The sequence below is a fragment of the Sanguibacter sp. Z6_81 genome, from assembly GCF_057180625.1.
In genome coordinates this window covers 1-113,893 of sequence record NZ_JBXUFV010000006.1, presented here as the reverse complement: position 1 = coordinate 113,893, position 113,893 = coordinate 1, and the positions used below count along the sequence as shown (strand labels likewise).

At 71.2% G+C, this 113,893-nt stretch carries 105 protein-coding genes, 1 tRNA gene and 1 pseudogene (1 of these 107 cut by a window edge); 45 read left to right on the top strand and 62 right to left on the bottom strand.

The genetic code is table 11. The features are described 5' to 3' along the window. Positions 1 to 368: the final stretch of a maltokinase N-terminal cap-like domain-containing protein gene (locus AC2AXK_RS14160; protein ID WP_484346038.1), read on the top strand. Its footprint begins 1,081 nt before the window's first position; the window shows 368 of its 1,449 coding nt (coding positions 1,082-1,449); its start codon lies off the left edge, out of view; the stop codon is at positions 366 to 368. A 60-nt stretch (positions 369 to 428) separates the two neighbouring features. Beyond that, entirely contained in the window at positions 429 to 2,750 is a 2,322-nt protein-coding gene (gene glgB, locus AC2AXK_RS14155) for a 1,4-alpha-glucan branching protein GlgB (protein WP_484346037.1), read from the top strand. Between the two features lie 108 nt (positions 2,751 to 2,858). Here the strand turns inward: glgB and AC2AXK_RS14150 are convergent, their stop codons facing one another. From AC2AXK_RS14150 to AC2AXK_RS14140, 3 genes are read right to left on the bottom strand one after another with little or no spacing between them, the layout of a single operon-like run. Then, positions 2,859 to 3,791 carry a co-chaperone YbbN gene (locus AC2AXK_RS14150; RefSeq protein ID WP_484346036.1) on the bottom strand — a complete coding sequence of 311 codons (933 nt, stop codon included), beginning with the start codon at positions 3,789 to 3,791 and terminating at the stop codon, positions 2,859 to 2,861. A gap of 34 nt (positions 3,792 to 3,825) precedes the next feature. Beyond that, positions 3,826 to 4,827, bottom strand: a complete 1,002-nt coding sequence (locus AC2AXK_RS14145) for a DUF8094 domain-containing protein (protein WP_484346035.1) — start codon at positions 4,825 to 4,827, stop codon at positions 3,826 to 3,828. Further along, the gene (locus AC2AXK_RS14140) at positions 4,827 to 6,161 is read right to left on the bottom strand and encodes a hypothetical protein (protein ID WP_484346034.1); all 1,335 of its coding nucleotides are present in this window, start codon (positions 6,159 to 6,161) and stop codon (positions 4,827 to 4,829) included. Before AC2AXK_RS14140 ends, AC2AXK_RS14145 begins: the two co-directional genes overlap by 1 nt. A 229-nt stretch (positions 6,162 to 6,390) precedes the next feature. Here AC2AXK_RS14140 and AC2AXK_RS14135 point away from each other — a divergent pair, with 229 nt between their 5' ends. Both AC2AXK_RS14135 and AC2AXK_RS14130 read left to right on the top strand, forming a co-directional pair. Then, positions 6,391 to 8,649, top strand: a complete 2,259-nt coding sequence (locus AC2AXK_RS14135) for a coiled-coil domain-containing protein (RefSeq protein WP_484346033.1) — start codon at positions 6,391 to 6,393, stop codon at positions 8,647 to 8,649. 16 nt (positions 8,650 to 8,665) lie between these two features. Then, the gene (locus AC2AXK_RS14130; RefSeq protein ID WP_484346032.1) at positions 8,666 to 9,103 is read left to right on the top strand and encodes a hypothetical protein; all 438 of its coding nucleotides are present in this window, start codon (positions 8,666 to 8,668) and stop codon (positions 9,101 to 9,103) included. A gap of 1 nt (position 9,104) precedes the next feature. On the opposite strand, the gene AC2AXK_RS14125 is transcribed toward AC2AXK_RS14130, so the two are convergent. Both AC2AXK_RS14125 and AC2AXK_RS14120 read right to left on the bottom strand, forming a co-directional pair. Next, positions 9,105 to 9,935, bottom strand: coding sequence for an alpha/beta fold hydrolase (locus AC2AXK_RS14125; RefSeq protein ID WP_484346031.1), 831 nt, complete (start codon positions 9,933 to 9,935; stop codon positions 9,105 to 9,107). 26 nt (positions 9,936 to 9,961) lie between these two features. Beyond that, positions 9,962 to 10,252 (bottom strand): hypothetical protein, encoded by a 291-nt coding sequence (locus AC2AXK_RS14120; protein ID WP_484346030.1) that lies wholly within the window; start codon positions 10,250 to 10,252, stop codon positions 9,962 to 9,964. Between the two features lie 140 nt (positions 10,253 to 10,392). On the opposite strand from AC2AXK_RS14120, the gene AC2AXK_RS14115 reads away from it, so the two are divergent. After that, positions 10,393 to 11,304, top strand: coding sequence for an FKBP-type peptidyl-prolyl cis-trans isomerase (locus tag AC2AXK_RS14115; RefSeq protein ID WP_484346029.1), 912 nt, complete (start codon positions 10,393 to 10,395; stop codon positions 11,302 to 11,304). A 182-nt stretch (positions 11,305 to 11,486) separates the two neighbouring features. Beyond that, positions 11,487 to 12,053 carry a dihydrofolate reductase family protein gene (locus tag AC2AXK_RS14110; protein WP_484346028.1) on the top strand — a complete coding sequence of 189 codons (567 nt, stop codon included), beginning with the start codon at positions 11,487 to 11,489 and terminating at the stop codon, positions 12,051 to 12,053. An 87-nt stretch (positions 12,054 to 12,140) separates the two neighbouring features. Here AC2AXK_RS14110 and nrdF read toward each other — a convergent pair whose 3' ends face one another. The 5 genes from nrdF to AC2AXK_RS14085 form a co-directional block, all read right to left on the bottom strand. Further along, entirely contained in the window at positions 12,141 to 13,118 is a 978-nt protein-coding gene (nrdF, locus tag AC2AXK_RS14105) for a class 1b ribonucleoside-diphosphate reductase subunit beta (protein WP_484346027.1), read from the bottom strand. 178 nt (positions 13,119 to 13,296) lie between these two features. Next, complete coding sequence (gene nrdE / locus AC2AXK_RS14100) at positions 13,297 to 15,441, bottom strand: class 1b ribonucleoside-diphosphate reductase subunit alpha (protein ID WP_484346026.1); 2,145 nt, start codon at positions 15,439 to 15,441, stop codon at positions 13,297 to 13,299. After that, a complete protein-coding gene (nrdI, locus tag AC2AXK_RS14095) occupies positions 15,411 to 15,827 on the bottom strand; it encodes a class Ib ribonucleoside-diphosphate reductase assembly flavoprotein NrdI (protein ID WP_484346025.1) in 417 nt (138 codons plus the stop codon). The genes nrdE and nrdI overlap by 31 nt, the downstream gene beginning before the upstream one ends. Before the next feature lie 31 nt (positions 15,828 to 15,858). Further along, positions 15,859 to 16,104 carry a glutaredoxin-like protein NrdH gene (gene nrdH, locus AC2AXK_RS14090; RefSeq protein ID WP_484346024.1) on the bottom strand — a complete coding sequence of 82 codons (246 nt, stop codon included), beginning with the start codon at positions 16,102 to 16,104 and terminating at the stop codon, positions 15,859 to 15,861. Positions 16,105 to 16,680: 576 nt separating this feature from the next. Further along, a complete protein-coding gene (locus AC2AXK_RS14085) occupies positions 16,681 to 18,141 on the bottom strand; it encodes a GH1 family beta-glucosidase (protein WP_484346023.1) in 1,461 nt (486 codons plus the stop codon). Positions 18,142 to 18,543: 402 nt separating this feature from the next. Here AC2AXK_RS14085 and AC2AXK_RS14080 point away from each other — a divergent pair, with 402 nt between their 5' ends. Together AC2AXK_RS14080 and AC2AXK_RS14075 are read left to right on the top strand one after the other, a co-directional pair. After that, the gene (locus AC2AXK_RS14080) at positions 18,544 to 19,578 is read left to right on the top strand and encodes an acetylxylan esterase (protein WP_484346022.1); all 1,035 of its coding nucleotides are present in this window, start codon (positions 18,544 to 18,546) and stop codon (positions 19,576 to 19,578) included. 133 nt (positions 19,579 to 19,711) lie between these two features. Beyond that, positions 19,712 to 20,185: an AGE family epimerase/isomerase gene (locus AC2AXK_RS14075; RefSeq protein WP_484346021.1), complete on the top strand. Its 474-nt coding sequence runs from the start codon at positions 19,712 to 19,714 to the stop codon at positions 20,183 to 20,185. A 20-nt stretch (positions 20,186 to 20,205) separates the two neighbouring features. Here the strand turns inward: AC2AXK_RS14075 and nucS are convergent, their stop codons facing one another. The 22 genes from nucS to argS all read right to left on the bottom strand — a co-directional run bounded on the left by nucS (position 20,206) and on the right by argS (position 42,425). Continuing rightward, the gene (gene nucS / locus AC2AXK_RS14070; protein ID WP_484346020.1) at positions 20,206 to 20,901 is read right to left on the bottom strand and encodes an endonuclease NucS; all 696 of its coding nucleotides are present in this window, start codon (positions 20,899 to 20,901) and stop codon (positions 20,206 to 20,208) included. A gap of 93 nt (positions 20,902 to 20,994) precedes the next feature. Further along, complete coding sequence (locus AC2AXK_RS14065; protein WP_484346019.1) at positions 20,995 to 21,420, bottom strand: DUF2550 domain-containing protein; 426 nt, start codon at positions 21,418 to 21,420, stop codon at positions 20,995 to 20,997. Positions 21,421 to 21,445: 25 nt separating this feature from the next. Then, positions 21,446 to 21,730: a F0F1 ATP synthase subunit epsilon gene (locus AC2AXK_RS14060; RefSeq protein WP_484346018.1), complete on the bottom strand. Its 285-nt coding sequence runs from the start codon at positions 21,728 to 21,730 to the stop codon at positions 21,446 to 21,448. A 49-nt stretch (positions 21,731 to 21,779) separates the two neighbouring features. Continuing rightward, positions 21,780 to 23,261, bottom strand: coding sequence for a F0F1 ATP synthase subunit beta (gene atpD / locus AC2AXK_RS14055; RefSeq protein WP_484346017.1), 1,482 nt, complete (start codon positions 23,259 to 23,261; stop codon positions 21,780 to 21,782). A gap of 121 nt (positions 23,262 to 23,382) precedes the next feature. Next, positions 23,383 to 24,285, bottom strand: coding sequence for a F0F1 ATP synthase subunit gamma (locus AC2AXK_RS14050; protein WP_484346016.1), 903 nt, complete (start codon positions 24,283 to 24,285; stop codon positions 23,383 to 23,385). A 4-nt stretch (positions 24,286 to 24,289) separates the two neighbouring features. After that, positions 24,290 to 25,921 (bottom strand): F0F1 ATP synthase subunit alpha, encoded by a 1,632-nt coding sequence (gene atpA / locus AC2AXK_RS14045; RefSeq protein ID WP_484346015.1) that lies wholly within the window; start codon positions 25,919 to 25,921, stop codon positions 24,290 to 24,292. An 85-nt stretch (positions 25,922 to 26,006) separates the two neighbouring features. Beyond that, on the bottom strand, positions 26,007 to 26,822 hold the full coding sequence (locus AC2AXK_RS14040) for a F0F1 ATP synthase subunit delta (RefSeq protein ID WP_484346014.1): 816 nt from the start codon (positions 26,820 to 26,822) through the stop codon (positions 26,007 to 26,009). Continuing rightward, positions 26,822 to 27,406: a F0F1 ATP synthase subunit B gene (locus AC2AXK_RS14035; RefSeq protein ID WP_484346013.1), complete on the bottom strand. Its 585-nt coding sequence runs from the start codon at positions 27,404 to 27,406 to the stop codon at positions 26,822 to 26,824. The genes AC2AXK_RS14040 and AC2AXK_RS14035 overlap by 1 nt, the downstream gene beginning before the upstream one ends. Then, entirely contained in the window at positions 27,406 to 27,648 is a 243-nt protein-coding gene (atpE, locus tag AC2AXK_RS14030) for a F0F1 ATP synthase subunit C (protein WP_484346012.1), read from the bottom strand. The genes AC2AXK_RS14035 and atpE overlap by 1 nt, the downstream gene beginning before the upstream one ends. Before the next feature lie 109 nt (positions 27,649 to 27,757). Next, a complete protein-coding gene (gene atpB / locus AC2AXK_RS14025) occupies positions 27,758 to 28,552 on the bottom strand; it encodes a F0F1 ATP synthase subunit A (RefSeq protein ID WP_484346011.1) in 795 nt (264 codons plus the stop codon). 182 nt (positions 28,553 to 28,734) lie between these two features. After that, on the bottom strand, positions 28,735 to 29,208 hold the full coding sequence (locus AC2AXK_RS14020; protein WP_484346010.1) for a Cg1360 family ATP-synthase-associated protein: 474 nt from the start codon (positions 29,206 to 29,208) through the stop codon (positions 28,735 to 28,737). Then, entirely contained in the window at positions 29,205 to 30,332 is a 1,128-nt protein-coding gene (locus AC2AXK_RS14015) for an MraY family glycosyltransferase (RefSeq protein ID WP_484346009.1), read from the bottom strand. The genes AC2AXK_RS14020 and AC2AXK_RS14015 overlap by 4 nt, the downstream gene beginning before the upstream one ends. Then, positions 30,329 to 31,009 (bottom strand): L-threonylcarbamoyladenylate synthase, encoded by a 681-nt coding sequence (locus tag AC2AXK_RS14010; RefSeq protein ID WP_484346008.1) that lies wholly within the window; start codon positions 31,007 to 31,009, stop codon positions 30,329 to 30,331. The genes AC2AXK_RS14015 and AC2AXK_RS14010 overlap by 4 nt, the downstream gene beginning before the upstream one ends. Continuing rightward, entirely contained in the window at positions 31,006 to 31,896 is an 891-nt protein-coding gene (gene prmC, locus AC2AXK_RS14005) for a peptide chain release factor N(5)-glutamine methyltransferase (RefSeq protein WP_484346007.1), read from the bottom strand. The genes AC2AXK_RS14010 and prmC overlap by 4 nt, the downstream gene beginning before the upstream one ends. A 6-nt stretch (positions 31,897 to 31,902) precedes the next feature. Next, entirely contained in the window at positions 31,903 to 32,988 is a 1,086-nt protein-coding gene (prfA, locus tag AC2AXK_RS14000; RefSeq protein WP_484346006.1) for a peptide chain release factor 1, read from the bottom strand. Between the two features lie 135 nt (positions 32,989 to 33,123). Next, positions 33,124 to 33,342, bottom strand: coding sequence for a 50S ribosomal protein L31 (gene rpmE, locus AC2AXK_RS13995; RefSeq protein ID WP_484346005.1), 219 nt, complete (start codon positions 33,340 to 33,342; stop codon positions 33,124 to 33,126). A gap of 133 nt (positions 33,343 to 33,475) precedes the next feature. Further along, on the bottom strand, positions 33,476 to 35,632 hold the full coding sequence (rho, locus tag AC2AXK_RS13990; protein WP_484346004.1) for a transcription termination factor Rho: 2,157 nt from the start codon (positions 35,630 to 35,632) through the stop codon (positions 33,476 to 33,478). Between the two features lie 328 nt (positions 35,633 to 35,960). Continuing rightward, a complete protein-coding gene (gene thrB / locus AC2AXK_RS13985; RefSeq protein WP_484346003.1) occupies positions 35,961 to 36,878 on the bottom strand; it encodes a homoserine kinase in 918 nt (305 codons plus the stop codon). Positions 36,879 to 36,889: 11 nt separating this feature from the next. Next, positions 36,890 to 37,960 (bottom strand): threonine synthase, encoded by a 1,071-nt coding sequence (gene thrC / locus AC2AXK_RS13980; RefSeq protein WP_484346002.1) that lies wholly within the window; start codon positions 37,958 to 37,960, stop codon positions 36,890 to 36,892. Then, positions 37,960 to 39,261 (bottom strand): homoserine dehydrogenase, encoded by a 1,302-nt coding sequence (locus AC2AXK_RS13975; RefSeq protein WP_484346001.1) that lies wholly within the window; start codon positions 39,259 to 39,261, stop codon positions 37,960 to 37,962. Before AC2AXK_RS13975 ends, thrC begins: the two co-directional genes overlap by 1 nt. A gap of 79 nt (positions 39,262 to 39,340) precedes the next feature. After that, the gene (gene lysA / locus AC2AXK_RS13970) at positions 39,341 to 40,708 is read right to left on the bottom strand and encodes a diaminopimelate decarboxylase (protein ID WP_484346052.1); all 1,368 of its coding nucleotides are present in this window, start codon (positions 40,706 to 40,708) and stop codon (positions 39,341 to 39,343) included. Between the two features lie 22 nt (positions 40,709 to 40,730). Then, positions 40,731 to 42,425, bottom strand: coding sequence for an arginine--tRNA ligase (gene argS / locus AC2AXK_RS13965; RefSeq protein ID WP_484346000.1), 1,695 nt, complete (start codon positions 42,423 to 42,425; stop codon positions 40,731 to 40,733). Between the two features lie 161 nt (positions 42,426 to 42,586). Here argS and AC2AXK_RS13960 point away from each other — a divergent pair. Further along, positions 42,587 to 42,662: transfer RNA gene (locus AC2AXK_RS13960), tRNA-Arg, on the top strand. A 90-nt stretch (positions 42,663 to 42,752) separates the two neighbouring features. Here AC2AXK_RS13960 and AC2AXK_RS13955 read toward each other — a convergent pair. After that, positions 42,753 to 43,874, bottom strand: coding sequence for a hypothetical protein (locus AC2AXK_RS13955; protein WP_484345999.1), 1,122 nt, complete (start codon positions 43,872 to 43,874; stop codon positions 42,753 to 42,755). A 145-nt stretch (positions 43,875 to 44,019) separates the two neighbouring features. Between AC2AXK_RS13955 and AC2AXK_RS13950 the strand changes: the two genes are divergently transcribed. Both AC2AXK_RS13950 and adhE read left to right on the top strand, forming a co-directional pair. After that, positions 44,020 to 44,622, top strand: coding sequence for a TetR/AcrR family transcriptional regulator (locus AC2AXK_RS13950; RefSeq protein ID WP_484345998.1), 603 nt, complete (start codon positions 44,020 to 44,022; stop codon positions 44,620 to 44,622). Positions 44,623 to 44,754: 132 nt separating this feature from the next. Beyond that, complete coding sequence (gene adhE, locus AC2AXK_RS13945; RefSeq protein ID WP_484345997.1) at positions 44,755 to 47,484, top strand: bifunctional acetaldehyde-CoA/alcohol dehydrogenase; 2,730 nt, start codon at positions 44,755 to 44,757, stop codon at positions 47,482 to 47,484. Between the two features lie 138 nt (positions 47,485 to 47,622). On the opposite strand, the gene AC2AXK_RS13940 is transcribed toward adhE, so the two are convergent. Beyond that, positions 47,623 to 48,447 (bottom strand): M15 family metallopeptidase, encoded by an 825-nt coding sequence (locus AC2AXK_RS13940; protein ID WP_484345996.1) that lies wholly within the window; start codon positions 48,445 to 48,447, stop codon positions 47,623 to 47,625. 417 nt (positions 48,448 to 48,864) lie between these two features. On the opposite strand from AC2AXK_RS13940, the gene AC2AXK_RS13935 reads away from it, so the two are divergent. The 7 genes from AC2AXK_RS13935 to AC2AXK_RS13905 all read left to right on the top strand — a co-directional run bounded on the left by AC2AXK_RS13935 (position 48,865) and on the right by AC2AXK_RS13905 (position 57,954). Next, positions 48,865 to 49,593, top strand: a complete 729-nt coding sequence (locus AC2AXK_RS13935; protein ID WP_484345995.1) for a response regulator transcription factor — start codon at positions 48,865 to 48,867, stop codon at positions 49,591 to 49,593. 12 nt (positions 49,594 to 49,605) lie between these two features. Continuing rightward, positions 49,606 to 50,721 (top strand): HAMP domain-containing sensor histidine kinase, encoded by a 1,116-nt coding sequence (locus tag AC2AXK_RS13930; RefSeq protein ID WP_484345994.1) that lies wholly within the window; start codon positions 49,606 to 49,608, stop codon positions 50,719 to 50,721. A 4-nt stretch (positions 50,722 to 50,725) separates the two neighbouring features. After that, positions 50,726 to 51,688, top strand: a complete 963-nt coding sequence (locus AC2AXK_RS13925) for an ABC transporter ATP-binding protein (protein ID WP_484345993.1) — start codon at positions 50,726 to 50,728, stop codon at positions 51,686 to 51,688. Continuing rightward, entirely contained in the window at positions 51,685 to 52,485 is an 801-nt protein-coding gene (locus AC2AXK_RS13920; RefSeq protein ID WP_484345992.1) for an ABC transporter permease, read from the top strand. Before AC2AXK_RS13925 ends, AC2AXK_RS13920 begins: the two co-directional genes overlap by 4 nt. Positions 52,486 to 52,772: 287 nt before the next feature. Then, on the top strand, positions 52,773 to 56,654 hold the full coding sequence (locus AC2AXK_RS13915) for a multifunctional oxoglutarate decarboxylase/oxoglutarate dehydrogenase thiamine pyrophosphate-binding subunit/dihydrolipoyllysine-residue succinyltransferase subunit (RefSeq protein WP_484345991.1): 3,882 nt from the start codon (positions 52,773 to 52,775) through the stop codon (positions 56,652 to 56,654). Positions 56,655 to 56,801: 147 nt separating this feature from the next. Continuing rightward, positions 56,802 to 57,416, top strand: coding sequence for a GDSL-type esterase/lipase family protein (locus tag AC2AXK_RS13910; protein WP_484345990.1), 615 nt, complete (start codon positions 56,802 to 56,804; stop codon positions 57,414 to 57,416). Positions 57,417 to 57,555: 139 nt separating this feature from the next. Further along, entirely contained in the window at positions 57,556 to 57,954 is a 399-nt protein-coding gene (locus AC2AXK_RS13905) for a VOC family protein (protein ID WP_484345989.1), read from the top strand. A 109-nt stretch (positions 57,955 to 58,063) separates the two neighbouring features. Here the strand turns inward: AC2AXK_RS13905 and AC2AXK_RS13900 are convergent, their stop codons facing one another. Beyond that, positions 58,064 to 58,933: a DUF4097 family beta strand repeat-containing protein gene (locus AC2AXK_RS13900; RefSeq protein WP_484345988.1), complete on the bottom strand. Its 870-nt coding sequence runs from the start codon at positions 58,931 to 58,933 to the stop codon at positions 58,064 to 58,066. Positions 58,934 to 58,983: 50 nt separating this feature from the next. Then, positions 58,984 to 60,072, bottom strand: a complete 1,089-nt coding sequence (locus tag AC2AXK_RS13895) for a type IV pilus twitching motility protein PilT (RefSeq protein ID WP_484345987.1) — start codon at positions 60,070 to 60,072, stop codon at positions 58,984 to 58,986. A gap of 199 nt (positions 60,073 to 60,271) precedes the next feature. Here AC2AXK_RS13895 and AC2AXK_RS13890 point away from each other — a divergent pair, with 199 nt between their 5' ends. Next, a complete protein-coding gene (locus tag AC2AXK_RS13890; RefSeq protein WP_484346051.1) occupies positions 60,272 to 60,346 on the top strand; it encodes a 50S ribosomal protein bL37 in 75 nt (24 codons plus the stop codon). 120 nt (positions 60,347 to 60,466) lie between these two features. Here the strand turns inward: AC2AXK_RS13890 and rsrA are convergent, their stop codons facing one another. Beyond that, a complete protein-coding gene (rsrA, locus tag AC2AXK_RS13885) occupies positions 60,467 to 60,757 on the bottom strand; it encodes a mycothiol system anti-sigma-R factor (RefSeq protein ID WP_484345986.1) in 291 nt (96 codons plus the stop codon). After that, positions 60,754 to 61,455, bottom strand: coding sequence for a sigma-70 family RNA polymerase sigma factor (locus AC2AXK_RS13880; RefSeq protein ID WP_484346050.1), 702 nt, complete (start codon positions 61,453 to 61,455; stop codon positions 60,754 to 60,756). The genes rsrA and AC2AXK_RS13880 overlap by 4 nt, the downstream gene beginning before the upstream one ends. 162 nt (positions 61,456 to 61,617) lie before the next feature. Between AC2AXK_RS13880 and AC2AXK_RS13875 the strand changes: the two genes are divergently transcribed. The 5 genes from AC2AXK_RS13875 to hisN are packed head-to-tail and all read left to right on the top strand — an operon-like array spanning position 61,618 to position 65,972. Then, the gene (locus AC2AXK_RS13875) at positions 61,618 to 62,163 is read left to right on the top strand and encodes a ferritin (RefSeq protein ID WP_484345985.1); all 546 of its coding nucleotides are present in this window, start codon (positions 61,618 to 61,620) and stop codon (positions 62,161 to 62,163) included. A gap of 50 nt (positions 62,164 to 62,213) precedes the next feature. Beyond that, positions 62,214 to 62,663 carry a DoxX family membrane protein gene (locus tag AC2AXK_RS13870; protein WP_484345984.1) on the top strand — a complete coding sequence of 150 codons (450 nt, stop codon included), beginning with the start codon at positions 62,214 to 62,216 and terminating at the stop codon, positions 62,661 to 62,663. A 44-nt stretch (positions 62,664 to 62,707) separates the two neighbouring features. Further along, positions 62,708 to 64,084 (top strand): 3-phosphoshikimate 1-carboxyvinyltransferase, encoded by a 1,377-nt coding sequence (aroA, locus tag AC2AXK_RS13865; RefSeq protein WP_484345983.1) that lies wholly within the window; start codon positions 62,708 to 62,710, stop codon positions 64,082 to 64,084. A 5-nt stretch (positions 64,085 to 64,089) separates the two neighbouring features. Next, the gene (gene rsgA / locus AC2AXK_RS13860) at positions 64,090 to 65,127 is read left to right on the top strand and encodes a ribosome small subunit-dependent GTPase A (RefSeq protein ID WP_484345982.1); all 1,038 of its coding nucleotides are present in this window, start codon (positions 64,090 to 64,092) and stop codon (positions 65,125 to 65,127) included. Positions 65,128 to 65,171: 44 nt separating this feature from the next. Beyond that, entirely contained in the window at positions 65,172 to 65,972 is an 801-nt protein-coding gene (gene hisN / locus AC2AXK_RS13855) for a histidinol-phosphatase (protein ID WP_484345981.1), read from the top strand. Between the two features lie 19 nt (positions 65,973 to 65,991). Here hisN and AC2AXK_RS13850 read toward each other — a convergent pair whose 3' ends face one another. From AC2AXK_RS13850 to AC2AXK_RS13840, 3 genes are read right to left on the bottom strand one after another with little or no spacing between them, the layout of a single operon-like run. After that, positions 65,992 to 66,486, bottom strand: coding sequence for a DUF6912 family protein (locus tag AC2AXK_RS13850; RefSeq protein ID WP_484345980.1), 495 nt, complete (start codon positions 66,484 to 66,486; stop codon positions 65,992 to 65,994). A gap of 57 nt (positions 66,487 to 66,543) precedes the next feature. After that, positions 66,544 to 68,001, bottom strand: coding sequence for a CpaE/TadZ family protein (locus tag AC2AXK_RS13845; protein ID WP_484345979.1), 1,458 nt, complete (start codon positions 67,999 to 68,001; stop codon positions 66,544 to 66,546). Then, the gene (locus AC2AXK_RS13840) at positions 67,998 to 68,669 is read right to left on the bottom strand and encodes a hypothetical protein (RefSeq protein WP_484345978.1); all 672 of its coding nucleotides are present in this window, start codon (positions 68,667 to 68,669) and stop codon (positions 67,998 to 68,000) included. Before AC2AXK_RS13840 ends, AC2AXK_RS13845 begins: the two co-directional genes overlap by 4 nt. 140 nt (positions 68,670 to 68,809) lie before the next feature. Between AC2AXK_RS13840 and AC2AXK_RS13835 the strand changes: the two genes are divergently transcribed. Next, positions 68,810 to 69,028: a helix-turn-helix domain-containing protein gene (locus tag AC2AXK_RS13835; protein WP_484345977.1), complete on the top strand. Its 219-nt coding sequence runs from the start codon at positions 68,810 to 68,812 to the stop codon at positions 69,026 to 69,028. Positions 69,029 to 69,058: 30 nt separating this feature from the next. On the opposite strand, the gene AC2AXK_RS13830 is transcribed toward AC2AXK_RS13835, so the two are convergent. Further along, positions 69,059 to 69,607, bottom strand: coding sequence for a hypothetical protein (locus AC2AXK_RS13830; RefSeq protein WP_484345976.1), 549 nt, complete (start codon positions 69,605 to 69,607; stop codon positions 69,059 to 69,061). A 97-nt stretch (positions 69,608 to 69,704) separates the two neighbouring features. Between AC2AXK_RS13830 and AC2AXK_RS13825 the strand changes: the two genes are divergently transcribed. Together AC2AXK_RS13825 and AC2AXK_RS13820 are read left to right on the top strand one after the other, a co-directional pair. Next, complete coding sequence (locus AC2AXK_RS13825) at positions 69,705 to 70,460, top strand: LysM peptidoglycan-binding domain-containing protein (protein ID WP_484345975.1); 756 nt, start codon at positions 69,705 to 69,707, stop codon at positions 70,458 to 70,460. A gap of 42 nt (positions 70,461 to 70,502) precedes the next feature. Continuing rightward, on the top strand, positions 70,503 to 71,075 hold the full coding sequence (locus tag AC2AXK_RS13820; RefSeq protein ID WP_484345974.1) for an Rv3235 family protein: 573 nt from the start codon (positions 70,503 to 70,505) through the stop codon (positions 71,073 to 71,075). A gap of 118 nt (positions 71,076 to 71,193) precedes the next feature. On the opposite strand, the gene secA is transcribed toward AC2AXK_RS13820, so the two are convergent. The 7 genes from secA to mtrA all read right to left on the bottom strand — a co-directional run bounded on the left by secA (position 71,194) and on the right by mtrA (position 81,464). Continuing rightward, positions 71,194 to 74,001 (bottom strand): preprotein translocase subunit SecA, encoded by a 2,808-nt coding sequence (secA, locus tag AC2AXK_RS13815; protein ID WP_484345973.1) that lies wholly within the window; start codon positions 73,999 to 74,001, stop codon positions 71,194 to 71,196. A gap of 27 nt (positions 74,002 to 74,028) precedes the next feature. After that, positions 74,029 to 75,324, bottom strand: coding sequence for a winged helix-turn-helix domain-containing protein (locus tag AC2AXK_RS13810; RefSeq protein ID WP_484345972.1), 1,296 nt, complete (start codon positions 75,322 to 75,324; stop codon positions 74,029 to 74,031). Positions 75,325 to 75,452: 128 nt separating this feature from the next. Then, complete coding sequence (hpf, locus tag AC2AXK_RS13805; RefSeq protein WP_484345971.1) at positions 75,453 to 76,106, bottom strand: ribosome hibernation-promoting factor, HPF/YfiA family; 654 nt, start codon at positions 76,104 to 76,106, stop codon at positions 75,453 to 75,455. A gap of 113 nt (positions 76,107 to 76,219) precedes the next feature. Continuing rightward, positions 76,220 to 77,035, bottom strand: a complete 816-nt coding sequence (locus AC2AXK_RS13800) for a ComF family protein (protein ID WP_484345970.1) — start codon at positions 77,033 to 77,035, stop codon at positions 76,220 to 76,222. Positions 77,036 to 77,152: 117 nt separating this feature from the next. Further along, positions 77,153 to 78,997, bottom strand: coding sequence for an LpqB family beta-propeller domain-containing protein (locus AC2AXK_RS13795; protein WP_484345969.1), 1,845 nt, complete (start codon positions 78,995 to 78,997; stop codon positions 77,153 to 77,155). Beyond that, positions 78,994 to 80,784 carry an MtrAB system histidine kinase MtrB gene (gene mtrB, locus AC2AXK_RS13790; protein WP_484345968.1) on the bottom strand — a complete coding sequence of 597 codons (1,791 nt, stop codon included), beginning with the start codon at positions 80,782 to 80,784 and terminating at the stop codon, positions 78,994 to 78,996. Before mtrB ends, AC2AXK_RS13795 begins: the two co-directional genes overlap by 4 nt. Further along, on the bottom strand, positions 80,781 to 81,464 hold the full coding sequence (gene mtrA, locus AC2AXK_RS13785; RefSeq protein ID WP_484345967.1) for an MtrAB system response regulator MtrA: 684 nt from the start codon (positions 81,462 to 81,464) through the stop codon (positions 80,781 to 80,783). The genes mtrB and mtrA overlap by 4 nt, the downstream gene beginning before the upstream one ends. Positions 81,465 to 81,649: 185 nt before the next feature. Here mtrA and AC2AXK_RS13780 point away from each other — a divergent pair, with 185 nt between their 5' ends. Genes AC2AXK_RS13780 through AC2AXK_RS13755 form a run of 6 tightly spaced genes read left to right on the top strand, consistent with a single transcriptional unit; the run spans position 81,650 to position 87,200 of the window. Then, entirely contained in the window at positions 81,650 to 82,861 is a 1,212-nt protein-coding gene (locus AC2AXK_RS13780) for a DUF7847 domain-containing protein (protein ID WP_484345966.1), read from the top strand. Further along, the gene (locus tag AC2AXK_RS13775; protein ID WP_484345965.1) at positions 82,861 to 83,511 is read left to right on the top strand and encodes a DUF4129 domain-containing protein; all 651 of its coding nucleotides are present in this window, start codon (positions 82,861 to 82,863) and stop codon (positions 83,509 to 83,511) included. The genes AC2AXK_RS13780 and AC2AXK_RS13775 overlap by 1 nt, the downstream gene beginning before the upstream one ends. Before the next feature lie 5 nt (positions 83,512 to 83,516). After that, positions 83,517 to 84,758 (top strand): DUF4350 domain-containing protein, encoded by a 1,242-nt coding sequence (locus AC2AXK_RS13770; protein ID WP_484345964.1) that lies wholly within the window; start codon positions 83,517 to 83,519, stop codon positions 84,756 to 84,758. Continuing rightward, positions 84,755 to 85,765 (top strand): AAA family ATPase, encoded by a 1,011-nt coding sequence (locus AC2AXK_RS13765; RefSeq protein WP_484345963.1) that lies wholly within the window; start codon positions 84,755 to 84,757, stop codon positions 85,763 to 85,765. The genes AC2AXK_RS13770 and AC2AXK_RS13765 overlap by 4 nt, the downstream gene beginning before the upstream one ends. 19 nt (positions 85,766 to 85,784) lie before the next feature. Then, positions 85,785 to 87,077 carry a DUF58 domain-containing protein gene (locus AC2AXK_RS13760; RefSeq protein WP_484345962.1) on the top strand — a complete coding sequence of 431 codons (1,293 nt, stop codon included), beginning with the start codon at positions 85,785 to 85,787 and terminating at the stop codon, positions 87,075 to 87,077. Further along, on the top strand, positions 87,078 to 87,200 hold the full coding sequence (locus AC2AXK_RS13755; protein ID WP_484345961.1) for a hypothetical protein: 123 nt from the start codon (positions 87,078 to 87,080) through the stop codon (positions 87,198 to 87,200). Between the two features lie 6 nt (positions 87,201 to 87,206). Here the strand turns inward: AC2AXK_RS13755 and AC2AXK_RS13750 are convergent, their stop codons facing one another. Further along, positions 87,207 to 88,196 (bottom strand): stage II sporulation protein M, encoded by a 990-nt coding sequence (locus AC2AXK_RS13750; RefSeq protein ID WP_484345960.1) that lies wholly within the window; start codon positions 88,194 to 88,196, stop codon positions 87,207 to 87,209. Between the two features lie 75 nt (positions 88,197 to 88,271). Between AC2AXK_RS13750 and AC2AXK_RS13745 the strand changes: the two genes are divergently transcribed. Next, entirely contained in the window at positions 88,272 to 89,090 is an 819-nt protein-coding gene (locus AC2AXK_RS13745; protein WP_484345959.1) for an RDD family protein, read from the top strand. Between the two features lie 124 nt (positions 89,091 to 89,214). Here AC2AXK_RS13745 and ahcY read toward each other — a convergent pair whose 3' ends face one another. Continuing rightward, positions 89,215 to 90,708, bottom strand: coding sequence for an adenosylhomocysteinase (ahcY, locus tag AC2AXK_RS13740; protein WP_484345958.1), 1,494 nt, complete (start codon positions 90,706 to 90,708; stop codon positions 89,215 to 89,217). 485 nt (positions 90,709 to 91,193) lie between these two features. Here ahcY and AC2AXK_RS13735 point away from each other — a divergent pair, with 485 nt between their 5' ends. The 3 genes from AC2AXK_RS13735 to AC2AXK_RS13725 all read left to right on the top strand — a co-directional run bounded on the left by AC2AXK_RS13735 (position 91,194) and on the right by AC2AXK_RS13725 (position 94,317). After that, a complete protein-coding gene (locus AC2AXK_RS13735; RefSeq protein ID WP_484345957.1) occupies positions 91,194 to 92,408 on the top strand; it encodes a quaternary amine ABC transporter ATP-binding protein in 1,215 nt (404 codons plus the stop codon). Then, positions 92,405 to 93,286 (top strand): ABC transporter permease, encoded by an 882-nt coding sequence (locus AC2AXK_RS13730; protein ID WP_484345956.1) that lies wholly within the window; start codon positions 92,405 to 92,407, stop codon positions 93,284 to 93,286. The genes AC2AXK_RS13735 and AC2AXK_RS13730 overlap by 4 nt, the downstream gene beginning before the upstream one ends. An 89-nt stretch (positions 93,287 to 93,375) precedes the next feature. After that, positions 93,376 to 94,317 (top strand): glycine betaine ABC transporter substrate-binding protein, encoded by a 942-nt coding sequence (locus tag AC2AXK_RS13725; protein ID WP_484345955.1) that lies wholly within the window; start codon positions 93,376 to 93,378, stop codon positions 94,315 to 94,317. A gap of 75 nt (positions 94,318 to 94,392) precedes the next feature. Here AC2AXK_RS13725 and AC2AXK_RS13720 read toward each other — a convergent pair whose 3' ends face one another. From AC2AXK_RS13720 to AC2AXK_RS13700, 5 genes are all read right to left on the bottom strand, one after another. Then, the gene (locus AC2AXK_RS13720) at positions 94,393 to 95,301 is read right to left on the bottom strand and encodes a cation diffusion facilitator family transporter (RefSeq protein ID WP_484345954.1); all 909 of its coding nucleotides are present in this window, start codon (positions 95,299 to 95,301) and stop codon (positions 94,393 to 94,395) included. A 175-nt stretch (positions 95,302 to 95,476) separates the two neighbouring features. Beyond that, entirely contained in the window at positions 95,477 to 95,698 is a 222-nt protein-coding gene (locus tag AC2AXK_RS13715; RefSeq protein WP_484345953.1) for a Trm112 family protein, read from the bottom strand. Beyond that, positions 95,695 to 97,224 (bottom strand): phosphomannomutase/phosphoglucomutase, encoded by a 1,530-nt coding sequence (locus AC2AXK_RS13710; protein WP_484345952.1) that lies wholly within the window; start codon positions 97,222 to 97,224, stop codon positions 95,695 to 95,697. The genes AC2AXK_RS13715 and AC2AXK_RS13710 overlap by 4 nt, the downstream gene beginning before the upstream one ends. A 9-nt stretch (positions 97,225 to 97,233) precedes the next feature. Then, positions 97,234 to 97,542, bottom strand: a complete 309-nt coding sequence (locus tag AC2AXK_RS13705) for a hypothetical protein (protein WP_484345951.1) — start codon at positions 97,540 to 97,542, stop codon at positions 97,234 to 97,236. Beyond that, on the bottom strand, positions 97,539 to 97,943 hold the full coding sequence (locus AC2AXK_RS13700) for a DUF3499 domain-containing protein (RefSeq protein ID WP_484345950.1): 405 nt from the start codon (positions 97,941 to 97,943) through the stop codon (positions 97,539 to 97,541). The genes AC2AXK_RS13705 and AC2AXK_RS13700 overlap by 4 nt, the downstream gene beginning before the upstream one ends. Positions 97,944 to 98,064: 121 nt before the next feature. On the opposite strand from AC2AXK_RS13700, the gene AC2AXK_RS13695 reads away from it, so the two are divergent. Further along, complete coding sequence (locus tag AC2AXK_RS13695) at positions 98,065 to 98,514, top strand: metallopeptidase family protein (protein WP_484345949.1); 450 nt, start codon at positions 98,065 to 98,067, stop codon at positions 98,512 to 98,514. A 106-nt stretch (positions 98,515 to 98,620) separates the two neighbouring features. On the opposite strand, the gene AC2AXK_RS13690 is transcribed toward AC2AXK_RS13695, so the two are convergent. The 3 genes from AC2AXK_RS13690 to AC2AXK_RS13680 form a co-directional block, all read right to left on the bottom strand. Then, a complete protein-coding gene (locus AC2AXK_RS13690; protein ID WP_484345948.1) occupies positions 98,621 to 100,420 on the bottom strand; it encodes a DUF5719 family protein in 1,800 nt (599 codons plus the stop codon). Continuing rightward, positions 100,417 to 103,791 (bottom strand): glycosyltransferase family 2 protein, encoded by a 3,375-nt coding sequence (locus AC2AXK_RS13685; RefSeq protein ID WP_484345947.1) that lies wholly within the window; start codon positions 103,789 to 103,791, stop codon positions 100,417 to 100,419. Before AC2AXK_RS13685 ends, AC2AXK_RS13690 begins: the two co-directional genes overlap by 4 nt. Before the next feature lie 87 nt (positions 103,792 to 103,878). Then, the gene (locus AC2AXK_RS13680; RefSeq protein WP_484346049.1) at positions 103,879 to 104,094 is read right to left on the bottom strand and encodes a WhiB family transcriptional regulator; all 216 of its coding nucleotides are present in this window, start codon (positions 104,092 to 104,094) and stop codon (positions 103,879 to 103,881) included. Between the two features lie 375 nt (positions 104,095 to 104,469). Here AC2AXK_RS13680 and AC2AXK_RS13675 point away from each other — a divergent pair, with 375 nt between their 5' ends. Then, complete coding sequence (locus AC2AXK_RS13675) at positions 104,470 to 105,264, top strand: TIGR03089 family protein (RefSeq protein WP_484345946.1); 795 nt, start codon at positions 104,470 to 104,472, stop codon at positions 105,262 to 105,264. Between the two features lie 9 nt (positions 105,265 to 105,273). Here AC2AXK_RS13675 and AC2AXK_RS13670 read toward each other — a convergent pair whose 3' ends face one another. Next, the gene (locus tag AC2AXK_RS13670) at positions 105,274 to 106,362 is read right to left on the bottom strand and encodes a glycosyltransferase family 4 protein (protein ID WP_484345945.1); all 1,089 of its coding nucleotides are present in this window, start codon (positions 106,360 to 106,362) and stop codon (positions 105,274 to 105,276) included. A 132-nt stretch (positions 106,363 to 106,494) separates the two neighbouring features. Between AC2AXK_RS13670 and AC2AXK_RS13665 the strand changes: the two genes are divergently transcribed. Beyond that, positions 106,495 to 107,727 carry an acyltransferase family protein gene (locus AC2AXK_RS13665; RefSeq protein ID WP_484345944.1) on the top strand — a complete coding sequence of 411 codons (1,233 nt, stop codon included), beginning with the start codon at positions 106,495 to 106,497 and terminating at the stop codon, positions 107,725 to 107,727. A gap of 27 nt (positions 107,728 to 107,754) precedes the next feature. Here AC2AXK_RS13665 and AC2AXK_RS13660 read toward each other — a convergent pair whose 3' ends face one another. Both AC2AXK_RS13660 and AC2AXK_RS13655 read right to left on the bottom strand, forming a co-directional pair. After that, positions 107,755 to 108,852, bottom strand: coding sequence for an NAD-dependent epimerase/dehydratase family protein (locus tag AC2AXK_RS13660; protein ID WP_484345943.1), 1,098 nt, complete (start codon positions 108,850 to 108,852; stop codon positions 107,755 to 107,757). Positions 108,853 to 108,923: 71 nt separating this feature from the next. After that, positions 108,924 to 109,865 carry a glycosyltransferase family 2 protein gene (locus AC2AXK_RS13655; RefSeq protein ID WP_484345942.1) on the bottom strand — a complete coding sequence of 314 codons (942 nt, stop codon included), beginning with the start codon at positions 109,863 to 109,865 and terminating at the stop codon, positions 108,924 to 108,926. Positions 109,866 to 109,956: 91 nt separating this feature from the next. Between AC2AXK_RS13655 and AC2AXK_RS13650 the strand changes: the two genes are divergently transcribed. From AC2AXK_RS13650 to AC2AXK_RS13630, 5 genes and pseudogenes are all read left to right on the top strand, one after another. Continuing rightward, positions 109,957 to 111,204, top strand: a complete 1,248-nt coding sequence (locus AC2AXK_RS13650) for a hypothetical protein (protein ID WP_484345941.1) — start codon at positions 109,957 to 109,959, stop codon at positions 111,202 to 111,204. A gap of 10 nt (positions 111,205 to 111,214) precedes the next feature. Continuing rightward, positions 111,215 to 111,958 carry a glycosyltransferase family 2 protein gene (locus AC2AXK_RS13645; RefSeq protein WP_484345940.1) on the top strand — a complete coding sequence of 248 codons (744 nt, stop codon included), beginning with the start codon at positions 111,215 to 111,217 and terminating at the stop codon, positions 111,956 to 111,958. Continuing rightward, positions 111,955 to 112,350: a DUF2304 domain-containing protein gene (locus AC2AXK_RS13640; protein ID WP_484345939.1), complete on the top strand. Its 396-nt coding sequence runs from the start codon at positions 111,955 to 111,957 to the stop codon at positions 112,348 to 112,350. The genes AC2AXK_RS13645 and AC2AXK_RS13640 overlap by 4 nt, the downstream gene beginning before the upstream one ends. 90 nt (positions 112,351 to 112,440) lie before the next feature. Further along, complete coding sequence (locus AC2AXK_RS13635; protein WP_484345938.1) at positions 112,441 to 112,995, top strand: hypothetical protein; 555 nt, start codon at positions 112,441 to 112,443, stop codon at positions 112,993 to 112,995. Continuing rightward, a pseudogene (locus tag AC2AXK_RS13630) lies at positions 112,992 to 113,893 on the top strand (hypothetical protein); the annotation flags it as partial. The gene AC2AXK_RS13635 and the pseudogene AC2AXK_RS13630, both read left to right, overlap by 4 nt.

The window sequence follows — 113,893 nt, the reverse complement described above, 5'->3', positions numbered from 1 at the left end:
TCGACTTCGAGGGCGAGCCCCTGCGACCGATGGGCGAGCGCACGCGGCCGGACCTCGGCGAGCGCGACGTCGCCGGGATGCTCCGGTCGTTCGACTACGCCGCCGCCGTCGGTGGCGCCGGGTCGTCGGAATGGGCACGGTCGGCCCGCCGCGCCTTCCTCGAGGGGTACACCGGGTACCTCTCCGTCCCCGGTGCCCTCGGGTTCGGCCGGCCCCCGTCGCTGGCGGACCGCGTGCTCATCCGGGACGCCTTCGAGCTCGACAAGGCGCTCTACGAGGTCGTGTACGAGGAGCGCAACCGACCCGACTGGATCTCGATCCCGCTTGCAGCGATCGATCGGATCCTCGACCGGGTCGTGGCCGCGTGACCAGGAAGGACACCGCGGTTCGCGCGTGCACGCCCCCGCGGCGCGTGGAAGGGTAGGGCCATGATCGAACCGACAACTCACCGGACGGGACCGCTGTCCCCGCTCCCCGTCCCCAGCGACGACCTCGCCGCCATCGCGCGTGGAACCTTCTACGACCCGCACGCCATCCTCGGAGCCCACCTCGGGGAGGACGGCGTCTCGGTCACGGTCCGGGCCCTGCGCCCCCTCGCGGACGAGGTGTCGATCGTCACGCTCACCGGCGAGTACCCCGCGACGCACGAGCAGGACGGTGTCTGGGTCGCTGTCCTTCCCGCCCCGGACGGCAGCGTCCCCGACTACCGCATCGGTGTCCGGTACGGGGACGAGAGCAGCGTCGTGGACGACCCCTACCGCTTCCTGCCGACCGTCGGGGAGATGGACCAGCACCTCATCCGCGAGGGTCGGCACGAGGAGCTCTGGACGGTTCTGGGCGCCAACGTCAAGACGTATCCGAGCGCCATGGGCGAGGTCCATGGCACGGCGTTCGCCGTGTGGGCACCCAATGCGCGGGCGGTGCGGCTGCTCGGCGACTTCAACTTCTGGAACGGTGCGTCGCACGCGATGCGCGTCCTGGGCTCGACGGGCGTCTGGGAGCTCTTCGTGCCCGGCCTCGTCGAGGGGACACGGTACAAGTTCGAGATCCTCGGTCCCGACGGTTCGTGGCACCAGAAGGCCGACCCGCTCGCCAAGGGCACCGAGGTGCCACCCGCGACCGCCTCCGTCGTCGTCCGCTCGGACTACACGTGGCAGGACGACGAGTGGATCGCCCGGCGCGCAGCGACCGACCCCCACAACCAGGCGATGAGCATCTACGAGGTGCACCTGGGCTCGTGGCGGCAGGGGCTGTCCTACCGCGATCTCGCCGAGCAGCTCACCGCATACGTGCTCGAGATGGGCTTCACCCACGTCGAGCTCATGCCGGTCGCGGAGCACCCCTTCGGCGGGTCGTGGGGGTACCAGGTCACGTCCTACTACGCACCCACCTCGCGGTTCGGCCACCCCGACGACCTGCGTCATCTCATCGACACCCTCCACCGCGCCGGCATCGGTGTCATCGTCGACTGGGTCCCCGCCCACTTCCCCAAGGACCAGTGGGCGCTCGCACGCTTCGACGGGACGCCCCTCTACGAGCACCCCGACCCCCTGCTGGGCGAGCAGCAGGACTGGGGCACCTACGTGTTCAACTTCGGCCGCGCGGAGGTCCGGAACTTCCTCGTCGCCAACGCCACGTACTGGCTCGAGGAGTTCCACGTCGACGCCCTGCGGGTGGACGCCGTCGCGTCGATGCTCTACCTCGACTACTCCCGCAACCCCGGCCAGTGGCGGCCCAACGTCCACGGCGGGCGCGAGAACCTCGAGGCGATCGCACTGCTCCAGGAGACCAACGCCACGGCGTACCGCCGCAGTCCTGGCGCCATGATCATCGCCGAGGAGTCGACGGCGTGGCCGGGTGTCACCCGCCCGACGAACGCGGGCGGTCTCGGGTTCGGCCTCAAGTGGAACATGGGGTGGATGAACGACACCCTGCGCTACCTCGCGGTTGAGCCGATCAATCGTCGCTACCACCACCACGAGGTGACGTTCTCGATGGTGTACGCGTACTCCGAACAGTTCGTCCTCCCGATCAGTCACGACGAGGTCGTCCACGGCAAGGGTTCGCTCATCGGCAAGATGCCGGGAGACGACTGGCAGCAGCGAGCAGGCGTCCGCGTCCTCTTCGCCTACCAGTGGGCGCACCCGGGCAAGAAGCTGTCGTTCATGGGCAACGAGTTCGCGCAGCGTTCCGAGTGGGCCGAGGCGCGCAGCCTCGACTGGGGACTGCTGGACACCCCGGAGCACTCCGGCGTCCAGCGCATGGTGCGCGACCTCAACACGGTCTACCGCGAGCACCCGGAGCTCTGGGCGCTCGATCACGACCCGGCCGGGTTCGAGTGGCTCGACGCCAACGATGCCGACCACAACGTCCTGTCGTTCCTGCGCAAGGATGCGGAGGGCCGGGTCATGGCGGTCGTCGTGAACTTCGCCGGCTCACCGCACGAGGGCTACCGCGTCGCCCTCCCGGCGGGCGGGGTGTGGCGCGAGGTGCTCAACACGGACGCGCACGAGTACGGCGGCTCGGGGGTCGGCAACCTCGGTGCCGTCGTGTCCGAGCCGGTCCCGGCCTGTGGCCGGCCGTACTCCGCCGCGCTGCGGGTCCCGCCGCTGGGCGCCGTGTTCCTCACACCCGAGGTGACGGAGACGACCCCGGAGACGACGCCGGAGAACGATCGTGGCGTGGTCGGTGTCGCCGACCGTGCCGCAGCAGGAGCCAGCGCCGTTCCCGACCTCACCGGCACGGACTGACAGCCGCGCCCGTTCTCGACGGGCCCCTGAGCACGACGACGGCGTCCCTCCTCGGAGGGACGCCGTCGTCGTGTCCAGGCAGGCGACCGTCGCTGTCGACGGCCTCCCTCAGTAGAGCGCGTTCGTCAGCGCCCGGCGTGCGGGACCGACCCGCGGGTCCTGTGGGCCGAGCAGGTCGAAGTACTCGACGAGCCTGCGGCGCAGGACCTCCCGGTCGGGGGCATCAGGCACGAGCTCGATCAGTCTGCTCAGTGCGTCCTCGACCTTGCCGCCGAGCAGGTCGAGGTCAGCGACCGCGAGCTGCGCCTCCACGTCGGTCGGGGCCTCGGCGGCGGCCTTGCGCACGGCCGCGAGGTCCGCGTCCCGGGTGCGCTGGAGCAACCGCACCTGTGCGAGACCGGCGGTCGCGAGGTGGTCCCGCGGGTCCTCCTTCAGTGCCTGCTCGTACGCTGCGGCTGCCGTGTCGAGGTCGTCGGCCTCGATCGCGTCGTACGCAGCCTGGTGGAGCGGCGGGAGCTCGGGCTCCGCTTCGGGCTGGGCGTCGGCCTCGCCGGGACCCGCCGCGAGGACACCGGTGATGCCGTTCGCCTGGGCGGCCTCGAGCACCTGGTCGAGGACTGCCCGGATCTGGTCGCGTTCAGCCGTGCCCTGGAACAACGGCATCGGCTGCTGGGCGAGGATCGCGACGACCGTCGGGAACGCCTGGAGCTGGAAGGCCTGGGCGATCTGCGGGTACGCGGTCACGTCGATGCGTGCGAGGAGGAACCGTCCGGCGAAGTCCTCCGCCAGAGCGGCGAGGTCCGTCGCGAGGCGGGCGTTGTCGGCGTCCGTCGGCAACCACAGGAGCGCGACGACCGGAACCTTCGCCGACTGCTGGACGAGCGACGGGAACGTCTCGTCGGTGACGTCGACGACGAACCCGCCCGCTGCCGGCGCGCCACCGGGAGCCCCGGGCGGCGGAGCGGTGGGCCGGCCGAGCGATGACAGGTCCACCGCGCCGCGCACGTCGAACTGGCCGCCGGGGGCTCCTGGAAGACTCATTGTTCCTACTTTCCGTGGATGAGAGGGTCGACCGCTACGGCACAGAGGCCGAGGTCGTCAGAAGCTCGCTCCCGACGACCGCTACCGGATCCACCGATCCGGTAGGCGGTATGCGGATGCCGACGAGCCCCGTCCGGCCCGTCGTCAGGGAGTTGGCCGCCGCGGCGCCGCCGGTGAAGGCACCCTCCGTCGCCGACGGCGGCACGGTCGCGCCGACCTCGCCGGCGAGCGTCTCGATGGACGTGACCTTCGCGACGACGAGGGCGCCGCCGTCGGCGGTGCGCAGCGCACGCGCCTCGCCTGCAGGAGCAGAGAACGTCAGGGTGTACGTGCCGGCGATGACGGCGGCGGACTCCTGACGACCTGCCCGCAGCGTCGTGATCTGTTCGCGCAGCGGGTCGACGGCGAAGGACGCGGCGTACGCAGACGCGTCCCCGGAGTTGAGCACGTCCACGTACTGCTGGACGACCTCCGCCGGGGACACGACGAGCGTCGCTGCCTCGTCGAGGGGCACCTCCGGGGACCCCACGTCTGCTGCGGCGAACTCGGGCAGGGTGACGCCAGGGAAGAGGCGCAACCATCCCCACAGCTTGTAGTTCTCCCGGGGTCCCGCCTGCTCTGTCACGAGCAGCCGCTCGGTCTGCAGGTTCTGCGGCCGCTCGCTCGCCGCGAACGCGGTCCGCGGCCACTGGGGGGTCGTCGGCACCATGTACGACTGGACGTTGAGGGGGAGCTCGGTGATCGCGTCGACGGACCCGCGCGCGGCCGCGACGGTCAGCTCGGCGGCGCGCAGCTCGCGGGCGGGGCCGGTCAGCCGGGCGTCGAGGACAGCCGGGTCGAGCGTCTCCTGGGCGGCCGCCAGCACCTCACCGATCTCGGCGTAGACGTCCGCGCTCTGCTCGACGCTCAGTGCCGGCCGTGCCTCGGTGACCTCGCCCACGACGAACGTGGGCAGCTCCGGTGCGCATCCGGTGACGAGGAGCAGGCCGATCCCGGCGACCAGGGCAGAGCGTGCAGGGCGTGCAAGGCGTCGCATCACTGTCCTCCCTCCCGTCGGTCGGTGTCGTCCGTGGCGCCTTTCGACGTCGGTCCCGGGTCCTCGTCGGCGACGGGGCGGACCCCCCATGCCTGGCGCCATCCGCCCCCTGAAGTGGAGGCTGTGCCCTCGGGTAGCCAGATCCGGCGGTTCGGGTCGACCTCCGGCTCGGCCGGCACCGCCTCCGGAGCCAGCCGGGGGACCTGTGGGGCCGGGACGACGGGGATCGTCCCGGTGCGTGGCCACGGTCTCTTGGCGCGCTTGGCCGCCCGCTCGGCCTCCTCCCGCTCGATCCGGTCGCGCTCGGCCCTCTCGCGCAGCTCGCGCCGGGTGAGCGGGCCGTCGGGGGTGCGGGGCGCGTCCGAACCGGCCACCGGATCGCTCTTAGGTGAAGGTGCCGCGACCGCGCGCTGAGCCGGCGACGCCGGGCTCGGTCCGTGGCCGGGCCCGCCCGGCTCCGGCGACGTACCGGGCTTGGCCGCTCCGCGGTCGGTGGATCCGGGCTGGGTGGATCCGGGCTGGGTCGATCCAGACGTCGTCGCGCCTGGCTTCGTCGCGCCTGGCTTCGTCGCGCCTCGGTGAGCGGTGGTGCCCGCGCCTCCGCTCGCACCGCCCCTCGTCCCGGTCCCGTCGCCTGCACGCTCACGACGCCCGCGCAGGAACCACACCGCACCGAGCGCGAGCCCAGCGACGACGAGGAGCGCCCCGACGACGACACCGGGCCACATCCACGGTGTCGTCACGGTCCGGGACCACGTGAGCTCCAGCACGGGAGTCTCGGGTGAGTCCCCGACGCTCGCCACGAGCAGGATCTCGTCGTCGGACGACGCGTCCCACTCGAGCGTCGCGGATCCGGTCCCGGAGGTCTCGGCGACCCACATGTCCGACCCCTGGGGGTCGGGAGCAGGCACCGCCTCGTCCTGGACCTCGCCCTCGGTGGCAGCAGGATCTTCGGGGAGCGGCTGCTCGCTCGGGTCCGCCGTCGCATCGGTCGCGGGCTCCGGCTCGGCCAGCTCCGAGTCCAACGTCTCCCAGTCGCTCGCCCCCGTGACGACAAGAGCCTCGTCCGTCCCGATCCAGCCGGTGACGTCCAGCGGGTGGCCCATCGCCAGGACGACGGTGTCGTCGTCTCCGGCGACGGCGCGGATGCTCACGGCGTCGTCGACAAGACCCAGCAGGCCCGGCTCGGTCCGCAGAAGGGTCACGTCCTCCTGCGACCCGGTCCGCAGCGTGACGGAGTCGCTCGCGCGCCAGACGGTGCCGGACGCGACACCGAGACCGGCGACGAGCAGCCCGAGCACGACCAGGACGGCTGGCACGATCTTGTGCAGCACAGATGAATCCCTTCGAGGGTGGAAAATCCAGCCTAACGCGGGTGCGCGCACAGCACGCGGCCATCCCGACCTCCGTGCACGCGATCGGGCGCTCCGGTGGGCGCGGAGCGGATACGCTGGTCGTGCGGGCCGATCGTCCCGGACGGCACCCCGTCAGGACTCATTCCCGCACCTGACTCTCGTCCTGTGCTCGGCGGAGCATGCCCGATCCTCACCACGGAGGCCTGTTGTGTCCGACGATCGTCCGATCTTCCCTGTCGTCATGCGCGGCTATGACCGTTCCCAGGTCGATGGGCGCCTGCGGTCGCTCGAGGCTGCACTGACCGAGGCCCGGACCAGGGCGGACGCGCTGGACCGCCAGGCCACGCAGACCGCGGCGGCACTCGCCGAAGCACAGGAGAAGCTGCGGGAGACCGAGCGGCCCTCGTACGCCGGGCTCGGTTCACGGATCGAGCAGCTCATGCGGTCCGCCGAGGAGCAGTCGACCGACGTCATGGCCCAGGCAGAGGCCCAGGCGGAGGAGACGCTCGGCCGGGCCCGACTCACGGCTGGCCAGATGAAGGCGCGCGCCGAGAACGAGGTGGCTGAGCTGCTCGCCGCGGCGCGCCGCGAGGCCGAGGAGGTCCGGTCGGCCGCCGCCAACGAGGCCGACACGGCCATCACGTCCGCGGAGCGTCGTGCCGAGGAGCTCGTCGGGTCGGCCGAGCGTGAGGCGGCCCGTATCCGGACGTCCATCGCGACCGAGGAGACCGAACGCCGCACCGCGCTCGAGCGCGAGCTCGGCACCCTGCGGGCCACGACGGAGCGTGAGGTCACCGAGCTTCGCGTCACCACGGAGCGCGACGCGGAGGAGCTGCGGTCGACGACCCTCGCGACGACCACGACCCAGCGCGAGGAGGCCGAGCGGTACGCGACCGACCTCCGCCAGCGGGCCGAGGCCGAGACTGCCGAGCTCCGGCACACCACGCAGGCGCAGACGGCCGCACTGCGGAGCGAGACCGAGGAGTTCGCGGCCACGCTGCGCACCACGACCGTGCGCGAGACGGACGAGCTGCGGCAGCAGACCGAGTCCGACGCGGCCTCGCTGCGCGCGGTGGTCCAGCAGGAGGTGGACGCGCGCCGGGCCGAGCTCGACCGGGAGCTCGCGACCCACCGCCAGACCACGGAGAACGAGATCGCGGCGCTGCGCACCGGCGTCGAGCAGGAGCTCGAGGCGCGACGTCTCCAGCAGGAGCACGACCTCGCCGAGCTGCGCACGACCACCGAGCGCACGACGAGCGAGCAGCTCGTCTCCGCGAACCTCGAGGCGACGCACCTCGTGGAGACGGCCACCCGTGAGGCGAACGATCTTCGCGAGAGCGCCCAGCGGGAGACGGCCGAGCTGCGGTCGACCACGGAGCGGGAGACGACGGAGCTGCGGGAGCGCACGACGATCGAGACCGACGCCCTGCGTTCCCAGGCCCAGCGGGAGGCGACGGACCTCGTCGCCGCTGCCCGGGCGGAAGCGACGCGGCTCCTCGACGAGGCGCGCGAGACCCTTGCTGCAGCGCAGCTCGAGATCGCCGCGAAGCACGAGCAGGCCCAGCTGGCCGACACCGAGCTGCACGCGCGCACGCGCGCCGAGACCGACAAGCTGCTCGGCGACGCCGAGCGGCACGCGGCGGAGGCCGAGAAGCGCGCGGCCGACGCCCTCGCCCAGTTCGAGCAGATCCGCAAGGACTCCGACGCGCACGCGAAGGAGACGGCGGAGACGGCACGCCGGGCGGCGGCGGCCATGACGTCCGCCGCGCGTGAGCAGGCCGACGAGGTGCTGGCCGACGCTCTCATCGAGGCGGAGCGCGAGCGCAGCAACGCCCAGCGGCAGGTCGACGAGCTCAACCGGCAGCGTGAGTCCATCTCGACGTACCTCGACGAGCTCCGGGCACTGCTCGGTGCGGAAGCCATCCCGAGCGCGGAGACCTTGGAGAAGGCAGCGGCCGCGGAGGAGTCGTTCGTCGCGGCAACGACATCGACGGACGAGCCGGTCGCGGACACGTCCGACCAGGAACCCGTGGCCAAGGCGACCCCGCGGAAGGCGAAGTCCAAGCGCCCCGCGCCCCTCGCAGCGGCAGGGACGCCTGCCCAGCAGGCGCGCAAGGCGGCGTCCGGCAAGGCCGGACCGGTCACGAAGACCCCCGCGCCCGCCCCGCGTCCGGGCACCGCGGTGGCAGCACCCGAGCGCGACGACGCCAGCGCGTCGAGCGGGCCCGCCCCGGTGCCGGCGCCGCCCACGCCCGTGCCTGCGCCGCCCGCCGCCGATACGGACAGCACCCCTGGCGACAGCATCGCGAAGGACAGCACCGAGACAGGCAGCACCGGGACGGCGAGCACCGATGTGACGGGCACCGAGGCGACGGGCACCGAGGCCGAGGGTTCTCGCACCGACGGCGCGCTTGAGTCGTCTCAGTCCGGCGATGCCCCGGCCGGTCCCGCCGCGGCGGACCGCTGACCCGGACGGGGCACGCGTGAGCGAACCTGGAGCATCCGCTGCAGCGTGGCGGGAGGAGCGGTCCCGCAACGCCGCCCACCAGGCGGCCGAGCTCGAGCGTCGACGCGCAGCGAGCACGCAGGAGGCACGCAAGCTCATCGCGCGGTTCGTCACCGAGGCCCGCAGAGCCGGCGTCCCGACGGAACGCTTCGTCGCGCGCAGCTACGACGGCCGCTCGACGTACCGCACCCACCTCGAGGGCTGGTACCTCCGCCGTAACCGCAGCGTCGGGATCGGGACGGACGGGGAGTTCTACGTGCTCACCGTCCCGGCCTCGCTCGCGGCGCGGTTCCGCGGCGCGCAGCTCGTCCCGTCCGATCCCCCGCTCGTCCTCGGCCAGGGGGCGCGCGACGGAGAGTCGATCGACCTCCGGGAGGCTCTCGACCGCGCGCTGCGCGGGGGTGCAGACGCCTGACTCACCGTGCCGGGTCGCGCCCGTCGTCGCCGCTGACCATGTGGACCGCCCGTTCCAGGACGAGCGCGACCGCCGCCGGCGACTCGACCGGGCTCATGTGCCCCGCGCCCGGGACAGTCACCACGGGGGCGCCACCGAGTGCGGCGGCCATGTGCTCGGCGTCCACGAGCGGCGTGATCTCGTCCTCCTCCCCCACGACCACGGCCGCGTGACCCGAGAACTCCTCGAGCACCGAGGTGCGGTCAGGGCGCGCCGCCATCGCTCGCTGGGACCACGCGACACCAGCGACGGGCTGCGACCCGATCCATCCCTCGAGCAGCTGGACGAGCTCCGGGCGCTGCGCCCGGGTCGTCGCACCGAGGGTCGCGCTCGCCATCCCGAGCACGGGGACGACGTCGTCAAGCGTCTCGACGTCCGTCGCGATCCGCAGCCGGTTGGCGCGCGCCGGCGCAGCATCAGCAGTCGCCTTGGTGTCGACGAGCACCAGTCCCCGGACGAGCCCCGGGTGGCGCTCGAGGAGGGCGAGCGCCACGTACCCGCCCATCGAGAGTCCGGTCACGACGACGGGTCCAGGTGGGAGGTTCGCGATCACCGCAGCGACGGCGTCGGCGCTGCGGTCCAGGGACGGCCCGGCCGCCGCGTCGTCCGATCCGGCGAGCGGCACCGACGCGCCGAGGAACGGCAGGTCCGGCGCCACCACGGTCATGTCCGACGTGAGGTGGGCGGCGACCTCGTCCCACATCCGGTGGTCGAGCGGGAAGCCGTGCAGCAGGACGAGCGACGGCTCACCCGGCTCTGCGGTGCGGTAGGTGTGCACAGCAAGCGTGTCCATCGCAGTCCCCTCGGGTCGGTGGCCGGTCATCGGGCCGTGGTCCAGCAGTGCGTGTGCCAGTGGCGCCGGTCGGCGAGTGCTGCCTGCGCCCCGAACAACGAGTCGTTGGCCCAGGCGACGACGTGCGCGGTACCCGGGGCGATCTCCCCGTAGCAGCCCGGGCAGCGGTACGCCTTCTCTCCCGCCCGGACCGGCTGCACCGTCCATTCCTCACCCCGGCGGATCTCGGTCCGCCGGCCGCCGGTCAACCGCTCCACAGCCAGGGGCGTGTGCTCCTGGGAGTAGGGACGGCGCGAGGACCGGCGGGACGAGGGCATCCTTCATTGTCACCGCTCGATCCGGCCCGGCGCACATCCCGGCGCGAACCGTGCGCGGCCCAGCCCTCGTCCAGGCTCGGGCGCTACAGTGGCGGGGCCCCGCGGCCCGGCCGCTCGGAATCCATCGAAGGACAGACCTCTTGAAGCACCGCACTGCTCGCTCACTGACCGCGATCACCATCGGAGCCGCGCTCGCACTCGCGGGCTGCAGCTCCGACGAGGAGGCTTCCCCCTCACCGAGCGAGTCGAGCTCGGAGGTCGCCGAGCCCACGGAGGAGGACATCGCCGCTGTGGAGGCCATCACCCTGACAGGTGAGCCGGGCACCGAGCCGACCATCGAGCTGGAGCCTCCGGTGAGCGTGAGCGCTCAGGTCGTGCGGGTCGTCACCGAGGGCACCGGCGCCGAGCTCGACGGGACGGCCTGGGTCAGGTGGACCTCCGTCCTCGGCTCGACCGGTGAGTCGGCCGGGTCCTCGTGGGACGCACAGCCCCAGGAGCTGGCCTATTCCGGCGCGATGCCGGGCGACACGCTCGCGGAGGCGCTCGCCACGCAGAAGGTCGGCGCACAGCTGCTCCTCGCGGCCCCGGGCCCCGAGGAGGGCGAGACTCTCGTCACCGCCCTCGAGATCGTCGAGCCGCTGCCCCCGATGACGGTCGGGGAAGGAATGCCGACCGTGACGTTCGACGACGCGGGCGTCCCCTCCATCGCCCTGCAGCCCACCTTCCGCGGGCCGGACGAGCTCATCGTCCAGGTCCTCACCGAGGGCACGGGACCGGTCGTCGAGAGCGGCCAGAACGCGACGTTCAACTACTCCGGCTGGGCTGTGTCCACCGGTGAGAAGTTCGACTCGTCGTACGACAAGGGCGAGCCCTTCACCACCGCGATCGGCACCGGCGCCGTCATCCCCGGGTGGGACCAGGGCATCGTCGGGCAGCCCGTCGGGACGAAGCTGCTCCTCGTCATCCCGAAGGAGCTGGCGTACGGCGGCTCGGCCAACCCGCTGGCGAACGAGGACCTCGCATTCGTCGTCGAGATCCTCGCCGCCGAGTAGCCCTCCGCGCGGCTCTCGACCCCGCAGAGCTCCGGCACCGCACAGGCCCCGGTCCCACCTCCCCCGGTGGACCGGGGCCTGTGCGCGTGTCCGACGACCCCGAGCGGGTGGGTGAGCGGGCGATGCTCTTGACGGCGCCTGCGCCCAGGTTGGACCCTGAAGGTCCACGGCCGGAGGCACTCATGGGCAAGCTCATCTACGCAGCCAACACCTCGCTCGACGGGTACCTCGAGGACGAGACGGGCTCGTTCGACTACTCGGTGCCGGACGACGAGGTCCACGCCTTCTGGAACGAGCACGAGCGGAACGTCGGCACGTCGCTCTACGGCCGCCGGATGTACGAGACGATGCGCGTCTGGCAGGACGACGACTGGCTGGCCGACGCTCCCGCGGTCGTCCGCGAGTACGCGGAGGTCTGGCGCGATGCCGACAAGGTCGTCTACTCCACGACCCTCGACGAGGTGTCGACCCCGCGGACGAGGCTGGAGCGGCGCTTCGAGCCGGCGCAGGTGCACGAGCTCAAGGATGCGTCTCCCGCGGACGTGAGCATCGGCGGAGCGACCATCGGCGCGGAGGCGTTCCGGCACGGGTTGGTCGACGAGTGCGTGCTCGTCCTGTGTCCCGTGGTCCTGGGTGGCGGCAAGCCGGCGCTGCCGCGCGGCATGCGGCTCGACCTCGAGCTGCTCGACCACCGACGCTTCGGCTCGGGTGCGATCGCTGTGCGTTACGCGGTACGCACCACGCCGTGACCCACCACGAAGTCACCCATCACGAACGACGCCGACGTTCCGAGGGGTCGGAACGTCGGCGTCAGGACAGCGGGGCCACGGCTGCGGTCAGAACTCCCAGTCCTCGTCCTCGGTGTTCACGGCCTTGCCGATGACGTAGGAGGACCCGGAGCCGGAGAAGAAGTCGTGGTTCTCGTCGGCGTTGGGGCTCAGGGCGGAGAGGATCGCCGGGTTGACGTCCGTCTCGTCCTTGGGGAACAGCGCCTCGTAGCCGAGGTTCATGAGCGCCTTGTTCGCGTTGTAGCGCAGGAACTTCTTCACGTCCTCCGTAAGACCGACGCCGTCGTAGAGGTCCGCGGTGTACTGCACCTCGTTCTCGTAGAGCTCGAAGAGCAGCTCGAAGGTGTACCCCTTCATCTCCTCGCGCTCGGCTGGGCTGAGCTTCTCGAGGCCCTTCTGGTACTTGTAGCCGATGTAGTACCCGTGCACGGCCTCGTCGCGGATGATGAGGCGGATGAGGTCGGCCGTGTTCGTGAGCTTCGCGCGGCTGGACCAGTACATCGGCAGGTAGAAGCCGGAGTAGAAGAGGAAGGACTCGAGCAGCGTCGAGGCGACCTTCCGCTTGAGCGGCGAGTCGCCGTGGTAGTAGCTGAGGACGATCTCCGCCTTGCGCTGGAGGTTGACGTTCTCTTCCGACCACCGGAAGGCGTCGTCGATCTCCTGGGTCGAGATGAGCGTGGAGAAGATCGACGAGTAGCTCTTCGCGTGGACCGACTCCATGAACGCGATGTTCGTGTAGACGGCCTCCTCGTGCGGGGTGATCGCGTCGGGGATGAGGCTCACGGCGCCCACCGTGCCCTGGATCGTGTCGAGGAGCGTCAGCCCCGTGAACACCCGGGTCGTCAGCTCCTTCTCCGCCGGCGTGAGCGTCGCCCACGACTGGATGTCGTTCGACACCGGGACCTTCTCGGGCAGCCAGAAGTTGCCGACGAGCCGGTCCCACACCTCGGCGTCCTTGTCGTCCTCGACGCGGTTCCAGTTGATCGCCGACACGCGGCTGATCAGCTTGAGCTTTCCGGTGGACATTCCTGCACTCCCTCTCCTGCCACGAGGCAGGATCCTGTGGAACTTCGAGCGACACGCACGCACCTGGAGCGGGTCGGGTCTGTGATCGTGGTGGGCCTGGCAGGCCCCGCAGCGGCCCGGCGATCACAAGACCCGGTCCGCGGAAGGTGCCGCCCGGCGCGAACCGGGCGGCATCACCTCACAGCATGCAGGACACGCAGCCCTCGACCTCGGTGCCCTCGAGCGCCAGCTGGCGCAGGCGGATGTAGTAGAGCGTCTTGATGCCCTTGCGCCACGCGTAGATCTGGGCGCGGTTGACGTCGCGGGTGGTCGCGGTGTCCTTGAAGAAGAGCGTGAGGGACAGGCCCTGGTCCACGTGCTGCGTCGCCGCGGCGTACGTGTCGATGATCTTCTCGTAGCCGATCTCGTACGCGTCCTGGTAGTACTCGAGGTTGTCGTTCGTCAGGTAGGGCGCCGGGTAGTAGACGCGCCCGATCTTGCCCTCCTTGCGGATCTCGATCTTCGAGGCCACCGGGTGGATCGACGACGTGGAGTTGTTGATGTAGGAGATCGATCCGGTCGGCGGGACCGCCTGGAGGTTCTGGTTGTAGATCCCGTGCGCCATGACGGACGCCTTGAGCGCCCGCCAGTCGTCCTGCGTCGGGATGGCGACACCGGACTGTGCGAACAGCTCGCGGACCCGCTCCGTGGCCGGAGCCCACACCTGCTCCGTGTACTTGTCGAAGTACTCCCCCGTCGCGTACTTCGAGTCCTCGAAGCCGCCGAACGCCCGGCCCCGCTCGATCGCGAGCCGGTTCGAGGCAGCGATCGCGTGGAACGCCACGGTGTAGAAGTACATATTCGTGAAGTCGATGCCCTCGTCGGAGCCGTAGAAGACGCGCTCGCGGGCGAGGTACCCGTGCAGGTTCATCTGGCCCAGGCCGATCGCGTGCCCGAGGTCGTTGGCGTGCCGGACGGAGGGCACCGAGTCGATGCTCGTCTGGTCCGAGACGGACGTCAGGGCACGGATCGCGGTGTCGATCGTCTTCGCGAAGTCCGGGGAGTCCATCGCCTTGGCGATGTTCATGGAACCGAGGTTGCAGGAGATGTCCCGTCCCACGTGCTCGTAGGAGAGGTCTGCGTTGTACGTCGACGGCGTCGACACCTGGAGGATCTCGGAGCACAGGTTCGAGTGCGTGATCTTGCCCTTGATCGGGTTCGCCGCATTGACGGTGTCCTCGAACATGACGTACGGGTAGCCGGACTCGAACTGCAGCTCCGCGAGGGTCTGGAAGAACTCGCGGGCCTTGATCTTCGTCTTGCGGATGCGCCCGTCGTCGACCATCTCGTGGTACTTCTCGCTCACGGAGACGTCGGCGAACGGCACGCCGTAGATCCGCTCGACGTCGTACGGCGAGAAGAGGTACATGTCCTCGTTCTTGCGCGCGAGCTCGAACGTGATGTCGGGGATGACGACGCCGAGGGACAACGTCTTGATGCGGATCTTCTCGTCGGCGTTCTCGCGCTTGGTGTCGAGGAACCGCATGATGTCCGGGTGGTGGGCGTGCAGGTACACCGCTCCGGCGCCCTGGCGGGCACCGAGCTGGTTGGCGTAGGAGAACGAGTCCTCGAGCAGCTTCATCACGGGGATGACCCCGGACGACTGGTTCTCGATGTGCTTGATGGGCGCACCGTGCTCACGGATGTTGCTCAGCAGGAGCGCCACGCCGCCACCGCGCTTGGACAGCTGCAGCGCGGAGTTGATCCCGCGGGCGATCGACTCCATGTTGTCCTCGATGCGCAGGAGGAAGCAGGAGACTGCCTCGCCGCGCTGGGCCTTGCCGGCGTTGAGGAACGTGGGGGTCGCCGGCTGGAAACGTCCGGAGATGATCTCCTCGACGAGGTCCACGGCCTGCTTCTCGTCGCCGTCGGCGAGCGAGAGGGCGACCATGCAGACGCGGTCCTCGAACCGCTCGAGGTACCGCTTCCCGTCGAACGTCTTGAGCGTGTACGAGGTGTAGTACTTGAACGCACCGAGGAACGTCTCGAACCGGAACTTCTTCGAGAACGCGAAGTCGAAGAGCGACGTGATGAACGTGCGGTCGTACTTCGCCAGGACCGCCGGGTCGTAGTACTTGTTCTCGACGAGGTAGTCGAGCTTCTCGTCGAGGCTGTGGAAGAAGACGGTGTTCTGGTTGACGTGCTGGAGGAAGTACTGACGGGCGGCCTGTCGGTCCTTGTCGAACTGGATCTCACCGTCCGGGCCGTAGAGGTTGAGCATCGCGTTCAACGCGTGGTAATCGAGCTCGGTCTCTACGCCGGGACCTGTGACTGTCGTTGCCAAAATTGAGCCAATCCGTCGCGGACGCGCTGGACGTCCTCGGTCGTTCCAAGGATCTCGAAGCCGTACAGGTACGGAACGTTGCACTTCGAGGAGACGATGTCACCGGCGATGCAGTAGGCCGCTCCGAAGTTGGAGTTACCTGCGGCGATGACACCGCGGATCAACGAGCGGTTGCGCCCGTCGTTGAGAAACTTCACGACCTGCCGGGGCACAGCACCACCCTCGTTGCCCCCGCCGTAGGTGGGGACGATGAGGACGTAGGGCTGCTCGACGCACAAGAAGCCGTCGGCCGGTCGAAGGGGGATGCGGTGGGCGGGGAGACCGAGCTTCTCGACGAACCGGTGGGTGTTGCCCGAGGCGCTCGAGAAGTACACGAGAGCGGACATGCGCTCCTCGACCTCCTCCGTGGGTGGGGCGTCAGGCGACGGCGGACGAGACCTTCGCTGCGAGGGCGTTGATCTGGTCGGGGCGGAACCCGGACCAGTGCTCGTTGCCGGCGACGACGACCGGGGCCTGGAGGTATCCGAGCCCGCGCACCATCTCGAGGGCCTCGGCGTCCTGGCTGATGTCCACGATCGAGTACTCGATGCCGCGCTTGTCGAGTGCGCGGTAGGTCGCGTCGCACTGCACGCATGCGGGCTTGCTGTAGACCGTGATGCTCATCGTCCGTCTCCTTGGTTCTTGGCCTGACCGGCCTCGTCCGCCACGAGGGCTGCCGCGCCGGATCTTCGTCGACCTCGCGGCCGTGACCTGGGACGACGCCGGTGTAACTACGTCTGTGTCATTCGCTTCGTACGCTTCCGCCGCCGTTCCGGGCTGCGGTGTCCCACCACTATACCTAGGGGTGAGGCGGAAGGTCGACCCCTAGGACTTGTGTGTCGGGGATGCTCGTCACATGTGCACCGACGTGCCTGTGGACGACCGTCCGAGAACTGTGGACGCATCTCAGGACCTCCTTCCACACCCCCCGCGGGACCTCGCGGCCGAGCTCTCTCCCATGCTCCACCGGGCCACCGACATTGCCGCTGCGCGCCTGCTCAGACGCCGTCGACGCGCCAGCGCACGGCGTCCCGCGGACTCCTCGCGGCGCCCGGGGACGACACGAGGGGCTGTCCACCGGCTGTGTGCACCTCTCGTCCACAGCCGGTGGACAACCCCTCGTCGACCCGGTCCGTCGGGTCCCGCGGGACCGGGTGAAAAGTGCGGGACCTCACCCTCCCGCGTGTCGCGCGACGCCCGTCAGACGTCGTACCGCACGTCGTCGACGGCCGGCAGGCGGTTCGACGTCGCGAGCGACCGGTACCAGAACGCCGAGTCCTTCCAGATCCGCTCGAGCGTGTCGAAGTCGACCCGGATGATGCCGAAACGTCGGTCGTAGCCGTAGCCCCACTCGAAGTTGTCGAGCAGCGACCACGCGAAGTACCCCTGGACGTCGGCACCCGCGTCGATCGCGTCGCCGACCGCAGCGATGTGGTCGTGGAGGTAGGCGACACGACGGTCGTCGTGCACGCGACCGTCCTCGCTCACCTCGTCCGAGAACGCGGCGCCGTTCTCCGTGACCATCATCGGCTGGTCGGGGTAGGCGGCGTGCACGGACAGCAGCAGGTCGCTCATGCCGGCGGGCTCGATGTTCCAGCCCATCGCCGTGTACGGGCCGGGCTGCTGGATGAACTCCACGTCCGTGACGCCGATCCACGGGCTGGCCTTCGAGGCACCGTGGCCGTCGTTCTCGGCCCGCTCGCCCTCGCCCGAGAAGTGCCGCACCTTCACGGTGGAGTAGTAGTTGATCCCGAGCACGTCGAGGGGGATCTTCGTGATCTCGAGGTCACCGTCCTCGACGAACGACCAGTCGCTCACGTGCGCCGTGTCGCCGAGCAGGCCCACCGGGTAGGCGCCGTCGAGCATCGGGCCGAGGAAGGCACCGTTGGCGAGCGCCTCGATCTTGCGCACGGAGTCGAGGTCGGCGGCCGACGTCGGGTCCTCCGGTCGCACGACGTGCAGGTTGAGCGTCACGGAGAGCTTCGCCGCGTCTCCGAGCACCTCACGGATCGCGCGTCCTGCGAGGCCGTGCGCAAGGTTGAGGTGGTGCACCGCCGCGAGGGCGCCCTCCGCGTCCGTCACACCGGGTGCATGCACACCCGAGCCGTACCCGAGGTACGCACTGCACCACGGCTCGTTGAGCGTCGTCCAGACGTCGATCCGCTCGCCGAGCTCCTCGGCCATGCGACGCGCATATTCGGCGAACCTGTACGCCGTCGCGCGGTTCGTCCAGCCGCCCTCGTCCTCGAGCTCCTGGGGCAGGTCCCAGTGGTAGAGCGTGACGACCGGCTTGATGCCCGCTTCGAGGAGACCGTCGACGAGACGGGAGTAGAAGGCGATCCCTTCGGGGTTGAAGTCTCCCGACCCGCCCGGCTGGACGCGGGGCCACGAGATCGAGAACCGGTAGGCGCTCAGGCCGAGGTTCTTGATGTGCTCGATGTCCTCGGCCCAGCGGTGGTAGTGGTCGTCGGCGACGTCGCCGGTGTCCCCGTTCATCGTCTTGCCGGGCGTGTGGGAGTAGGTGTCCCAGATGGACGGGCCGCGGCCGCCCTCGGTGGCTCCACCTTCGATCTGGTAGGCGGCCGTGGCGGATCCCCAGACGAAGCCGGGCGGGAACTCCCGCCCGGTCGCTGCTCCGGGGGCATAAGGCGCAGTGCTCATGGGCTGATGACTCCCTCTGTGTTGGTCCTGCTCGATCGTGACGTGGTCCGTGGTTCCTGCAGCCCGGCGACGATGGCCGTGGGAGCGCTCCCGCACTCGACCGCCCGCGCGGCGGGCGTCCCCGAGGAGACTACCTGTCCCGTGCCGTCGACCTCGCGATGCACCTCCTCGTGGACCGGCCGGCACGCGAGCTGCCGGCCACCGGGCCGCGTCGTGCCGCTCGCCTGGCGAGGCCGTAAGGTTGGTGCCCACCAGCCGGTCACAGCCGACCGGCATGCACCCGACGCGGTGCACGGCAACAGTCAACGACGACGGGGGCAACGGTGCACTCACGCGGGCGCCCGACAGTCGGTGGCCGTGGGCCTGCACCCACCCCGACCCCACCCCTCCAGGAGACTCGAGATGGCACGCTTCGACCTCGACGAGACGGCTCTCGCCGCGTACCGGCCCGACCTGCACGAACCCGCTGACCTCGACGCCTTCTGGGCGGCGACCCTCGACGAGACCCGCGCCTTCGACCTCGACCTCGAGCTGCGGCCGGTGGACGCAGGGCTGGATCTCGTCGACGTCCACGACGTCACGTTCAGCGGCTTCGGCGGCCACCGCATCAAGGCCTGGCTCGTCGCGCCCCGGGGCGCGGACCGGGTTCCCGGCGTGGTGTCGTTCAACGGGTACGGCGGGGGCCGCGGGCTCCCGCACGAGCACCTCGCGTGGGCAGCAGCAGGGTTCGCCCACCTGTTCATGGACACGCGCGGTCAGGGCAGCGGGTGGGGCAGCGGGGGCGACACCCCGGACCCCGTGGGCAGCGGGCCTGCGTCCAGCGGCTACATGACCCGCGGCATCCTCGATCCCGCGCAGTACTTCTACCGCCGGGTCTTCGCCGACGCCGTGCGCGCGGTCGAGGCGCTGCGCGCGGTGCCGACCGTCGACGCTGACCGCGTCGCTGTCGCGGGCGGGAGCCAGGGTGGTGGCATCGCGCTGGCCACCACGGCGCTCGTCCCCGATCTGCTCGGTGCCCTCGTGGACGTCCCGTTCCTGTGCCACGTCCGCCGAGCCGTCGAGATCACCGACGCCTTCCCCTACGGGGAGATCACCTCCTACCTGTCCGTCCACCGGGACCACACCGCCCAGGTCTTCGAGACCCTCTCGTACGTCGACGGCGTGAACCTCGCGAAGCGGGCGACGGCGCCCGCGCTCTTCTCCGTCGCCCTCATGGACCCGATCTGTCCGCCGTCCACCGTGTACGCGGCCTTCAACCACTACGGTGGCGATCGTCCGACCGACAAGTCGATCGAGGTCTACCCGTTCAACCAGCACGAGGGCGGGCAGGGGTACCAGCTGACGAAGCAGATCCACTGGTTGCGAGCGAGGGCCGGGCTCGGCACCGCTCAGCCCGACGTACCAGCAGCGGGTGAGCTGTCACCGGCCACCGCATGACGACGTCCAGCAGCTCGTCGGCGGGCCCTACGCCCTGGCCGAGCAGTGCGCTCCACCGCGCGTGGCTCGTGCGGCACGCCCACGAGCTGCTGGCGTTCGGGGAGGCGTTCGAGGTTCCCGGACGGGGAGCCGGATGGCTCGACGACTCCGGAGCTGTCGACCCGGCGCAGCCCGTCATCACCTACGCCACGGCTCGCATGGCTCACGTCTACGGGCTCGGGCACCTCATGGGTGTGCCGGGATCGGCACCCCGTGCACAGGCGGCGCTCGACGCTCTGCGCGGGCCACTGGCCCGGTCGTCGCCACACGCATGCACTGGGTCGCGGCGGAAGCGATCGGGGCCGCGGCGGCGCTGCACCGCGTGACCGGTGAGCCCTGGTTCGCGGCGGACTACGCGCGCTGGTGGGACCACGTCGCGACGAGCTTCCTCGACCGGGAGCACGGCTCGTGGCACCACGAGCTCGACGCGGCGAACGTGCCGGCACGCACGGTGTGGCCCGGGAAACCGGACCTCTACCACGCGATCCAGGCGACCCTCATCCCGCTGGCGCCCCTCGCTCCGTCGCTGGCGACGGCTCTGGGACGCGGGCTCGTCCCGCAGGCCTGAGGGCACGAGGACGGTCCGGGTCAGAAGAGCCGTGACCCCACATCGTCGGTGCCGCGCATGGCGTCATAGTCGAGCACGACGCACGCGATCCCTCGGTCGGTCGCGAGGACGCGCGCCTGGGGCCTGATCTCCTGCGCCGCGAAGACACCGCGCACGGGCGCCAGGTGCGGGTCCCGGTTGAGCAGCTCGAGGTAGCGCGTGAGCTGCTCGACGCCGTCGATGTCGCCGCGCCGTTTGATCTCGATCGCGACGGTCGACCCGGTCGCGTCCCGCGCGAGCAGGTCGACCGGACCGATCGCGGTCGGGTACTCCCGCCGGACGAGGGTGTGCCCCGGCCCGAGCAGGTCGATCTGGGCGGCGAGCATCGCCTGGAGGTGCGCCTCGACGCCGTCCTTGATGAGCCCGGGGTCGACCCCGAGGTCGTGGGACGCGTCCTCGTGGACGGTGTGCAGCTCGATGACGAGCCGGTCGTCCGTCTTGGCGTGCTGGACGGTCCACACCTGCGTGACGCCACGTGCCGCCGCGTCCTCGTCGGGCACGCCGACCCGCAGCGTGCACGGTGGGCTCATCCAGTTGAGCGGCTTGTACGACCCGCCGTCCGAGTGCAGCAGGACGCTTCCGTCAGCCTTGACGATGAGGAGCCGGGTCGCGAGGGGCAGGTGCGCCGACAGCCGTCCCGTGTAGTGGGCCGAACACTGGGCGACGACGATCCGCACGCGAGCTCCTCATGGGTGACGTGGGTGATGGCGGGTACAGGACGCGGTCGCAGCCGGACCCGCACGGTCCGGTGCGCCGGGAGCAGCAGCTGGTCAGACGACGACGTTGCACTGGCTGGGGGGTGCGGCCTCGAGCCAGGATGCGAGCCCGGAGTACGCGCCCGAGGACATCGTCAGGTCGAACGACGTGTCGTCGTACCTGCACTGCACGAGGTAGAGGTCTGGCATCCCCGCCTGGTCGAGCGGCACGCGCCCCGTGACCTCGAACCGGTCCCGGAGCCATGCGTGCCGCGGCGCCCAGCTCAGCGACCACGTCCGCCACCACACGAGCCGGTCCTCCCCGTACACGGCGAACCCGCTCACCCACGGGTCGGAGAGGTCGGTCGTCGTCCGGCACCGCAAGGACGCCTCGAAGGAGCCCACCTGGTGCGTGAGAGCGCGAAGCCGTGAGTACCCCGCGACTGCCACTGCGACGACGACGACGATCGTCGCGACGAGTGACCACCCCAGGATTCCCACGGCTCTCAGCGCTCCACCACGTGCGTCAGCGCGACGCGGAGCCCGCGGGTCCGTCGAGCTCGGCGCTGTCGACGACGATCGTCACCGTGTCAGCGTCGACCGAGATGAACCCGCCGGACACCGTCGCGCTCACGACGCCGCCCGAGGCGTCCGTGATCCGGACCTTCCCGGCGCGCAGCACCGACAGCAGCGGGGAGTGGCCGACGAGGATGCCGATCTCCCCGTCCGCCGCCGGCGCGCTGACCTGCCTCGCGTCGCCGGACCAGAGCCTACGGTCCGCCGCGACGAGGTCGACTTCGAGCTGTGCCACGTGTACTCCTCGGAACTAGTTGCTGAGCCTGGATGGGTACGGACGTCCGTCAGACGCCGTACTCCTTCTGGATCCGGGCCCAGTTGCGCTCGAGGTCCTCGAGGCCACCGATGTTGAAGAACGCCTGCTCGGCCATGTGGTCGAACTCGCCGTCCGCGATCTTCGAGAAGGCCTCGATCGTCTCGGACATCGGGACGGTCGATCCCGGGACACCGGTGAACTGCTCGGCCATGTACGTGTTCTGCGAGAGGAACTGCTGGATGCGGCGGGCGCGCGAGACGACCGTCTTGTCCTCCTCCGACAGCTCGTCGACACCGAGGATCGCGATGATGTCCTGCAGCTCCTTGTTGCGCTGGAGGATCTGCTTGACGCGGGTCGCGGTGTCATAGTGCGCCTGACCCACGTAGCGCGGGTCGAGGATCCGCGACGTCGAGGCGAGCGGGTCGACGGCGGGGTAGAGACCACGCGAAGCGATCTCGCGCGAGAGCTCCGTCGTCGCGTCGAGGTGCGCGAACGTCGTCGCCGGGGCGGGGTCGGTGTAGTCGTCCGCAGGGACGTAGATCGCCTGGAGCGAGGTGATGGAGTGACCACGCGTGGACGTGATGCGCTCCTGGAGCTGGCCCATCTCGTCGGCGAGGTTGGGCTGGTAGCCCACCGCGGACGGCATGCGCCCGAGCAGGGTCGACACCTCGGAGCCGGCCTGCGTGAAGCGGAAGATGTTGTCGATGAAGAGCAGCACGTCCTGCTTCTGCACGTCGCGGAAGTACTCCGCCATCGTCAGCGCCGACAGCGCCACGCGCAGACGCGTGCCCGGCGGCTCGTCCATCTGGCCGAACACCAGGGCGGTCTGCTTGATGACGCCCGACTCGGTCATCTCCTCGATGAGGTCGTTGCCCTCACGGGTGCGCTCCCCCACTCCGGCGAAGACGGAGACACCGTTGTGGTTGTTGGCGACGCGGTAGATCATCTCCTGGATGAGCACGGTCTTGCCGACGCCGGCACCACCGAACAGGCCGATCTTTCCACCCTGCACGTACGGCGTGAGGAGGTCGATGACCTTGATGCCCGTCTCGAACATCGTCGTCTTCGACTCGAGCTGGTCGAACGCCGGGGGCTTGCGGTGGATGGGCCACCGCTCGGTGATCTCGATCTGCTCACCGGGCTTGGCGTTGAGCACCTCACCGGTGACGTCGAAGACGTGGCCCTTGGTCACGTCGCCCACGGGGACGCTGATCGGCGCACCCGTGTCCGTGACGACCGCACCACGGACGAGGCCGTCCGTGGGCTTGAGCGCGATGGCACGCACGAGGGAGTCCCCGAGGTGCTGAGCGACCTCGAGCGTCAGCGTGAAGGCCGTCTCGGCCTCACCCTGCGCGGTGAGGTCGATCGGGACCGTCAGCGCGTTGTAGATGTCGGGGATGGCATCGGCGGGAAACTCGATGTCGACGACGGGACCGATGACGCGGGCAACACGGCCCACGGCGGCCCCACCGGTGGGACCCACCGGTGCTTCGACGGAGGTGGCGGTCATTTCTGGCCTCGCTTCGCAGGGCCGGAGATCACTCCGGCGGAGTTGGTGCTGGGTGTGACAGCAGCTGTAGTCGTGTGGTGCCTGCGTCCCGCGATGGTGTCCGCGGTCGGCATGCTCCTGTTCAGGAGGCGGCGAGTGCGTCGGCGCCCGACACGATCTCGCTGATCTCCTGGGTGATCTCCGCCTGGCGAGCAGAGTTCGCGAGACGGGTGTACATCCGGATGAGGTCTTCCGCGTTCTCCGTGGCGGTGTGCATCGCTCGCTGCCGTGCAGCAAGCTCCGACGCGGCCGCTTCGAGGAGGCAGCTGAAGATCCTGTTCCGCACGTACATCGGGAGCAGTGCGTCGAGCACCGCCTCCGGTGACGGTTCGAAGTCGTAGAGCGGCAGCGGCGCGCTGCTGCCCGGTTCGGCGGCCTCGACCCCGTCGACGACCTCCAGCGGAAGCAGTCGGATCACTCTCGGGCGTTGCGTGACCATGTTGACGAAGTGCGTGTAGACGACGTGGAGCTCGGCCACCCCGCCGTCCTCGGCCTCCGCGAGGAACGCGCCGAGCAGGTCGCTCGCGATCTCCTCCGCCACGTCGGGCGTCGGCGCGTCGGACGCTCCGGTCCATGCCCGCGTGATCTCGCGTCCGCGGAACTGGTAGAAGCTCACCGCGCGGCGGCCGGCCAGGTAGAGGTCGACCTCCTTGCCCTCGCGGCCGAGGCGCTCGATGAGCTTCTCGGCCTCGCGGATGGCGCTCGCCGAGTAGGCGCCCGCCATCCCGCGGTCGGACGTGACGACGAGGACTGCGACACGGTTCGTGTCGCTCCGCTCCGACGTCAGCGGGTGCTGGACGTTGGAGTGGGTCGCCACGGCCGACACGGCGTGCGTGATGGCCCGCGAGTACGGACCCGCGGCCGACACCTTGGCGCGCGCCTTGCCGATGCGCGACGCCGCGATGAGCTCCATCGCGCGGAAGATCTTCTTCAGCGACTGTGTCGACTTGATGCGCGCCTTGTAGACGCGCTGGGTTCCGGCCATGGACTCAGGCCTTCTTCTGTCGGACGATCTGCTCCTGCTCGACCGGCGCGGCCTCGTCGTCAGCGACGTCGCCGCCGACGAGCGGCGTGCCGTCCCCCTTGAGGAAGCCGTTACGGAAGTCGTCGACAGCAGCGGTCAGCGCCGCCTCCGTCGCGTCCTCGAGCTTGCCCGTCGACGAGATCGTCGAGAGCACCTCGGTGTTGCGACGCAGGTGATCGAGCATCTCGGACTCGAACCGGCGGACGTCCTCGACAGGCACGTCGTCGAGCTTGCCCTTGGTCCCCGCCCAGATGGACGCGACCTGGTCCTCGACCGGGTACGGCGAGTACTGCGGCTGCTTGAGCAGCTCGAGGAGGCGCGCACCGCGGTTGAGCTGGGCGCGCGAGGCGGCGTCGAGGTCGGACGCGAACATCGCGAACGCCTCGAGCGAGCGGAACTGGGCCAGGTCGAGCTTGAGCGTCCCGGAGACCTTCTTCATCGCCTTGATCTGCGCAGATCCACCGACTCGCGAGACGGAGATCCCGACGTCGACCGCGGGCCGCTGGTCGGCGTTGAAGAGGTCCGACTGGAGGAAGATCTGGCCGTCGGTGATGGAGATGACGTTCGTGGGGATGTACGCCGAGACGTCGTTCGCCTTCGTCTCGATGAGCGGGAGGCCCGTCATCGATCCGGCACCGAGCTCGTCGGAGAGCTTGGCACAACGCTCGAGCAGACGGGAGTGCAGGTAGAACACGTCACCGGGGTACGCCTCACGGCCCGGCGGACGACGCAGCAGCAGCGACACGGCACGGTAGGCCTCGGCCTGCTTCGACAGATCGTCGAACACGATGAGGACGTGCTTGCCCTCGTACATCCAGTGCTGGCCGATGGCCGAGCCGGTGTACGGCGCGAGGTACTTGAAGCCCGCGGGGTCGGACGCAGGAGCTGCGACGATCGTCGTGTACTCGAGCGCGCCGGCCTCTTCGAGGGCGCCGCGGACGGCGGCGATCGTCGAGCCCTTCTGACCGATCGCGACGTAGATGCAGCGCACCTGCTTCTTCGGGTCGCCCGTCTCCCAGTTCGCCTTCTGGTTGATGATCGTGTCGATCGCGATGGCCGTCTTGCCGGTCTGGCGGTCACCGATGATGAGCTGGCGCTGGCCACGGCCGATCGGGATCATCGCGTCGATGGCCTTGAGCCCGGTCTGCAGCGGCTCGTGCACCGACTTGCGGGCCATGACGCCCGGCGCCTGGAGCTCGAGGGCTCGGCGACCGGACGTGGCGACCTCGCCGAGCCCGTCGATCGGCGTACCCAGCGGGTCCACGACGCGGCCGAGGTACCCGTCACCCACGGCGACGGACAGGACCTCGCCCGTGCGGCGCACGACCTGGCCCTCCTCGATGCCGGTGAACTCACCAAGGACGACGACACCGATCTCCCGGACGTCGAGGTTGAGGGCGAGCCCGAGCGTGCCGTCCTCGAAACGCAACAGCTCGTTGGCCATTGCCCCCGGAAGTCCCTCGACCTGGGCGATGCCGTCGCCGGCCAGGGTGACCCGGCCCACCTCTTCGGTGACGACGCTCTCAGGCGTGTAGGACTTCACGAAGCTGTCCAGCGCGGCCCGAATCTCGTCGGGCCGGATCGTCAGCTCAGCCATTGCATATCTCCTGTCGTGGCCGCATGTCGCGGTCGAACGTTCTGTCATGGGTGCCGACGAGCGCGTCGGCGTACGTGCGGGTCGGTCAGCTCGCCAGCCGCCGGCGTGCCTCGGCGAGCCGTGACAGCACCGTCGAGTCGACGACGTCCGAGCCCACCTGGACGCGCAGACCGCCGAGGACCGCCGGGTCGACCGTGACGTGCAGCTGCACCTGCGAGCCGTAGGCGTCCGCGAGGAGCGCCTCGAGACGGCTGCGCTGGGCTGCTGAGAGATCCGCGCCCACGGTGACTGCGGCGACGAGCCGTTGGCGACGGGCCGCAGCGATGTCACCGATGCGACCGAGCGCGGGGACGAAGCGCTCACCACGCGGATGTGCTGTCGCGCGGCGGCACAGGGCGATCGTCACCTCGTCCGCCTTGCCGACGAGCAGCTGGTCGACGACCGCGACCCGACGGGCCGCGTCGGTCGAGCTGTCCGAGAGCGCCTGCCGCAGAGCCTGGTGACCCACGAGCGCACGGGTCAGCGCGAACAGCTCGCCCTCGACCTCTTCGAGCGCACCACGCGCCTGCGCCGACGCGAGGTAGGCGTCGATCGCGAGCAGATCGATCGCGTCGACGAGATCCCGCTCGGACGACCAGCGCGACCGCACGAGACCTTCGACCGTCTCGACGGCGCGCGGGTCGAACCCGCCAGCGAGGACTGCACGCACGAGCTGCGCCTTGTCCTCCCCGGACCGCGACGGATCAGCGAGGGACCGGCGCAGGGCGCCCGACGCATCCAGCGCGTCGACGACCAGGAACAGCTGGTCGCCGACGGCGTACGCCTGCTGGCCGAGAGCACCCAGGACCGGCTCGAACCGTTCCTGTGCGGCTTCGAGAGACGCCTGGCTGGTCCCGCGCATCACTTCCCCTTCGCTGCTGCTGTCATGGCCGACGCCTCGAGCTCATCGAGGAAGCGGTCGACCACGCGCGACTGACGGGCAGAGTCCTCGAGGGACTCCCCGACGATCTTCGACGCGAGCTGCGTCGCCAGGGCACCCACGTCGTTGCGCAGCGAGATCGCTGCCTGCTGACGCTCCGCCTCGATCTGACGCTGGGACGTCTCGAAGATCCGTCCCGCCTCGTCCGTGGCCTTCGCACGTGCCTCGGCGACGATCTGTGTCGCCTCCGCGCGCGCGTCCTCACGGATCCGGGCAGCCTCAGATCGCGCCTCGGTGAGCTGCTGCTTGTACTCCACGAGCAGCGCGTCGGCCTCGGCCTGCGCCGCCTCCGCCTTGTTGAGCCCGCCCTCGATCTTCTCGGTCCGCTCGTCGAGGATCCGCGTGAACGTCGGAAGGACGAGCTTGTAGAACATCAGAGCGATGGCGACGAGGACGACCGTCGACCAGACGATGTCGTAGGTCGCGGGGATGAACAGGTTGATGCCCTCTACCTCGTCGCCCTCGGAAGCGGCCAGAACGATCCCGGCTGCGTTCAGGGCTGACATCAGCTGGCGGCCGGGAAGAGGAAGCCGGCGACGATCCCGAGGAGGGCGAGGAGCTCGACGAACGCCACACCGATGAACATCGTGGTCCGGAGCTGGCCGGCGACCTCGGGCTGGCGGGCCATGCCCTCGACGGTCTTGCCGATGAGGATACCGAGGCCGATGCCCGGGCCGAGCGTACCGAGACCGTAACCGATCGTGTTGATGTTACCGGTGAGCTCGGCGAGAGTGGTCGTGGTGTCCACTGGGGTGATCCTTCCGTTGGGCGCCCCGTCGGGGCGTCGTGTGAGACGTGCTATGCGTGGTTGGGGCGCACGCTGGGGACGGCGGCGAGGCGAGCGGGAGCCGAGCGGCTCAGTGCTCCTCCTCCACCGCCATGGAGATGTAGACCGCGGCGAGCAGGGTGAAGACGTAGGCCTGCAGGACCGCGACGAGGATTTCGAAGAGCGTGAACCCGAGGCCTGCGACGAGGGAGACGACTCCCATCGCCTTGAGCGCACCTGCAGCCTCGAAGAAGAAGAAGTGCGTCGCGCCGAAGCACAGGACGAGCAGCAGGTGCCCGGCGATCATGTTGGCCGTGAGTCGCAGCGCGAGCGTCGCCGGCCGGAAGACGAAGACCTGAAGGATCTCGATCGGCGTGATGAGGAAGTAGAGGAACCACGGGACCCCGGGGGGGAACAGGTTCGCCTTGAGGTATCCGCCCAGCCCGAACTTCTGGACGCCGGAGGCGAGGTACACGACGTACACCCACAGCGCCATCATGATCGGGAGCCCGAACAGCGACGTGCTGGCGATGTTGAGGAAGGGCACGACACCTGTGATGTTGAACGCGAGGATCGCGAAGAAGAGCGTCGTGAGCATGGGCACGTAGCGCCGCGCGTTGTCGCCGAGGATCTCCTTGGCGATGCTCACGCGGACGAAGTCGAGCCCCATCTCCGCCATGTTCTGGCCGCGCCCGGGGACGAGCTTGGCCTTGCGCGCCGCGAGGACGAACAGCCAGATGAGCACGACGGCCGCGATGACGCGGACGAGCATGATCCGGTTGAACTCGAGGATCGTGCCGTCGAAGAGGATGGGCGCCGGAAAGAACTCGGAGATCGACGGAGGATGGAATCCGCCGTCCTCACCGGCGGCGGCGAGCTGGGTCATCGTCGCGTTGGTGGACAGAGCAAACTCCCGGTCGTCGTGGTCGTGTATGCGGACGCTGCTTCGCGTGCTCGCCTGCGGTGGACCTGTCCGTCATGGATCGCATGAATCCTAACCCATGCGAGGGCGTGGTCGGGCCTGTAGACCACCGTGGAGCCAGCGCCCAGAGGCCCCGGAGCGGCGGGTCAGACCGCCCTCGTGTAGGGCTCCCGACCCTTCGCGACGGCGTACATGTCGAGTGCCGCGGACCCCACGACGCCGACGAGCACGATGATGGCGAAGACAGGGCGGTGGAAGAAGTCCATCTGGCCCACGGTCGCGAGGATCGCGATGAGCACGACCATCTTGGCGAGCCACGCCCCCATGACGACCGCCATCGTCGTCGACGGGCTCTTGTCCGCCGTGTAGAGCATCGACCAGATGGTCGTCCCGGAGAACAGGAGCGTGATCCCCACGCCCATGAGGGCGCCCCACACCCCAGCGGTCCCCGCGACGAGATAGCCGACGCCGACACCGACGACGGCGACGACCACGAGGAGGAGGAGGGTCGCTCGCAGCGCGGAACGGAAGATCTCCTTCGTCACGTGCGGGGGGACGACGGGCAGGGCGGGGAGGTCGTCGGGGGCGCCGGTGGGCACACGGTCGTCGGGCGAGGTCATCGGTTCTGTCCTTGAGGTTGGTGGGCGGCCTTCCTGGTGCGTCCACGCAGGGGGCCGAGGGTGAGCAGGAGCGCGACGAGCACCGCGACGGCCAGACCGACGACGACGTCCCGCCACGCGGCCACGACGAGCGCCGCGGCGCCGAACGCGAAGACGGCGCTCCACAGGTACATGATGATCACGGCGCGGGTGTGGGAGTGCCCGAGCTCGAGCAGCCGGTGGTGCAGGTGCATCCGGTCGGGATGGAACGGTGACTTGCCCGCCAGGAGGCGCCGGACCACCGCCAGGCCCATGTCGAGCAGCGGGAGGAGCAGCACGGCGGTCGGCAGGAGGATCGGGATGAACGCTGGCAGCCGCTGCCCGCTCGACGCGTTCTCGGGGTCGATCTGGCCCGTCACGACGATGGACGCTGCCGCGAGGGTCAGCCCGATGAACATCGAGCCCGAGTCCCCCATGAAGATCCGCGAGGGATGGAGGTTGTGCGGGAGGAACCCGATGCACGCTCCCACGAGCGCCGCGATGATCACTGCCGCCAGGCTCGAGTAGTCGGCGGGCCCCGAGTCGGCGCGGGTGAGCAGGTACGTATAGACGAAGAACGCGGTGCCTCCGATCGCGATCATCCCTGCGGCCAGGCCGTCCAGACCGTCGACGAAGTTCACGGCGTTCATCGCGACGACGACGACGAGCACCGTCGCGAAGAGCGACAACCGGCTCGAGCCGATCGTCAGGCCGCCGACCGGCAACGTGATGAGCTGGACACCCTGCCAGGCCATGAGGCCCGCGGCGAGCACCTGCCCCACGAGCTTGGTCATCCAGTCGAGGTCCCAGATGTCGTCGGCGACGCCGAGCAGACAGACGAGGGCTCCCGCGCCCAGCACCACCCAGACGGTGTCGGACGCGGCGAAGACGCCGTCGAGGAACGGCGTCCGCGATGCGAAGACGAGCGCGACCGCGAACCCCAGGAGCATGGCGACACCACCGAGCCGCGGGGTCGGGATGACGTGGACGTCGCGCGCCCGCACTGCCGTCACGGCGCCGGTCCGGATCGCCAACCAGCGCGCGAACGGCGTGAGCAGGAAGGTCACCGCCGCGGCCACGAGCATGACGAGGAGGTAGACCCTCACCGGGCCGCTCCCCCCGGTGGCGGCGCGGTCTGCGGTGGCTGGACGTCGGCCACCTCGCGGAGCTCCTCGAGGCTCAGGGCGCCCGCCCGTACGAGCCGCAGCTCCGGGCCGGTGGCGTCGACGATCGACGACGCCACACCACCCGGTGCCTCACCAGCGTCGAGGAACACGCGCACGGCTCCGCCGAGCTGCTCGTGGGCGTCCGCTGCCGTCGTCGCGGCGGGGCGTCCCGTGCGGTTCGCGCTGGAGACCGCGAGCGGGCCGGTGCGCGCGAGCAGCGCGAGCGCGACCGGGTGGTCCGGCATGCGCAGGGCCACGGTGCCGAAGGTCTCACCGAGGTCCCAGGCGAGGGACGGCTGCGAGCGCAGGATGATCGTCAGGGCACCTGGCCAGAAGCGTTCGGCCAGCGCCCGTGCCGCGTCCGGGACGTCCGTGGCCAGGGCGTCGAGGGTCGCCGGAGATCCGACGAGGACGGGCGGCGGCATCTGCCGGCCGCGTCCCTTCGCCGCCAGCAGGGCGGTGACCGCGTCGGGCCGGAAGGCGTCCGCACCGATGCCGTACACCGTGTCGGTCGGCAGGACGACGAGACCGCCCTGCGTCAGGACGTGGACGGCCTCATCGAGGGCCGGGCCCCAGGTTGCCGGGTCGAGTGCGGGTCGGATGCTGGACGTGCTCACGTCATCGAGTCTTCCACGGTTGCGGGCGGGGTCCGACGGGCGACGACCATGCGCGGCCTGCCCGTGAGGTCGAGAAGCGTGGTCGGCGGCCCGAACATGCCCGACGCCGTGACCATGCGGCGGGCGGGTTCCGCCTGCGACTCCGCATGCTCCATGACGTAGAGACCGCCCCCACGCAGGAGCCGTCCGGCCGCTGCCGTCACGCCGCGGGGGACCTCGAGCCCGTCGGGACCGAGCCCGTACAGCGCGACCGCGGGGTCGTGCTCGGCCACCTCGGGATCGCGCGGGACCGCGCCGGGCGGGACGTAGGGCGGGTTCGACACGACGACGTCGCACGTGCCGGCGAGGGCCGGCAGCGCGGTCCGGGCGTCCCCGCGAACGAGCTCCACCGCTCCCCCGTGGGCGGCGACGTTGCGCTCCGCCCAGGCGTGCGCCGCCGCATCGAGCTCGACGGCGTGGACACGCGCGCCGGGCACCTCGGTCGCGACGGCCAGGGCGATGGCGGCGGAGCCGGTGCAGAGGTCGACGACGACCGGCGCCGTCCCGGCGGCGCGCAACCGGGCGGCCTCGTCGATCGCCACCTGTGCCACCGCCTCGGTCTCCGGGCGCGGGACGAACACGCCAGGCCCGACGACCAGGTCGAGGTGGCGGAAGGCTGCGCGCCCGGTGAGGTGCTGCAACGGTTCGCGGGCCGCGCGCCGGGCGACGAGCTCCCGATACCGCTGGACGTCGGGCGGGGAGAGGAGCTCACGCCCGAGCAGCGCGCGACGGACCACCTCGGCCCGGTCGGTCCCCGCGACGTGCGCGAGGAGCAGCTCTGCGTCGACCCGGGCGGACTCGATCCCGGCGGTCGAGAGCTGCCGCGCAGCGGCGGTAAGCAGGTCCATCGACCGTCAGCTCCCGGCGGCGGCGAGACGCGCCGCCTCGTCCGCCTCGATCGCCGACCGGACGACCGGCTCGAGGTCGCCGTCGAGGACCTGGTCGAGGTTGTAGGACTTGTAGCCGGTCCGGTGGTCGGCGATGCGGTTCTCGGGGTAGTTGTACGTGCGGATCCGCTCTGACCTGTCCACCGTGCGCACCTGTGAGCGGCGGATGTCGTTGGCCGCTGCCGCCTCCGCCTCCTGCCGCGCCGCGAGCAGCCGTGCGCGCAGCACGCGCATCGCCTGCTCGCGGTTCTGCAGCTGGGACTTCTCGTTCTGCATCGACACGACGATCCCGGAGGGCAGGTGGGTGATGCGCACCGCGGAGTCGGTCGTGTTCACGGACTGGCCGCCGGGCCCCGAGGAGCGGTACACGTCGATGCGCAGGTCGTTCTGGTCGATCTCGAGCTCCCCCGCGTCCTCGACCTCGGGGTAGACGAGAACGCCCACCGCGGAGGTGTGGATCCGGCCCTGGGACTCGGTGACGGGAACGCGCTGGACACGGTGGACGCCGCCCTCGTACTTGAGGTTGGCCCAGGCGCCGTCCTCGGGCGCCACGGTCCCCCGCGCCTTGACCGCGACCTGGACGTCCTTGTACCCGCCGAGGTCCGACTCCGTCGCCGCGATGATCTCGGTCTTCCAGCCTCGCCGTTCGGCATACCGCAGGTACATCCGCAGGAGGTCGCCCGCGAAGAGCGCCGACTCGTCGCCACCCTCCCCCGCCTTGATCTCGAGGATGACGTCGCGCCCGTCGTCCGGGTCGCGCGGCACGAGCACACGACGCAACTTCTCGGCAGCCGCGTCCGCCGCCGCGCGCAGCTCGGGCAGCTCGGCCGCGAACGACGCGTCCTCCGCCGCGAGCTCGGCCGCGGCGCCGGCGTCGTCGACGCTCTCCCGCCAGCCCCGGTACGCCGCGACCACCTGTCCGAGCTCCGCGTACCGCCGGCCGAGCGCCCGCGCTCGCGCCGGGTCCGCGTGGATGGCGGGGTCGGCGAGCTGCGCTTCGATCTCCGCGTGCTCGGCGAGGAGCGGCTCGACCGCCGCGAATGACTCACTCATGGCGTGGTCAGCTTCCTGGTTCGGGTGCGCCGCGGGCTGGGCGCCCGGCGGTAGGACGACGACAGCGCCGGCGGGCCGCACGTCGGCTGCCCCTGGAGAGGTTGTCGACGTACGCCCACCGGCGCTGCTGAGGTACTAGTTGCTCGCGGCCTTCTTGCCGTAGCGAGCCTCGAACCGGGCGACGCGGCCACCGGTGTCGAGGATCTTCTGCTTGCCCGTGTAGAACGGGTGGCAGGCACTGCAGACGTCGGACGAGATACGCCCGGAGGTCTGCGTGCTGCGGGTGACGAACGAGTTGCCACAGGTGCAGGTCACGGTCGTCTCGACGTACTCGGGGTGGATCTCAGCCTTCACGGTGCTTCTCCTTGGGATATGGCCTGGGTCGGGGACGGACAGTCCCCGTGAACCAGAAGCCGACGGGACAGTATGCCAGAACACCGAGGAGGGCAGGTAACTTCCCGCCCCCTCCGACGTCCGGTCGAGCGGGTCAGACGGTGCGGCCGGCGTTCTCGTCGTCGACGAGTCCGTTCGGCGTGGTCTTCTGGACCTGCATGAGGAACTCGGCGTTGGACTTGGTCTGCTTGAGCTTGCCGAGCAGCAGCTCGATCGCCTGCTGCTGGTCGAGCGCACCCATGACCCGGCGGAGCTTGTAGGTCACGCGGAGCTCGTCCTGGCCCATGAGGATCTCCTCGCGGCGCGTGCCCGACGCGTTGACGTCGACCGCCGGGAAGATGCGCTTGTCCGCGAGGGAGCGGGCGAGCCGCAGCTCCATGTTGCCCGTCCCCTTGAACTCCTCGAAGATCACCTCGTCCATCTTCGAGCCGGTCTCGACGAGCGCCGAGGCGAGGATGGTCAACGACCCGCCGTTCTCGATGTTGCGCGCTGCACCGAAGAACCTCTTCGGTGGGTAGAGCGCGGACGCGTCCACACCACCGGAGAGGATGCGCCCGGACGCGGGGGCCGCGAGGTTGTAGGCCCGCGAGAGGCGGGTGAGCGAGTCGAGCAGCACGACGACGTCCTGACCGAGCTCGACGAGCCGCTTCGCACGCTCGATGGCGAGCTCGGCGACGATCGTGTGGTCGGACGCGGGGCGGTCGAACGTCGAGGCGATGACCTCGCCCTTGACGGTCCGCTCCATGTCCGTGACCTCCTCGGGGCGCTCGTCCACGAGCACGACCATGAGGTGCACCTCGGGGTTGTTGGCCGTGATCGCGTTGGCGATCTGCTGCATGATGATCGTCTTGCCCGCCTTGGGCGGGGCGACGATGAGACCACGCTGGCCCTTGCCGATCGGGGCGACGATGTCGATGACGCGGGGCGTGAGGCGGGTGGCCTCCGGGGTCTCCAGGCGCAGGCGCTCCTGGGGGTACAGGGGCGTGAGCTTCGAGAAGTCGGCGCGGCCACGTGCCTCGTCAGGAGCCATGCCGTTGATCGTGTCGAGCCGCACGAGCGCGTTGTACTTCTGGCGGTTCGCCGTGGCCTGACCACTCGTGTCGCCGTCCCGGAGCTGGCGGACGACTCCCGTCACGGCGTCGCCCCGTCGCAGACCGGACTTCTTCACCTGGTTGAGGGAGACGTACACGTCGTTGGCCCCGGGCAGGTACCCGCTCGTGCGGACGAACGCGTAGTTGTCGAGGATGTCGAGGATCCCCGCGACGGGGAGCAGGACGTCGTCCTCGCGCACCTCGATGTCCTCGAAGCTTGCAGCGTCGCTCGCGCTCGACCGGTTGCGCCCGCGCTTGCGCTCGTTGACGCGCTCGGCGCCCGGGCGCTCGCTGGCCCGGTCGCGGTAGCGGTCGCGGCCCCGGCGACGCCGGCCCCCACGCTCGTCGTCGTCGTCGGGCCGCTCGTTCTGACGCGGCTCGCCCGCCGGACGCTCGTTCTGACGCGGCTCGCCGCCCGAACGCTCGCTCTGACGCTGCTCGTTGCGCTGGCGGCGCGACTCCCGCTGCTCACCGGACGGGTGGGCCGACGCGTCGGCAGTGTCGCCCGCACCCTGCGGAGCGTCGTCGGCGGCGCCACGTGCCGGGCGTCCCTGCTCGACGGCGACGTCGGGAACGATCCCGGCCACGAGGTCCTGCGGCGCGCCGGCGCCCCGGGCCGCGCGACGGGACCCGCGCTCACGCTGCGAGCGCTGGTCCGGGAGGGTGACGTCGACGACGGCTGCCGCCGCACGGGCGGCACGCTCGTCCGCCGTCTCACCCGCTGCGAGACGGATGTCGCGGCGCCCGCGCTCCCGGCGCGCGGCACCGTCGCCGCGCTCGGGAGTCTCGGGCTGCTGCTCCGGCGCACCGTCGGTGCGGCCGTTCGTCGTCGATGCGACGGGCGCGCTGGTGGTGGTGGATCCGCTGTCAGCGGGCTCCGAGACGCGCGGGGCCCGGGCGGAGCGGGTCGCCCGCCGACCGCCCTCGGACGCGCCGACGGCACCGTCGACGATGACGGCTGCAGCGGGTCGGCTTCCCGCTCCCTGGGTGCTCTTGATCGCGTCGACGAGGTCACTCTTGCGCATCTTCGACGTGCCCTTGACCCCGAGCTGCGAGGCGAGCGCCTGGAGCTCCGGGAGGCGCAGCGCGGAGATCGCACCGGCCCGGGCTGAGCCACCGGCAGCGGAGCTGTTCGACGTGGTCTCGATGGTTTCTGTCACGAAGGACCCTTCCCCCTCGTCATGGCCTCACGTCGGGAACGACGGGCCACGGGCGGTCGACGTCCGGCACTGAGGCGGCCGGGACGCAGTACGAACGCGCCACGTCGAGGAGAGATGACGTCAGCTGACGCGGTTCGGATGGAAACTCGCATCGCCTGCCCAGACCGCATCCCCCGTGTCCGCGATCAGATCGATCGACGACGAACGGTGGGTCGGTTCTTCACGGCTGTCAGAGGCGCGCTGTCGGCCGGCGACAGCCGGCCCTGCGAGAAACTCTCGCCACTATAGCACCGCGGGCTTCTCCGGAAGAGTCCCCGAGCCGGGAAGATCAGAGCCGCTCGACGAACCCGCCGCGCTGCTCCACGCCTGGGCGCAGGGCCCGCCAGGCGCCTGAGCCACCGATGAGCTCGTCGACCGCCGCGTCCTCGACGGCACGCGCGCCGGTGCGCCCGAGCACGAGGACCGTCGGTCCGGCACCGGAGACGGCAGCGGCCAGCCCGTGCGACCGCAACCCCTGCACGAGCTCCCAGGACGCGGACATGACCGCCGACCGCTGCTCCTGGTGGAGACGGTCCTCGGTCGCGTCGAACAGCAGCGCCGGCTCGTGCGCCAGGGCATGGACGAGCAGCGCGGCACGCCCGGCGTTGAACGCCGCGTCCGCGTGCGGCACCGTCGCGGGCAGCACGCCCCGCGCTGCGTGCGTCGACAGCCTGGCGGTGGGTACCACGAGCAGGGGCACGACCTCGTCGTGGACCTGCAGGCGAGCGGCCCGCGGCCGGCCTTCCGTCCAGGCGACCGTCGCACCGCCGAGGATGGCTGGGGCCGCGTTGTCCGGGTGCCCCTCGAGCTCCGTGGCCAGGGCGAGGACCGTCTCGTCGTCGAGAGCCGCGGGGTCCGCGACGAGCCCACGTGCGGCGAGGAGCCCGGCGACCGCCGCGGCCGCCGACGACCCCATGCCGCGCCCGTGCGGGATGGCGTTGGTGCACGTCAGGCGCAGCCCGGTGATCGGCGCTCCGACATGGTCGAGCGCCATCCGCAGCGCGCGGACGACGAGGTGCCCCTCGTCGTCGGGCACCTCCCCCGCGCCCTCGCCGACGACCTCGACGCGGACGCGGTCGTCGGCGACCGCGCGCACCTCGACGACGTCGTGGTGCGCGAGCGCGAGACCGAGGGCGTCGAAGCCCGGGCCGAGGTTGGCGCTCGTCGCCGGAACGTGCACGCGGACGTGGTCCGCTCCCAGCTGCACGGGACGCCCGGTCAGACGAGCTCGAGGGCGTCAGCGATCGAGACGACGTCCGCCGTCACACGCTGCGGGACCACCTCGATGCCGTCCGCGCCCTTGAGCGCCCACTGCGGGTCCTTGAGACCGTGACCTGTCACCGTGACGACGATGCGGGCACCGGCGGGCACGAGGCCCCGCCGCGCACGCGAGAGGATCCCGGCGACACCTGCCGCCGACGCCGGTTCGACGAACACCCCGACCTGGGACGACAGGAGGCGGTGGGCCGCAAGGATCTCCTCGTCGGTGACCGCCTCGATGACACCGCCCGAGGTGTCCCGCGCCTCCTCGGCCTGCGACCACGAGGCCGGGTTGCCGATGCGGATCGCCGTCGCGATCGTCTCCGGCTCCGTGATCGGGTGCCCGGCGACGATCGGGGCAGCACCGGCGGCCTGGAACCCCCACATCTGGGGCAGTCGCGTCGAGACGCCAGCGGCCAGGTATTCCGTGTACCCCTTCCAGTACGCCGTGATGTTGCCGGCGTTGCCCACGGGCAGCGCGTGGATCGTCGGAGCATCGCCCAGGACGTCGACGACCTCGAAGGACCCGGTCTTCTGTCCCTCGATGCGGTCGGGGTTGACGGAGTTGACGAGCTCCACCGGGTAGGAGTCCGCGAGCTTGCGGGCGGCCACGAGGCAGTCGTCGAAGTTGCCGTCGACCTGGAGGAGCTTGGCGCCGTGCGCGATGGCCTGGCTGAGCTTGCCGAGCGCGATCTTGCCGTCCGGGACGAGCACGGCGCACGTCATACCCGCTGCGGTCGCGTACGCCGCGGCGGATGCGGAGGTGTTGCCCGTCGACGCGCAGACGACGACCTTGGCGCCCTTGTGCGCCGCCGCCGAGATGGCGGTCGTCATGCCGCGGTCCTTGAACGACCCGGTCGGGTTCATTCCCTCGACCTTGAGGAAGACGTCAGCACCCGTGAGCGCGCTGAGCGCGGGAGCCGGGACGAGGGGTGTGCCGCCCTCGCCGAGGGTCACGACGTGGGTCTTGAGGTGTGCGGGCAGCAGCGCTGCATACTCGCGGATGATTCCCTGCCACACGTGGGCCATCAGGCTCCCTCGACTCTCAGAACGGACGTGACGTCCTGGACGGCGTCCAGGACGGCGATCGCGGCCACGGTCGCGACGAGCGCAGCCTCCGGCGCGCTGTGGGTCGTGATGACCAGGTGTGCCGTCCCGTCGCTCCCGGGCGCCGCGGGCTGCGGCGCCTGGCGGACGGCCTCGATGGACACGCCGTGCTCGGCGACGACCCGCGCCACCTGCGCGAGCACGCCGGGCCGGTCGGCGACAGCGATCCGCACCTGGTAGCGGGTGGTCGCCGACGCGGCCGGTGCGATCGCGAGCTCCGCGTAGCTGGACTCGGCGGGACCCTTGCTGCCCAGCACGCGGTGCCGCGCGACGGACACGACGTCTCCGAGGACCGCGGACGCCGTCGGCGCGCCACCGGCGCCGCGCCCGTAGAACATGAGCTCCCCGGCAGCCTCGGCCTCGATGAAGACGGCGTTGAACGCCCCGTGCACGCCGGCGAGCGGGTGGCTGAGCGGTACGAGCGCGGGGTGGACGCGTGCGGACACCCCCTCGGCCGTGACCTCGCAGATCGCGAGGAGCTTGATGACGTGGCCGGTGCTCGTCGCCCAGCTGACGTCGTCGGCGGTGATCGCCGTGATGCCCTCGCGGCTCACGTCGTCGAGGGTCACCCGCGTGTGGAAGGCCAGCGACGCGAGGATCGCTGCCTTCGCCGCGGCGTCGAAGCCCTCCACGTCGGCCGTGGGGTCGGCTTCCGCGTACCCGAGCTCCTGGGCCTGGCGCACGGCCGTGTCGAGGTCGAGACCGAGCGTCGTCATCTGGTCGAGGACGTAGTTCGTCGTGCCGTTGACGATGCCCAGCACCCGCTGCACACGGTCACCCGCGAGGGACTCACGGACCGGGCGGACGATCGGGATCGCACCCGCGACCGCCGCCTCGTAGTACACGTCGACCCCGGCCTCGTCGGCCGCCCGGTAGAGGGTGGGCCCGTCCTCGGCGAGCAGCGCCTTGTTCGCGGTCACCACCGACGCCCCGGCAGCGATCGCGCGCAGGATCAGCGAGCGCGCCGGCTCGATGCCGCCCATGACCTCGATGACGATGTCCGCACGGGCCACCAGGTCCTCGGCGTCCTGCGTGAGGAGCGTGCGGTCGACGACCGCGTCACGCTCCGACGCGACGTCGCGCACCGCGATCCCCACGAGCTCGAGCCGCGCGCCGACGCGCGCCGCGAGGTCGTCGGCCTGCTCCACGAGCAGGCGCACGACCTCCGTCCCGACGACACCGCATCCGAGCAGTGCGACACGAAGCACTGTTGGTGCAGGCACAGGTTGGCCACCCTTCGATCGATTCGAGCTGGGTCAGGAGTCGTCCCAGGATACGCAGCCGCGAGCCGGTCCCCGGACGTCAGCCCACGTCGAGCGCGAGCAGGTCGTCCTCGGTCTCCCGGCGCACGATCACGCGTGCCGAACCGTCGCGCAGCGCCACCACGGGCGGGCGCAGGACGTGGTTGTAGTTCGAGGCCATGGAACGCCCGTAGGCACCGGTGGCGGGCACGGCGAGCAGGTCACCGGGGGCCACGTCCGCAGGGAGCTGCACGTCGCCGATGACGATGTCGCCGCTCTCGCAGTGCTTGCCGACGACCCGTGCCCGGACCGTCTCGGCGGAACCCGGTCGGTTGACGAGGCGGGCGGTGTACTGCGCGCCGTAGAGAGCGGGCCGGATGTTGTCGCTCATGCCGCCGTCCACCGCGACGTACGTACGCACGCTCCCGTCGTCGAGCGTCACCGGCTTGACGACGCCGACCGTGTAGAGGGTGACGGTCGTCGGGCCGACGATCGCGCGGCCGGGCTCGATCGAGACACGCGGCGCGGTCGTGCCGAGCTCGGCGCACACGTCCGCCATGACGGCCGCGAGCTGGCGGGCGAGCAGGGGGACGTCGATGGGGATCTCACCCGGGACGTACGCGATGCCGTACCCGCCACCGAGGTCGAGCTCGGGCAGGAGGTACCCCGTCGCGGCACGCAGGTCCTCCCGCAGGACGAGCATGACCCGCGTGTTGACCTCGAACGCCGCCGGGTCCTGGATCTGCGACCCGATGTGCGTGTGCGCGCCGAGCAGCTCCAGCTCAGGGTGGTCCAGCACGGCCGACAGGGCCTCGAGGGCCTTGCCGCCGGCGAGCGAGATGCCGAACTTCTGGTCCTCGTGAGCCGTCGAGATGAACTCGTGGCCGCCTGCGTGGATACCGGTGGTGACCCGCACCATGACCGGCACGCGGTCCGCCGCGGACCGGCCGGCCGCGCGTGCGAGCTCCGCGACCCGGTCGATCTCTGCGAAGGAGTCGACGACGATCCGCCCCACGCGGTGCTCGATGGCGCGCGCCAGCTCGTCGTCGGACTTGTTGTTCCCGTGCAGCCCGATCGCCGGCCCGGGGACGCCTGCGCGCAGGGCGACGGCGAGCTCCCCGCCGGTGCACGTGTCGACGCGCAGCCCGTCCTCGTGCGCCCACCGGGCGACGGCGACGGACAGGAACGACTTCCCCGCGTAGTAGACGTCGACCTCGCTGCCGATGGCACCGAACGCCTCGCCGAAGGCGTCCTGGAACATCCGGGCGCGCTCGTGGAACGCCTGCTCGTCGAGGAGGAACGCCGGGGTGCCGTGCTCGGCGGCAACCTCTCGGACGTCGACGCCGGCGAGCTGGAGCGCGCCGTCGTGGATCGCGGCCGTGAGCGGCCAGACGGACGCGTCGAGGTCGGTCGGGCCGGCCGCGGGCATGCTCTGCTGCGTCACCTGCCGCTCACATCCGCTCAGGTGCACTGACGCCCAGGAGGCTCAGGCCGTTGGCGAGCACCTGACGCGTCGCGTCGTTGAGCCACAGACGAGCCCGGTGGGTGTCGGTGACGTCCTCGTCGCCCACGGGCGTCACGCGGCACGCGCCGTACCACTTGTGGTAGTCACCGGCGAGCGCCTCGAGGTACCGCGCGACCCGGTGCGGCTCACGCAGCTCCGCGGCCTGCGCGATCACGCGGGGGAACTCGGTGAGCGCCCCGAGGAGCGCGGCCTCCGTGGGGTCGACGAGCAGCGACGGGTCGAAGGCGTCCGTGCCGTCAGCGGCCGTGCGTGCGACGCCGTGGTCCGCGGCGTTGCGCGCGACGTTCGCGGTGCGCGCGTGGGCGTACTGCACGTAGAAGACCGGGTTGTCGTTCGTGGCACGCGCCAGGAGGTCGAGGTCGATGTCGAGGCTCGAGTCCGTGGACGAGCGCACGAGGGAGTACCGCGCGGCGTCGACGCCGACGGCCTCGACGAGGTCCTCGAGCGTGACGACGGTGCCCGCCCGCTTGCTCATGCGCAGCGGCTGGCCGTCCTTGAGCAGGTTGACCATCTGCCCGATGAGGATCTGCAGGTGCTCACCGGGGGTGTCGCCGAACGCCGCGCACACGGCCATGAGCCGTGCGACGTACCCGTGGTGGTCGGCGCCGAGCATCATGATGACGTCCGTCGCCCCACGCTCGCGCTTGTCGAGGTAGTAGGCGATGTCCGCCGCGATGTACGCGGCCTCGCCGTCGGACTTGATGACGACGCGGTCCTTGTCGTCGCCGAAGTCCGTCGTGCGCAACCACGTGGCGCCGTCCTTCTCGTAGATGTGGCCCGCCTCGCGCAGCCGGGCGACGGCGCGCTCGACAGCGCCGGACTCGTGGAGCGAGTCCTCGTGGAAGTAGACGTCGAAGTCGACACCGAAGCCGTGCAGCGCGGCCTTGATCTCGCCGAACATGCGCTCGACGCCGATCGACCGGAACACCTCCTGGGCCTCCGCCTCCGGGAGCGTCAGCGGGTCCGGGCCACCGTCGGCTGCCACCTGGGCGAGCACCGCGTCGGCGATGTCCTGGATGTACTGCCCGCCGTAGCCGTCCTCGGGGGCGTCCTCGCCCTTCGCGCGGGCGAGGAGCGACCGGGCGAACCTGTCGATCTGCGCGCCGTGGTCGTTGAAGTAGTACTCGCGGGTCACCTCGGCGCCCGCCGCCTGGAGCACGCGCGCGAGGGAGTCGCCGACCGCGGCCCAGCGGACACCACCGATGTGGATGGGGCCGGTCGGGTTCGCCGAGACGAACTCGAGGTTCACCCGCTTGCCGGCCTCCGCGTCGCCGCGCCCGTACCGTTCTCCCTGCTCGACGATCGTCCGAGCGAGCTCACCCGCGGCAGCGGCGTCGAGCGTGATGTTGAGGAAGCCGGGACCCGCGACCTCGACGGAACGGATCCCGTCGCTGCCCGCGAGGCGCGCGGCGAGGTTCTCGGCGACCTGACGCGGCGGGACGCCCGCCTTCTTGGCGAGCTGCAGGGCGACGTTCGTCGCCCAGTCACCGTGCTCGCGCTGACGCGGTCGCTCCACCCGGACCTCGGTGGGAAGGTCGGCGGGATCGAGCGCGAGGGTGCCGTCCGCGACAGCGGCGGCGAGGGCAGCGCTCAGTACGGTGGAGAGCTCGTTGGGGGTCACTCCCCGAGTCTAGCGACAGGCGCATCGACGTCCGGCCCGGTGCGGGCCGCGACCGCTGCGCGCACCACCGGGGCGTCCCGCGTGAACACGGTCCCGAGGTGCTGGTAATGTGCTCCATGCCTGACCGGTCATGGGTCCCCGACCCCGCCGGCACGGTCCCCGCCCTCGTAGCTCAGGGGATAGAGCGTCTGCCTCCGGAGCAGAAGGTCGTAGGTTCGAATCCTATCGAGGGCACCACACGTCGTGGATGCACGCACCGTGGCCCACCGGCCTGGTGGGCCACCTCCCCCACTCCCTCGTCGAGCGCTGGATGATCCGGCGCACCCCTCAGTGAGACGACGTCGGCCTGTCGCTCGTGCCGGACGGGCCTGCGCTCACGGTCGTCGGTCCGCCTGCCTCGCGCGTGCCGCTCGCAGCTGCCGCGGCCGACCGACGTGCGCCGACGAGGTTGAGGACCACCCCGACGGCCACCCACACGGCGAGCGTCGCGGCAGGCGCGAGGCCACCGTGGCCGCCGAAGTACGCGGCCGAGCGGACGAGCGCACCCGTCGCTCCGGGCGGGAGCAGCTGTCCGACGGCGCCGAGGCCGGCCGGCAGCCACGCGCCGGTCGTCGCGATGCCGGCGAGCGGGTTGCCGAGGAACATCATCGCCATGGCCCCCAGGGTGAAGCCCTTGCCACCGAAGAGCTGCTGCAGGCCGGCGAGCGGGAGCGCGAGGGCGGCGATGCCGAGCGCCATGGAGCCGGCGACGGGCCAGAACGCGGACACGATGCTGCCGAACCAGACCTGGAGCACCGCGGCGACGACGGATCCGCCGATCGCGGAGAAGACGAGGAGCCCGGCGACGCGCCACGCCTGGCTGCGGGGGAAGACGGACCGGAAGGCGACTGCGGGGACGATGCCGCCGAAGACGAGCGGGAACGCGAGCCCACCGATCCCGATGCCGGTGGGGTCCGTGTCGGGCAACGGGACGACGTCGGTCACGACGACCGGGACGTCGAGGGCTGCGGCCATCTGGGTGGCGGTGGCGGTGAGCACCCCGGAGATCGCCGTGGACCCGGCGCTCGCGACGAGGACGTGCACCTCGTCGTCGACGACGAGGCCTCCGACGACGTCGCGCTCCTCGATGGCCGTCCGGAGCGCGTCGTCGGACGCGAAGGACTGCGGGGCGTAGGCGCCCGGTGCGAGCGTCGCGAGGGACTCCTGCGCCTGCGCGACCGCGGCCGGGCTGCCGACGAGGCCGGTCGGCAAGTCCCGTGCCCCGCTCTTGAGCGAGGGAAGGATGAACAGCGCGAGGAGAGCGACGAGGATCGCACCCAGCCCCACGGTCATCCCCGCGAGCGAGACCGCCGGGTGAGGTGCGCGCCTGCCGCGCTGGCCGGTGTCCCGCCCGTCGGGCGCCACGTAGGGGGTGTCGGTGGGCGCGTCGGTGAGGGCGGTCGTCGCCATGGGGTGCTGTCCGATCTGTAGTGGAGGAAGATCCTCCACTTTAGCGGAGGATCTTCCTCCCCGTAGGATGGGTGCGCAGGAGATCCGTCACAGCGCCACGCCCGCCATCCCCCGAGCATGCGAGCCTCAGAAGCTGGAGCAGGCCATGCGAGCAGACGCCGCCCGACGACGGGCCGCCCTCGTCCGGGAGGCGCGCCGGCTCTTCGCCGAAGCAGGCAGCGACGTCGCGCTCGAGGCGGTCGCCGACAGCGCGGGCGTGGGTATCGCGACGCTCTACCGCAACTTCGCCTCACGCGCCGAGATCGTCGACGAGGTCGCCCTCGCGATCCTCGACGACATCCGTGCAGCGACGGACGAGGCCGCCGGCGAGCTCACACACGGACCCGAGGCCGCCTGGCGCACCTACGTCGACCGACTCGTCGAGCTCGACCTCGGCGCACTCACCGCAGCCCTGTCGCAGCACCTGGGCGACCGTCTCGACGGCCCCGTCCGCACCGCCCAGGACACGGCCCTGGCAGCCGTCGACGCGCTGCTCATCGACGTCCGCAGCGCCGGCCTCGTCCCGGACGACCTCGGTGCGCTCGACCTCGTCGTGGCCGTCGCCATCCTCACGCGCCCCCAGCCGGCCCTCGTCCGGCACGCCACGCCCGACCTCGTCGACCGCCTGGTCTCGACCCTGGTCGACGGTCTCCGGGCCAGGGCACGCCGCCCCTCGGAGCCGACCACGGACAGCCGCGCGGCGACCTGATCCCGTCGCCGGTCCTGCCGATCGCCCCTGGCGAACCGGGCACGTGGGACCTTCGACGCATGTGCCGGCCCCCTCGGCGACCTAGCGTGATGCGTAGACCCACTCACCCCAGGTAGCCACGAAGAGGACACCATGACACTCACGGACACCCCGGTCACCGGATCGGTCGCGCAGCACATCGACCAGCTCGTCGAGGCCGCGCAGGGCGCGCTGGCCGACTACGCGTCCTTCACCCAGGAGCAGATCGACCACATCGTCAAGAAGGCCTCGGTCGCCGCGCTCAACCACCACGGCGAGCTCGCCGTCCAGGCCGTGCGCGAGACAGGGCGCGGGGTGTTCGAGGACAAGGCCGTGAAGAACATCTTCGCGTGCGAGCACGTCACCAACTCGATGGTCGGTCTCAAGACCGTCGGCGTGATCAGCCGCGACGAGCTCACGGGGATCACCGAGATCGCCGAACCCGTCGGCGTCATCTGCGGGGTCACCCCCGTGACGAACCCGACCTCCACCGCGATCTTCAAGGCCCTCATCGCCCTCAAGACCCGGAACCCGATCGTGTTCGGCTTCCACCCGTCCGCACAGGGATGCTCGGTCTCCGCAGCGAAGGTCGTGCGTGACGCGGCCGTCGCGGCCGGCGCCCCCGAGAACTGCATCCAGTGGATCGCGACCCCGTCGCTCGAGGCCACGAGCCTCCTCATGAACCACCCCGGTGTCTCCCTCATCCTCGCGACCGGCGGCAACGCGATGGTGCGCGCGGCGTACTCGTGCGGCAAGCCCGCGCTCGGCGTCGGCGCCGGGAACGTCCCGGCGTTCATCGAGCGGTCCGCCAAGCTCAAGCGCGCCGTCAACGACGTGGTGCTGTCCAAGGCGTTCGACAACGGCATGATCTGCGCGTCGGAGCAGGCCGTCATCCTCGACGCACCCATCTACGACGACGCGATGGCAGAGTTCGCGACCCTGCACGCCTACCGGGCGGACGCGGCCGAGAAGGCGATGCTCGAGGAGTACATCTTCGGCGTCCAGGCCGGCTCCACGAACTGCGGCGAGGCGAAGCTCAACGCCAAGGTCGTCGGCCAGTCGCCCGTGTGGATCGCCCAGCAGGCCGGGTTCACCGTCCCGGAGGACACCTCCATCATCCTCGCGGAGGTCTCCGGCGTCGGGCCCCACGAGCCCCTCACCCGCGAGAAGCTCGCGCCGGTGCTCGCCGTGCTCCGGGCCGACGGTGCCGAAGAAGGCATCTCGCTGTCCGAGCAGATGGTGGAGTTCGACGGCCTCGGTCACTCGGGCGCCATCCACAGCGAGGACGCAGCCGTCATCGAGGAGTTCGGGTCCCGCGTCAAGGCGGTCCGCATCATCACCAACGCCCCGAGCTCGCTCGGCGGCATCGGCGACATCTACAACGCCTTCATCCCCTCGCTGACGCTCGGGTGCGGCTCCTACGGCCACAACTCCGTCTCCAACAACGTCTCCGCGGTGAACCTCGTCAACATCAAGCGCATCGGTCGGAGGAACAACAACTTGCAGTGGTTCAAGGTCCCCGCGAAGACGTACTTCGAGCCCAACGCCATCCGTTACCTCGCGGACATGCGTGGCATCAGCCGGGTGACGATCGTCACCGACTCGACCATGACGAAGCTCGGCTTCGTCGACAAGATCCTCGACGTGCTCAACCGGCGCGGCGACCGCATCGCCTTGCAGATCATCGACGACATCCTGCCCGAGCCCACGGTCGACTCCGTGCAGAAGGGCGCCGAGCAGATGCGGCACTTCAACCCCGACACGATCATCGCGCTCGGGGGCGGCTCGCCGATGGACGCCGCGAAGGTCATGTGGCTGCTCTACGAGCACCCCGAGATCGAGTTCGCCGACATGAAGGAGAAGTTCTTCGACGTCCGCAAGCGCGCCTTCAAGTTCCCCGACCTCGGCGAGAAGGCCAGCCTCGTGTGCATCCCGACGACGTCGGGTACCGGCTCCGAGATGACGCCGTTCGCGGTGATCAGCGACCCGGTGTCGGGGAAGAAGTACCCGCTCGCCGACTACGCGCTCACCCCCACGGTCGCGATCGTGGACCCGGTGCTCACCGCGATGATGCCGTCCTTCCTCGCCGCCGACTCCGGGTTCGACGCCCTGACGCACGCGACCGAGGCGTACGTGTCGGTCTACGCGAACGACTTCACCGACGGGCTGTGCCTCCACGCGATCAAGCTCATCTTCGAGAACATCGAGGCGTCGGTCGTCGGTGGGCCCGGCAGCACGGAGGAGACCGTGGTCAAGGCGCGCGAGAAGCTGCACAACGCGGCCTCCATCGCCGGCATGGCGTTCGGGAACGCGTTCCTCGGGATCGTCCACGCCATGGCCCACGTCACGGGTGCGCAGTTCCACCTCATCCACGGACGCACGAACGCGACGTACCTGCCGCACGTCATCCGGTACAACGGCACGGTCCCGACCAAGCTCACGAGCTGGCCCAAGTACGAGCACTACGTCGCTCCGGAGCGCTTCCAGCAGATCGCCCAGCACCTCGGGCTCCCTGCTGCGACACCGGAGGAGGGCGTCGAGTCCTACGCCCGTGCCGTCGAGAAGCTCCGCGACGCCGTGGGCATGCCCCGGTCGTTCCAGGACCAGGGCGTCCCGGAGGCCGACTTCATCGGCCAGCTCGACACCCTCGCCATGGGCGCCTACGAGGACCAGTGCGCTCCCGCGAACCCGCGGATGCCGATGCTCGAGGACATGAAGACGCTCATGGAGGCGGCCTACTACGGCACGTCCTTCGCGGAGGTCCGGGCCCGCCGGGCCGCGGCGTCGGAGACTTCCGCGGCGTCCGAGAGCCCTGCGGCATCGGAGAACCCCGCGGCATCGTGACGGTCACCTGACCGTCCGCCCAGCTCCCGTTCGGTAGCCGCGACGCAGAAGGACCCCGTACCACCGGTACGGGGTCCTTCTGCGTGCGGGCACTCGCCGCGGCCTGTCTCCGGGCGGGCCGCCGGGGTGCTCAGCCGTTCAGCGGGAAGTCTTCTGGGCCTCGACACCGGACGTGTACTCCCAGTGCCACGGCTCGTACGCACCGGAGCCGCCCTTGCGCGCCCACGGGGGGTTGTCCCAGCCGTACAGCGGAGCGTTGGTGTTGAGCCAGTCCCACTTGTCCGAGCCCTTGTAGCTCTCGCTGCAGATGTCGACCGCGAGGCCCCAGCCGTGCTGCGACGTCCCGGGCCGTGCGGCGAACCCACCCTTCTGGCTCTTGAGCGTGTACTGCGACGCGAGCGTCCGGTAGGAGTCGGTGATGCACATGTTCACGCCGAACTCGGCCACGTACGCGTCGTTGAGGGCGGTGAGCGCCACCGCGGCTTCCGCCTGCAGCATCTGCCCGGTCCCCCACAGCTTGCACAGCGTGCTCGTGTCGAGGTTCCCGTTCGTGCCGATCGCTTCCGTGCTCGCATCGCACCCGGAGGTCCCGGTGCGCTCCGCGGAGCGGCTCGCTGCCTGGACGGTGCGCTGGTCCTCGGGGACGACCTGGGCGATGCTCGGCGGCGGCGTCGCGTCGACGGTGGCGTTACCGACGACCTCGAGCGTGCTGGGTCCGTCGACGCCGTCAGCCGGGAGAGCTGCGGCGACCGCCGTGCCAGCACCCGAGGAGGACGCCCCGGTACCAGCTCCGCCGTCGGCCCCTGCGGTGAGCGGCACAGCGATCGTCGCGATCGCGAGTCCCGTGAGGACTGCTGCGCGAGGGATCCACCGCGCCCGGGGAGCGAACGAGGCACCCCGCTCGGTTCCCCGCCGGGGAGTCTCCGTGCGCTTCTCCGGCCGCTTCGCGGCCGGTCCGGCCACCGTCTGAGCCGTCGTCGACGCCACGAGCGCGGGGCGAGGGGACGCCGCAGGCTGCACGGTCGGGCGGGTCAGCCTCGGACGCCGCGAGTTCTGCGCGGCCGCGGCCTCGGCCGCCTCCCGAAGGGCTCGCCTCGAGAGAGGCGCTTCGCCTGACGGCATGTTGCTCTGCTGCACGACACCTCGCTGTAGTCACAACCCGCGCCGAACGCCGGTCGCACGAAGCGGTCCCACTCCTCACCGCACGTCTCCGCCGCAGGGCGAACCGGGCGAAGGAACCGGGAGGAGCAAGACCGCAAGTACTGTTACGGAAGAGTAACGAACGATACCGGTCCAGCCAACCCCCTCCACGTCACAGTCGGCGCGGCCACGGGAATCCGGATGCACCGCGCCCCACGCGAGGTGTGGGATTGTGGTCGTATGTCAGCACCTTCACCATCGGCCGGGAGCAGCCCCGGCGCCACGATCCTCGTCGTCGAGGACGAGCCCGCGATCGCGACCGCGATCGCTCAGCGCCTCGCGGCCGAAGGGTGGCGTACCGAGGTCGCCCGCGACGGGCTGACCGGCGTCGAGGCTGCGGCACGGCTGCAGCCGGACGCGGTCGTGCTCGACGTCATGCTGCCCGGGATCGACGGCCTCGAGGTGTGCCGTCGCATCCAGGCCGACCGCCCGGTACCGATCCTCATGCTCACGGCGCGCGACGACGAGACCGACATGCTCGTCGGCCTCGGTGTCGGCGCCGACGACTACATGACGAAACCGTTCTCCATGCGGGAGCTCGTCGCACGGCTCAAGGCGCTCCTGCGGCGCGTCGATCGTGCGGCCCGGGCGAGCGCGGCGGATCCGTCCGAGCCCCCGATCATCGTCGGCGACGTGCACATCGACCGTGCGCAGCGTCGGGTGCACCGCGCGGGAGCCGACATCCACCTCACGCCCACCGAGTTCGAGCTTCTCGTCATGCTCGCGTCCTCCCCCCGTACCGTCCAGACCCGGGAGCGCCTGCTCGCCGAGGTGTGGGACTGGGCCGACGCCAGCGGGACCCGCACGGTGGACTCGCACATCAAGGCCCTGCGCCGCAAGCTCGGGCCCGACCTCATCCGGACCGTGCACGGCGTCGGATACGCGTTCGAACCGCCCACCTCCGACTGAGAGTCCTCGCGCATGAGCAGCCCTCGGCATCCGCGGCCCCTGCGCCCCCACCTGCCCGACGTCCGCCCGCTCGACCGCTTCCGTTCCCTCAAGACCAAGCTCGCCGTCCTCGTCGCGGCGAGCGTGACGGTCGCCGCGTTCATCACGTGGATCGGACTGCGCAACACGACGGGCCCGACGTACACGTTCCCGCTCGCGTTCTGCGTCTCCATGCTCTTCACGATGATCCTCGCCCGCGGCATGACCTCACCCCTGCGGGAGATGACTGCGGCTGCCCGGTCGATGTCCGAGGGCGACTACTCGCGCCGGGTCCGCGCCACGAGCCACGACGAGGTCGGCCAGCTGGCGATGGCGTTCAACGTCATGGCCGAGGACCTCGCGTCGTCCGACCAGGTGCGCCGGGAGCTCATCGCGAACGTCTCCCACGAGCTGCGGACCCCCGTCGCGGCCCTGCAGGCACAGCTGGAGAACCTCGTGGACGGCGTGGTCGAACCGACGCCCGCGACGCTCCAGACCGCGCTCACCCAGACGGAGCGCCTCACCCGGCTCATCACCTACCTGCTCGACCTGTCCCGCATCGAGGCGGGCGCCGCCGACCTCAGGATGACGGAGCTCGACGCGCACTCCTTCCTCCAGGAGACGGTCGACTCCATGTCCACCATCGAGGCGGGCAAGCACCTCGAGCTCGTCGTCGACGTCGAACCGGAGGGGCTCTCGCTCACCGCCGATCCTGAGCGCCTGCGACAGATCATCGTCAACCTCGTGCAGAATGCCATCCGGCACTCGCCCTTCGGGGAGGTGGTGACCGTGAGCGCGCGCCGCGCCGGAAGCTCGGTGGTCATCGACGTGAGCGACCGGGGGCCCGGCATCGCCAAGGAGGACCGTCAACGCATCTTCGAGCGCTTCGCCCGCGGCTCCGGCGGCCAGACCGGCCCGACGACCTCGGGCGGGACGGGGATCGGCCTCGCCATCGTGCGGTGGGCCGTCGATCTCCACGGAGGCACGATCGAGGTGGCGGACACCCCGAGCGGGGCGACGTTGCGCATCACCCTCCCGCAGGACGGCACGCCGTACGACCCCGGGCCCGACGACGGGCCCGACCAGCTGTTCGAGACGAGGGAGAACTGACGTCGTGAGCGTGACCTCCGCAGCACCCGAGCCAGGGAGGATCCGGGTGCGTGGCCTGTCCAAGCACTTCGGTGCCGTCCGGGCCGTGGACGACCTGTCCTTCGACGTCGAGCCCGGGCGTGTCACCGGCTTCCTCGGCCCGAACGGGTCCGGCAAGACCACCACGCTCCGGATGCTCCTCGGGCTCACCCGACCCACGTCGGGGACCGCCACCATCTCGGGCATGACGTACCAGCAGCTCCCCCATCCGCTGCGCGAGGTGGGTGCGGCGCTCGAGGCGACGAGCTTCCACCCGGGACGGTCGGGGATCGACCACCTGCGCGTCTACGCACCGCTCGCCGGGGCGAGCGACGCCCGCTGCCGCGATCTCCTCGACCAGGTGGGCCTCGCGGCCGCCGCCCGCCGACCGGCGAGCGGATACTCCCTCGGGATGCGCCAGCGGCTCGCGCTGGCGACCACCCTGCTCGGCGACCCGCGGGTCCTGCTCCTCGACGAGCCGTCGAACGGCCTCGACCCGGAGGGCATCCGCTGGTTGCGCGGATTCCTGCGCTTCCTCGCCAGCGAGGGGCGTACCGTCCTCGTCTCCAGCCACATGCTCTCCGAGGTGCAGCAGTCGGTCGACGACGTCATCGTCATCGCCCGCGGGCGCCTGCTCCACGCGTCACCGATCGACACGCTCGACACCCTGTCCGTCCCCCGCGTGCGGATCTCCTCACCGGATCCCGCTGGGCTCGCGAAGCTCCTCGTCGCGCAGGGCTGGGAGCCGAGCGCCACCTGGGACGAGGGGCGCACCGTCGAGGTCGAGCACATCACGACGGCCCGGGCCGGCGCCGCGGCGCACGCCGCCGGGCTCGAGCTGCACGGGCTCACCGACCGCTCGGAGAGCCTCGAGGAGATCTTCCTGCGGATGATCGGCGAGCCGCTCCCGGTCACCCCGACCACCACGCCCGGAGGAACTGCGTCATGAGAGCGTCGTTGGTCAGCGAGTACCGCAAGTTCGTGACGACACGGCTGTGGTGGATCCTCCTGCTCGCCCTGGGCGGCTACATGGCGTTCCTCGGAGCGATCCTCGCCTTCAGCCTGTCCGAGGGCGCCCAGAGCGGGCCCGATGCGCCCGTCATCACCCCGGAGATGGTCCGCACCTCCGTCTACGGCGTCGCCGCCGCGTTCGGCTATGTGTTCCCCGTGACGATCGGCGCACTGTCCGTCACCGGGGAGTACCGGCACCGGACGATCATCCCCACGTACCTCGCGGACCCGAACCGCGTCCGCGTGCTCGGCGCCAAGGTCCTCGCCGCCGTTCCCGTCGGACTCATCTTCGGCATCGTCGGGACCCTCGCGACGATCGTCGCCGGGGCGGCGGTACTGGCCGCGACGGGGAACCCGACCCAGCTCCTGGCGCCCGAGACGTGGACGCTCGCGCTGCGTTCCGTCCTCGTGCTGGCCGTCTGGGCGTGCGTCGGCGTCGGGATCGGTTCGCTGATCACCAACCAGGTGCTCGCCGTGATCGTCATCCTCATCTACACCCAGTTCGTCGAGGCCGTGCTGAGGCTGGTGCTCGGCACCCTGGGTGGCGCCCTCGGCGAGGCCGCGAAGTTCCTGCCCGGTGCGGCCGGGGAGGCCGCGACGGGGGGCAGCGTCTTCTCGGCGATGGGCCTGGGGGACATGCTCCCGTGGGGGGCGGGTCTCGCGGTGCTGCTCGCCTACGCGCTCGTCCTCGCGGCGGCCGGCGCTGCGACGTCCCTGCGCCGGGACGTGCCCTGACGCAGGTCGCCGCTGTGCGGCTCCCGGCGCTCTTACCCCACTGTGCCCTGGGCAGCACCGTCTTTGGACGAACACCGCGGACCCGTTGCCGCGCGTTTACCTGCGAGTGAACCGCCTCACGAATCACACAAGTCGTTGGGTGATTCCGCCCACTTTCGGTCTCGACCGACAGCGTGGAGGCTCTAGGGTGGAGTGGTCTCGCGCCGCACTCCGAGCGGTGACGAACCGTGGTGAAAGTGGGCGATCCCAGCGTGTCCTCGAATGCTGACTCAGAGCCGATCAGCGATGTGAGCGCCGTCTTCGGCGCCAACGAATGGCTTGTCGACGAGCTGTACGAGCAGTACCTCCAGGACAAGGACTCGGTCGATCCCGCCTGGTGGGAGTTCTTCGAGCGGTACAGCCCCTCGCAGCCGTCCGACAGCGCGCACGGCGCCGACCCGTCGAGTGCCGCACCCGCACGGCCCGCACCTGCCACAGCCAGCCCGACGCCGGCGAGGAGCACCACCCCTGCTCCCCAGACCGTGCAGGACTCGACCCCCACGAAGGACGCAGACACCGTGAAGGACGCGAAGCCCGCTTCGGCCCCGCAGCCCTCGAACCCCTCGACCGCGCCCGGGCACGGCGCACAGGCCGCCCAGCAGGCGCAGGCCGTCCAGAGCGCCGCGGTCGCGCAGTCGTCGCCCACGCAGGCCGACGCCGAGCCCGCTCCTCCCGTCGCCACGGCGCAGCCCGCCACGGCCCCCTACGCCCAGGTGCCCGAGACCCGCGCGAAGGACCGAGCCCCGGTTGCGGACCCCCAGGTCACGAAGCTCCGTGGCCCAGCCGCACGTGTCGTGACGAACATGGAGTCGAGCCTCGAGGTCCCGACCGCGACGTCGGTGCGGGCGATCCCTGCCAAGCTCATGGTCGACAACCGCATCGTCATCAACAACCACCTCGTCCGTGGCCGCGGTGGCAAGATCTCCTTCACGCACATCATCGGGTTCGCGCTCGTCGAGGCTCTTGCCGAGATGCCCGCCATGAACGCCGGGTACACCTTGCTCGACGGCAAGCCCGCCGTCATCACCCCCGCGCACGTCAACCTCGGTCTCGCCATCGACCTCGCGAAGCCGGACGGGACCCGCCAGCTGCTGGTGCCGAGCATCAAGTCCGCGGACACGATGGACTTCGCGCAGTTCTGGTCCGCCTACGAGGATGTCGTGCGCCGTGCCCGCGGCAACAAGCTCACCGTCGAGGACTTCCAGGGCACGACGATCTCGCTCACCAACCCCGGCACCATCGGGACCGTGCACTCGGTGCCGCGCCTCATGCAGGGGCAGGGCACGATCATCGGTGTCGGTGCGATGGACTACCCCGCCGAGTTCGCGGGCGCGTCGCTCGAGCAGCTGTCCCGGATGGCGATCTCCAAGGTCCTGACGATCACCTCGACGTACGACCACCGGATCATCCAGGGCGCCCAGTCGGGCGACTTCCTGCGCATCCTCGGCACCAAGCTCCTGGGCGAGGACGGGTTCTACGACCGGATCTTCGCGTCCCTGCGCGTTCCCTACGAGCCCGTGCGCTGGGTGCGTGACAACACGATCGACGCCGACGCGGAGGCTGCGAAGCCCGCGCGCATCGCCGAGCTCATCCACTCCTACCGGTCCCGCGGGCACCTCATGGCGGACACCGACCCGCTCGCGTACCGCCAGCGCAAGCACCCGGACCTCGACGTCCAGACGCACGGCCTCACGCTGTGGGACCTCGACCGGGTCTTCCCGACGAGCGGGTTCGGGTCGACGCCCAAGGCGACCCTCCGCGACATCCTCGGACTGCTGCGTGACTCCTACTGCCGGTCCATCGGCGCCGAGTACATGCACCTCGCCGACCGCACGCAGCGCAAGTGGCTCCAGGCCCGTCTCGAGGCCGGGTACGAGCGCACGCCCCGCGAGGAGCAGCTGCGGATCCTGCGTCGCCTCAACTCCGCCGAAGCCTTCGAGACCTTCCTCCAGACGAAGTTCGTCGGGCAGAAGCGCTTCTCCCTCGAGGGTGGCGAGTCCGTCATCGCCCTTCTCGACGCCGTGCTCTCCCGCGCCGCGGAGTCGAGCCTCGACGAGGTCTGCATCGGCATGGCTCACCGTGGGCGTCTCAACGTCCTGGCGAACATCGCCGGCAAGAGCTACGCGCAGATCTTCAAGGAGTTCGAGGGCAACCAGGACCCCAAGAGCGTCCAGGGATCCGGCGACGTGAAGTACCACCTGGGCACGGAGGGGACCTTCACGTCCGAGTCGGGCGCCCGCACCAAGGTGTACCTCGCGGCCAACCCGTCCCACCTCGAGGCCGTCGACCCCGTCCTCGAGGGCGTCGCCCGGGCGAAGCAGGACCGCATCGACCTCGGTGGGGACGGCTTCTCCGTGCTGCCGATCCTCATCCACGGCGACGCGGCGTTCGCGGGGCAGGGCGTCGTCACCGAGGTGCTCAACCTGTCCCAGCTGCGCGGCTACCGCACGGGCGGGACGATCCACGTCATCATCAACAACCAGGTCGGGTTCACCACCGGCCCGTCGTCGTCACGCTCGACGCTCTACTGCACGGACGTGGCGAAGGGCCTGCAGGTTCCGATCTTCCACGTCAACGGGGACGACCCCGAGGCGGTCGTCCGCGTCGCACGGCTCGCCTTCGAGTTCCGCGAGCAGTTCGACCGTGACGTGATCATCGACATGATCTGCTACCGCCGCCGCGGCCACAACGAGGGCGACGACCCCTCGATGACGCAGCCGCTCATGTACAACCTCATCGAGGCCAAGCGCTCCGTCCGCACGCTGTACACGGAGAACCTCGTCGCGCGCGGCGACATCAGCCTCGACGAGGCCGAGCAGGTCCTCCAGGACTACCAGGCGCAGCTCGAGCGCGTGTTCACCGAGACGCGGGACGGTGACTACACGCCGAACTCCGACGCCGACCCGATCGCCGGCCTCGAGCGTCCCGAGTCCCAGCGTGAGGACGCGGGCACCATGGTGGGGTGGAAGACCGCGACCGACCAGAGCGTGCTCGACCGGATCGGGCACGCGCACGTGACGCCCCCGGAGGGCTTCACCGTCCACCCCAAGCTCGGCCAGCTCCTCGAGAAGCGCGCGAAGATGTCCCGCGAGGGAGGCATCGACTGGGGTTACGGCGAGATCCTCGCCTTCGGTTCGCTGCTCATGGAGGGCACGCCGGTGCGCCTGGCCGGACAGGACTCGCGGCGCGGGACGTTCGTCCAGCGGCACGCGGTCATGCACGACCGCGAGACCGGAGCGGAGTGGACCCCGCTGCTCTACCTCGCGGCCGACCAGGCGAAGTTCTGGGTCTACGACTCGTCCCTCAGCGAGTACGCGGCCCTCGGGTTCGAGTACGGCTACTCGGTCGAGCGCCCCGACGCCCTCGTGCTCTGGGAGGCCCAGTTCGGTGACTTCGTCAACGGTGCGCAGATCATCATCGACGAGTTCATCTCCTCCGCCGAGCAGAAGTGGGGTCAGAACTCCTCCGTCGTGCTCCTGCTGCCGCACGGCTACGAGGGACAAGGTCCGGACCACTCGTCGGCCCGTCTCGAGCGGTTCCTGCAGATGTGCGCGGAGGACAACCTCACGGTCGCGTTCCCGAGCACCCCGGCGTCGTACTTCCACCTGCTGCGGCGCCAGGCGTACGCCCGGCCCCGCCGCCCGCTCGTCGTCATGACGCCGAAGTCGATGCTCAGGCTCAAGGCCGCAGCCTCGGCGCCCGAGGACTTCACGTCGGGCACCTTCCGCGAGGTCATCGGGGACGATGCCGCCGAGCGTCGGGTCGCGGACGGGTCGCCGGTCGACCGCGTGCTCCTGTGCTCGGGGAAGGTCTACTACGACCTCCTCGCCCACCAGGCCAAGAACGAGGACACGCGCACGGCCATCGTCCGGATCGAGCAGCTCTACCCGCTCGAGCCCGCGGCGGTCACCGAGGCGCTCGCCCCGTTCGGCGACGCTGAGCTCGTGTGGGTGCAGGACGAGCCGGAGAACCAGGGTGCCTGGCCGTTCATCGCGCTCAACCTCCCGTCGGCCATCGGTCGCCCGCTCCGCGTCGTCTCGCGCTCGGCGTCCGCGTCGCCCGCGGCGGGGTCCGCGAAGAAGCACCAGGTGGAGCAGGCCGAGCTCATCGCGCGGGCGTTCGAGCGCTGATCGGTCCGGTCCCCCCGCTGTCCGCCGCGGCAACCCGGCCGACGCCCGACACACCCACCGGTGTGCCGGGCGTCTGCCGTACGGGGGCGGACAATGGCACGACGCACCGTGCGCCCTTTCCACCCTCGACCCGAACGGGAGCCCCCTGTGACCTCGCCCGGCACTGACCAGCTGCGCATCTGCGTCGTCGGAGACGAGCTCGCTGCCGGGGTGGGAGACCCGAAAGGTCTCGGCTGGCTCGGGCGCGTGACCGCACGCACCCACTCCCCCGCGCTCACGATGGTCTTCCCCCTCGCGGTCCCCGGCGAGACGACCACGGCGCTCAGCGCACGCTGGGAGGCCGAGTTCAACCGGCGCGCGACAGGCGACCCCCGTGTCGACCACCGGCTCGTCATCGCGCTCGGCCGCGCGGACATCGCCGCCGGGCTCTCCGTCGCCCGCAGCAGGCTCAACCTCGCGAACATCCTCGACGTCGCGGACGACAGGAAGATCCCCACCTTCGTCGTCGGACCACCTCCGGGACCGGACGCGGAGCGCGACCGTCTCGGTGAGCTGTCGACGGCCTTCGGGGACGTCGCGAACCGCCGACGGGTGCCATACGTCGACACGTTCACCCCGCTCGTCAGCCACGAGCAGTGGTTGAGCGACCTCGCAGCGAACGGCACGCCCTATCCCGGGCAGGCGGGCTACGGCCTCATGGCGTGGCTCGTGCTGCACACCGGGTGGTACCGGTGGCTCGGGCTGCCCGACGACGCCGCCTGAGCCCGTCGGAGCTGTGCCGTCCGCCGGGTGCGGGTGTCTCGCTGCGGTCCGGGCGGGTCGGGAGGAAGTCTGTCACCTGCGGCCGGGAGATGGCCGTGGACGCGGTGCGCGAGCCTCCTGGAGACGGCAGAGTGGTGCCATGACGCTTCGCTGGTACTCCACGGTCATCGAGTCCACCGACCACCGCCACCTCGCGCGCTGGTGGTCCGAGGCCCTCGGATGGGAGGTGCTGCTCGAGTCCGACGACGAGGCGGTCGTCGTTCCACCCTGGGCCCGCGAGCTCGGGCGCACACTCGCCTTCGAGCAGGTACCACCCGGCCTCGTGTTCGTGCCCGTGGAGCATCGGAAGAAGGGGAAGAACCGCCTGCACCTCGACTTCGCCCCGCATACGGGCCAGGACCGCGAGGCCGAGATCGAGCGCTTGATCGGACTCGGGGCGCAGCGGACGGACGTCGGGCAGGGACCCGACGTGACCTGGGAGGTCCTGGCCGATCCCGACGGCAACGAGTTCTGCGTCCTGTCGTCGCGGGACTACTAGCCGTCGCGGGATCACCGGCGCAAGAACGCCTCGCCGGGAGCGGACAGGCCCCACTCATCACCGGCCCCTGCCCAGCGGCAGCGCACAACAGACCAGCGCGCCGGATCCCTCAGCCGCGGGAGACGATGACGTCGCCCGAGACGGTGCTCGTGGACAGGAAGGTCGTGGCGTCCGGCTCCGCCCGGTCGACGCCCGCCGGGCGCGCCCCGCGGGCCCGCAGGTCCACGCCGTCGAGCACGATCTTGCCCGAGACGCTCCGGGCGTGGAGGTCGATGCGGGTGCCCTCGGGGGCGCGCAGGACGATGTCCGAGGACACCGTCTTCGTCGTGATGACGCAGGCGCCGGGGTCGGTGGTGAGCGCGACGACCCCGGAGACGGTGCTGATGTCGGCCCGCGTCGGACGCCCGGAGAGGCCGATCGAACCCGTACCGGTCCGGACGTTCACGGGACCGCGGTGCTGCGCGACGTCCGCCGCGCCGGACACGGTCGACACCGTCGCGGAGCCGATGACGCCGTCGAGCTCGACCGGGCCGTCGACGGTGCTCACGGTCACCGCGCCTTCGACGCCCGCCACGTGCACGGACGCACGCACCGTGGACACCCGGACGGCCACGGCCGGCGGCACGTGCAGGACAACCTCGACGGAGTCCTTGTCCCGAAGCCCACGGATCCGGTCGACGACGCCGTCGATCCCCGTGAAGTCGTACGAGACCCGGAGCTCGTCCCCGGCGAGGCCGACGACGAGCGGTCGCGCCGAGATGGCGAGCACCTCGGTGCGGACGTCGAGGTGCTCGTGCGCGACGACCCGCACGGAGCCGGCATTGATCGACACGACGACCGTCGTCACGGGGCTCGGCAGGTCGAGCGCGAGGTGGGGCTCGGTGTCCTCGGGGTTCCCCGCGCGCGCGAGGAGCGCGGTCGAGACGGTACTCGGCTCGCTGATGGTCCAGGACTCGGTGCGCATGCTCTGTGAGGTCACACGCGCAACGGTAGCCCGGCGGCCTGGGTCGACCAAGCGGTGACGCGGGCTCAGGAGATGATGCCGGCGCCGCGCAGCTCGACGGTGAGGTCCTGCGGGTTCGTCGCCGCGCCGCACGCCTCGTCGTACGTGATGACGGCGTCCCGCACGAGGTCGAACAGGTGCTGGTCGAACGTCTGCATCTTGTAGTACTCGCCCTCCTTGATGAGGTCGAGGAGGGGCGGGTTGTCTGCGGGGTGGACGATCGCCTCCGCGGTGCGTCCGGTGTTCACGAGAACTTCCGACACGACACGTCGGCCGTTGCCGTCCGCGCGCCGCACGAGGCGCTGCGAGACGATCCCGCGCAGCGCCTGGGACAGCGCCGTACGGACCTGGACCTGCTCGTGGGGCGGGAAGAAGTCGACGATGCGGTTGACCGTCTCCTGCGCGTCGATCGTGTGCAGGGTCGACATGACGAAGTGCCCGGTCTCAGCGGCCTGCAGGGCTGCGCGCACCGTCTCGGCGTCGCGCATCTCGCCGACGAGGATGACGTCCGGGTCCTGGCGCATGGCCGCGCGGAGCGCTGACGTGAAGTCGGCGGTGTCCTGCCGGACCTCGCGCTGGGAGATGATCGCCTTCTTGTCCGTGTGGAGGACCTCGATGGGGTCCTCGATGGAGATGATGTTCACCTCGCGCAGCGTGTTGATGAGATCGACCATCGAGGCCAGCGTCGTCGTCTTCCCCGAGCCGGTGGGCCCGGTGACGAGGACGAGTCCTCGCGGCTCGAGCGCCAGCTCGCCGACGACCTCGGGGAGGCCCAGCTCGGAGATGGACAGGGTCCCCTCGGTGACCCGGCGGAACACGAGGCCGACGTGGCCACGGGCCTGGTACGCGTTGACGCGGAACCGGCCGACGCCGTCGAGCTGGAACGCGAAGTCAGCCTCGTGCGACCGCTCGAAGTCGTCGACGAACTGGCTCGGCAGCACCTCCGAGAGCATGAACATCGTGTCATCCTCGGTGAGCGGGGGTGTCTGCAGCCGGCGCAGACGGCCGTCGACACGCACGCGCGGCGACGACCCCACCTTGCAGTGGAGATCGGACGCACCGGTGCTCGCCAGTGCGTGCAGCAGCGGGATGACGGACTGGCTCTGTTCGCTCACGCATGGTCTATCGGCATCGTCGCGCCGCACTTGAGGGTCTCGGTGGGCGTGGGCCGCCACACCGGCGCGGCCCACCGGAGCGTCACGGGCCGTCCCCGGACGCCCCGTGCTGGTTCTCGGCGGCATGTGTGGGACGATAGGAAGAGGCACGTGCGGCCACACGCGCGGCTACCCCTTCCTTTCACTCTAGGAGACCATCATGAGCAAGCGCGGACGCAAGAAGCGTGACCGTAAGAAGAGCGCAGCCAACCACGGCAAGCGCCCCAACTCCTGACCTCACGTCGCACGGCCACCCGAGCATGCTCCGGAGGCCGTGACGGACGACGAAGGCCCGGCTGCCATGGCAGCCGGGCCTTCGTCGTTCCACCCGGCTCGCCAGCCGACGGGACGTCGCTCAGGGCGTCGGCGGCGGCCCGGCCGACGCGGTGTGCACAGCGATTGCAGCGCGGATCCGTGCTCGTAGCTCATCCGGAGCCTGCTCGGCGCACGACCGACGCACGAGACGCTTGACCATCTCCTCGACCCCGAGCTCGGCGAGGCACGGCGAGCAGCCCGCGACGTGCTCCTGCATCCGCTGCGCATCCTGGAGGGTCATCTCCGAGTCGAGGTACTCGTCGAGGTGGCGCATCACCTCGTCGCAGGACTCGAGGTGCCGCATCGCCTCGGTACAGTCGTCGGCCGTCATCGCACGTCCTCCTTACCACCGGCAGGAACAAGCCCTCGCTCGACCGCATAGTCCCCGAGCAGCTCCCGCAGCTGCGCGCGCCCACGGTGCAGCCGCGACATCACGGTGCCGATCGGCGTTCCCATGATCTCGGCGATCTCCTTGTAGGGGAAGCCCTCCACGTCGGCAAGATAGACGGCGATCCGCCGGTCCTCGGACAGCTCCTGGAGCGCACGCTTGACGTCGGAGTCCGGCAGCCGGTCCAACGCCTGTGCCTCGGCGGACGGCAGACCCGTCGAGGAGTGGGAGGCGGCCCGGGCGATCTGCCAGTCCTCGACGTCGTCCGCGGCGGACTGCAACGGCTGACGCTGCTTCTTGCGGTACGTGTTGATGAAGGTGTTCGTGAGGATCCGGTACAGCCACGCCTTGAGGTTCGTGTCGGGCCGGTACTGGTGGAAGGCGGCGTACGCCTTCGCGAACGTCTCCTGGACGAGGTCTTCGGCATCCGAGGGGTTGCGGGTCATCCGCATCGCCGCCGAGTACAGCTGGTCGAGGTGCGCGAGCGCGTCGCGCTCGAAGCGGGCCGTGCGCGCGGCGTCGCTCTCGGTCTCCGGGGAGCGGTTCAGGTCGTCGGTCATCACCGACGAGCCTAGTCGCCCGACGGCCCCCTCGCGCGGACGGTCGTCGACGGCGACGAACGTCCGCGGTCCGCTCGTCAGGTCCGCTGGTCGGCACTCCACAGCACAGGTCACGTGGGGCACAACGCCGCCCACCGCCCGGGCATTCCCATCGCGCTGCTCACCCACGCACCTGCTCGCAGCGCGGGGAGGGATGAGCGGTTCGAGCGGCCAGACCCCCACCCACGGGGATACGGTTCAGGTATGACGACCATCGCACCCGACTCCCAGTTCCTCACCCTGCTGCGCGAGCAGGTCGGCCACGAGCTCGACGCGCACCAGCAGTACATCGCCATCGCCGTGTGGTTCGACAGCGAGGACCTTCCCCAGCTCGCCGCGCACTTCTACCGCCAGGCGGTCGAGGAGCGCAACCACGCGATGATGATCGTCCAGTACATGCTCGACCGGGACCTGCCCGTGAGGATCCCCAGCGGGGGCCCGGTCCGCAACGACTTCTCGACGGTCGTCGAGCCCCTCCAGCTCGCGCTCGACCAGGAGCGCCAGGTCACCGCGCAGATCGAGGCGATCTTCCGTGCCGCGCGCACCGAGGGCGACGTCGTGGGTGAGCAGTTCCTCCTGTGGTTCCTCAAGGAGCAGGTCGAGGAGGTCGCCTCCGCGAACACCCTCCTGACGATCGCGCGGCGTGCGGGCGACAACCTCTTCGACATCGAGAACTACCTCGCGCGCGAGGTCGTCGGCGACAGCGGGGTCCACACAGACGCCCCGCCCGCCGCCGGCGGCGCGATCTGACCGGACCGTCACGCGCACCTCACCTCACCTCACCGCACAAGGAGAACCACATGCTCATCCGCCCCATCGCCCGTTCCCTGCTGTCCGCGTCCTTCATCCAGGAAGGGCTCGACGCCGTGCGTCACCCCGACCGCCACGTCGCTGCCGCGCGGGTCCCGGCCGACCGCATCGCCGGGCTCGTCGGGCCGGGCGTGCCGCTCACCGACCGCCAGCTGACCACGGCGGTGCGGACGCACGGTGCGCTCACCCTCGCCGCTGGCGCGGCTCTCGCCCTCGGCAAGGCACCACGGACGGCAGCGCTGCTCCTCGCGGTCCTCACGGTGCCGCTCGCGGTCGCCGACGAGCCGTTCAGCGGTGGCGACGACCGCCGCGAGCGCACGACGCTGTTCGCCCGTCGGCTCGGCGCGGTCGGTGCAGCCCTGCTCGCGGGCCTCGACCGCGAGGGACGGCCGGGGTTCGCGTGGCGCGTCGAGCACGCCCGCAAGAAGGTCAACCACTGACGTCCCTCCCCGAGCCGGGCAGGCCGGTGCCCTAGCCTGTGAGCATGACCGCGCCTGCCCCGCTCACCTCCCCGCCCGACGCCGATCTGTGGCCCGCGCCGACGCTCGCCCCCGCGCCCGGCAGGCTCGATGCGCTCGTCGACGTCCCCGGGTCGAAGTCACTCACGAACCGGTACCTCGTCCTCGCGGCGCTGGCCGACGGACCGGGCCGGCTGCGGGGCGCGCTCCGCAGCCGGGACACCGACCTCATGGTCGCTGCCCTGCGTGCCGTGGGTGTGGGCATCACTGAGGGCGGGGAGCCGGGCGAGTGGCGGATCGAGCCGGGCGCCCTCACCGGTGGGGCCTCCGTCGACTGCGGTCTCGCGGGGACGGTCATGCGCTTCTTCCCGGCGGTCGCCGCGCTCGCGGCCGGCAGTGTCGCGCTCGACGGTGACCCCGGCGCGCGGGTCCGCCCGATGGGGCCCGTCATCGACGGGTTGCGTGGGCTCGGCGTGCGCGTCGACGACGAGGGGCGGGGGCTGCTGCCGCTCGTCGTGCACGGGACCGGCCGCGTGCCGGGGGGACGGGTCAGCGTCGACGCGTCGGCGTCCAGCCAGTTCGTCTCGGGGCTGCTGCTCGCCGCCGCCCGGTTCGACAGCGGCCTCGTCCTCACCCACACCGGTGCGACCCTGCCGAGCGTGCCCCACATCGACATGACCGTCGACGTCCTGCGGGAAGCCGGCGTCGAGGTGGACACCTCGGAGCCGCTCACCTGGTCCGTGCGCCCGGGACCCATCCGCTCCAGGGACGTGCGGGTCGAGCCGGACCTGTCGAACGCCGGTCCCTTCCTCGCGGCTGCGCTCGTCGTCGGGGGCACCGTCCGGGTCCCGGGGTGGCCGACGAGCACCACGCAACCCGGCGCCATGATGCCGGACCTCCTCACCGCGATGGGTGCCAGCGCACGGCAGGACGGCGACGTGCTGTCCGTGACAGGCACCGGTGCGATCTCGGGGATCGACGTCGACCTCCACGAGGCGGGTGAGCTCGCACCCACGATCGCTGCGCTCGCCGCTCTCGCCGACTCCCCCAGCCGGCTGCGTGGGATCGCGCACCTGCGCGGCCACGAGACGGACCGGTTGGCCGCCCTGGCCGCGGAGATCTCCCGGCTGGGCGGTCGCGCCGAGGAGACGAGCGACGGGCTGACGATCACGCCCGCACCCCTGCACGGGGGCCGGGTGCGCACGTACCACGACCACCGCATGGCGACTGCGGGCGCGATCCTCGGACTGCGCGTGCCGGGGGTCCTCGTCGAGAACGTCGGCACGACCGCCAAGACCCTGCCGGGGTTCACGCAGATGTGGGACGCGATGCTCGGCAGCGCCGCTGCACCTGGGGCCCAGGTGGGTACAGACGGCGCGGCGACCGCAGGAACGGCGGGCTGACGGCCGTGGCAGGTCGCGCGAAGGACGAGTCGGACTTCCACCAGCGCCCGAGCAAGCGTGGCACACGACCCCGCACGAAGACGCGTCCCGAGCACGAGGACGCCGTCTCGGGGCTCGTCACGGGTGTCGATCGTGGCCGGTACACGCTCCTCGTCGACGAGGACGGCCCCGACGAGCACACGATCACCGCCATGAAGGCACGCGAGCTCACCCGCCAGCGTGTCGTGTGCGGGGACCGCGTGGACGTCGTCGGGGACACCTCGGGCGACGCCGGGACCCTCGCCCGCATCGTGCGGATCACCGAGCGCACCACCGTCCTGCGGCGCACGGCCGACGACACCGACCCGTTCGAACGCATCATCGTCGCCAACGCGGACCAGCTCGTCATCGTCACCGCGCTCGCCGACCCCGAGCCCCGCACCCGCATGATCGACCGGTGCGTCGTCGCCGCGTACGAGGCCGGGATGGACGTCCTGCTGTGCCTCACCAAGGCGGACCTCGCCTCGCCGGACGCCTTGCGGGCGCTCTACGAGCCGATCGGCGTCAGTGTCGTCACGACCCAGCAGGCGCCCGACGGGACGATCACGCCCCTCGAGACGGTCCGGGACGCGCTCGCCGGCCGGACCTCGGTGTTCGTGGGGCACTCGGGCGTGGGAAAGTCCACCCTCGTCAACGCGCTCGTACCCGGCGCACGCCGGTCGGTCGGCGTCGTCAACGACGTCACGGGACGCGGCCGCCAGACCTCGACCTCGGCCGTCGCGCTGCGCCTCCCCGAGCACGACGGGGAGCGCGGCTGGGTGATCGACACACCCGGTGTGCGCTCGTTCGGGCTCGCGCACGTCCAGATCGAGAACCTCCTCGCGGCGTTCGACGACCTCGACGAGGTCGCCGCCGCGTGCCCCCGCGGGTGCACGCACCTCGAAGGCTCCCCCGACTGCGCCCTCGACGACTGGGTCGCGGCCGTCGACGCCGCTCCCGAGCAGCAGTCGGCGCGGGCCGCACGCCTCGACTCGTTCCGCCGACTGCTCACCGCGCGTTCCTGACCGCCTCCGACGTGGAGCCCGGCCCCACCGATACGGTGAGTCCCATGAGCCCTCGATCGGTATACGACGACGACCTGCGACTCGCCCTCGTGCTGGCCGACCAGGTCGACTCCCTGACGATGTCCCGGTTCAAGGCCCTCGACCTGCACGTGGAGTCCAAGCCGGACGCGACCCCGGTGACCGACGCGGACCGCAGCGCGGAGGAGATCATCCGCGGGCAGCTCAGCCGCTCCCGGGGGCGGGACGCCATCGTCGGTGAGGAGTTCGGCACGACGGGCCACAGCTCCCGGCGCTGGATCATCGACCCCATTGACGGGACGAAGAACTTCGTCCGCGGCGTGCCGGTGTGGGCCACGCTCATCGCGCTGGCCGAGGGCGACGACGTCGTCGTCGGGGTGGTGAGCGCGCCGGCGCTCGGGCGACGCTGGTGGGCGGCGAAGGGCACGGGCGCCTGGACGGGGCGTTCGCTCGCGCACGCGACCCGGCTGCGGGTCTCCGGGGTCAGGGAGCTCGCTGACGCGTCGGTGTCCTACTCCAGCCTGTCCGGCTGGGAGGAGCGGGGCATGCTCCCGGGCTTCCTCGACGTCTCGCGCCAGGCCTGGCGCACCCGCGCCTACGGTGACTTCTGGTCGTACATGCTCGTCGCCGAGGGGGCGGTCGACGTCGCGATGGAGCCGGAGCTCGCCCTGTACGACATGGCGGCGCTCGTGCCGATCGTCACCGAGGCCGGCGGACGCTTCAGCTCGCTCGCGGGCGTCGACGGACCGCACGGCGGGGATGCGCTCGTCTCCAACGGCCTGCTGCACGACGAGGTGCGCGCCGTCCTGGGCGACCCCACTCCGTAGGGCGCGCCGCGTCCGCGGCTCACGCCCGGGGGATGCTGCCGAGCTCCGACGTGTCGTACCACAGCAGGTCCCGCTCGGTGAGGCGCTCCATCGCGGCCTCGTCCCCCGCCATGACCGCTTGGACGTCCGTCGCGGCCTCGGGCTCGTCGACGTGCGCGCACACGACGAGCACGTCGGCGACCGGCTCGCGGATCTCGACGGCGCTGAGCGGGACCTCGTCCTCCTCCGCGCCGGGGTCCTGCGCGGCGGGTCCCACGAGGGTGTCCGGCACGTCGACGGACAGCACGAGGCGCAGCCACGGGACCGACGGGTCGGCAGCGATGGCGAGGAGGGAGTCGTCTGCCGCGAACATCTGGGCGACGTACTCGACCTCCTCGAGGTCCTCGACGCCCTCCGCGGCGAGCGCCCGGACGAGGGCCGGCGTCGCGGCGTGGGCGCGACGGGGCTGCAGGTCGAGCCGTCCGCGGCGGAGGGCGTCGAGCTCGTCGAGCGTCGCGGGCAGGTAGAGGCGCATGGGCCTAGTCTGCCACCCGTCCGTCGCGGGCCGGGGCCGAGCGCGCTGACCGCTGACCTAGCGCGCCACGCGTCGATCGCCAGCCGGTGAGCGCCCGGCCGGGGCCAGCGCATCCGCGCCACCAGCCCCGTCGGCCGTCCCACCGGCGGCGGCGCGCACCCGGTCGGCGACCGCCTGCACCCCCTGCCGGACAGCGGAGCCCGGCGCGTGCTCGACGAGGGTGCGACCGGCGAGGACTGCGGCGTCGCACACCGCCTGGTCCTCCGGGACGAAGAGTGCGTCGTTGACGCTCGCATAGCGGTACAGCGCGTCCCGCACGAGCGCCGCCGGACGCGGACCGACCGCGGAGGCACGGAGCCTGTTGACGACGACCACCCGCTCGGTGAGATCTGCGACGCCGCAGTCCCGGAGGTCGTCGAGGGCGCGGACGAGGCGCTGGATGCCCACCGGACCCGCACTGCCGACCACGACGATCGTGTCCGCTGCCGACAGCGCAGCGAGGGTCGCGCCGTTGCGCTGCGGCGCGCGGGTGTCGTACGAGAGCATCTCGTCGCTCTCGATGCCGAAGCCGCAGTCGACGACGGTCCACCGGGCCAGTGACCGCGCAGCCTCCCAGAGCGCCTCGAGGGAGGCAGGGTGCACCTCCGGCCAGCGCGACGGGCGCGCGATGCCGGTGAGCACCCGCAGCCGCGTGGAGATCTCGGGGGCGAGGCGCGCAAGCAGCGCGACATCGAGACCGCCCTGGGCCGCGGCGCGGCTGGCTACGGCGATCCCCGCGGACTCGTCGAGCATCCCGCTCATCTGAGCGAGGGATCCGGAGTAGGTGTCGGCATCGACGAGCAGGGTCCGGTCACCGGTCGCTGCCGCGGCGCCGCCGCCTCTGCGCATCCGTGCTCGGGGACGCCCCGGGCCGGCCGCGAGCTCCGCGGCGAGGTTGAGGGCGACGGTTGATCGTCCAGGGGCTCCCGTCGGGCCCCACACGGCGACGACGCGGCCAGGGGCCTCGGTCGCAGGGTCCACCGTCCCGACCTGGTCCGCGTCGCGGACGGTGAACGACGGCCACGCGGTGTGCTCGAGGCTGTCCGCACCCGGTCGCGCGCCGTGGACCGCGCCTGTGGGTCCGGTCGTGGCAGGTCCGGCTGCAGCGAGCGCACGCACGGACTCCACGAGAGCGCTCTCGACGTCGGCAGCGACGAGCACAGCGTCGGCCCCGAGGGCCGCGAGCCGGCCCGGCGCAGCGTCGTCCGCTCCGTCGACGAGCCCGATCACCCGGAGACCGTCGGCGCGCAGCGCCGAGACGACGGGCCGGTCGAGTCCATCGAGGTCGGCGGAGACGACCGCGATCACGCCCAGCCCGGACGCTGCGGCGGCGAGCAGCTCGGGGACGTCGGCGCACCGACGCGTGACGTCGAGCCCGGCTCCTGGGTGCGCGAGCACACTCACGACGGTGCCCTCGAGGGCACCGCGCACGCAGCACAGGACGGTTGTCGGGGGCCGGACGGCCGAGGGCGTCATCCGTCGATCCCGGGCACCGGCATGACCGAGACGGATCCGTCGGACGACAGCGCGGAGAGCACGTCGGGGAGGTCGCGGGTGGGCACAAGGACGTGGATCGTCCGGGCCCCGCCCGCGACGAGCGACCCACCCCGTTCCTCCCCGAGCTCAGCCACGACGAGCGCTTCGGCAAGGAGCGCTGGTTCGAGCCCGGCGCCCGTCGCGCGGTCCGCCGCCGGGACGAACCACAGGTCGACGAGCGCCCCGGTGACGACGCTCGAGGAGAGCGCGCCACCGACCGGGACCGCCACGGCGCGCATCTCGAGGTCCGCCTGCCTGCCCACGGCGGACCGCGCGAGCAGCTCCCGCTCTCCGACGGTCCGCAGCGCGACGAGGTCGGCGGGCACGTCCTGTGCGGCGGTGTAGTAGAGGTCCGTCTGGTCGCCCAGCCGGACGTCGACGACGACGAGGTCCTCCGGTCGGACGGGCTCGCCCGGCACGATCGTTGCGTCGACGGCGTACACGGCCACCGTCCGCGCAGCGTCGGACACGGCCCAGGACCCCAGCGCGACGGAGCCCACGACGAGGAGGATGCCCACCCCGAGCCGGGGGTCTCGCCACCCGGGTCGTCGCAGGCGCGGTGCGACGGGCGCGGGGCGGTCGAGCAGGGCAGCGGCTCTCTCGGGCATGAACGAGATCCTGTCGTCAGGGAGCGGGCGCGACGCGCGGCAGGCGCCGGGCTGGGGCACATCCTGCCCGTTTTCCGCAGGTCGTGCACCTGCCTGTGGACACGCGGAACACCTGCGTGCGATCGTGCAAAACTGGGGGCATGGCTGCTCGATTCCTCACCCTTGCCGATGTCACGGAGGCACTCAACATCTCTGCGGCCCAGGCGTACGCGCTCGTGCGGAGCGGTGAGCTCCCCGCCATCCAGGTCGGCGGTCGCGGCCAGTGGCGCGTCGAGACCGTCGAGCTCGAGGCGTACATCCAGCGGATGTACGCCCAGACCCGAGCGAAGGTCGAAGCGAGCGGGTTCGACGAAGCCTGACGGGGCACCGCCCCACCGCAGGGCCTCGCGTCACCCCGTCGAGCTCACGCAGGTGATCGCGCTGAAGGCGATGACGTCCGCCTCGTCGACCGACGTCCGGACCCGGTCCTCCACGTGCGCGGGGGCGAGGTCGAGGTGATCGCGCCCCACCCGGTTGATCCGACCGAGGTACCTGCGCTCCGGCGTCCCCACCGAGACCACCCGCCGGTCGCGCGCGATCTCACGCAGCGCCCGGCCGAGCGTGACGTCCACGCTGCGCGACGTCGCCGCGTCGACGGGACGTGCTCGCGTTCCTAGCCCGCGCCACACCTCGCCCGCCGCGGTCGGCACGAGGACCTCCCGCCCGCCGGAGACGAGCAGCACCCAGTCCGCATGCACCTCACGGACCTGGCCGTGGATGTCCTGGCCCCCGCGCACGACCACCGACACCGGAGCGCCGAGCACGGCCCGGAGCCGGTCCCGGAGCGTGAGCGTCGCCCACTCCGCACGGGTGAGGTCGGCGACGACGGCGTCCCGCTCGGCGGCGTCGGCCGACTCGAGCTGGCCCGCAAGGTCCGCGAACAACGTCTCCCACCGCATGTCACCAGCGTCGCGTCCCGCACCGCTCGACCCCGAAGTCGTCCACAGGCTGGTACCGGGTGTAGACAGCACGACGCGCATCCAGTTGGATCAACACATGCCGACCGCTATCAAACAGCATCAAACAGCACCGAACGCAGCACGACCGCTCGCGGTCGCCGCGCTCGGGACAGTGACGTGCCTCCTCCTGTGCGGCGCGCTCGCGACGCGGCTCACGACGGGGTGGGCAGCACGCGAGACCCTCCTCTCCGGACGCCCGAGCAGCGGGGCGCTCGGCCAGATCGTCGAGCTCCCTCTGCTGGCGTTCGGCGTCGCGATCGCCGCCTGGTGGGCACTGAGCCTGCTTCTCGCGACGGTGACACTTGCCGCTCGGGCGACCGGGGCACGAGCCACCCTCCTGCTGCGGTGCGTGAGCACCTTCGCACCGCGCGCCGTGCAGCGTCTGGCCGTCGCCGGGCTCGGCGCAGGACTCGTGCTGCTCGTCGCCCCGGCCCAGGCCGCCGAGCCCCCGCCGGACCTCGGATGGGTCACGACACCGTCGACAGCCCCAGCCGCGACAGACGCTGCCGCCGACCGCACCACGCCCCAGGAGCCCGGCGGCCCCGCGGGACCGACTCCGGTCGACACCGCCGTCGAGCCCGGGACCACTCCTGCCCTCGCGAACAGTGTGACCGTCGGCGCCGGGGACACGCTGTGGTCCATCGCCCGCGACCACCTCGCAGCCGGTGCCGGCGACGACCAGATCGCCGCCGCATGGCCCGCCTGGTACGCCGCGAACACCGCCACGATCGGCGACGATCCCGACGTCATCCAGGTCGGCCAGATGCTCGTCACCCCGCCCGTCCACCACTGACCGCTCGTGCCCATACCCACCACCCTGCGACCAGGAGCACCGATGACCACGACGACGATGCGCACGCCCAGCCCCACGAGCGCCGGCACGACCCTCCGACCGGAACCCGCCGCGCGGAGCGTCCGGGCTCCACGACGCACCGACTTCGCGGCGGCGAGCGTCAGCCGCGCGCCCCGCCGTCCGCGCGCGAACGGACCACGCGAGTTCAGCCACCGTGCCGGCGGCCCCCTGCAGCCGCGCGACATCGACGCGCCGCGCGCACCCGTGGACCTCGGTGACCCCACCGCCCTGTGCTGTGCCGTCGCGCACGCCGCGATGGAGTCGCTGCGGGGCGTGCGCCCCCTGGCTCAGCTCGCCCGGTCCGTCTCCCCCGAGGTGTTCGACGCCCTGCACGCTCGCGCCCAGGTGAGAGAACAGGCTCGTCGGGCGAGCGGCTCGGACGCACCCGCGCTGCAGAGCAGCTCACGCGTCCGCCGAGCACGCGTCGTCCGCCTCGCACCGGGCGTCGCCGAGGCCGCCGTGGTCGTCGACGACGTCGACCGGGTCCGCGCTGCGGCGCTGCGGGTCGAGGAGCACCGGGGACGGTGGCGCGTCGTCGTGCTCGAGATCGGCTGAGGCGTGCCGCGACGACCGCGCACGCCCGGGCGCTCGCCGAGGCTTCGAGACACGAGAAGGGCGCCCCCACGAGCGGGAGGCGCCCTTCTCGAACCCCGCGGTGCGCCGCGGGACCGTGCTACTGCTTCTTCGTCTGCTTCGCGGCCCGCCGACGTGCCTCACGGTTGCCGGCGTCGCCAGCGGGGGCCGGCGTGCCGTTCTCGCCGGTCGTCTCGGCGATGTCGCCGCCGACCGGGCCGACGGCGTCCTCGCTCGGTGCCGTGTAGCTCAGCGGGACCTTGCGGTCCGGACCGTCGAGGCCCTTCGCGACGAGCACCGGCTCCGCCTCGGTCTGCGCCTGCGCAGCACCTGCGGACCCGAGGGCCGCGCCCGTGGCGCTCGTGGCGGCCGCCGCAGCGCCCGCCGCGGAGACGACGTTCGCCGCCGGCTCGACCTTCACCTCGAGGTTGAACAGGTACGCGACCGACTCCTCCTTGATGGCCTCGGTCATCGCCTGGAACAGGAGGAACCCCTCGCGCTGGTACTCCACGAGCGGGTCACGCTGCGCCATGGCACGCAGACCGATGCCCTCCTTGAGGTAGTCCATCTCGTAGAGGTGCTCGCGCCACTTGCGGTCCAGCACCGAGAGCACCACGCGACGCTCGAGCTGACGCATGTTCTTCTCGCCGAGCTCGGCCTCGCGCGCCTCGTAGGCGTGCTTCGCGTCGGAGAGGACCTCCGTGAGGATGAGGTCGTGCGTGAGCCGCTCGACGCCGCCCGCCTGCTCGACGACCTCGTCGACCTCGATGGACACCGGGTAGACCGCGCGCAGCGCGGTCCACAGGGCCTCGAGGTCCCACTGGTCCGGGTTCCCGGCCGCCGTCGCGCCCTCGACGTACGCCGTGAGGACGTCCGTGATGAAGTGCTGGATCTGCTCGGCCATGTCCTCGCCGCTGAGCACCCGGCGGCGCTCGTCGTAGATGACGGACCGCTGCCGGGACAGGACGTCGTCGTACTTGAGGACGTTCTTGCGGATCTCGAAGTTGCGGCTCTCCACCTGGCCCTGCGCGCTCGCGATCCCGCGCGTGACGATCTTCGACTCGAGCGGCATGTCGTCCGGGAACCCCGCACGCTGCATCATCGACTCGGCGAGGCCGGAACCGAACAGGCGCATGAGGTCGTCCTGCATCGACAGGTAGAACCGCGACTCCCCCGGGTCACCCTGACGGCCTGACCGACCACGCAGCTGGTTGTCGATGCGGCGCGACTCGTGCCGCTCGGTGCCCAGGACGTAGAGCCCACCGAGCTCAGCGACCTCGTCGTGCTCGTCGGACACGGCCTTCTTCGCGGCCTCGAGGGCCTCGGGCCACGCGGCCTCGTACTCCTCGGGCGACTCGGTGGCGTCCAGGCCCCGGGCCGTGAGCGTCTCGATCGCCATGAACTCGGCGTTGCCGCCGAGCATGATGTCCGTCCCACGACCAGCCATGTTCGTCGCGACCGTGACCGCGCCCTTGCGCCCGGCCTGCGCGACGATCGCCGCCTCACGAGCGTGCTGCTTCGCGTTGAGCACCTCGTGCGGGACACCCTGCTTCTTGAGCTTCGCCGACAACAGCTCCGACTTCTCGACGCTCGTCGTCCCGACGAGGACCGGCTGGCCCTTCGCGTGGCGCTCGACGATGTCCTCGACGACGGCGTTGAACTTCCCGTCCTCGTTCTTGTAGACGAGGTCGGGCTGGTCGATGCGCTGCATCGTGCGGTTCGTCGGGATCGGCACGACACCCAGCGAATAGGTGCCCTGGAACTCCGCAGCCTCGGTCTCGGCCGTACCGGTCATGCCGGCGAGCTTGGAGTACAGACGGAAGTAGTTCTGCAGCGTGATCGTGGCGAGGGTCTGGTTCTCGGCCTTGATGGCCACACCCTCCTTGGCCTCGATCGCCTGGTGCATGCCCTCGTTGTAGCGGCGACCGGCGAGGATGCGCCCGGTGTGCTCGTCGACGATGAGGACCTCGCCCTTGATGACGACGTAGTCCTTGTCCCGCTTGAACAGCTCCTTCGCCTTGATGGCGTTGTTGAGGAACCCGATGAGCGGGGTGTTGAGGGACTCGTAGAGGTTGTCGATGCCGAGGTAGTCCTCAACCTTCGCGATGCCGGGCTCGAGGACGCCGACGGTGCGCTTCTTCTCGTCGACCTCGTAGTCCTCCTCGGCGACGAGGCGACGCGCCACGCGCGCGAACTCGCCGTACCACTTGTTGATGTCACCCGAGGCAGGACCGGAGATGATGAGCGGAGTCCGCGCCTCGTCGATGAGGATCGAGTCGACCTCGTCGACGATCGCGAAGTGGTGACCGCGCTGGACGAGGTCGTCGGTCGACCACGCCATGTTGTCGCGGAGGTAGTCGAAGCCGAACTCGTTGTTCGTGCCGTAGGTGATGTCCTTGGCGTACTGCTCCCGGCGCTCGGCCGGGGTCTGACCGGAGAGGATGCACCCCGTGCTCATGCCGAGGAACCGGAACACCCGGCCCATGAGCTCGCTCTGGTAGCGGGCGAGGTAGTCGTTGACCGTGACGACGTGGACGCCCTCGCCGGTGAGCGCGTTGAGGTAGGCCGGCAACGTCGCCACGAGGGTCTTGCCCTCACCGGTCTTCATCTCGGCGATGTTGCCGAGGTGGAGCGCGGCACCGCCCATGAGCTGGACGTCGAAGTGGCGCTGGCCGAGAGTGCGTCGCGCCGCCTCCCGGACGGTGGCGAACGCCTCGGGCAGGAGGTCGTCGAGGCTGGCGCCGTCCGCGAGCCGCTCCTTGAAGCGTTCGGTCTCCTCACGCAGCTCGATGTCGGTGAGCGCCTCGAAGCTCTCCTCCAGCGCGTTGACCTGCTTCGCCAGTCCGGACAACTTCTTGACAATCCGGCCCTCGCCGAAGCGCAGGACCTTCTCGAGGATCGCAGCCACGCAGTACTCCCGATTCGAGTGTTTCGTTCATCGACCGAACCCGAGTGGCTCAGACGGCGTACATCGACCCATCGTAGGCGAGGCGGGGTGCTCCACGTCACGCCCGTCCAGGGCAAGGCCCACCGGACCCGCGAGGTCGCCGCGGCCACGCACGTCGATGCCGCCCAGCCCGAGCCATCCCGCCAGGACCGCGAGCTCCCGCGCGAGCAGTGCGGGGGTCAGCGGTGTCGCGAACTCCTCCCCGTACGCGGCGAGCACCTGCAGCACCCCCGCCGCACGGTCGGCCTTGAGGTCGACGCGCGCCGTGATGCGCTCCCCCTCGAGGAAGGGCAGGACGTAGTAGCCGAACCGGCGCTCGTGGGCCGGCACGTAGATCTCGATGCGGTAGTGCGTCCCGAAGAGCTCCGCGAGGCGGCGGCGCTCGAACACGAGGGGGTCGAACGGGCTGAGGAGGGTCGCTGCTCGAGCGGCCCGCGGCGTGCGCGCGTCGCGGTGCAGGAAGGTCTGACGGTCCCACCCACGCACCGCGACGGCCTCGATCACCCCGGCCTCGACGAGCTCGGCGAGGGCGGTGCGCGTCGCGGGCCCGCGCAGGCGGAAGTAGTCCGCGAAGCACCGCACCGTGCCGACGCCGTGGGCACGCGCACCGATCTCGAGCAGACCGCGCACGGCGTCCTCGTCTGACGGCTCGGGGGCATCGAGGAGGGGCGCCGGCAGGACGCGCTCGGCCAGGTCGTACCGGCGCTGGAACGCGGCGTCCCGCCCGGCCGAGGCGACCTCTCCGGTGAAGAAGAGGAGCTCGAGCGCGCGCTTGGCAACCGACCACCTCCACCCCCACGCCGTGCTGTCCCGCGCGTGGGAGGTCGTGAGGAGGCGCTCCACCTCGGACGCGGTGACGGGACCGAGGTCACGCACGATCGCGCGGACCTCGCGGACCTCTGCGCTGTGCGCGAGCTCCGTCCCGCTGATCGTCGCCCACGCCTGCGTCTGGTAGCGGCGGCGGCGCCAGACGAGGAGTGCGTACGTCTCGGGCGAGACGTACGAGGCCTCGTGGGCCCAGTACTCGACGAGCCGCCGAGGCGCGCTGCGCGTCGCCCGGTCGAGCAGACCGGTGTCGTACGGACCAAGTCGGGAGTACAGGGGCATGAGGTGAGCGCGTGCCAGGACGTTCACGGAGTCGATCTGCAGCACGCCGATGCGGTCGACCACCTGCTGCACGCCGCGCATCGTCACCCGGCCCGGGCGTCGGACCGTTGCCAGCCCCTGGGCCGCGAGCGCGGTGCGCCGCGCCTGCCCGGCCGTCAGGGTGCGTGAGGTCGGCACGGTGGTCCTCCGTCGTCGGTCCGGCACGGCACGGCGCACGGCCCGGGACCTGTGGTCCCGGGCCGTGCACGTCGGTCCTGCTGCTCACCCGTGCGCGGTGCGTGTATCGCCCCGCACGGGTCCGGCGGTCAGCTCGCGGCGGGCGAGGCGTCCCCGGTGGACGTCCCGCACGACGTGTCGAGCGCGATGACGCCGTAGGTCCAGCCGCGGCGGCGGTACGCCACCGACGGGCGGGAGGTCTCGGCGTCGATGAAGAGGAAGAAGTCGTGCCCGACCATCTCCATCTCGTACAGCGCGTCGTCGATCGACATCGCCTGGGCGCTGTGGAGCTTCTGACGGATCACGACGGGCGAGTCGCCCAACTGGATCTCGACCTCGTCCCCGGGCTCGACGGGAACCGTCGGCGGGGCGGGCACCGGCACCGGCTCCGGGACGTAGGGGCGCACGTCAGCGGTGTCGGCAGGGGTCGGGTTGCGGAACTTGTTCTTGCGGCGGTCCTGCGCTCGCCGGAGACGCTCGTTGAGCTTGTTCACAGCGAGGTCGAGCGCACCGAAGCGGTCGTCCGCGGCTGCCTCGGCGCGGATCACAGGTCCCTTGTCACGGACGGTCAGCTCGACGCGTTCGCGGATGCCGGACTGGCGGGGGTTGTTCTCGTGAGTGACCTCGACATCGACGCGCTGTGCCGTGGGGGCGAGGTGCTCGACCTTCGCGAGCTTGTCCTCCACGTGCTGGCGGAACCGGTCGGCCACCTCGGTGTGACGTCCGACGACAACAATCTCCATGTGATCCTCCTGGGGGGAGTGGGGGCGCTCACGCGCCCGACGGTCAGCTGGGCGGCACCCGCACGGGCGCCTGGGTCCGTACCACCTCCTCCGTCGTGAGATCTGTCTACAGGCTATCCCTCATCCGGTCTCCCGTGCAGGAGTTCACCGGGTGTTTGTGGTGGTCGTGGCGCTGTTCCGGGTGCGCGGCACGTCGCGGAGCCCCCGGGCGGCGGGGTGGCGGCCAGGACCAGGGCCGCCACGACGTGCCCACCCGACGCGGTGATCGCACGCGCGCACTCGGCGAGCGTGGCACCCGTGGTGAGCACGTCGTCCACGAGGACGCAGCCCGCACCGTCGAGCGACGCGCGCGCGGTGGGCCGGACCGTGCGCGAGACGTTGCGGGCGCGAGCCCGGGAGCCCAGACCCACCTGGTCGCGGACGGCGAGGAGCCCTGCCCGCTGAGCCAGACCCCGGGCGAACGGCAGGCCGGTGCCGTCAGCCACCGCGCGCGCCAGCTCCACCACGGGCTCACGTCCCCGCCGACGGCGGGCTGCACCGCTCGAGGGGACCGCCAGGACTCGCAGCCCACGGGTCCCGAGGTCTGCCGCGACGTCCTCGGCGACGCGCAGCATCACCGCGCGCAGGTGCCGCGAGAGGTCCGTACGGCCGTGATCCTTCCAGGCCACCACGACGTCGCGCACCGGACCCGTGTAGTCCGTGGCGGCCCAGACGGGCCACCGGGCGGCGCCATCCATCGCGTCGAGGCGCGCTGCACCGTGCTCCACGCGTCGCGGCGGCTCGGCGAACCGGCGACGGCAGCGCCCGCACAGGACGACGTCGTGCTCGCCGCACCCCGCGCACGCGAGCGGGACGACCACCCGCGCGAGCTCCCGCAGGACGTGGACCGGTGCGGGCGCGGGGGCGGCAGGGTGAGCAGGCAGGTGCATCCGGTGAGTCTTCCCGCGCCTCGACCGCAGGCGCGGGGCTGCGCAGGCACGGTGTGGATCCCGGGCTGCGCAGACGCACTGTGGAGGACTGGCACGGTCGACCGGCGGCCGCGGGTGTCAGCCGGGGTAGGCAGGCAGGCGCGCGCCGGTGACGACGGTCGACCATGTGGCACCTGTGCTCGACCGGCTGAGCAGCTCGTCGTCGGCCGTGGCGAGGTACACCGACCTCGTCCCGCGCCCCGCGGCGATCCACTCGGTCCCGGCCACGCTGGACAACGCTTCCGAGCGGCCGGCCAACGGCACGACGTGGACCGTGGGCATGCCGGACGTCGCGCCGCGTGCCAGGACCCCGACCGTCGACTCGTCGAGCCACACCACCTGGCGCGAGCCCAGGACGGGAGCGCCGATGGTCAGGGCCTCCGACAGGCGCAGGGGCAGCTGCGAGTCGTCGTCGCGCACGATCGCCGCGACGTCGATCTGCGTCGACCCGTCCACGGTCGAGATCACGGCCACCCGGGCACCGTCGTGCGAGACGCGCACGGCATCGACCGTCCGGTCCGTCAGCCAGTCACCCGTGACGTTCACCCGCTCGCCCTCGGGCGCGACGGCGACCAACCCCGCGCCACGTCCGGAGTCAGCCGTCCACACCCATCCGAAGCGGTCGACGGACGGGGCCGCGAGGTTCGTTCCCGTCACGAGCGTCGTCGAGGCTCTCGACGACGTGGGCAACGTCTTGATCGACCCGGTGCCCTCTCGGTACACACCCCCCGCACCGTCAGCCGAGACGGCCAGTGCCGTGACGTCGACGCCGGTGAGCGGGAGCATGTCCGGGACGGGCTCGAGCGCGCCCGACCTCACCTCGCTCACGACGCCGGCCTCGTCGAGCACCCAGGGCAGCCCGACGGGGATGGGATCGCGCTGGAGGGTCACCCGCTCCCCCAGCGCGAGCGGGACACCCCGTACGGTGATCTGCACGGCCCGTACACCTGGCAGCCGCAGGAGGACCGCCTCGAACTGCGCCTGGAGCAGGGAGCGCTTGGCTGGCAGGAGGGCGAGCACCTCCTGGGTGAGGTCGACGCTCGCCACCGCGTCGTTCACGGTCACCGAGTCGACGACGAGCTGCGTGCCCTTCGGGATGAACACGTCGACCGAGTCACGCAGCCACTCGGACGGGCCGCCCAGGAGCCCTTGGACGGCATAGGTCTCCGTCTTGCTCCCCGGGTACCAGCGGACCTCCGGCACGAGGATCTCGCCGTCCCGGGTCGGGAAGTACAGGGACGTCGCGCGATACGTCGACGTGAAGATCGGCGTCGAGACGAACGTGCCGTCCTCGACGGCGACGATGCGCCACTGGTCGGCCGCGTCCTGCTCGAGGCTGAACAGCAGATCTTGTGTCGCACCCGTCGGTGCCTCCGTGAACCGACCCTCACCGTCGATGGTGGACGTCACGCCCACCTGCCAGCTGATGACCGCGGTACGGACCGGCGCCCCGGCGTCCGGGCCGACAGACTCCTCCACCAGCTCCTCCGGGGGCGCGGCCGGGTCGTCCTCCGCAGGGCCCGAGACCTGGACGAGGTCCGGTGCATCCGCGTAGACGGTCGTGCGGGCCGAGGGGTCCCACGTCTGCGCGGTCTCGCTGGCGAGGAACTCCCGCGCGGTGCTCCAGTCCTCGTAGGGGCCGCCCGCCTGCGCGTTGAGGAACTCCTCGACGATGACGAGCGGGCTCGCGTCGAGGGTGGGCCCGTAGACCTGGGGGAAGATCGGGCCGACGACGCTCTCGGCGACCTCGCCGCGCTGGACGGGCCCGTCGAGCGGGATCTGCGCACAGCCTGCGACCACCCCCACGGCGAGGACCGCCGCCACCGCCCCGGCCACGACCCGGCGCACGCTGCCGCGCCGCGTCGGAGCGCCCCGCGCCGGCAGTCCGTGGAGCGGTCGGTCGAGTCTGCGCAGGACGGTCATGGGTGTGCCTCGGGCGGGGCGTCGGGGACGGTCGGGCGATCAGCGGGACGGGTCCGGGGGCCCGCCGCGACAGGGTCTGCGAGGCGGGACCCGTCCGCCGGGTCGTGGGGCAGGTCGTCGACGTTCGGGAGGGTGGAGGGGCCGTGCTCGTCCAGGTCGCCGCTCCGGGTCTCCGGGACGTCGGCCGACCGTTCCGGGACGAGCGGCAAGGGGGAACGGGTGAGCACGATGCCCGCCCTGCGCGGCAGCGTGAGGCGGAACGACGCACCCTGCCCCGGTCGTCCCCACGCCTCGAGCCACCCCCCGTGCAACAGGGCGTCCTCGAGGGAGATCGCGAGGCCGAGGCCCGTCCCGCCGCTCGTCCGGGCGCGAGCGGGGTCGGCACGCCAGAACCTGTCGAAGACGTGCTCCACCTGGTCCCGCGCCATCCCGATCCCGAAGTCGCGCACCCGGACGACGACCGCGGTCGCGTCCCCCGTGACCCGGACCTCGACGGGCCCGCCGTCAGCGTGCTCGATCGCGTTGACGAGGAGGTTGCGCACGATCCGCTCCACGCGCCGGGGGTCGATGTCCGCGGTCACCGGGCCGTCGTCCTGCTCGACGCTCAGCCAGACGCCCTTGCGCTCGGCCAGCGGCAGGGCATGGTCGAGCGCGGCGCCGACCACGTCCCGCAGGTCGCGGGCCTCCGCGTCGAGCACCGCGGCCCCCGCGTCGAAGCGACTGATCTCGAGCAGGTCGACGAGCAGGTCCTCGAAGCGGTCGAGCTGCGTGGCGAGCAGCTCCGCGGACCGCTTGGCCACGGGGTCGAGAGCCTCGCGGCTGGCGTAGATCATCTCGCTCGCCATCCGGACGGTCGTGAGCGGTGTGCGCAGCTCGTGCGAGACGTCGGAGACGAACCGTCGCTGCACGGTCGACAGCGCGTCGAGCCGCTCGATCTGGTCCTGCAGGCTGCCCGCCATCTCGTTGAACGACCGCGCGAGGGTCGCCATCTCGTCCTCGCCTCGGACGGGCAGACGCTCGTCCAGGTGTCCGTCCGCGAGCCGCTCGGCAACCTCGGCAGCCCGTTGCACGGGCTTGACCGCCTGCCGGGTGACCATCGCGGACAGCACGGCGAGGAGTGCGAGGAGCACAGCACCCGCGATGCCGAGCACGCCCTGCATGAACTCGAGGGTCTCCTGCTCCGGCTCCAGCGAGTACAGGTAGTACAGCTCGAAGGTCCCCGCTGCGGGCACGTCCACCGTGGAGCCCACGATGACCCCGGGCTCGGGGCCGTCCGAGGACGGGATCGCCACGGACTGCCACTGCTGCTCGACGCCCTCCTCCGTCGCACGGCGCAGGGCGGGGGTGATGAGGTCGCTGAGCTGCGGGGCGGTGCTGATGTCGAGGACGGACACGGGCGCCGTGTTCCCGGAGGCCCGCAGGAGGAAGATCTCGCGACCTGCCGACCCCCCGGCCTGGAGCGCGGGGATGACGTCGTTGAGCAGCTGCTGGACCTGTGGTGCGGTGGACGCGGTGGTGGAGTTGAAGTTCGCCTGCGCCTGCACCGTCGACCGCCTGCTCTCCTCGAGCACCCGGATGATCCGTTGCTCGAACAGCCCGTCACGGATCGTGCTGGACAAGGACACGCTGAGGAGCGCGACAGACACGATCCCGATGGCGAGCGTCGTGGAGATGACGCGCAGCTGGAGCGAGGACCGCCATGCGCGGGTGATCTGCCGGGTGCGTCGACGAACCCACGCCCATGCCCGCCGGGCGGCGCGCACGGGAGCAAGACGTCGACGGCTCATGAGGGTGCGGCACCAGCCTTGTATCCGACGCCACGGACCGTGAGCACGATCTCGGGGTTCTCGGGGTCGTGCTCGATCTTCGACCGCAGCCGCTGGACGTGGACGTTGACGAGGCGGGTGTCCGCCGCGTGACGGTACCCCCACACCTTCTCGAGGAGCACCTCGCGGGAGAAGACCTGCCAGGGCTTGCGGGCCAGTGCGACGAGGAGGTCGAACTCGAGCGGCGTGAGCGGGATGACGACGCCCTCGCGCAGGACCCGATGACCCGTCACGTCGATCTCCAGGTCCCCGATGGTCAGGCGTTCCGGCGCGGGCTCGTCCGTCCGCCGCAGCCGGGCACGGATCCGTGCGACGAGCTCCTTGGGCTTGAAAGGCTTCGAGATGTAGTCGTCGGCCCCGGACTCGAGCCCTTGCACGACGTCGACGGTGTCGCTGCGTGCCGTGAGCATGATCACGGGGACGACCGACTCGGCACGGATCTCCCGGCACACCTCGGTGCCGTCCTTGCCCGGCAGCATGAGGTCGAGCAGGACGATGTCCGGCGACGACGACCGGAACGCGGCCAGGGCGCTGTCGCCGTCGGCGCAGAAGAACGGCTCGAACCCCTCGCTGCGCAGGACGAGCCCGATCATCTCTGCGAGCGCCGTGTCGTCGTCAACCACCAGCACGCGTGACTTCATGCCGCTATCCTGCCACCTCCTCATCCGCGCAGCGGGTGCGCGTGGCACGATGGATGGGGCGCACGCCAAGATCACCCGAGGACCGGACGCGGGGCGCACCGCACGCCCCGCGACCCGCAGCACCCGCTCACGCTCCCAGCGAGCGCACCACGTACCTGAGGCACCGACAGCGAGAGGCCGCACCGATGACGACGCCCGAGGACCCCCAGGCCCCTGACCCGGCGCCGTTCACGCCGCCCTCGCCGGCACCGGGATACCCCGCAGGGACGAGCGGCGCACCGTCCTCCGGGGACGCCCCCGCCCCCGCCCCCGCCCAGCCTCGGTTCGGCCAGTACGCGCCGCCCGGAGGACCTCTGAGCGCCGAGAAGCCCGACAGCGGCTCCTACCCGCCCGCTCCGGCGAGCGGGTGGCAGTCGCAGCCGTCCCCGTACGGCGCGCCCGTGGGTTTCGGTGGCCCCGCCTTCCGTGCCCCCGCGGCCAAGCCCGGGATCATCCCGTTGCGCCCGCTCAGCCTCGGTGAGATCTACGACGGGGCGTTCGGTGCGATCCGGAGCAACCCCAAGGTCATGCTCGGGGTCGTGGCGCTCGCCATCGCCGTCGCGACGATCCTCGCGGCCCTCGCCGGGTACGCGGTCGCCCCCACCGTCAACGACTGGCTCGCAGGGGCCGTCGCCGACATCGATCCCGACGGTCTGCTCACGGTCGACGACTTCGGCCCTGGTCTGTCCGTCACGCTCCTGACGACCATCGCGGTGTACCTCGCATCCGTCGTCACCACCGGGCTGCTCATCGTCGCCATCGGACGGGCCGTCATCAACCGTCCCTACACCGCGGCCGACCTGTGGGCCGAGGTGCGCGGCAAGGTCGGCGGCCTGCTCGTCATCTCGATACTGCCCACCGTGGCGATCTCCGTCGTCGTGTTCGTGGTCGTCCTGCTCGTCGCGCTCGTGGGTGCCACCCTCGGCTCCGGGCCGGCCGCCGTGCTCATGCTGCTCGCCGTCGTCGGTCTCGTCGCCCTCGCGGTCTGGGTGGCGATGCGCGTCCTGCTGGCGCCCGCCGCGTACGTGCTCGAGAAGCAGGGTGTCGTCTCGGCGTTCAAGCGGGCCTGGACGCTGAGCCGCGGATCGTTCTGGCGGCTCCTGGGCATCTACGTGCTCTCGAACCTCATCGTCAACGTCGTCGTCGGGATCATCGCCGTGCCGGGCACGATCATCTCGAGCCTCGTGTTCGCGGACGGGGGCATCGGTGCCCTCGCGGTGAGCATCGCCTTCAACGTCGTCGCGTACACGATCACGACGGCGTTCCTCTCCGCGGTGGTCGCGCTTCTCTACATCGACGTGCGCATGCGGCGTGAGGGCCTGGACGTCGAGCTCGCTGCGGCGGCTGACGGGGTCTGATGCTGCTCCGGGACGTCCCCGTCGACCCGGACGCGCTGCGGGCACGGCACTGGTTGCTCGACGAGCTCGCGGACCCGGTGTACCACGAACCACCGAACCTCATGGATCTCGTGATCGACTGGTTCCTCGGGCTCTTCGCGGACGTCTCCGTGCTCGGCATCAGGGGGCCGTGGGCCGCTCTCGTCATCGTCCTCATCGTCCTGTGCGTCGGCGTCGTCGCGCTCCGGGTCGCAGGTCCGCTCCGCAGGACCACGTCGCTGCGCCGGGCGCCCGCCGTCCTCGACGGCGACGACCGGACGGCCGACGCCATGAGTGCGCACGCCGCCACCCTCGCCCAGCAGGGAGACATGCGCGCCGCGACCCTCGAGGTCTTCCGGGCCATCGTGCGTCGCTGCGAGGAGCGCGCACTGCTCGATCCCCGCCCGGGACGAACGGCGCACGAGGCTGCCGCGGCGCTGGGGGCGCTCCTGCCGGGGATCGCGGACCTGATGGCCGCCGCGGCGTCGACCTTCGACTCGCTGTTCTACGGGGACTCGAGCGCCGGGCCCCACGAGTACGCGCACATGCGGCGTGTCGAGAGTGCGGTCGCCTCCGCACGGCGCGCCGTGTCCGGGCACGAGACGGCCGGCGCCGGGACGGCACCGCGGTGACGGCCATGCCGACGACGAGCACCGACCACTCTCCCACCGGTGCTCCGACGACGACCGGGCAGGGAACGACGACGGGGGACGGGACGACCGCGAAGGGCCGTTTCCGCGCGCGCGCCCGGGCAGCGCGGTGGCCGCTCACGGCCGCGCTCGCACTCGCGCTCGCTGTCCTCGTGTCCGTCGTGGTGCGACCCGAGACGACGGCCGAGCCGTTCTCGCCCGACAGCGCCGACGACACGGGAGCGCGAGCGCTCGCCACCGTGCTCACCGACCAGGGCGTGCGCGTCGAGCACACGACGTCCGTCGCAGAGGCGATCGGTCTCGCCGGACCAGGGACGACGTTGCTCGTCGCGCTCGACTACGGGATGGACGCCGCCGTGGCGCAGTCTCTCGTGGAGACCGGGTCCACGCTGGTGCTCGTCGCCCCGGGCGCAGAGCTGCTCGCCGCCGCCGCCCCGGACCTCACCCTCGGGCAGCAGGACACAGGCTCTCCCCTCCCCGCTGACTGCTCCGACCCCGACGCACGGGCCGCCGGCTCGCTCGCGAGCCCCGGCCCCGGCCTGCGACGTGCCGGTGCATCTGAGGAGGCCGGCGCATCCGAGGAGGCCGGTGCATCCGACGGGGTCGGTGCATCCGTCCTGTGCTTCGGCGACGCCCCGGACACCGGCCACTACGCCGTGACGGGCGGGAACCCCGCCGTCCGCATCCTCGACGACCCCGCCCCGCTGACGAACGCACGCATCACCGAGAACGGTCAGGCTGCACTCGGTCTCCGCATGCTCGGGCACGAGGAACGCCTCGTGTGGCTGCTGCCCGAGGAACCGGCCCCGGGCGGCGTCGCCGTGCCCGGGTGGCTCGCCCTCGCCCTGCTCCACCTCCTCGTCGTGGCGGGCGTCCTCGCCCTGTGGCGGGGCAGGCGGCTCGGGCCGGTCGTCACGGAGGACCTGCCCGTCGTCGTGCAGGCCTCCGAGACGACCCGCGGCCGCGGCCGGCTCTACCGCCGCGCCGGCGCGCACGGGCACGCCGGCGCGGCGCTGCGTGCGGGAGCAGCCGACCGGATGGCAGCACGCCTCGGGCTCCCCCGGTCGGCCGGAGCACCGGCACTGGTCGACGCGGTCGCCCGGGCGTCCGGGCGCAGCCCGGCGGACGTCCACCGGCTGGTCTACGGCCCCCCACCCTCCAGCGACGTCGAGCTGACGCGTCTGGCCACCGAACTCGACGAGCTGGAGAGAGAGGTTCACCGCCCGTGAGCACACCCCCCGACCCCCACGAGACCCCGCCCGCCCCCGGCGCAGCGCCCGAGCCGGACCGCGCCCTGCGGACGCAGATCGCCCTGGTCCGCGACGAGGTCGCCAAGGCGGTCGTCGGCCAGGACGCTGCCGTCACCGGCCTGCTCATCGCGCTCCTGTGCCGCGGCCACGTGCTTCTCGAGGGCGTCCCCGGTGTCGCCAAGACGCTCCTCGTGCGCAGCCTCGCGGCATCGCTGGACCTGCGGACCACCCGCGTCCAGTTCACCCCGGACCTCATGCCCGGGGACGTCACCGGCTCGCTCGTGTACGACGCCCGCACAGCCGAGTTCAGCTTCCGCGAGGGACCCGTCTTCACGAACCTCATGCTCGCTGACGAGATCAACCGCACGCCCCCCAAGACCCAGGCGTCCCTCCTCGAGGCGATGGAGGAGCGTCAGGTGAGCGTCGACGGCCAGCCGCGCCCCCTGCCCGACCCGTTCCTCGTCATCGCGACGCAGAACCCCGTGGAGTACGAGGGCACCTACCCGTTGCCCGAGGCCCAGCTCGACCGCTTCCTGCTCAAGCTCGTCCTGCCGTTGCCCGAGCGCCACCAGGAGATCGAGGTGCTCGCCCGCCACGCAGCAGGCTTCAACCCGCGGGACCTCGCCGCGGCGGGCGTGCGTGCCACGACGAGCATCCCGGACCTCGACCGTGCTCGCACCGAGGTCGCCGGGGTGCACGTCTCGCCCGAGGTCCTCGGCTACATCGTCGACGTCTGCCGGGCCACGCGGCAGTCTCCCTCGTTGTCTCTCGGGGTCTCACCCCGCGGGGCGACGGCCCTCCTCGCGACCTCTCGGGCGTGGGCGTGGCTCTCTGGCCGTGGATTCGTCACGCCCGACGACGTCAAGGCGCTGGCGCACCCGACGCTGCGGCACCGGGTCCAGCTCAGGCCCGAGGCGGAGCTCGAGGGCGTGAGCGCGGAGAGCGTCCTCGAGACCGTCCTCGCGTCCGTGCCGGTCCCCCGCTGACGGGCCGGGCGAGATCGTCGTGGTCATCACCGGACGTGCCGTCGCGCTCACGGCGCTCGGTCTCGTCCCCGTCCTGTGGACGGGCAGCCGCGGCGTCCTCCTCCTGTGGGTGGTCGCCGTGGCGATCCTGTGCGCCGGGGACGCGGCGCTCGCCGCGTCCCCCCGGCGCGTGGCGGTCCAGCGGACCGTTGCACGTGCGGTACGCCTCACCGAGAGCGTGGCGTCGACCCTCGTCCTGACGAACGGCGCGGGCCGCGCACTGCGGGGCGTCGTGCGGGACGCGTGGCCACCCTCCGCCGGCGCGGAGGACAACCGCCATCTGGTCGACCTCCCGCCGGGAGAGGCTGGACGGTACGTCACCGTCCTCACCCCGGTCCGCCGGGGCGACCGGTACGCCGACCGCGTGACCCTGCGGACCTTGGGTCCGCTCGGTCTTGCCGGACGGCAGGCGTCGTTACCGGTGCCCGGCCGTCTGCGCGTGCTGCCCGAGTTCGCCTCGCGGCGGCACCTGCCGAGCAGGCTGGCGCGTCTGCGCGAGATGGACGGGAGCGCGGCCGTCCAGGTACGCGGCCAGGGCACCGAGTTCGACTCGCTGCGGGAGTACGTGCTCGGGGACGACGTCCGGTCCATCGACTGGCGGGCGTCCGCCCGCAGCCTCGGCATGGTCGTGCGGACGTGGCGTCCGGAACGCGACCGCCGGGTGCTGATCGTCGTCGACACCGCGCGGACCTCCGCCGCGCGGATCGGAGCACAGCCTCGTCTCGACGCGAGCATCGAGGCGGCCCTGCTCCTCGCGGCGCTCGCCTCTCGCGCGGGCGACCGGGTCGAGCTCATGGCCTACGACCGTGCCGTGCGGGCGCAGGTCGCGGGCCTGAGCGGCCCGCGGCTCCTGCCGGGCCTCGCCGACGCCCTCTCGACCCTCGACCCCCGGCTCGTCGAGACGGACTGGTCCGGACTCGTCGCGGCGGTGCGTGAACGCACCTCCCAGCGGTCGCTCGTCGTGCTGCTCACCACGCTCGAACCCGCCGCGATCGAGGCGGGACTGCTGCCGGTCGTCGAGCAGCTCACCGCCGCGCACCAGGTGGTCGTGGCGTCCGTCGCCGACCCGGACGTCGCTGCACTCCGCGCTGGCCGGGACAGCGCGGCCGACGTCTTCGACGCCGCTGCGGCGGAACGGGCCGAGCTCGAGCGACGAGCAGCGACAATGGTGTTGGCACGACGTGGGGTCGAGGTCGTCTCCGGTCTCCCGGACACGCTCGCACCACGGCTGGCCGACACGTACCTCTCACTCAAGGCAGCAGGAAGGCTCTAGATGCGACTCACACCGAACGGAACGTCAGCACGGGAGCGGCGCAACCGCCGCATCGCGCTGTCTGTCGTCGCGGCCATGATCCTCATCACCGCCGCGCCAGCGCTCGCCATGCTCTTCGGCTGAGGAGGCTCAGCCGGCCTCCGGCAGCACATAACCGGCTTCGTCCTGCGCGAGATCACCGGTCTCGCCGGCCCGGGCAGCGCGGCGGCCGAACCATAGGACGTATGTCCAGAAGGCCGCGAGCACGACCGCCCCGATCGCGATCTTCAGCCACCACGGAAGCTGCGAGCCGGTGACGAAGCCCTCCACCAGGCCGGAGACGGCGAGCACGCCGACGAGCCCGACAGCGACCGTGAAGAGCGAGCGCCCCTCCTCGGCGAGTGCACGTGACCGCGACCGTCGACCCGGGTCGACGAGCGTCCAGAAGAGCTTGAGGCCCGCTCCCCCGGCGACGAAGATCGCCGTGAGCTCCATGAGGCCGTGCGGGAGGATGAGCTGGAAGAAGACGTCCAGCCGGCCGTACTCGGCCATCATCCCGCCGATCGACCCGACCGCGACAGCGTTCTGGAACAGCACGAAGACCGGCCAGATGCCGCTGATGCCGAACCCGATGCACTGGGCGGCGATCCAGGCGTTGTTCGTCCACACGACGGCCGCGAACCCTCCCCCCGGGTCGTAGTACGACTCGAACGCCGTGTCGACGTAGTCCTGGCGGTAGTCGGGTGGCCCCACGGAGGCGAGTCCCTCGGGTGTCGTCGCGACCCAGACCCCCACCGCGAGCGCGAGGACGACGCACCCGATCGTCACTCCGTGCGTCCACCACCGGACCCGGTAGAGCGCTGCAGGGAGCGAGACGAGGACGAAGGTCCGCACGTCCCGCCACGCAGGCTCGTGCGCCCCGGCGATCGTCGTGCGTGCCCGCGAGAGGAGCTCCGAGAGCTGGGAGACGAGAGCCGGGTCGGGCGCGCTCGACCGCACGGTCGACAGGTGCGTCGCCACCGCCTGGTAGAGGCGGACGAGCTCGTCCGCCTCCGCGCCCGTGAGCCGACGGCGACGCGTGAGCGTCCTCAGTCGCGCCCACTCCTGGGCGTGCACGTCCGAGAAGGCGTCGAGGTCCACGGGCGCTACCCTGCCATAGAACGCCAGCGGCGGGACGGGCGCCCGTCCCGCGTCCGCACGACGACCGGAGGAAGCGTGAGCGACGGCATCGTCATCGGTGAGGGCGTGGTCCTCGACGCCCGGCCGGCATCGTTCGCGACGCGCATGCTCGCGAGCGTCATCGACCTCGCGGTCACTGTGGCCGTGCTCCTGCTGCTCCTCTGGGCGACGACGGGCTCGTTCGTCGTCTCCGGCGAGGACATCGCCCCGGCCCTGTTCATCGCGATCCTCGTCGTCGTGACGATCGTCCTGCCCACGACCGTCGAGACCCTCACCCGGGGTCGATCTCTCGGCAAGCTCGCGGCGGGCATCCGCATCGTCCGCGACGACGGCGGACCCGTCCGGCTGCGGCACGCGTTCGTCCGCGCCCTCGTGGGCCTCGGCGAGCTGTGGTTCACAGCGGGCTCCGTCGCGCTCATCGTGTCCCTGTCGAACACCAAGGGCCGTCGGGTCGGCGACATGCTCGCGGGGACGTACGCGATCAGGGTGCGCGGCGGACGGCCCACGCTCGTCCCGCTGGCGATGCCTGCCCGGCTGGCGCCATGGGCGGCGGCAGCCGACATGCGGCGCCTCCCGGACGGGCTGGCCCTGGCCTGCCGCCAGTTCCTCGGCCGGGCGGAACGCCTCGACGCGCCCTCCCGGGACCGGGTCGGGCGCGAGCTCGCAGCGAGCGTCAGCAGGTTCGTCGCCCCTGCGCCCCCGCCCGGGACGCACCCTGAGGCGTTCCTCATGGCGGTCCTCGCCGAGCGCAGCGACCGGGAGCGCCGCGCCGGTGCACGCGCGCACGCCCTCGCGCTCGAGCAGGCCGAGGTGGTCCACCGGCTCCCGTACGAGGTCCCCGACCCGGTGAGCTGACGCTTCATGGTGCGGGTGGCGCACGGTGCACGCGCACCACTGCCAGCGCGGATGCCCGCGAGCGGCGACCCGCTCCCCGCGGGGGGCGGAGGTCGGCCGTACCCGCCCGCGGGCGTTCCGTCCGTCAGTACCGGTAGTGCTCCGCCTTGAACGGGCCGGCGGCGTCGATGCCCAGGTAGTCGGCCTGCTCCTTCGACAGCTCGGTGAGCCGGACACCGAGGGCGTCGAGGTGCAGCCGTGCCACCTTCTCGTCGAGGATCTTCGGCAGGCGGTAGACCTGGCGCTCGTACTCCTCGTCGGTCCCCGCCTTCGTGAAGATCTCGAGCTGGGCGATGACCTGGTTGGCGAACGAGTTGCTCATGACGAACGAGGGGTGACCGGTCGCGTTGCCGAGGTTGAGCAGCCGACCCTCGGACAGGACGATGATCGAGGTCCCTCCGGGGAAGGTCCACTCGTGCACCTGGGGCTTGATCTCCGTGCGGACGATGCCCGGCACGGCCGCCAGGCCGGCCATGTCGATCTCGTTGTCGAAGTGCCCGATGTTCCCGACGATGGCCTTGTTCTTCATCCCCGCGAGGTGCTCGGCGGTGATGACGTCCTTGTTGCCCGTCGTCGTGATGAAGAAGTCCGCCTGGTCGAGGACGTCCTCGATCCGCGCCACCTGGTAGCCGTCCATCGCGGCCTGCAGTGCGCAGATGGGGTCGATCTCGCTGACGATCACGCGCGCGCCCTGGCCCCGGAACGCCTCGGCGGCACCCTTGCCCACGTCCCCGTAGCCCGCGACGAACGCCACCTTCCCGCCCATGAGGACGTCCGTCGCGCGGTTGATGCCGTCCGGGAGGGAGTGGCGGATCCCGTACTTGTTGTCGAACTTCGACTTCGTCACGGAGTCGTTGACGTTGATGGCCGAGAAGAGCAGCTGTCCGGCCTCGGCGAGCTGGTAGAGGCGCATGACGCCGGTCGTCGTCTCCTCCGTCACGCCGAGGATGTTCTCCGCGATGGAGGACCAGCGCAGCGGGTCCTCCTGGAGCACCCGGCGCAGGAGCGCGAGCACGACGTTCGACTCCTCGGAGTGGTGGGGCTCGCCGGGCCGCGTGTCGCTCGGCACCGCGCCGGCACGTTCGTAGGCGACACCCTGGTGGACGAGGAGCGTGGCGTCCCCGCCGTCGTCGAGGATCATGTTGGGTCCGGCGTAGTCGTCGCCCTCCCCCGGCCACACGAGGATCTGCTCGGTGCACTCCCAGTACTCCTCGAGCGTCTCGCCCTTCCAGGCGAAGACGGGCACGCCGCGGGGATCCTCCGGGGTGCCGTCGCGTCCGACGACGATCGCGGCGGCTGCCTCGTCCTGGGTCGAGAAGATGTTGCACGATGCCCAGCGCACCTCGGCACCCAGAGCAGTGAGGGTCTCGATGAGGACGGCCGTCTGCACGGTCATGTGCAGGGACCCGGCGATGCGCGCCCCCGCGAGCGGCTGAGCCTCGCCGTACTCCTCGCGGAGGGCCATGAGGCCGGGCATCTCGTGCTCGGCGAGGCGGATCTGGTGGCGCCCCGCCTCTGCGAGGGACAGGTCGCGGACCTTGTACATACCGGGGACTTCGCTGAAACCTCGCGTGGACATGACGCTCCGCAGATATCGGGTGCAGGTGGGGTTTCAGCCTACTCGCCCCGCCCCGGCGCGCCCCGGACCGTCCAGACGGGAGGGCGGGACGGCGGCGGGTGACAGGCGTACGGCACGGCGCCGGGCCTGCACCGTTTGTCGGTACCGGCAGTACCCAGACCATAACGATTCCATAACTCGCAGGATCCCCGAGATCATGCGCCTCGCAGGTAAAGGAATCCCCTCATTCTGGCCTCGCACGGTCTCCATCTGGGCCGCATTACCCCTGGATGAGGCACGCTGGTCATGGCCGACGTGCCCCACGTCGGCCGTCCTGCCCGCTGTCGCGGCGACCGGAACCCTCGCGGGACCGTGCGCGCCGAACGCGGCTGCTCCGAGCAGCGCGACTCGACCCGGCCGGACAGGCCCGCCCGGGCCCGGACGAGATCCACGGCGCCACTGCGCCGTGCCGTCCATGCCGACGCAAGCACCGAACGAGGTGACGTATGACCGCACTGCACGTCGAGAATGTCTACAAGGTGTTCGGACGACGACCCCAGGAAGCCGTCCGAGCACTCCAGGCCGGCGCCACCCGCGCCGAGGTCAAGAGCCACGGGACGGCGGCCGTCGTCGACGCGTCGTTCGACGTCGCGCCCGGAGAGATCTTCGTCGTCATGGGACTGTCGGGCTCCGGCAAGTCCACGCTCATCCGCATGCTCAACGGCCTCTGGCGCCCGACGAGCGGTCGCGTGCTGCTCGACGGCTCGGACCTCTCGGCGATCTCCGCCAAGGAGCTGCGCGCCGTGCGCCAGGCCAAGGTGAGCATGGTGTTCCAGCACTTCGCGCTCCTGCCCCACCGCACCGTTCTCGACAACGCGGCCTACCCCCTCGAGATCCAGGGGATCGACAAGGCCGAGCGGCGCGAGCGCGCGGCCAAGGCCCTCGCCCTCGTCGGGCTCGAGGGCTGGGAGGACCACCTGCCGTCCCAGCTCTCCGGCGGCATGCGCCAGCGCGTGGGCCTGGCCCGCGCCCTCGGGGCCGACACCGACATCCTCCTCATGGACGAGGCGTTCTCCGCGCTCGACCCCCTCATCCGACGAGAGATGCAGGAGCAGCTCGTCGAGCTCCAGCAGACCCTCAACAAGACGATCGTCTTCATCACCCACGACCTCAACGAAGCGATGTTCCTCGGCGACCGCATCGCCGTCATGCGCGACGGACGGATCGTCCAGATCGGCACGAGCGAGGAGATCCTCTCCGCTCCCGCTGACGACTACGTCGCCCAGTTCGTCGCCGACGTCGACCGGACCCGCGTGCTCACCGCCGCGAGCCTCGCCCAGCGCGCTCCCGCGGTCGTGCCCGTGAGCGGCGGACCCCGCCTCGCCCTGCGGATCATGCGCGAGGCACAGGTGTCCTCCGCCTATGTCGTGGACCGTGCACGCAAGCTCATCGGCGTCGTCCACGACCACGAGGCCGTCACCGCTCAGCGCGACGGCCTGAGCACGCTCGACGCGCTCGTCCGCACCGACGTCGCCTCGGTCGCCGAGGACACCCCGCTCTCCGAGATCTTCGCTCCGGCAGCCGAGTCCGCGCTGCCCGTCCCCGTCGTCGACAGCGCCGGACGGCTCGTCGGGGCCATCCCCCGCGTCGCGCTCCTCGAGGCCATGGTGCCGGCGAGCGCAGACGATATCTCCCCCGTCGAGGAAGGACCCGCCGCATGAGCCGCACCACCGCATCCTCGACCGGCGTCCCCCGCGTGGAGCTGGGCGACGTCGTCGACTCCGCCGTCGACTGGGTGACCGACACGTTCGACACCGTGTTCGACCAGCTCAAGGCGCTGCTCGTGTGGTGCTACGACCTGCTCGAGACCGTGCTGCAGTCGCCACCGTTCTGGGTCGTCGCCGTCGTCCTCGCGCTCGTCGCCCTCCTCGTCAAGGGCTGGCGGCTCGGCGCGGGATCCCTCCTCGGGTTCGTCGTCATCGCGGCCGTCGACCAGTGGGAGAACGCGATGAGCACGCTCGCTCTCGTCCTCCTCGCCAGCACCATCGCCCTCGCGATCAGCATCCCGCTCGGCATCTGGGCGTCCCGCAACCCGCACGTCTCGCGCACCGTGCGACCCGTCCTCGACTTCATGCAGACGATGCCCGCCTTCGTCTACCTCATCCCCACGGTCGTCGTGTTCCTCACCGGACCCGTCCCGGGGATCGTCGCCACGGTGATCTTCGCGCTCGCGCCCGGGGTCCGGTTCACCGAGCTGGGCATCCGCCAGGTCGACGCGGAGATCGTCGAGGCGGCGCAGGCGTTCGGAGCGACCGAGGGCCGCGTCCTGCGCCAGATCCGGCTGCCCCTCGCGCTGCCGACGATCATGGCCGGCGTCAACCAGGTCATCATGCTCTCCCTGTCGATGGTCGTCATCGCCGGCCTCGTCGGTGGCGGCGGACTGGGCGAGGACGTCGTCGGTGCCCTCACGCGCATCAACGTGTCCCTCGGCTTCGAGGCCGGCCTCTCCGTCGTCATCCTCGCGATGTTCCTCGACCGGGTCACCGCGGCCCTCGGCACCCGCACGCCGACCTCCCGCGCAGCCTCTGCGCGGGCCTGACCCGCGGCGGGCCCGCCCGCCGCACCCCTGCACCACCCACCAACCCCAGGGCGCTGGTCAACCGGACCGGCCGCCCGCAGGAAGGAACCATGTCCCACCGCACCACCCGCACCGCGCTCGTCGCGACCGGCCTCGCTCTCGCGCTCGGCCTCACCGCCTGCTCCTCCGACGAGGACTCCTCGTCGGAGGCCGGGACGACGGGCGGCTCCGCCGCGACGGTCCAGAACGGCGACCTCGCTGACCTGTCCATCGGCATCCACTCCGGCTGGGACGAAGGCATCGCCGTCTCCCACCTGTTCAAGGTCATCCTCGAGGAGGAGGGCTACGAGGTCACGACGCAGACCGCCGACGCGGGCGTCGTCTACACCGGCCTCACCGGCGGCGACTTCGACGTGAACTTCGACATGTGGCTGCCGAGCACCCACGCCGACTACCTCGAGCAGTACGGCGAGGAGATGGAGCAGCTGGGCGTCTGGTACGACGACGCGGTGCTCACGATCGCCGTGAACGAGGACGCGCCGATCACGTCGCTCGCCGAGCTCGCTGAGAACGCCGACCTCTTCGACAACCGGCTCGTCGGGATCGAGGCGGGCGCTGGCCTCACCCGCATCACCGAGGACGAGGCGATCCCCACCTACGGGCTCGAGGGCATGGACTTCGTCAAGTCCTCCACCCCCGCGATGCTCGCCGAGCTCAAGAGCAAGACCGACGCCGGAGAGAACGTCGCCGTCACGCTGTGGCGTCCGCACTGGGCCTACGACGAGTACCCCGTCCGCGACCTCGAGGACCCCGAGGGCGCGATGGGTGAGGCCGAGGAGATCCACACCGTCGGGCGGACCGGCTTCGCTGCCGACTACCCGACCCTCGCGTCCTGGATCGGGGCGTTCACGCTGACGGACGAGCAGCTGTTCAGCCTCGAGAACATCATGTTCAACGAGAACGAGGGCAACGACAACGATGCCTCCGCCACGCAGTGGCTCGAGGAGAACCCGACGTTCGTCGACGACCTCAAGGCTGCCGCCGAGCAGTGAGTCCGTGCGCCGGAGGCCGGGCACCCGTGACGGGGTGCCCGGCCTCCGGCGTCTCGTCGACCGGTCGGCGTCGGGTCAGTCGCGCAGGTCGGGCTCGAGGTAGACGCGGGTCGCGATCGGCACCGCGGCCCGGACCCGGGCCTCGGCCTCGTCGATCGCGTCCGCGATCTCCGCGGCGCTCTCCCGGGCGTCGACCTCGATCTTCGCGGCGACGAGGAGCTCCTCCGGCCCGAGGTGCAGCGTCCGCAGGTGGATGACGGACGGGACACCGGGCCCCACGAGGGCCGCGTCGATGGCGTCGACGTGCTCCGGCGTCGCCGACTCGCCGAGGAGCAGCGACTTGGTCTCGAGAGCGAGCACGACAGCGATGAGCACGAGCAGCACGCCGATGCTCGCGGTGCCCGCCGCGTCCCACCGTCCGTCGCCGGTGACGAGCGTGAGGCTCACGCCGAACAGCGCGAGGACGAGCCCGACGAGGGCGCCGAGGTCCTCGAGGAGCACCACGGGGAGCTCAGGCGCCTTGGCGGTGCGCACGAACTGCGGCCACGTCTGCGTGCCGCGCACGGCGTTGGACTCGACGATCGCGGTGTGGAAGGAGTAGCTCTCCATGGCGATCGCCGCGACGAGGACCGTCACGGGGACCCAGTGCCACGAGTCGATCGCGTGCGGTTCGGACCACTTGTGGTACGCCTCGTAGAGCGCGAAGAGCCCACCGACGCTGAACAGCACGATCGAGACGATGAACGCGTAGATGTACCGCTCGCGGCCGTAGCCGAACGGGTGCCGGGCGTCCGCCTGGCGACGCGCACGCCTGCCGCCGAGGAGGAGGAGCGCCTGGTTGCTCGAGTCGGCGAGGGAGTGCACGCCCTCCGCGAGCATGGACGACGACTGGGTGAGGAGGTACGCGACGAACTTCGTCACCGCGATGCCGAGGTTCGCGAAGAGGGCCGCGACGATGGCCTTCGTTCCGCCGTGTGCTGACATGGTGCTCCATGTGTCGAGGACGAGCGCTGCCGGACGGGCATCGATGCCCGCGGCATCCTATGCCCCGAACGTCCCGGCGGCGCGTCGACGGTCCTCGCAGCCCCTGGCCTCCCCGCGCCGGAACGAACCGGCCCGCCGCAGGGAGCGCGTCAGGAGCCGCAGGGCGGGAGGGACCTCAGAGCGGACGCGTGAGGAGCGGGCGCGCGTCGTCGACGAGGAGCACGGGGATGCCCTCCCGGACGGGGTACGCCAACGGGTTCTCCGCGGCCGTGGAGTGCAGCTCCGGCTCTCCGAGGGGTCCCGTGCCGTCGACGAGCTCGGCGCCTGTCGCCGGGCACCGCAGGATGTCGCGCACCCATCGGTCGAGCGGGAACGGCTGGTCCGTCGATGCACTCATGCGCCTGCCTCCGTGGCCTCGCGGACGAGCGCCAGGACGTCGTCGCGCACCTTGATCATGATGTCCTCGTCCGCGGCCTCGACGTTGAGGCGCAGCAGCGGCTCGGTGTTCGAGGCGCGGAGGTTGAACCACCACCGCGGGTGGGAGTCCCAGTGGGACACGGTGAGCCCGTCGAGCTCGTCGACCGTCACCGGCCCCGCCCCCTCCTGGGTGACGTACGCCTCGACGACTCGTGCGCGGGCGGCGGGGACGTCCTCCACCCGGGAGTTGAGCTCACCGCTGGAGACGTACGGCTCGTACATCTCCGCGAGGCTGGACAGCGGGTGCAGCTGCTCGCCGAGCGCGGCGAGCACGTGCAGCGCGGCGAGCATCCCGGTGTCCGCGAAGAAGAAGTCACGGAAGTAGTAGTGCGCGCTGTGCTCGCCGCCGAAGATGGCCTCGTGCGCTGCCATCTCGGCCTTGATGAACGAGTGGCCCACCCGGGTGCGCACGACCTGCGCGCCCGCCGCGACAAGGAGGTCCGGGACGGCCTGCGAGGTGATGAGGTTGTGGATGACGGTGGGCTGGCGCCCGGCCGCGATCTCCTTGGCGACCTCGCGCAGCCCCACGAGCGCGGTGACGGCCGACGGGCTCACGGGCTGCCCGAGCTCGTCGACGACGAAGCACCGGTCGGCGTCGCCGTCGAAGGCGAGACCGATGTCCGCGCCGTGCTCGACCACGGCCGCCTGGAGGTCCCGCAGGTTCTCGGGCTCGAGCGGGTTGGCCTCGTGGTTGGGGAACGTCCCGTCGAGCTCGAAGTACAGCGGCACGATCTCGAGCGGGAGAGCGGGCAGGCCCGCACCCGACCCGAGGACCGCGGGCACCGTGTACCCACCCATGCCGTTGCCCGCGTCCACCACGACCTTGAGCGGACGGATGCCCGAGATGTCGACGAGACCACGCAGGAACGCCGCGTAGTCAGCGAGCATGGACCGGTCCGTCACCTGGCCGAGCTGGGTGGCCGCACCCGGAAGGCCATGACCGAGGTACTGCTCGGCGAGCTCCCGCACGCGGCCCAGCCCGGTGTCCTGACCGACAGGGCGTGCCCCTGACCGGCACAGCTTGATCCCGTTGTACTCGGCAGGGTTGTGGCTCGCGGTGAACATCGCTCCCGGCACCCCGAGCACACCCGAGGCGTAGTAGAGCCCGTCCGTGGAGCACAGCCCGATCCGCACGACGTCGATGCCGGCGTCGGTCAGCCCGCGGGCGAAGGCCTCGACGAGCGCCGGTCCGGACTCGCGCATGTCGTGCCCGATGACGACCCGCGGCCGGGCCTGGACCCCGGTCGGCGGGGTCTCGAGCACCGCTGGCGTCGCGTCGGCGGCGTCTCCGGCATCAGGGATGACGACCGCCGTGGCGAACGCCGCACCGATCGCTTCCGCCACGTCCGTGCTGAACGGCTCCGGCACGATCCCGCGCACGTCGTACGACTTGATGAGTCCGGAGAGGTCATGGAGGGGGCGGCTTGCCGGGGCGGTCTGGTCCATGGCTGCAGCCTACTTGCCGGTCGCGAGCGCCCGGACGTCGTCGTCGGGGTCGACACCCAGGACGGTCGTGCGCGACACCTCACGCCCGTCGTCGGAGGCGAACCAGCCGGTGCGTTCGCAGTCGTGGCACGAGACGAACGTCGCGGCCACGCCCGCCGCGTTGGGCAGCGACAACCGCGTGAGCGACGACGAGCCGCAGTCCGGGCACCTCCGGGGTCCGGGCACGGCCGCGCTCGCCTGGCTGAGGGATCCCAGCGGGACCTCGAGCGCGGCCGGACGGCGCCCGCGACGACCGCCCGTCCCCGGAGCGGGAGTCACCCGTCGCCCTTGAGCACCCGCAGATGACCTCTCCGGGCCACCTCGCTGGTCTGGACGGGCTCCGGGTCGGCGAGGTGGCGGGGCCGCCCGACCTCCCGGACCGCGTCAGCGAGCGCGACGAGGTCGTCCGGGACGACGTCCGGGGTGACGTCGGGCGCGGTCGCGCCGACGTCCCGCGGATCCTGGTGATCCTGCGAGCCAGCCGGCGTCAGGCGGAGGACCTCCCAGCCGCGCGGGGCGGTGAGGCGGTCGGAGTGCACCTCGCACAGGTCGTAGCTGTGGGGCTCCGCCATGAGCGCGAGGGGCCCGAGGACCGCCGTCGAGTCGGAGTACACGTACGTCAGGGTCGCCACTGCGGCGCGCGCGCAGGCGGTTCGGGTGCATTGGCGGGCTGGACTCACAAGAGACGACGGTACCTCGCCGGGAGCGCTGCCCGGCACTCCCACGCCGGGTGCAATCGGCACGAACGGGCGAGTTCATCCGTCGCGGCCCCTCAGGGCTCCTGGCACCTAGAGTGGCCCCATGGATGCCCTCACACCGTCCTCCGGGCCGACGGTGCCACGTCACCGCCGCGACCGACGGGGTCGGGGCCTGCGCGGCCCTGTCCTGCCGATGTCGGTCCCTGGTCACCGCACGCGTGCCGAGCGCTTCGACGAGTGCGTGCTCGCGACCGTGCAGCACCTCGAGAGGGCCTGGGGCAAGGAGCTGTCCGGGACGGAGTTCGCCGTCGAGGACGTGCCGCCGTCCGACCCGGCGCCCTGGGAGCACGGCGGCGTGCCGCTGGGACGGTACTTCCCGGCAGAGTCGGGTCAACCGGGTCGGGTCCTCATCTACCGTCGACCGGTCGAGAACCGCGCTGCCGATGCACGCGACGTCGCGGAGCTCGTGCGTGACGTGGTCGTCGAGCAGGTGGCGCACCTGCTCTCCCGGCCGCCCGAGGAGATCGACCCGCAGTATCGCGATCCCGGCTGACCTGTGCGCGTGCGTCAGAGGTCCCCGCTGACGACCTCAGCCGCGCAGCCGCGTAGGTCCGTCCCAGCAGGGCGCGCTCGCCCCGCGTCGACCGGGCTGGGCCGACTCAGCCGTCGGGCAGCCCGACGCGGGGAGACCGCAGGACGAGCACCTCGTCCTGCGTCGACGGTGGGACCGTGGGGACGACGACCGCCGTCGAGCCGGTGACGCCGTCCGCAGCGAGAGCAAGCACCCAGTCGAGCGTGACAGCATCCTCGCTGACCTCCGCCGCAGGCTCGGCCGGGACGAGCGCGACCGACGTGACCTGCGCGCCACCGCCGAGCTCCGAGAGGTCGAGCGACATCGTCTGCCCGAGCGCGAGGTCGACGGGTGCGCTGCCCAGGAGCTCCCCGTCGGTTCCGTAGGCCCGGAGCTCTCCGCGGGTGGCCGGCGCCCACGCCTGGGTGAGCGGGTCGACGAGCGGCTGACCGTCCGCTCCGGTCTGCCCGTCGTAGACGACAGGGACCTGGGCGGCGAACGCGTGCGCGCCGTCGAGCGCCGCCGGCAGGGCGGTGACGACGACGGCAGCGGTGGTGCTCGCCGGGACCGCCACGAACGAGTCGACACCGGCCGGCAGGTGCTGGCTCGGGATCCACGCACGGTCCCGCGGGGCTGTCGTGCCGAGCTGCCCCTCGTCGATCTCGCCGGTCAGCGCGGACTCGACACCTGCCACGACCGGCACGTCCGCCTGCACGACGACCGTGTACCGGCCCGCGGGCATCCCCGCGAGGCTCACGTCGATCACCTCCCCAGGCACGAGGGACACGCTCTCCGCCCCCCGCAGCACGTGCTTGCCGTCGGCCCCGAGCATCGTGAGGACGGCCGTCCCGGCGTCCTCACCGGGGGTCAGCATCCGGACCGACGCGACGTCCTCGTCCCCGATCTCGGAGGTGGCCAGCGTGACTCCCGCCACGACCTGGGCCGTGGCGGGGCCGGACCCAGGAACAACGAGGTCCACGCCGTGCGGCGTGACGCCCTCGAGGACGTTGTGCTGGAGGTACGACGTGACGAGCGCTCCCGAGGAGCTCACGTGCACAGCGATGCGTCGCTGCTCGGCAGCCAGCCCCTCGAGGAGGGTGCTCACCTGGCTGCCGGGCGGGACGAGGTACGTCGAGGGTCCGGCCAGGTCGAGGCGACCCCCCGCCCCCCACACGGAGACGGTGACGGTCGCGGGCGTCCGGCTCGGGTTCTGCAGCACCAGCCGGGAGCTCGTCCCGAGCTCGGTGCTGCCCCCCACGAGCCACTGCTCGATCCCCGGCTGCTGGCAGGCCGCGGCCGCGAGCCCACGCAGGTCACCGGCAGCCGTCGCCGAGGCCACGGCACCCGCCTGCAGCGCCGGCTGCCCTGCTGCCGCCTCTCCGCGCAGGACGAGTGCCGTGTCCACCGGCTCGACGGACGCCTGGCCGCTCGGATTCGCGCCCTCGAGGGTACGGACCGCCTCCGCCGGCTCGTCGTCGGCACCCGCTGGCGCACCGTCGTCGGTGCTGCTTCCCGCGCTGCTGCCCGCGCTGGTGCTCTGCTCGTCGCGCAGCGCCTCGAAGGTCACGACGTCGACCGTGGTCCCTGCGCCCAGCACTGCCGCGCGCAGGGACGTCACAGTGTCGACGGGTGTCGGGCTGAAGCCCTCGTCGTCGGTGGAGTCCGGGTCCGGGAGCGACACCGGGGCGGGGCACACGCTCGTCGTCGACCGCGCACCGAGCGTCACCGGCGTGCCGACGTCACCCGCGGGTCCCGGGCGCACGACGTCGTCACCGACCACAGCGAGGGTGGCCATGACACCGACGGCGAGGACGGCAGAGGCGATCCCCGCGACGCGGGAGCGTCGGCGGGCACGGCGCTCCACCGACTCCGTGGACCGGACACTCATGACGTCACCGTCCGACGACGGCGGACCGGGAGGGCAAGGAGGCTGAACACGATGAGCACTGCTCCTTGGAGGATGACCCACGGGGTCCGGCTGGCACGGTCGTACCCGACCGTGAGGTGACCGCCGTCGGCGCCGAGCAGGAACGACTGGCGCTCGTCGTCCTCGAGGGTGCGCAGCGGCTCACCGTCCAGCTCTGCGTGCCACCCCGGTGCGGGCGTCTCGGCGAGAACGAGGACGCGGTCCTCAGCACCGGCCGGCACGTCGGCGTCCACCCGGAGCCCGGCGGACGCGAGCGCCTGCTCGACGACCGGCACGCCGTCGTCGCCCGGTGCCTGCACGCGTGCCCAGGACGGCTGGTCGTCGAGGCCCGGTCCGGGAGCGACACGCCAGATCGTGCCCGACGCGTTCTCCGTGATCCGCTGGAGCCCCGCCACCGTGTCGATGCGCCCGACGAGCTGGGCGCGGCCGAGCTCTGCCGCCGGGGGCACGAGGACCGCACCGACGCCGAGGTCGCTCAGCGCCCGCGCCTGCCCACGGTCGTCCCCTGCCGCGAGCGCAGCGACGAGCTCGGCGCGGTCGTCGGACGCGCTGCTCAGACGTCCCACCCGCACGACGGCAGACGAGTCGACGAGCTGAGGGCCGTCCCCGTGCAGGAGCTGGTACCGCAGATCCCCGTCGGCCTCCTGCTCGAGGACGAGCACCCGTGCCTGCCGGTCTGAGGTCTGCATGCGTTGTCCGACCGCGGGCACGATCGCGCGCTCCAGCGGCGCGATCGCCACCGTCGACCCGTCTGTGCGTGCACCGACCACCCAGGAACCGAGCACGAGGAGGGGCACCGCGCCGACGACGAGCGCCAGCGCGCCGATACCGACCTGCCGCCAGCCGAACGTGTGCTGCAACGCCTTGGAGCCGAGCCCGTCGATCCCGAGGACGGCGGCCCCGAGCAGCGCGAGGAGCATGAGCGACGACCCGGCGCCGGGCCAGCCCGTGACGGGCACGCCGTCTCCCCCGGCGACTGTCGTCGCCGCAGAGAGCAGGGCGGTTGCCAACCCGATCGCCGCGATCCACCACAACGTCCGGGCTGCCACGCCGCGCCCGCCCGACCGCACGAGCCCGACGAGCGCTCCCGCCAGGACGACGCCTCCCAGGACCAGGGCACCCTGCTCGACGACGAGCGCCCAGGCCCCCGAGGCACCGGACGTGACAACCACCGGGAGGGCGAGGAGCTGTTGCCAGGCCGGGGCGGGGTCGGACGCGAGCGGCAGGCCCGGGTCACCCAGGAGGATGCGCCACCCCCCTGACGACCACGTCGCGACCGCCCGCACGACGAGCGGGCCCACGACCACGAGCGCAGGCAGCGGCACGAACGCGATGTATCTGCGGTTGCGCGGGACCTGCGCCGCCACGACGAGGAGGGAGAGCAGGCCGGGGACGAGGAGCGACGGAGCACCCGCCACGACGACCGCGAACGCGAGGCCAGCGGCCCCGAGGGCAGCGACCGAACCTCGCTGCGGGGTCGTCGACGGGCTCGCGGCCGCCACGGGACCCGGGCTCGTCGTCCCGTCGACGACGGCCCCCGGGCCAGCCGGTCCGCCCTCGTCGGAGGGACGCCCGGCGGCCGTCGCACCCGAGGAGCGCGCGGCAGCCTGCTCACGGATCTTCTCCCGCAGACGCTGCTCCGCGCGCTCCTGGGAACGCATCCGCAACGTTCCCCACACGTCGACCCGTTGGATGCCCACCGCACGAACCACCGCGAGCGCCAGCCACGGGAGCGCGACGTGCGCGAGCACCGCACCCAGGCGGCCCTGACCCACGGCCACGACGAGGGCAGGGGCAGCGGCCCACACCGTCGCTGCCCAGAACCGGAGCGGAACCGACCGTGTGGCCGCACCCGCGGCGAACCAGGCGCCGACGGCAGCCAGGACGAGCGACGACACGACGAGGAGGTTGACCGCCGACTGCAGGTCCCCGCGGGCCACCGCGACGACGGGCAGCAGCGCGGTGAGCAGCGGGTCCGCCGGAGCGGATGCTCCGAGGCCCTCACGCACCCAACCGCTCGAGATCGCGTCCGTGAGCCCCGCCCACCCACCTTGGGCCGGCAGCAGCGCACCGCCGACGACACGGCCACCGTCGACAGCGGCCGCGACGACAGACCCGAGCGCCGCAACCGTTGCACCTGCCACGAGGAGGACGAGGACAGCGAGGGCGGCCCGGCGACGGCGTGCGGATGCCGCGATCTCGGCGCGGTCGAGCTCGTCCGGGCCGTGCGCCGCCCGACGGCGCGCCGCACGCGCGAGCCGCCGGTCCCGGTGCTCGCCCAGCACGTCGCGCGTCGTCGCCATGAGCGGGGTGAGCACTGATCGGGGCACGACGCTCACGCGCGCGATGGCACGCCGGGCACGCACCACCCGCCGGATGCGCGCAAGGAGCCAGACCGGCGCCCAGAGCTCCTGGACCGCGTGACCGGGCTGCTTGAGCGCCACCCGGTAGAGGGACCGCACGGGTGCGGCGACGACAGCCGCGACGAGGAACAGCGGCAGGACCCAGCCGGGGAGGCTCGTGGCAAGGAAGTAGAGCTGGGACCGCAAGCGAGGCCCGAAGGTTGCGTCGGCCGCAACCACGGGGTCGACCGGGTGCTCCGTGCGCAACCCGCGCAGGCCCGCCTGCGCGTGCAGCACGAGGGCGGACGGCACGACGATCACGCGGTGCCCGGCGAGACGCGCACGACGCGACAGGTCCAGACCGTCACCGAAGATGCCGTACGTCGCGTCCGTCCCGCACAGGTCCGACCACACGCTCGTCCGCACGAGCGCTCCCGCGAGTCCGACCGCGAGGACATCCTCACGCGCATCGTGCTGGCCCTGGTTGAGCTCACCGGGCTCGACACCCGTCATCCGGCGACCGCTGCGCGAGACGGTGAGCCCCACCTCGACGAGCTCGTCCGGCTCGTCCCACTGGACCTGCTTCACGCCAGCGATCGCCACCGACGACGCGTGCTCGACGGCCCGCAGGAGATGCGCCAGGGCGTCCGGCTCCGGAGCGGAGTCATCGTGGAAGAGCCACAACCAGCGTGTCGAGATGCCCCCGGGCGCCTCCCGGAGCGCCACGTCGACGCCCGCGCCGAAGCTTCGGGCGCCAGGTGCACGCACGACGTCGACACCCGCCGGGAGCCCGTCGAGACCAGGGGCACCGGCAGGCGATGCATCGACGACCACGAGCCGGGCCGGGCCGGGCTCCGCCGCAAGGATCGCTCCCACCGCGTGGGGGAGGTAGGCGGACGAGCCGTGCGTCACGAGGACGGCGGTGACGCCTGCCTCTCGGGCGCGTCCCGCCGCGGCATCAGCCGGGAGAGTGTGGTCGGGGGAAGTCATACGGCGTCCATAGTGCCTCACGAGCGTGCTGGCTCCGGGCAGGGCGGCGCCGGGCGTGGCGGGGCCGGCGGCGGAGTGCGCTCAGCGTCAGATGGCGCGCCGCTTGAGCTTGCGCCGCTCCCGCTCGGACAGCCCACCCCAGATGCCGAACCGCTCGTCGTTCTCCAGCGCGTACTCGAGGCACTCGCTGCGGACCTCGCAGCCGACGCAGACCTTCTTGGCCTCACGCGTCGAGCCGCCCTTCTCGGGGAAGAACGCCTCGGGGTCGGTCTGGGCGCACAGCGCGCGCTCCTGCCACCCCATCGCCGGGTCGTCGTCGACGCTCCCGAAGAGCGGGAGCACCGTCGCGCCCTCCTGCGGTCCGGGACCGGTGAAGCCCTCGACCAGCCGTACGGCGTCAGACGGGAAAGGCCCGTCCTCGTCGAGCAGGTTCCACATGCTGTACCCCTCCGCGGGTGTCCCGGATCGTGCGTGACGTGGCGACGTACGGCGGCCCTGACGAGCGCACCGGCCCCTCGCGGAGACGACCTCGTCGAAGCAGCGGGTGTACACAACCGACACGTGAAATTACACGCGTGTCATCTACCTCAGTCAAGCCGCGCTGTGCTAAAAGCGCCACCTGAGCGGGTGAATTTTGGGTGGCGCACCCCACACCGGGCGCTCGTTAGGCTGTCCCGCATGGCAGACACCGTCACCTCCCTGCTCCGCGTGCTCACCGCCGACCCCGGGCGCCCGCGCCTGACGTGGTACGGCCCCGACGGCGAGCGCATCGAGCTCTCCGGAGCCGTGCTGGCCAACTGGGTGACGAAGACCACCAACCTCCTCGTGGAGGAGTTCGACGCCGGCCCCGGCACGGTCGTCCACCTCGACCTGCCACCGCACTGGCGCACGCTCGTGTGGGCGTTGGCGACGTGGCAGGCAGGGGCGTGCGTCCGCGTGGGGGGCAACGGCGACGACCGTGCATCCGGCGCCGCAGCAGCAGCAGCACCCGACGACGTCCTCGTGACGAGCGATCCCGCGAGCGTCGCCGCAACCGGCCTGCTCTCGGCTCGTCCCGAGGTCGTCGTCGTCGCCCTGCCAGCGCTGGCGCGCCGGTTCGACGGAGACCTGCCCCCCGGCGCCGTCGACGCCGCGGCCGCCGTGATGACCTACGGCGACCAGCTGGGGTATGTCGCTCCGACAGAGCCCCGTGCGCTGGCGCTCGTCGACGCGACCGACGACTCGACACCCGACGTGCGTCACGAGGACCTGCTCGTGTGGTCCTCGGTCACGGCACACGGCCCGGGCGTCCGCCGGCTCGTCCGCGCCGCAGACGGAGCCCCCGGGGCGCTCTCCCTCGTCCGCGCGAGCCTCCAGGCATGGGCGGAGGACGGGTCCGTCGTCGTCCTCGACCCGCAGACGTCACGCTCGCTCGACGCCGATCCCGCGCGTCTCGCGCGGCTGCTGGAGACCGAGCGCGTCAGCGTCGCGTAGGTCCGCAGCTCACGCGAGCGCTCTCGCGAACGACGCCAGCGTCCCTTCCGCGACCTTCTCCCACGAGTACAGCGCCGCACGTGCGCGCCCACGCTCAGCCAGCGTGGCGAGCGTCGCGGGCTCGGTGACGGCCGTCGTGATCGCTGCAGCGATGGAGGCGGTGCTGTGCGGATCGAAGTACAGGGCCGCATCACCACCGACCTCGCGAAGCACCGGGATGTCCGACATGAGGACGGGGAGCCCGACCATCATCGCCTCGAGCGGCGGCAGCCCGAAGCCCTCGCAGAACGTCGGCATCGCGAGCGCAGTCGCTCGGGAATACAGATCCTCGAGCTCTGCGGGGGTCACCCATCCGCGCAGGTCGACCCAGCCCTCGAGACCGAGCTCCCGGACGATCGGGAGCAACGGATCGTCTCCGCGACTCCCTGTCACGACGAGGCGGGGCCGGACTCCCGGGTCGACCTCGGCCATCGCACGGACGAGGCCCTCATAGTTCTTGTGCGGGCGCCGGTTGCCCATCGCGATGATGAGGTCGGGCTCCCGGGGCACCTCACCCTCGAGCGTCCGAGGAGCAGTGCCCGCCAGCGGCACGACGTCGATCCGCGCAGGGTCGACGCCGAGATACTTCTGGATCTCGCGTGCCGACACCTCGCTGATCGTGAGGATCCGGGCGGCGTTGCGCGCAGCCTGCTTCTCCATCCACATGACCGGCTTCGTGTAGAACGGCGTCGACATGAGGTCGGGATGGCTCCAGTAGAGCATGTCGTGCATCGTCACGACCGTCGGCATGGTCGAGCGACGCGGTCCCAGCGTGGCCGGAGCGTGGACGAGGCCCGCCCCGACCTTCGAGGCTGCGCGCGACACCGCGAACAGCTCGCCATACGCCCAGTGGAAGCGGTTCTCACCGGAGATCCCCGAAGGGATGATCTCGCCCGGGAACCACTCGTGGTCACAGGTGAGGAACTCCTTGGAGGCGTACCCGATGTACTCGTAGCCGGCTTCCACCCGTCCGAGCTCACGATAGAGCTCGCGGGTGTACGTCTCCATCCCGCCCTTGGTGCCGGTGTAGGACAGGAGATCTACGAGTACGCGCGTCACAAGGACCGACCCTAACAGGCGAGCCGCGGCGCCGATGCGGTCCCCCGGCGGGGCCGCGTGGCGCACACCCGGGCCGACGCTTGCGGCAGAATGGTCGTCCATGCACCGGAACTTCCCCGCAGGAACACCTCGATGACCGCCACGACGGCCGTGGCTCTCGACGCAGCCCCGGGACGTACCACTCGCGCATCTCGCCTGGACTCGCGCAACAACGCTCTCAACCTCTTCCGGCTGATCCTGGCCACGGCGGTCTTCATCTCGCACGCCTACTCGATCACCGCCGCCGGTCCCGAACCGAGCTGGGCGGGCGAGTCGCTCGGCGGGTGGTCCGTCATCGGCTTCTTCGTCATCAGCGGCTACCTCATCACCGCGAGCCGCATGCGGTCCGACGTCGGGACGTACCTCGTCCAACGCATCGCGAGGATCTTCCCGGCATTCCTCGTGTGCATGATCGTCACTGCGGCGGTGTTCGCCCCGATCGCGTACGTCGTCCAGAACGGCTCGCTCGGTGGTTTCCTCACAACGCCGAACACACCGGTCAACTACGTGTTCGCCAATGCAGGCTTGAAGATCTCCGACTACTCCATCGCTGGCACCCTCGCCTCCGTGCCGTACCCGTACGCGTGGAACGGTCCGTTATGGACCCTCTACTTCGAGTTCCTCGCGTACCTCGTGGTCGGCTTCGCGATGATCTTCGCCGTCGCCAAGCGGACCCCGTGGATCATGGTCGCACTGTTCGTCGGATCGGTCGTCGTGCGCGCCAACCTCGATCTGCTCGGTCGGATCACGGGAGGCAACGCCGACACCGTCCTGCTGTCGAAGCTGCTCCCGTACTTCCTCGGCGGTGCCGTCGTCTACATGCTCCGTGACCGGATTCCCCTGCGCTGGTGGGTGGCCCTGCCCAGCCTCGCTGTCGGCCTGCTGACCGCCAGCACCTGGAACACCTGGGGCGGCCAGGCCGCCGCGCCGCTGTTCGCCATAGCGGTCCTCTGGCTTGCCTCCTGGGTGCCGTCGCCGGACTTCATCAAGAAGAACGACGTGTCCTACGGCCTCTACATCTATGCGTGGCCCGTCCAGCAGCTCCTGGCGCTGGGCGACGTGCACGACCGCGGCCTTCTCGTCTACAACCTCGCCACCGCGGCCGGAGCACTGGCCCTCGCGTCCGCCAGCTGGTTCCTCCTGGAGCGGCCGGTCATGCGTCGCGTGCGCGAGTCACTGCGCCGCGGGAAGCCCACGCCGCCCCCGTCCGGAGAAGCCGCGGAGGTCGTGGCCACCACCTCGTCGTCGGCTCCCGGGGCGCCGTCCGCCCCCGGTGACAGCAAGGGGTCGAGCGCCGGACGCCCCACGGACCGCGAGGGTGTGTGACCTTTCGCGATCCGTAGGCGTTCCGGGTCAGCGGCCGGCTGCCTGCTCCGCGTCGATCCACCGGGCGAGCGCGTGGATGCCGTCCCGCAGCGAGACGCGGGGCTCCCACCCGAGCACCTCCTTGGCGGCAGTGACGTCTGCCCATGCGTGCCGGACGTCACCGTTGCGGAACTGGCCGGTCACGTGCGGTGCGGGCGCGCCGTAGTACTCGGCGATGATCGCCGCTGCGGTGGCGATCGTCTGCATCTCGCCGGAACCGATGTCGACCGGGACGGGGCTGATCGTCTCGCTGAAGGTCGCCGCGAGGACGGCACGCGCGACGTCATCTATGATGATGAAGTCCCGCCGGACCTCACCGTCCTCGTACAACGGGATCGACGTGCCCGCCTTCGCGAGCCGGCAGAACAGCGACATGATGCCCGTGTAGGGGTTGATGAGCGACTGGCCGGGGCCATAGACGTTCTGCAGGCGTACGACCGATGCCTCGACCCCGTAGGACAGCGCCCACGCCCGCAGGATGTCCTCCTGGGTGAGCTTTGTCGCTCCGTAGACGCTCACCGGCGCGGGGAAGACCACCCCGGCACGCATGGCGGTCGGTTCTGCACCTTCGAAGTCCCACTCCCCCCGCTCGAGCTGGGCGAGCGACCGCTGGCCGGGATAGAGGATTTCCCCCGACCCGTCGGTCCGCCTCCACGCACCTTCGCCATAGACGGCTCGGCTCGACGTGAGCACGATCCGGCGGGGCAGCTTCCCGTGGCGGTTGAGTGCGTCGAGCATCTGGGTCGTGCCCACGACGTTGACGAGGGCGTGGCGCGTGGACTCCTCGAGCGACTGGCCCGTGCCCGTCTCGGCGGCGAGGTGCACGACGACGTCCGGTGTGACGTCTGTGAGGAGCCGGTCCCACGCGGCGGCATCGGTGATGTCCGCCTCGAACAGCTCGACGCGGCTGTCCAGCGTGTCCGGGCGCGCCCGCGTCGCGTGGATCTGCGGGTGCAGGTTGTCGAACGCGATGACGCGCGAGAACTTCTCCGCGAGCCCCGCAGCGATGGCGGTGCCGATGAAGCCCGCCCCGCCGGTGACGACGACCGTTCCGGCGCTCGAGGCGGCCGCTTGAGATTCAGCCATGAGAAAGTGAACTCCCTGTTCGTCGTGGGCCTGGGCAGCACGGTCGCCGCCCCAGGCACCTGCACCATCGTCTAGTGGTTGGTAAAGATGTGGCCCGCGAGCACCCTTGCGCCAGCCGTGTTCCGCCCCAGGAGGGCCTTCGGGAGCAGCGTGAGCGCATGCGCGCGAGAGGTCAGCTGGACGTGGGCGGCCCGGCGTGCACGGCGCCAGCCGAGCTCCGCCATCTGCTCCGCGGCGGAGTCGAAGTACTCGCGCTCCCCCACGAACCGCGACCCGTCTCCCAGCTTCGCCGAGGACGCGCTCGCGGAGTGGCGCCGGTAGGAGAAGCAGAGCGTGGGCTCGATGAGGAGGGAGCTCCCGGAGGCGATGAGGTCGATCGCGAGGGCGAGGTCCTGGATGATCGGGAAGCCCTCACGGAAGTCGACCTCGAGGAGACGCTCGCGCTTGAACGCGAGCGACGGCCAGTAGAGCCAGTCGGCGCGCAGGAGGCTCGTAGCGAGGGTCTCGCCAGAGAGCACGCGCGGGGACGTCGCCCGCGGCATGGTCAGCTTCTGCTTGACCACGTCGACGAGGGTGGTGACCACGGCGCCCTGCTCGTCGATGATCTGGACGCCAGGCTGGATGATGTCGACCTGCGGGTAGTGCGCATGGGCACGCAGGATGACGTCGACGTAGTTCGGCAGCAAGACGTCATCGCACCCGAGGATCACCATGACGTCCTGCGTCGCCATCCGCACGCAGGTCCGATAGTTCTCGGTGATGCCCTTGTTCGTCTTGTTGCGGAGGTACGACACCCGAGGGTCTGTCAGCGCGTCGAAGTACTCGCGGACGGACTCGTCGGGGTACGCGTCGTCGACCACCGTCAGCAGCCAGTCCTCGTTCGTCTGCGACAGCACGCTCTCCACGGTCTCGCGGAGCATCGCGGGATCCCCCCAGAAGGGAACGAAAATATCCAGGGGCAAGGCGTGCCACCTTTCGCGGTAGTGTCGCGACGCGCCAGAGGGACGTTCCACGCCGCGGATTCAGTCCTTCACCCTAGCCTAGGCACGGGTGCCGCCCTGGACTCCGGCCGCCTCGGGCTGGCCACACACCACCGGGAGAGTCATGTCAGCAGGTCCACCACCCACGATCGATTCCCGCGGCGCGACGAGCGTCGGTGTCGCCTCCGTCGTCGCCGGGGTGTCCGGGCTCCTCGTCATCCTCGTCATCCCTCGCGCCCTGGGCGGGGCCGACTCAGCAGACACCGCGACCTTCCTCACGTTCTGGTCCTTGCTCTTCGCGATGTTCGGGGTCCTGGCAGGCGTCCAGAACGAGATGACGAGAGCGGTCCGGAGCGCTCGCTCTCTGCGCGAGGACTCGAGCACCCCGCACACGCTGTCGACTGCCCTGCTCATCGGCGTGGGCATGGCCGCGCTCCTCGCAGCCCTCTCCCCCGTGTGGTCCGTCGCGCTCTTCGACAGCTACCGCCCCGGGCTCGTGGTGGCGCTCTGCCTCGGGGTCGTGGCATTCGCGGGGCACAGCGCGATCGCTGGCGCCCTCAGCGGCCTGGGACTCTGGGGGAGCTACTCGGTCCTCGTGGGCAGCGAGGCACTCGGGCGGCTCGTGCTCGTCGGGGGAGCGGCTGGGCTCGGGTGGGGCCTGTTCGGGATGGAGGCGGCAGCTACGATCGCTGCGGCGACCTGGGTCACCCTGCTGGTCTTCCTCCCGCGGTCACGCGCAGCGGCCGTGGCACGCGCGGACGTCGGGCGCGCACAACTGCTCGGCCAGACCGGTCACTCGATGATCGCGGCGGCCTCGAGCGCGACGATCGTCGTCGGCTTCCCGGTCGCGCTGCGCCTGACGACGGAGACGAGCGTCTACAACTCATCGGCCGCCCTCATCCTCGCGATCTCCCTCACGCGGGCGCCGCTCCTCATGCCACTCAACGCCTACCAGGGCGTCGCGATCACCCACTTCCTCGACAACCCTGACCGAAGGACAGCAGTCCTCGTCCGGCTGGGCGCGATCATCGTCGCGCTCGCCGCCGTCGGTGCGGGCATGGCCGCGCTCGTCGGACCGTGGCTCATGCGACTCGTGGTCGGGGCCTCGGTGTCGTCCGCCGTGCTCGCCGGACTCGTGGCGGCGGCCGGCGCCCTCGCCCTCGTAACGCTCACCGGCGCCGCCGTGCTCGCGCTGGGCAGGCACGCAGCGTTCTCGACGGGGTGGTTCGTGGCCAGCGCGGTGACGATCGCGGTGCTGTTCCTCCCTCTCGGCGTCGAGACGCGGACGATCCTCAGCCTCGTCGTCGGGCCTGTCGTCGGTGTCGCCCTCCACGTCGCTGCGGTCACCCGAGTCTCTCGGGCGAGCCGGTAGGCTCGCAGTCATGCCCAGAGAGACCGACGAGCGCCTGCTCATCATCATCCCTGCGTGGAACGAGCAGGTGACCCTGCCGGGCGTCATCGCCGAGATCCGTGCCGCCATGCCGCAAGCAGACGTCCTCGTGGTGAACGACGGATCGACCGACATGACTGCTGCGGTCGCCGCGCACCACGGTGCGCGGGTCCTCGACCTCCCGCTCAACCTCGGCGTCGGCGGGGCCATGCGCGCCGGGTACAAGTACGCGCTGCGCAACGGTTACCGTCAGTCCGTGCAGCTGGACGCTGACGGTCAGCACGACCCGAAGGACGTCCAGGTCCTCATCGAGCGGCTCAACGCCGGTATCTCGGACGTCGTCATCGGGGCGCGTTTCGCCGGGACTGGGAGCTACACGGCGAGCGGTCCGCGCTGGTGGAGCATGAAGCTGCTGTCGTTCGTCCTGTCGCGGGTGTCCAAGACGCGGCTGACCGACACGACCTCAGGGTTCAAGGCATGCAACCGCAAGGCCATCCGCCTCTTCGCGTCGAACTATCCTGCCGAGTACCTCGGTGACACGGTCGAGGCCCTCGTCATCGCCGCGCGCGCCGGCGTGAGTGTCTCGCAGGTCGGGGTCGAGATGCGTCCACGAGCGGGTGGCACGGCGTCGCACAGCCCGATCAAGGCCGCCGTCTTCCTCCTGCGAGCGTTCCTCGCACTCACCATCGCCCTGTCCCGTCCGAGCGAGCCCCTCGAGCCCGAGGTTTCCCTGTGAGCGGCTACATCTTCGCGATCGCCCTCTCGGTGATCGTCGTTGTCTTCCTCTTCGTGCTCCTGCGCCGCCGACGCATCCGGGAGAAGTACGCCGCCATCTGGATCTGTCTCGGGATCGCAGTCGCGATCCTCGGCGCCTTCCCGAAGGTCGCGTTCTGGCTGGCAGGCGTGGTCGGCGTCGAGACACCGGTCAACCTGCTCTTCGCCGGCGGGTTCGTCATCCTTCTCGCGGTGTGCATCCAGCTGAGCGCGTCCCTGACGAGCATCGAGGAGCAGACACGCACCCTCACCGAGGAGCTCGCTCTCCTCAAGCTCGAGGTCTCCGATCGTCACGCCAGCACCCAGGACACCTCGCCGCACGAGACGAGCGGGCACGACGGGGTTCCTTCCTGACGACGCGCGCGACCACGTCCACCCGGCGCTTTGCTCCTTATGTTCTACTGACAGACCATGCCTAGCCCCACCCCGCCCGCAGGGAGCACCATGCCTCGAACACGACGCCGTGGTGCGACCGCGCTCGTCAGCCTTCTTCTCCTGACGAGCATCGCCGCGTGCGGGTCGCAGGAGTCAGACGCGCCGGTCCCGCCCCCGCCGGTGTCGACGCTCCCGTCGGAGCCGCCGGTCGACACACCCACCCCGGACGCGACAGCGCCGGCCGGGTCGACCGACCCCGACGACGACGCCCCGTCCGACCCCGCGACCGATCCGCCGCAACCGACGCCGTCCAGCTCGGCCGGCACGCGCACGGTCTCCGTCACGGTGAGCTACTGGGGGTTCGACCCCGATCAGGGGTCCGCGTTCATTAATGGCTATGCCGACGGAGTCGATGAGGGTGGCGAGTGCACGGCCACGCTCACCCAGGGTTCCCTCACGAGCAGCGCCTCCGTCGACGCCACCGCAGACGCCACGACCACCTCCTGCGGTGAGATCCTCCTACCCGGCTCCTCGCTCGCTCCTGGATCCTGGCAAGCAGTGCTCACCTACGCCTCACCGTCCAGCTCCGGGCAGTCAGCCCCTGTCGAGATCGTGGTCCCATGACGTACAACACCCTGCGGCACCTCGTCGTCTCGAGCGTCACCGCCTTGGCGCTGGCGCTGTCGATGGCGATCGCTCCGGCCGTGCTGCCGATCACCGCAGCCCCGGCACAGGCGGCGAACTTCAGTGGCTTCGATCCCGGCAACCTCATCTCCGACGCCGTGTTCTTCAACGGTACGGACATGTCCGCCCCGGACATCCAAGCGTTCCTCGACGCCAAGGGCGCCACCTGCACCCCGTCGAAGGCGGGCCAGCCCTGTCTCAAGGACTTCCGCCAGGACACGTACACCCGTCCTGCGGACTCGCGCTGCGCTGGCGCGTACATCGGCGGGACCAACGAGTCCGCCGCGACGATCATCGCCAAGGTCGCCCAGGCCTGCGGGATCAGCGCGCGCGCGCTGCTCGTCCTCGTGCAGAAGGAGCAGGGCCTCGTCCTCGCCAAGGGCGAGTCCCTCACCGCTCGGAAGTACCAGATCGCCACAGGCTTCGGCTGTCCCGACACCGCCGCGTGCGACTCCCAGTTCTACGGGTTCTACAACCAGGTCTACAAGGCAGCGTGGCAGTTCCGTTCGTACGCCGTGAACCCACGGAACTTCAACCACAAGGCGAACGCCTGGAACAACATCCGTCTCCACCCGAACGCCTCCTGCGGATCGACAGCTGTGTACATCGCCAACCAGGCGACGGCAGGTCTCTACAACTACACGCCGTACCAGCCGAACCAGGCTGCCCTCAACGCCGGGTACGGCACGGGCGACAGCTGCTCGTCGTACGGCAACCGCAACTTCTACGCCTACTTCCAAGACTGGTTCTCCGCCTCGAGCTTCGTCACGGTGGGTGCGATCGATGCGTGGTATCGCAGTGGTGGTGCGGGGATCGTGGGGCCGCCGACGGCGAACCA

Coding starts and splice junctions, on each gene's coding strand:
- AC2AXK_RS13930 (WP_484345994.1), top strand. CDS start 49,606: ATGAGCAGCCCTCGGCATCCGCGGCCCCTGCGCCCCCACCTGCCCGAC.
- atpD (WP_484346017.1), bottom strand. CDS start 23,261: ATGACCGCCACCTCCGTCGAAGCACCGGTGGGTCCCACCGGTGGGGCC.
- AC2AXK_RS14050 (WP_484346016.1), bottom strand. CDS start 24,285: ATGGCCGGAACCCAGCGCGTCTACAAGGCGCGCATCAAGTCGACACAG.
- AC2AXK_RS13840 (WP_484345978.1), bottom strand. CDS start 68,669: ATGCCCGAGAGAGCCGCTGCCCTGCTCGACCGCCCCGCGCCCGTCGCA.
- mtrA (WP_484345967.1), bottom strand. CDS start 81,464: ATGAAGTCACGCGTGCTGGTGGTTGACGACGACACGGCGCTCGCAGAG.
- AC2AXK_RS14145 (WP_484346035.1), bottom strand. CDS start 4,827: ATGCGACGCCTTGCACGCCCTGCACGCTCTGCCCTGGTCGCCGGGATC.
- AC2AXK_RS13905 (WP_484345989.1), top strand. CDS start 57,556: ATGACGCTTCGCTGGTACTCCACGGTCATCGAGTCCACCGACCACCGC.
- AC2AXK_RS13645 (WP_484345940.1), top strand. CDS start 111,215: ATGCCCAGAGAGACCGACGAGCGCCTGCTCATCATCATCCCTGCGTGG.
- AC2AXK_RS13710 (WP_484345952.1), bottom strand. CDS start 97,224: ATGGACCAGACCGCCCCGGCAAGCCGCCCCCTCCATGACCTCTCCGGA.
- AC2AXK_RS13950 (WP_484345998.1), top strand. CDS start 44,020: ATGCGAGCAGACGCCGCCCGACGACGGGCCGCCCTCGTCCGGGAGGCG.
- aroA (WP_484345983.1), top strand. CDS start 62,708: ATGACCGCGCCTGCCCCGCTCACCTCCCCGCCCGACGCCGATCTGTGG.
- AC2AXK_RS14120 (WP_484346030.1), bottom strand. CDS start 10,252: ATGCCCTCGTCCCGCCGGTCCTCGCGCCGTCCCTACTCCCAGGAGCAC.
- AC2AXK_RS13850 (WP_484345980.1), bottom strand. CDS start 66,486: ATGCGCCTCTACCTGCCCGCGACGCTCGACGAGCTCGACGCCCTCCGC.
- AC2AXK_RS14020 (WP_484346010.1), bottom strand. CDS start 29,208: ATGACCTCGCCCGACGACCGTGTGCCCACCGGCGCCCCCGACGACCTC.
- AC2AXK_RS13845 (WP_484345979.1), bottom strand. CDS start 68,001: ATGACGCCCTCGGCCGTCCGGCCCCCGACAACCGTCCTGTGCTGCGTG.
- AC2AXK_RS13935 (WP_484345995.1), top strand. CDS start 48,865: ATGTCAGCACCTTCACCATCGGCCGGGAGCAGCCCCGGCGCCACGATC.
- adhE (WP_484345997.1), top strand. CDS start 44,755: ATGACACTCACGGACACCCCGGTCACCGGATCGGTCGCGCAGCACATC.
- AC2AXK_RS14150 (WP_484346036.1), bottom strand. CDS start 3,791: ATGAGTCTTCCAGGAGCCCCCGGCGGCCAGTTCGACGTGCGCGGCGCG.
- AC2AXK_RS14040 (WP_484346014.1), bottom strand. CDS start 26,822: ATGCGCGGGACCAGCCAGGCGTCTCTCGAAGCCGCACAGGAACGGTTC.
- hpf (WP_484345971.1), bottom strand. CDS start 76,106: ATGGAGATTGTTGTCGTCGGACGTCACACCGAGGTGGCCGACCGGTTC.
- AC2AXK_RS14085 (WP_484346023.1), bottom strand. CDS start 18,141: ATGAGCACTGCGCCTTATGCCCCCGGAGCAGCGACCGGGCGGGAGTTC.
- AC2AXK_RS13665 (WP_484345944.1), top strand. CDS start 106,495: ATGACCGCCACGACGGCCGTGGCTCTCGACGCAGCCCCGGGACGTACC.
- atpB (WP_484346011.1), bottom strand. CDS start 28,552: ATGACCCAGCTCGCCGCCGCCGGTGAGGACGGCGGATTCCATCCTCCG.
- AC2AXK_RS13690 (WP_484345948.1), bottom strand. CDS start 100,420: ATGAGTGTCCGGTCCACGGAGTCGGTGGAGCGCCGTGCCCGCCGACGC.
- AC2AXK_RS13870 (WP_484345984.1), top strand. CDS start 62,214: ATGCTCATCCGCCCCATCGCCCGTTCCCTGCTGTCCGCGTCCTTCATC.
- AC2AXK_RS13830 (WP_484345976.1), bottom strand. CDS start 69,607: ATGCGGTGGGAGACGTTGTTCGCGGACCTTGCGGGCCAGCTCGAGTCG.
- thrC (WP_484346002.1), bottom strand. CDS start 37,960: ATGGCCCACGTGTGGCAGGGAATCATCCGCGAGTATGCAGCGCTGCTG.
- AC2AXK_RS13775 (WP_484345965.1), top strand. CDS start 82,861: ATGCTGCTCCGGGACGTCCCCGTCGACCCGGACGCGCTGCGGGCACGG.
- glgB (WP_484346037.1), top strand. CDS start 429: ATGATCGAACCGACAACTCACCGGACGGGACCGCTGTCCCCGCTCCCC.
- AC2AXK_RS14110 (WP_484346028.1), top strand. CDS start 11,487: ATGGGCAAGCTCATCTACGCAGCCAACACCTCGCTCGACGGGTACCTC.
- atpA (WP_484346015.1), bottom strand. CDS start 25,921: ATGGCTGAGCTGACGATCCGGCCCGACGAGATTCGGGCCGCGCTGGAC.
- AC2AXK_RS14075 (WP_484346021.1), top strand. CDS start 19,712: ATGGCTCGACGACTCCGGAGCTGTCGACCCGGCGCAGCCCGTCATCAC.
- AC2AXK_RS13800 (WP_484345970.1), bottom strand. CDS start 77,035: ATGCACCTGCCTGCTCACCCTGCCGCCCCCGCGCCCGCACCGGTCCAC.
- AC2AXK_RS13635 (WP_484345938.1), top strand. CDS start 112,441: ATGCCTCGAACACGACGCCGTGGTGCGACCGCGCTCGTCAGCCTTCTT.
- AC2AXK_RS13730 (WP_484345956.1), top strand. CDS start 92,405: ATGAGCCGCACCACCGCATCCTCGACCGGCGTCCCCCGCGTGGAGCTG.
- hisN (WP_484345981.1), top strand. CDS start 65,172: ATGAGCCCTCGATCGGTATACGACGACGACCTGCGACTCGCCCTCGTG.
- AC2AXK_RS13650 (WP_484345941.1), top strand. CDS start 109,957: ATGTCAGCAGGTCCACCACCCACGATCGATTCCCGCGGCGCGACGAGC.
- nrdF (WP_484346027.1), bottom strand. CDS start 13,118: ATGTCCACCGGAAAGCTCAAGCTGATCAGCCGCGTGTCGGCGATCAAC.
- AC2AXK_RS13680 (WP_484346049.1), bottom strand. CDS start 104,094: ATGGGGTGGCAGGAGCGCGCGCTGTGCGCCCAGACCGACCCCGAGGCG.
- AC2AXK_RS13825 (WP_484345975.1), top strand. CDS start 69,705: ATGCCGACCGCTATCAAACAGCATCAAACAGCACCGAACGCAGCACGA.
- AC2AXK_RS13675 (WP_484345946.1), top strand. CDS start 104,470: ATGGCAGACACCGTCACCTCCCTGCTCCGCGTGCTCACCGCCGACCCC.
- AC2AXK_RS13735 (WP_484345957.1), top strand. CDS start 91,194: ATGACCGCACTGCACGTCGAGAATGTCTACAAGGTGTTCGGACGACGA.
- mtrB (WP_484345968.1), bottom strand. CDS start 80,784: ATGAGCCGTCGACGTCTTGCTCCCGTGCGCGCCGCCCGGCGGGCATGG.
- AC2AXK_RS13755 (WP_484345961.1), top strand. CDS start 87,078: ATGCGACTCACACCGAACGGAACGTCAGCACGGGAGCGGCGCAACCGC.
- prfA (WP_484346006.1), bottom strand. CDS start 32,988: ATGAGTGAGTCATTCGCGGCGGTCGAGCCGCTCCTCGCCGAGCACGCG.
- lysA (WP_484346052.1), bottom strand. CDS start 40,708: ATGCCCGCGGCCGGCCCGACCGACCTCGACGCGTCCGTCTGGCCGCTC.
- AC2AXK_RS13720 (WP_484345954.1), bottom strand. CDS start 95,301: ATGTCAGCACACGGCGGAACGAAGGCCATCGTCGCGGCCCTCTTCGCG.
- AC2AXK_RS13780 (WP_484345966.1), top strand. CDS start 81,650: ATGACGACGCCCGAGGACCCCCAGGCCCCTGACCCGGCGCCGTTCACG.
- AC2AXK_RS14125 (WP_484346031.1), bottom strand. CDS start 9,935: ATGGACACGCTTGCTGTGCACACCTACCGCACCGCAGAGCCGGGTGAG.
- nrdH (WP_484346024.1), bottom strand. CDS start 16,104: ATGAGCATCACGGTCTACAGCAAGCCCGCATGCGTGCAGTGCGACGCG.
- AC2AXK_RS13685 (WP_484345947.1), bottom strand. CDS start 103,791: ATGACTTCCCCCGACCACACTCTCCCGGCTGATGCCGCGGCGGGACGC.
- AC2AXK_RS13875 (WP_484345985.1), top strand. CDS start 61,618: ATGACGACCATCGCACCCGACTCCCAGTTCCTCACCCTGCTGCGCGAG.
- AC2AXK_RS14080 (WP_484346022.1), top strand. CDS start 18,544: ATGGCACGCTTCGACCTCGACGAGACGGCTCTCGCCGCGTACCGGCCC.
- AC2AXK_RS13660 (WP_484345943.1), bottom strand. CDS start 108,852: ATGGCTGAATCTCAAGCGGCCGCCTCGAGCGCCGGAACGGTCGTCGTC.
- nrdI (WP_484346025.1), bottom strand. CDS start 15,827: ATGTCCGCTCTCGTGTACTTCTCGAGCGCCTCGGGCAACACCCACCGG.
- AC2AXK_RS14035 (WP_484346013.1), bottom strand. CDS start 27,406: ATGTCAGCCCTGAACGCAGCCGGGATCGTTCTGGCCGCTTCCGAGGGC.
- ahcY (WP_484345958.1), bottom strand. CDS start 90,708: ATGTCCACGCGAGGTTTCAGCGAAGTCCCCGGTATGTACAAGGTCCGC.
- AC2AXK_RS13795 (WP_484345969.1), bottom strand. CDS start 78,997: ATGACCGTCCTGCGCAGACTCGACCGACCGCTCCACGGACTGCCGGCG.
- AC2AXK_RS13725 (WP_484345955.1), top strand. CDS start 93,376: ATGTCCCACCGCACCACCCGCACCGCGCTCGTCGCGACCGGCCTCGCT.
- AC2AXK_RS13715 (WP_484345953.1), bottom strand. CDS start 95,698: ATGAGTGCATCGACGGACCAGCCGTTCCCGCTCGACCGATGGGTGCGC.
- rsrA (WP_484345986.1), bottom strand. CDS start 60,757: ATGACGGCCGACGACTGTACCGAGGCGATGCGGCACCTCGAGTCCTGC.
- AC2AXK_RS13835 (WP_484345977.1), top strand. CDS start 68,810: ATGGCTGCTCGATTCCTCACCCTTGCCGATGTCACGGAGGCACTCAAC.
- AC2AXK_RS13920 (WP_484345992.1), top strand. CDS start 51,685: ATGAGAGCGTCGTTGGTCAGCGAGTACCGCAAGTTCGTGACGACACGG.
- AC2AXK_RS13820 (WP_484345974.1), top strand. CDS start 70,503: ATGACCACGACGACGATGCGCACGCCCAGCCCCACGAGCGCCGGCACG.
- AC2AXK_RS13770 (WP_484345964.1), top strand. CDS start 83,517: ATGCCGACGACGAGCACCGACCACTCTCCCACCGGTGCTCCGACGACG.
- AC2AXK_RS13695 (WP_484345949.1), top strand. CDS start 98,065: ATGGATGCCCTCACACCGTCCTCCGGGCCGACGGTGCCACGTCACCGC.
- prmC (WP_484346007.1), bottom strand. CDS start 31,896: ATGGACCTGCTTACCGCCGCTGCGCGGCAGCTCTCGACCGCCGGGATC.
- AC2AXK_RS13955 (WP_484345999.1), bottom strand. CDS start 43,874: ATGGCGACGACCGCCCTCACCGACGCGCCCACCGACACCCCCTACGTG.